Origin of the sequence: Mangrovibacter phragmitis (assembly GCF_001655675.1) — a bacterium.
GTDB classification, from domain to species: Bacteria; Pseudomonadota; Gammaproteobacteria; order Enterobacterales; family Enterobacteriaceae; genus Mangrovibacter; species Mangrovibacter phragmitis.
In genome coordinates, this window is record NZ_LYRP01000001.1 from 115,344 (window position 1) to 230,686 (window position 115,343).

A 115,343-nucleotide genomic window follows, 5' to 3' on the forward strand; every position below is an offset into this window, starting at 1 on the left:
TTCATAGCTCCTACAATACCACGGTTAATCATACCGTTACCCTGCTCATCTTCTTTCAATGCGCACTGAAGAATACTGTTATTATCTAACCTCATGGATTGAAGGAGCTATCTGAGATGAACTTCCCTGGTCAGAAATCACCTGACAAAGCGCTACCTTTCCCTTCACTAAGCACAGAGTATCCACATGTTGAAAGTATTCTTCCGCCGTTTACAACACTGTAACGACGTGGCGAGCAGCATCAATCAGGCCAGCATTGCCCAGCTACACCAGTTGAAAGCACAGTTGGCTGAACAGATGGGATTCGCCAGGTATTGATTTGGTAGCTGTGTTGTTGAGTGTTGCCATGCTGCTATTAAGTGGTGGCTGTATTTTGTCTGCGGCCTTCTATAAGATGCTGCTCTTCGCTCTGCATAACAGAGCCTGGCGCCAACTGATCCGCCAGACACGAAAGGCTCACACCTTGCGCTAAGCAAAACACCAACATGTAAAAATCCCGCCTGTACCGGCGGGATTCAGTCCCTGCCTGGCACAATCAACACACCCAACCGGGCTGCCAGGCTCAGCACATCTTCGTAAGTGGCGGCGTCGTTAACCAGGCTCTTAGCGCTTCCTGCCGGGCAAAGCGATGCGGGTTTTATTCTGTCACCAAACAATATCATTGCGCGCGCCGTGTCATCCTGTCTCGAAATCCACGCCAGGCCTTGTGCGCTTGTGCATTGCTGGTAAAGTTTTTCGGCCCATTTGCGGGTTACCGGGTATTGATCTTTTTCGGTGTCGATCAACTCTTTGCGGGTGATACCCAGCTTGCGCAGCGGCACTGTGGCAAGATCAAGCAGTTCCAGGTTCTCAGTGACTTCAAGTGCCGAGAGTACCTGCCCGTTGAGCTTGTTTTTATCGTAAGTTTTGAGTCCTGGTGCAAAAGAGACATCGTGAAATACTGTTTCCATCATGGCACAGTCGCTGGTCACGCCAGCGTACAAGGTAGGAATGGGTTCGCCTAGAGCATTTGTTATTGGGCTGAAACGCGCATTGCCCTGCAGGCCGGGGTTAAACTGGTCTGCGGCATACTGCTCAAGGTGCACCCGGTGTAACACCGTTCCTTTATTTAGTAAAAATATTGTTGTTTTTAGCGGGCCCGCATGAGGAAGCGGCGCGCCGCCCCCCTGCTCTGTCGTCTTAGTGCCGGTAGAACGCTTAGCCATGCGCTACGCCCTGAACTTCATCCCGGGCGGCATCGATTACCAAGTCTGGCTGTGTGGCCAGCATGTCCTGAGGCCGTTTTCCACCTAAAAAGCTGTTGGCCGACAGAAACCAGAACGCCATACCCCAGCCATCCTTTTGACCACCAAACACCTCAATTACCTTACCCAGCGCTTTCAGCGGACGGAAACCTTCGTTTTTATCCAACCCCCAGGCCGGGAAATAGTCGACACCGTTATGGTGGATGGCGAAAATGCGCCCGGCTTTCTTCCATTTATTCGGCTGAGCGCTCGGATTCGCTGTGCTCAACTGCGCCAGGTGTGCCAGTTCGGCAGCATTTAGCCAGTCACCACTCTCCAGAACAGCTTTGCGTGCCTGTATCAGCATTGCTGCTTCTTTGATGATATGTGGTGGTGCGGGCGTTGGTGGCACCAGAGCTTCTGCCAGACGCTCAAGTGTTGTACGGCTTTGATGCTGCTGAAACAGGCCATACATGGAAGACGCCACGTTGGACAAATTTTCAAACAGGTGCTGTGTTCCGATATGGTTTTGATGATCAACCGTGATAAGCAGCACTTGCTCAGCCTGTGATTTGGCAAGGCTGACTTTCACTTCTTTTGGGGTGCCAATCAGGGTGGAAACCCCTGTGTGCTCTTTTCGTACACTCATGGATGTTCTCCTGTATGGGTTATCAATATGATTTAATAATACCATATCTGTGATAACCTTACACAAGCATCTTCAATGGATTCCAGCACTGCCCCGGGCAGGCGCTGCCGACTGAATTTCGCCAGGCGCATTCGGCTCCCCGGTACCTGAAGAATGGTGATTAACTTATTGCTGTTGCGGGCAATATTGTTATAACTAGTCTGCTGTGAAACAACTTTAAAAGGATTGTACCGATGTCCGACAACGTACTCTTTTCACCTTTCACACTGAAAGGCCTGAATTTGCCAAACCGTATTGTAATGGCGCCAATGACCCGCGGTATGGCGCCAGAAGGGGTTCCGGGCCAGCCTAACGCCAGTTACTATCGCCGCCGTGCGGAAGGCGAAGCTGGCCTTATCCTGACCGAAGGTACTGTGGTCAACCGCCCTGCGTCACGTAACATGCCTGGCATTCCTTTCTTCTACGGCGAGCAGGCTCTGGCTGGCTGGAAGCAGGTGGTGGACGCCGTACACGCAGCAGGCGGTCGAATTGGCCCACAAATCTGGCATACGGGATCCACGCGAGCCAGCGGAGGATGGGAGCCAGACGCACCAGTTGAAAGCCCTTCAGGCCTGGTTGGTCCGGGTGAGCCGCGAGGTGTCGCCATGACAGAAGAAGATATTGCAGATACTGTTGACGCTTTTGCCCGCGCGGCGGCAGATGCGCAGCGTCTGGGTTTTGACGTTGTGGAACTACATGGTGCGCATGGTTACCTAATCGATCAGTTTTTCTGGCAGGGTACTAATCTGCGCACGGATTCCTTTGGCGGAAAAACTATTGCAGAGCGTTCCCGCTTTGCGGCTGATATCGTACGTGCGGTGCGCGCGGCAGTTGGTCCTGACTTCCCTCTCATTCTTCGCATCAGTCAGTGGAAACAGCAGGACTACTCTGCCCGTCTGGCTGAAACACCTCAGGAAATGACCGAATGGTTGGTGCCGCTGGTAGACGCTGGTGTAGACATTCTGCACTGCTCACAACGCCGGTTCTGGGAGCCTGAATTCCCGAATATTGATGGCAGCGAAGGGCTTAACTTTGCAGGCTGGGCGAAAAAACTCACGGGTGCAGCCACTATCAGCGTGGGTTCTGTGGGGTTATCCGGTGATTTCTTTGGCGCCTTTGGCGGACAGGGTTCCGGCACGGCCGGGCTGGATAACCTGTATACCCGAATGGAACGTGGGGAGTTTGACCTGATAGCGGTTGGTCGTGCGCTATTATCAGACCCGCAGTGGGCGCACAAAGTTCGTGCAGGCCGTACAGACGAGCTACTCGGTTTTCGGGCTGAAGACCTCGCGGCGCTGAAATAAGTGGCGGCGCTTACAGCTGCAATTTAATATGTGCCGGCCCAGGCCGGCATGGCATTAAAAGTTTTGTTGAACTCCCGGTTACCTCATGAATTAAATATGCTTCATTCGCCTGTTTTGAGTGGACACTACACAAGCCTCTCAACTTTTTTTGCCAATGTTTTCTGGCGAATTGGCAGATAAATCATCCCAAAATTCCTGCAGGCGAATACGCAAGTAAAGTACGGCTTTGTGTTTTCTCGATAACAGAGCCTGAATACTGGCACCTGTTTCTTCTGCCAGTGCCTGGTAGCTGTAACCGTCAAGCTCCGTCTTTTCAAACACCTCGCGCTGGATTTGCGGGAGTTCAGCCAGTGCTGCAGCCAGTTCATCCCACAACAATGCTTTCAGGTATTCATCTTCAGGGGTTTGCGGTACACCAAACAAGGTTTCTGCCAGCTCATCTTCCGCAAATTCATTTTCATCCCCCTGCACGGCCAGTCCGGAAAAAGGGAGTTCGCGTTTTTTGCGCCCCAAATCGGTTATTTCATTGCGGGCGGCACGAAACAGCCAGGCGGCGACATTCTCGACCGGTTGTTCTACACGAAATAACTGATATGTGATTTCCTGCAGAATATCCTCCACATCATCAGGCCCACGAGAACGGCCACGAATAAAGGCCTGTAACCGCCCACGGCAAGCCGTGAGCGCGGAAACCAGACGTGATTTTGACCCACTCCCGCCTTTCACTTCATTCATTGTTTATCCGAGGTTTTTTCAGCTTCAGTACCCTGATCTGTGTTTTGTGGCGTATTGCATTCCTGGGGGGCTTGCCGTTGGCAGCGGCTGCCCCATTTATCTTCAAACCAGGAACGGCGCTGGCGGATAAATTCATCACGTTGTTCCGGGGTCATTTGCATCCAGCGGTCATGCATTCGCCGGTGCATACCAAACATACCCGGGCGCATACCCAGCCCGCCAAACAATATCCGGCATAAAACTAATAAGCCCAAAGCCTGCCAGAACCCAATACTTTTCACACCAATGATTGTCGGTAATAGAGCATTCCACAGCGACATAACCAGTAGCCCCAGCGCGAAAACCACAATAACACTAATGATTAATGGCTTTGCAAAACGGTGGTGCCCTCTTCTGCCAAAACCCCGGCCATACATTTCAAAATCTCTCATCTTAAAGCCTCATGTTATAGGTGAACGTTCTGTTAGTGAGGTAGACGAATGGCGCGCCAGAATATTGCTAAAAAAATTCATCACCGTGTTTTTGTGTACGGGGCGTGGTCTGTTATGCCTCTTTTATAACCTCCGCTCATGAATCCTGGTTATAATTTATGCAATTGCCCAGGGTGTTTTTTGCCCGTTTTTTTCGCCATTGCCACTCATGAGTCAATTACGCTTTATATTCTACTCACATTGTGAGTAGAATAAGGCTGTTATTTGCCTCAGGAGAACGCTATGTGGATATGGCAACAACCTTTGTGGCCTGAATTTACCTGGGATCCGGCCCCGCTGGTACCATTGCTGCGTGACACCCGCTTTTTACAGGGAAAACTTTATGGCAGCAGCCAGGTATTGAATTCAGCGCAAACCACGCTGGATACCCTGCTGGCGAATATTCTTTATTCAAGCGATATCGAAGGTGAACGTTTACACGCCGGTTCGGTGCGCTCTTCACTGGCAACTCACCTGGGCGTGGATGATGAAATAACCTGGCCGGTTGATAAGCGCACTGAAGGCCTGGTGGAGTCGGCACTGGACGCCATCAATAATATCGATGAGCCTTTAACGGCGCAGCGCTTGCTGCACTGGCACTCACTGTTGTTTCCACCTGAAGATAAGTTGTTTAATGCGATTAAAGGTGGGCAGTTTCGGACTGGCCCGGTACAGGTCATTTCCGGGCGAATAGATAAGCCCGTCATCCATTTTGAAGGGCCTGATGCCATGCGGGTTGCGGGAGAAATGGATGCTTTTCTGCACTGGTTCAACACCAGCAGGCACGATGCCCAGGCTGACCCCATCTTACGGGCAGGTATTGCGCATTTGTGGTTTTTAACCATCCACCCTTTTGAAGATGGTAACGGCAGGATCGGGCGTTTAATCATGGATCTCGCACTGGCTCAGGCGGAGCATAACACGGTGCGTTTATATGCTATGTCGCGCACGATTAATACACACCGTAAAGAGTATTACGCAGTAATAGAACAAACTCAGCGTGGCGATATGGTGTTAACGCCGTGGCTTAACTGGTTTGTGCGTATGTTGCGCGTCTCAATTGAGGAAACACTCGGGCTGATTGACCAGACCCTGTTTAAAACCCATTACTGGCAGCGTTTTAACCAGGCGGCGCTGAACCCTGAGCAGATAAAAGTGATCAACCGAATGCTGGATGGTGACTTCCAGGATGGCATTAATAACAGCCAGTATAAAGCAGTCGCAAGGGTCAGCCGCGCCACTGCAACCCGCCACCTGGCGCAGCTGGTTGAACAGGGTTTTTTGGTGGGGAATGAAGGCGGCGGCAGAAGCACCCGCTATTCTTTGCCTGGTAAGGCGAGTGCCTGAATCACTGTTCCCCTTCCCTGCCGGAGCATTAAAGGCTATATCGCCGGGCTTTATTGGCGCAGTAACCCATGGGAAATTGTCACCGCAGAACTCTTTCTTCGCCTGGTAGATAAAGCCCCCAGAAACTGGGGGCTGGAGAATAATATATTCAGCCCTGGAGCAGTAGTTATGTTGACGAGCCCGGTAGTGAACGGAAAAATTACCTGGCATGGAGGCGAGACCAGGCCAATGGCAAATATAAACTGCCATGTCATGAGAAAATAAAAATTCGTGATGGCTGAGATATTATCTGATGATGTAAAACTGGGCCATTACCTGAAAGTAAGTAACATGATATTTTCCCCCTGCTGCGTTGTTCAGTATTAAAATGCCCCTGCAGGGCATTTCCCATTTGTGCGATTAACACACCGCGCTTAACCGTTGGCATTATTTGTCAGGTAAACTGTGACAGTTTTATAAATTGCAAATGGAATCCTCAAATGGATCGACTATCCAGCATGGCAATATATGTCAAGACTGTAGAACAAGGGTCTTTTGCCGCAGCTGCCGATATGCTGAATATGTCCTCTCAACTGGTTGGGAAACATGTTGCAGCGCTGGAAAACCACCTGGGTGTCAGGCTGATTAATCGCACTACCCGCCAGCACAGCCTCACGGAGGCCGGGCAAAATTTTTATGAGCGGGCCAAAATTATTCTGGCGGAAGTTGAAGCTGCGGAATCCTTCGCAGAAGAAACCCGTATGGAGCCAAGGGGGCGTCTGAAAATCAATGCTCCGCATACTTTTGGTATCAACGCCCTTTCACCGTTATTACCTGAATATATGGCGCGTTACCCGGAAGTGTCGGTTGAATTGACGCTCACTAACCGGATGATAGACCTGATTGATGAAGGCTATGATGCCGTTTTTCATGTGGGTGAACTTGAAGACAGCAGTCTGATGGCGCGCGTACTGGCTCCTTACCGGTTGATTACTTGTGCCTCCCCCCATTACCTGGATAAAGCCGCACCGCTGAATCACCCGGCTGATTTACAGCGCCATGAATGTCTGGTTTTCGCGCACACCTCTCTGAGAACCCAGTGGGAGTTTGAAGGGCCTGATGGACTGATAAAGCAGCCAATTTCCGGGCGTCTCATGATGGATAATGGCGAAGCGCTGGTGAGTGCTGCTCTGGCCGGTTTCGGGGTAACCACACAGCCATCTGAGCTGGTATTACCCTATATTCGTTCTGGTAAGCTTATCAGTGTGTTGCCTGATTACAGTGTGCCGGAACGTCCTTTATATATTGTGTATGCCCAGGATCGTCGTCTGACTCCAAAGTTGCGTAGTTTTCTTGATTTTGCCGTTCAACATTTTGGTGATGACAGTAACCTGTCTGGTGTGCCTTTGGCGTAGCGCAAGGGTTACGGTGCCAATAAAAAACCACTGTATCAGGCAATACAGTGGTGGCCCAGGAGGAGGCAAATCAGATAGCGCACATGAGTGGCTGAGAGTATGGCGTAACGTTTATTTTCGTTGTTCTTTGCGCCAGCGTCCGGGCGGCACATTGAAATAGTGTGAGAAAATACGGGTGAATGTCTGCTGGCTACTGAAACCATACTTAGTGGAGATGGTTAAAATAGAAACTTCATCGTTGGCCAGGTCGTTAGCTGCTTCCTGTATCTTCTTCTTACGAATATAATCCCCTACTGTCATCCCTGTTTCTTCCCTGAACAGCCGCTGAATATGCCAGCGTGAATAACCAGATATCTCCATAACATCAGTTATATTGATGGGATCATGGATATTTTCATCAATCCATTTAACTAAATCACGAATAACATTTTTATGCAGTAACATACATCGTACTCTAAAGATAAATCAAAGAAGATATACCTGTTGTCATTAACACAAATTTGCCGCAAATGTTGGCAAAGTAGAATGCAGGGAGCCAGTGCTCTTAACGTGACCAGTGTAGGTACACTTTTACGCAGGTATAAGTCAATCACCCATGGTTTTATCAACTCATCAGGTGCCATGGGAGGCAGAGGTTTTGAAAATAAATTAATTTTTGCCGGGTTATAATTTTATGCAGGTTGTTACCTGTCTCTTTAATGCGTACTTGTTATCAAAAAGTTCATTTTGTAATGAAAATTCTACCTATATTTAAATTGCGAATAAATGGTTTTTTTATTTCGATACTCAAAACAAAATGTTTTGAATCAGAGACTGGTGGGATAGCTCATGAAAAAAGAGCGATAAAAAAATTCTTTAAGAATAAAAGTGCAGAATATTTTTTAATAGCACATATTGCATAGACATCACTTGTGCAATACCTGTGAAAAAGGCCTGCATATATGCAGGCCCGGGAGTAATAAATAATCAGAAGCTGAGGTTAGCACTAATACCGCCAACAAAGGCATCATCCACTTTGCTTACAGCACCTGGTGCGGCAATGTATTGCAGATTGGGGCGGATTTGCAGCCAGTTTGTTGCCTGGACGTTATAATAAATTTCGTAATTATATTCAGATCCTTTCTGAATCGGTAAATAGGTCGGGCTATTATAGGTCGTTTCACCGTTGTAATAGTTGGTATCACGCAGCATTCTGGTATAGGACGAGTTGACATGAATGCGTCCGGCACCAATACCAATTTCATCCTGCGGACGGGCGTCAAACGGCCCTTTCCACGTCAAAGTAACAGACTGGTAGTTATCGGTTTTAGACGTTTTGTGGTCGTTCATTACTGCCTGAACGGTTAATGTGATCCCCCTGTCAGCAGACCCCCCTTGTGCTGTCAACTGTTGTTGAGCAAGGATGTAACCGCCATATGCATGGGCTGTATCAGTGTAACCACCCTCACGCCATGATCCATATACATTGTCACTGGCTGAAGAGTAGTAGTAACCAATACGGTAATTACCCGGTAGTTTATCTGCACCAAGTTTTGGCTGCCAGCCCAGTTCTACCGGTACAAGGTTGCCCTCTGTTGGGCTGAACTCAAAGCGGAAACCATCACCTTTGTCATAGTTATACGGATTCTGGTTATAGAAACCGACCTGCATAAAGATTTCCGGGGTAAAGTTGAGGCGAACGCGGGCACCCCATTGTGACACTGGCCAGTTATACCAGTGGTCACCACGCCAGTTCCCCGCCTGGCCACTCCCAAATGCCAGGTTCTGGAATTTACTGTCGAAGTTGTCGAAATCTTCCCCAACAGTCAGCCGCCCTGCTTTAACATCCAGGGTATGGTCAAAAAAGCCTTTACGTAGCCAGAACTGGGTTAAGCGCCATGTCTGGCCCCGGCCATACACTTCCTGTACCGAAGATAGTGTCCCGGTACGCGGGTCGCCAACTTCATTTGACAGGTTCTGCCCGTCACGGTTGGTTATGGTTAACTGGAATTCAGTGTCGTTCCAGTTGAGGAGTTTTTGCAGATCCAGGTTAACCCCGAACGCCCACTGGTCACTGTAACGTGCGGTGGTCGATGTGTTATAACCGCCTGCCAGGTTAGATGCACTTTCCATGGTGTAGCCAACATTGAAGTTGACACCATCCTGTTGGAGGTCTGTACGCAACCCGTTCCAGTCACCGAACATCCACGGGGAATCGACACTGAATGCATCGGCTGCCTGGGCAACTAAAGGTTGTGCAGATAAGAGGAAAATGCCTGGTATAACTACTTTTAAAGAGTGATATGCCACTTTATTGAATTTTTTCATGGTATTTATTCTTGTTAAAATCACTAAAAGGAGAATTGAGTGTAAGTAGTAAGCAGGCTAATTATTTATTATTTTGTGCCGTGAAATATATCTGTATTCAGAAAAATGATCTGCGCCACAAAATAAGAAACTGAGGTGAGACTTTTCGTAAAACTTGCATATTTCATGCTTATAGCCGGGCACCAGGCTATTTGGTAAGGTAAAAAATGACATCACACTAAGGTCGGTATTAATTATTGGTGCAACATTTGCCCGGGAGGAAACGGTTTAATGCGTAGTTCCCGACAAGAGGCTGACTCCCGGATAACAATTTTGCCAGCCGGGGTAATAACAGAGGAAACAGAACAATAGTACAGCTTTTCAGGCTACATCAGGCGGCTATCACCTCTTCACAGCAAGCCTGGAGTGCGGCCCAGTCATCACGCGAAGACGCCGCTTCATCAGAAATAATCATATCGATATCGGCGATACGGGCATAAACCATTCGGCTGGTAACACCTATTTTACTGTGGTCGGCCAGAATGATGCGTTTATTCGCATTGCCTATCATTGCTTCGGCAATTGCAGCTTCGTGGTGGGTGAAACTACTGGCACCTGATTGACTGGAAATGCCAACGGGCGACAGCAATGCCACATCAGCCCGGAAGCGCTGGAGTTCACGAATGGTCATTACACCGCAGGTTGCCTGGGTGACCGGGCCCATCTCCCCGCCCAGTAAAATGACTTCATGGCTGAGTGACCGGGCATATTCAGATTCTGTCAGCCGGGAAGCCACGCTGAGGCTGTTGGTAATAATCGTCATGCCTGGCATGGAAACCAGTTCATCGGCCACAACAGATGTGGTGCTCCCGGCATCAATAAAGATTGTCTGGCCCGCGCGAAGTTGCTGTACCGCAGTGCGCGCAATCGCCTGTTTCTCTTTACCGCGAACGGTTGCCCGTACAGACAATGGTGGCTCAGGTTCTGCCCCCAGCGCGACAACGCCGCCGTGTACGCGGCGCAACTCACCTAAGTTTTCCAGCTTAACAATATCGCGCCGCACGGTTTCCCGGGAGACATTCAGGTGCTGAATCAGTTGCTCTGTGGAAATACGATTAAGTGTCGAGAGTAAGGCCCGGATACGGTGTAAGCGAGTTTCTTCTAACATATTATTCCTTAATAATTTCCGGCATGAGGTAGACAACCTTATAGACCGGGAAACCAGGCCAACAAACTGAGCACCTGGTCTGTTCGTGCCATTATGTGCAAATAACAGGGAATAAGGGTAATTTTTCAGTCAAAAATAAACCACATAAAAACATATGGATAGATTCATCTTTAACATCGTGCCTGCGGTAATCTGAGGATAATACTCTCTGACATTGTATTTTCTCAGCCCGGTGTGCACATTTGTGTAGTTTATCGCACCAGCCTGCCTGCCATCATCGTATTTAGCAATATGGGTAATTAAACCATCAGGGTTAATTTCACTGGAATATTAACTGCCTGGGCCCGGAGCGAAACAGCCGGATGGCCTGAGAACATGGTTTGTCGCCTGGCCTATGCTGAATAGTGCATTTTGCATTAGAGCTGATTAAAGTAAAAATATTTAATTATCATTAAGTTACATTCAATAAGGATTTTGTATGGATTCTTTTGCTGTGCCTTTGTGTGCTTTTGTGTATTTTATTGTAAAAGGCACGGTAAGGTTGACGGCCAACAACACAGACATGATAAATGAGAGGCTTTCATGGCAACGCGCTCCACCATTATGGATACCAACAGCTTTCGCGCAGAACATGCGGCAGCGCTGGATGAACAAACACGTACGTTAACCGAGAAACGCGCGCGTTTACTGGGCGATTCTTATCGCCTGTTCTATCGTAACCCAGTGCATCTGGTGCGTGGTGAGCAGCAATATTTGTGGGACGCGCAGGGTAACAAATACCTTGATGTCTATAACAACGTAGCCAGTATTGGCCATTGCCACCCTGCTGTGATTGAAGCGGTACAACAGCAGATGAGCCAGCTCAATACCCACACCCGCTACCTGCATGAACGTATTCTGGATTACACCGAATCATTGTTGAAGTACGTTCCAGGTGAAGTCAGCAAAGCGATGTACATGTGCACCGGTTCAGAAGCCAATGACCTGGCCATTCGTGTTGCCCGTGCCTGGAGCGGCGGTACCGGGATTATTGTTACCCGGGAAGCCTACCATGGTACCAGTGAACTGACTTCTGGTGCCTCACCTGCACTGGGTAGCGGCCAGCCACTGGCGGCTACAACGCGCCTGGTGCCTGCTCCTGACCGCTACCGTGTGGATACTCCGGATATTGGTACCTGGTTTGCCGCGCAAATTCAGGAACAAATTGATGATATGTCCGCACATGGTATCAAATTCGCCGGTTTGCTGGTTGACTCAATTTTCTCATCAGACGGTGTTTTGCCGGGTCCTGCCGGTTACCTGAAGCCAGCACTGGATGTGGTGCACCGGAACGGCGGGATCTTTATTGCTGACGAAGTGCAGCCAGGCTTTGCCCGCACTGGCGAGAGCTTCTGGGGTTTTGCCCGCCATAATATTGTGCCGGACGTTATCACTATGGGCAAACCTATGGGCAACGGCATCCCGGTTTCAGCAATGCTGGCAAAGCCTGAAGTGCTGGCGGCCTTTAGCGACACTATCCCCTATTTCAACACATTCGGTGGTAACCCGGTGTCTGTTGCCGCAGCTCAGGCCGTATTGAAAGTGATTGAAGATGAAAAACTGCAACAGCACAGCCTTACCGTGGGCACTCAGTTGCAAAAAGAGCTGGCTGCACTGGCGGCTCAGCATGATTGTGTGGGTGATGTTCGTGGTGCCGGTTTGTTCATCGGTTTCGAACTGGTTACGGACAAAGCCAGTAAAAACCCCGACAAACAGCGAGCGCTGGATGTGATTGAACGCTTGCGCGAAGACCATGTTCTGACTTCAGTTGCCGGGCCACATGGTAACGTCCTGAAGTTACGCCCAACGCTGGCTTTCCAGGCTCATGATATTGACTGGCTGGTTGGTTCACTGGATAAAGCGCTGCGCGCTGGCCGTTAATTCAGTTTTTCACTGATTTTCCGACAAAAAATCCGCCTCGTACTGGCGGATTTTTTGCTATACAGTTTTCCACCTGCTTTGAGTTGCTATGCTGCGGGAATATAACCTGCATTAAGGGCTGCATAGACGGCATCACGCACTTCGAGGGTCAGTAACCCACACATCCCTTCATAGGCTGTATTGGTCATCAACACCACTGTCAGATCGTTGTGCCGGTCAATAAACCAGTTGTGGCCGTAAACACCCCCCCAGGAGAGTGTCCCGGGGCTTTGTGGTGTTTTCGTTGCCTGTGGGTCGACTAACACAGCTCCACCGTAACCAAATCCCCAACCGGGGCCTGCGCATTCGGCTTCCGGGCCACAATGTGCCTGATATATAGCACTTTGCAGGCTGGCTGGCAGCAGACCCGCACCAGTGCGCAATGCTTCTAAAAAGCTCAGTATATCCGGCGCGCAGCCATACATACCCGCGCCACCGGATGGGTACGCCTGGCTGTCTGCTACCCGTGATGGTGAAAAACGCACGCTGCCCCCAATCCCCTCAGGTAATGGAACCTTTTCATTTTCACCAATAATCACCGCCCCCTGTTCACTGTTGGCATAAGCGACGGCAATGTTATCCAGGCCCGCAGTCACAAAACCGGAGTGGCTCATACCCAGCGGCATAGCCACCAGCTCGGCTACCGCCTGCGGCAGTGATTTCCCGGTGGCTTTCTCGATAACGGCGCCCATAACATCCATACCCAGGGAATAAGCCCAACTTTCTCCTGGCCGAAACAGTAAAGGAACGGAACTGAGGCGGCGCAAGTTTTCAGCCAGATCAAAATCAACATGGTCCAGCCCGTCAGAAATCCCCGCAGAGAGATAAGGCCCGTCGCTGTCCTGGTTAAAGCCATAACCCAGGCCGGAAGTGTGTGTGAGTAACTGATGCAGCGTGATGCTTACAGCCTCGCCTTGCGGGCCAGTGGGAGTAAAGTCGGGCAACCACTGGGTAACCGGAGCATCAAGTTCCAGGATGCCTGCGGCAACCAGGCGTAGAGCAGCCAGTGTGACAATCGGTTTGGTCACTGAGGATAGCCGAAAGCCCGTGGTGGGTAACATGGGGCGCTGTTTTTCCCGGTCGGCAAAACCATGAGCACTGATATGACTTAGTTTCCCCTGGTGAGCAACGGCACACACAGCACCTACTACTCTGCCCTGCTCGATTGCCTGGTCAAAGATGCCTGTCAAGGATGCATTAAGTGCATCTTCTGCTTGCATGAACTTTCTCCTGTATTTGGTGAAACCGCAGGTGTCAGTCAGTTGCCTTCAGCCACCCAGGCTTTTCGGAAACATGGTTTAACCCTCTATTGATTACTATTAAAACAATTGATTTTAAGCAAGGTTTTTATCACTGAGGCATTAATTGCTTACATTATTCATTTGCCTGCCGGTAATTACACGGGTTTACCGGGCGAGTTTATCTGGTACAACAGTGACATATTGTGAGTGGTTTTATGTAGCCAGCTATGACTGATTTTCTCGGGAGAAAGACATGCAACTTAAAAATGCTGTTGTGTTTGTAACCGGAGCTAACCGTGGGTTGGGAGAAGTGTTTGCCAGAGAAGCTCTCGCGCGCGGCGCAAAGAAAGTTTGTGCCGCAGCGCGCAACCCGCAGGCTATTAACATCGCCGGTGTTACCGCTATTGAGCTGGACGTAACAGATACCGCAGCTATTACTCGTGCAGTAACTCAGGCGGGTGATGTCACGCTGTTAATTAATAACGCAGGGATTGCGCAAACCGGGAGTTTGCTTGATGCCAGTGCAGAACAGTACATTCGCCAGCAGATGGAGACAAACTTGTTTGGCCCGTTACGTTTAGCGCAGGCCTTTGCACCTGTGCTGGCTCAGGCAGGCGGCGGTGCCATTATCAACGTATTATCCGTAGCGTCCTGGATTAGTAGCGCCATGCTACCCACGTATTCGGTGAGCAAATCGGCCGCCTGGTCTTTAACCAATGGGTTGCGTCTGGCACTGGCTGAACAAGGCACGCAGGTGCTGGGACTGCATGCAGGGTTTATTGACACCGGGATGACAAAAGATTTTGATGTGCCAAAAACCTCGCCACTGGATATTGTCACGGCAACCTATAACGCGCTGGAAGCAGGGCTGAGTGAAATACTGGGCGATGACATTACCCGTCAGGTGCACCAGGGGCTTTCTGCTGGCCAGCCTGTTTACCTTGCCCCTGTGGTGCGTTAATCACGCTCAGTCAATTCTGCCAGTAAATGGCGTGCTTATGCACAGATGGTGGTTAATAGCTCTCATCTGCCCAGTGAGTGGAGCTTGTCATGATTTTTATGATTTGTGGGTCGTTAAGGCCCAGTTCTTTGCCCAAACGGTGCACTTCCAGCCACTGCATGGTTTCATAGTGGCGTGCCAGGTCGAGTATTTCGAACAACACGCCTTTGCTATCGACCAGAGCTGCATGAATACGGGGTGATAAGGTAATTTGTTCAAGCAGCACATGCAGCGGGTGATCCAGTATGGCGTCGAGCAATGAAAACAGGCCACACAGGAAGGCATCGCCCTCGAGGTAAGTCATATGCAGTTCTGTGGCAATCAGTTCACAAAACCGGCCACGGATAACGCTGTTTTTATACAGTTCAACGGGTTTTTCATCATCAAGGCTGTACAGGCTCACCAGTGAGACAAAACGGCGCAATTCATGGTCGCCAATATATAACGCGATATCGCGCAGCGACATGGTATTCACTTCCACCGGGAAACTGGTCTGGTAGCGAATATTCTTGATATAACGCATAAATTTGTAGGCAATAGACACATCGCGGTTGATTAAATTGCCCACCTTTTCGTAATCGATTCGTTGCTGGTTCACTTCACGCATCAGTTCAATTAACCAGGTAATATTCAGTGCCAGTTTCTTGTTGCGTAAAATTTCTGGCCGGCGGTAAAAATAGCCCTGGAAAAGTGAAAAACCTAATGACTTGAATGCCTGGAACTCTTCCTGGCTTTCTACTTTTTCCGCCAGTAATGTCATTTTTTCCAGTTTGTTACGGGAAATATACTGAGCAATGAGTTCCGCTGAATGTTTACGTATATCAAATTTCAGAATATCCACATAAGGTATAAAGCGCACCCAGGCTTCTTCCATGGTGAAATCATCCAGCGCGACGGTAAAACCTTTATGGTGTAATTCCTTAATGGCATCAAATAAAGCATCATCAGGTTGTGCGTCTTCCAGTACTTCAATGACCACACTTTCTGGCGGCAGGCTGAAAACCTGGCGGTCAATGATCATCTTGTGGGGAAAATTGATGAATGAGACGCGGTTATCCGTAACACTTTGGAGTGGTGTGCCAAGAAACTGGTCTGAAATTACCTGACTGGTGGCATATTCCGAAGAAACATCAGGAAACGAATTACTCAGGCCATTCCGGTACAACAACTCGTAAGCGACGGTGTGCATATCCTGATCAAAAATAGGTTGTCTGGCAATGAAAGAGTACATAACTGCTCCTGAATAGCGTGATATACCAGAACCGCCAATACATTGCGCCCTGCCTGCAGGCGTGTAAGCAAATAAACGTTTTCAACAGATTTATCGACTGATACTGATTCTAGTTTAGATACCTGCTCAATAAGTGTGATGTATTTTGTGAGAAATCAAAATAATACCTGGGGAGTAGATAAGTGGTTTCAAAAGGATAATCATGCTCCTGACCAGGCTTCCCTGCCCGTGAATTATAGCGGGTGAATTATAGTGCGTGCTGTGACAGCAGGCTTTTTAGCTCAGGAATGCAGGAGCCGCAATTGGTGCCACAGCCAAGTTGCTTACCCAGAGAGCTAACAGTATGGCAACCGCTGGCAATAGCCTGGGTAATATCCCTGGCTCGGATACCAAAGCAACTACACAACGTTTGGGCTCCCCGGGTATCCCCCAGAGAGCGACCGGCAAGCAGCTGGTCGCTGGTTTGCTTATCCACTTTTTTGCCAAGGCTTGCGCAAACCAGTGTGGAGTCTGGCTCTGGTGCTGACGGGCTGGCATAGAACGCCACATTCAGCGCCCCGTGGTTAAACCCCAGTAAGTGGCAGGAAATATTATTGTCCGTGGCCTGGCGGCATTCGAACCCGGCCAGCCAGGGTTGTTGTTCTAGCCACTCCGTAATACACCCTTCACCTGCAACCCAGAATTGCCAGCCACCGGGCACCGGAGCACGGGCCCACCATTGCGCACCAGAAATAGTGACACTGTCACTGGCATATAACACGCCCTCCCAGTCACTGGTCACGGGCTGGGCCCGTACCGGGGTGAATTTACTTTCTGGCTGGCCGGATATTTCACAGCGATGCGCAGTGATTAGCGCCCCTGGCTGGCTTTGCAAGGCAAACTGGCTGCTCCAGTGCATTGGCACAAATACCTGGCCGACAGGTTGCGCATCGGTTATCACAGCCCGGCACAGCATCCAGCCTGTGGCAGACTGTAACCTTACCAGTCTGTTTTCAGTGATTCCCGCCTGGCTGGCGTCTGCCGGGTTGATTTCACAATAAGGCTTATTGCGATGCTGTAACAGACCCTCAACCATCCCGGTACGGGTCATGGTGTGCCACTGGTCGCGGATGCGGCCAGTATTCATGACCAGGGGGTAATATTTACTGGTGGTCCCCCTGGGCGGCTGTGGGTGAACCGGGACCAGGCGGGCTTTACCATCCGGGAATGCAAATACGCCATCCTGAAATAACCGGGGGCACCCTGCCGGGTAGTGTGAATTTACCGGCCACTGAATAGGTTGTAACTGTTCCCATTCAGTGCGGGTTAAACGGCTTAACCTACTGATATCAAACAGGCGCTCTCCCTGGTTTTCAAAACCGGTAAGAGCCGCGTGTTCACTAAAAATCTCATGAGGATGAGACCAGTCAAAAGCTTTCTCATACCCCATACGCCGGGCGATTTGCGCAATTATCCACCAGTCTGGACGGGCTTCACCGGGTGGTTCGGCAAAGCGCCGTTGCCGTGAGATGCGGCGTTCAGAATTGGTGACCGTACCCTCTTTTTCTCCCCAGCCCTGGGCCGGGAAAAGAACATCCGCAAAGGCTGCCGTCGTGGTATGCGCAGTGATGTCAGAAACTATCACACACTCACACATCGCCAGCGCCCGGGCAACCTGATTGGTGTCTGGCAACGATACCGCCGGGTTGGTGCCCATAATCCAGATGGCTTTGATGTCGCCCCGCTCAACCGCCTGAAACAGCTCCACCGCTTTATAACCCGGTTTATGCGCTGTGCGGTTGCTGCCCCAGAACCTGCCCACCCGCTCAATGGCTTCCGGGGTAAAATCCATATGGGCAGCAAGCTGGTTTGCCAACCCACCCACTTCACGCCCGCCCATGGCATTGGGCTGGCCGGTAAGAGAAAAGGGACCACATCCGGGACTGGCTATTTGCCCGGAAACCAGATGGGCATTGATGATGGCATTGCATTTATCTGTGCCTGTGGCGGACTGGTTGATGCCCATACACCACAATGTCATTACCCGGCGTGGTTTACAGTAAAGCTGGTAAAAGGCTTCAACCTGGTTGCGTGAAAGGCCACAGTATTCAGCTACTTTGTCGGCAGTCCAGGGGGCAGCTGCCTGGGCCGTTTCGGTGCGCCCCACAGTTCTGCTGCGCCACAGAGCATCTTCTTTTCCTTCTGTTATCAGCCAGTTTACCAGGCCAGTAAACAACGCACTGTCGCTACCGGGGGTGATAGCCAGGTGCAGGTCTGCTTCAGCGCAAGTTGTGCTGCGTCGGGGGTCGATGGCAATAATTTGCATATCAGGCCTGGCCGCCCGTGCCGCAGCCAGGCGTTGCCACAATACCGGATGCGCCCAGGCAAGGTTACTCCCCACCAGGACTACGACATCTGCCAGTTCAATATCTTCATAGTTGCAGGGCACGGCATCTTCGCCAAAAGCGCGTTTATAGGCCGCTACAGCGGAAGACATACACAACCGTGAATTGGTGTCGATATTGCCGCTGCCGATAAACCCTTTCATAAGCTTGTTGGCAGCATAGTAGTCTTCAGTGAGTAATTGCCCGGAGGCGTAGAACGCAATTGCATCCGGACCGTACTGTTGAATAATGTCAGCAAGCCGTTGGGCAGCATGGTCCAGTGCCTGCTCCCAGGACACGCGTTGGTGTTTGATGTGCGGGGCGAGAAGCCGCCCCTGTAACCCCATCGTTTTATCCAGTGCACTGCCTTTTACACAGATGCGCCCCAGGTTTGCCGGGTGTGAGTTATCGCCCTGCACTTTTATTGCCGGTATCTGCCCGGCAACATTTGCTGATGCCCCGGAAACCCGCAGACCGCAGCCGGTACCGCAATACGGGCAAGTGGTCCGGGTTTCATTCATACAGTAGCCTCGGCAACAGGTTCGCTGTGCGTTGCTGGTTCACTGGCAACCAGAACTTGCCCATTCACGACATGTACCGGCCAGCTGCGCAGGTGAGTTTCCCCTTCCAGGGCACGCCCGTCAGCCAGGCGGAAACGGTGCTTATACAGTGGCGAAATCACAATCAGTTCTCCCGCGTTGTCTCCCAGTAAACCGCGCGACATCACGCAGGCCTGGGTGCCGGGTTCAATGTCGTCCAGTGCCCAAACCTGTTCCCCGATACGGAACAAGGCAATACGGTGGCTGCCCAGGCGAGCGCCAATACCAGCATTATTGGGGATTGCGGAAATGGCGCACACCGTTTGCCAGGGTTCCGCAGGCAAGCGCGACTGGTGTGTGATTAGTGCGGTGGTGGGTTGTATTTGCCCACGGCGGGTATCCCATTGCACAGATTCATCCGGGGTATTGCTGTTGATGGTGGCGGTGAACCGGGCGAGTTGCTCCGGGTCGTTCAGCGTGGTTTGCCATTCACACTGCCAGGTGTCAACAATGTGCGCCATGTGTGCTTCCAGTTGCGCGTTTATGCCGAGTTTGTCGTCAATTACCACCTGGCGGAGATAATCCAGCCCGCCTTCCAGATTATCAAGCCACACACTGGTGCGGGTTAAACGCCCGGCGGTACGGATATAAAACATCAGTACCCGGTCGATGTAGCGAATTAATGTTTCGCTATCAAGATCAGTGGCAAACAGATCTGCATGGCGAGGTTTCATGCCGCCATTACCGCAGACATACAGGTTCCAGCCTTTGTCCGTGGCAATGACACCAATATCCTTACTTTGCGCTTCTGCACACTCACGGGTACAGCCTGAAACCGCCATTTTAATTTTGTGAGGTGAGCGCAATCCTTTGTAACGTTGTTCCAGCTCAATCGCCATGCTGGTTGAATCCTGTACCCCATAACGGCACCAGTTTTCGCCAACACAGGATTTCACCGTACGCAGCGACTTACCGTAGGCATGGCCGGTTTCAAAACCAGCATCAATCAGTTCCTGCCAGATAAGGGGTAACTGCGCCAGAGTGGCACCAAACAAATCAATGCGCTGCCCGCCCGTAATTTTGGTATACAAATTATAACGCTGTGCGACTTCCCCAATGGCGATTAAGCCTTGTGGCGTTATCTCGCCTGCCGGGATCCGTGGCACGATGGAATAAGTGCCGTTTTTCTGAATATTGGCAAAATAGCGGTCATTGGTATCCTGCAGTGGCAAGTGCTCTGGTTTCAGCAGGTAGTCATTCCAGGCTGATGCCAGCAGTGAGCCAACCAGTGGTTTGCAAATTTCGCAGCCATGGCCACTACCGTGGCGCTGGATCAGCTCATCAAAGCTGCGGATGTTTTCAACCTGAATCAGGTTGAATAATGCCTGGCGCGACCAGGGGAAGTGTTCGCAGATATCGTCACTGACTGCAACCCCGGATTCTTCCAGTGCCTGCTCCATCACCTGTTTAACCAGGGCGGTGCACCCGCCACAACCTGTGCCCGCCTTCGTGAATGATTTCACCGCGCTGAGATCATGGTGGCCTGCGGTGACGGCTGCGCGAATTGCACCTTTGGTTACGTTGTGGCACGAACACAGTACCGCGCTGTCCGGTAGTGCTTTGCTGCCCTGTGTGGCAGGCTTATCGCCAGTCGCAGGCAGAATAAGTTGTGCAGGTGAATCCGGCAAATCAATGTGATTGAGCATCAGTTGCAGTAAATTACTGTAGTCGCTTGCATCTCCAACCAAAACACCACCCAATAGCTGTTTTTTATCAGCACTGACCACAATTTTTTTGTATATGCCATCTGGCCCATTGTGCCACTGGTAGACCAGGCTACCAGGGGTTTGACCATGGGCATCACCCAGCGAGGCAACTTCCACACCGAGCAGTTTCAGGCGTGTGCTCATGTCTGCACCACTGAACAGGGCTTCCTGCTCACCTGACAACTGAGCGGCAGCAATACGCGCCATGTCATAACCGGGGGCAACCAGGCCAAAAGCCATCCCCTCCCAGAGAGCACACTCCCCAATGGCGTACACCGCAGGGTGGCTGGTACGGCACTGGTTATCAATGATAATGCCGCCGCGCGGCCCGGTAGCCAGCCCGGCTATACGCGCCAGGTCATCGCGTGGGCGGATCCCGGCTGAAAAGACCACCAGGTCGGTCTCCAGCGGTTCACCACTGCTGAATTGCAATTGCAAGCCACTGGCGCCAGAGGCGATTTTGGTGGTTTGCATACCAGTATGGACATGGACACCCAAAGCCTGAATTTTGGTGCGAAGCAGCGCGGCACCTTCGTCATCTAACTGGACGGCCATCAGGCGTGGCGCGAACTCCACTACATGGGTTTCCAGCCCCAGTGTTTTCAGCGCGTTGGCGGCTTCCAGACCAAGTAAGCCTCCACCAATTACCACGCCTCGTGAAGCATGACTGGCACAAGCTTTAATCGCATCCAGATCATCCAGCGTACGGTAAACAAAGCAGCGCTGGTCATCATGGCCTTCAATTGGCGGTACAAAAGCCCGCGAGCCGGTTGCCAGCACCAGGTGATCCCAGGCCAACTCCCGGCCCTGAGCGTCCGTCAGGCTGCGCCGGTCAGTATCAAGCGCGGTTACCTGGCTGTGGGTGCGCAACTCAATACCATGTTGAGCAAAAAAATCGGCATCGGTGAGGCTCAGAGTGTTGGCGTTTCCGGTAGTAAAATAGTCGGTTAAATGCACCCGGTCGTAGGCCAGGTGGCGTTCTTCACCATAAACCACAATATGCCATTGCTGGTGCATACCTTGTTCAACCAGTTGCTCAAGAAAATACTGGCCGACCATGCCATGGCCAATAACAACCAACGTTTTTTTGGTGTGCGTGTTGATATACTGCATTACTTCTGTCCTTGCGGTTGGTGCCGCTTCCAGGGAGGGAACACCGGGAAGGAGGGCGTGAAAATGAATAGGTTGGTGCATCAGTGCTCTGATGCGCGCTGCTTCGCTGATATCGCCCCACAGGAACGCACCTGTCAGGTGCCCGTTGCAGGTATATAGCCGCTGGTAGTCGCCAGTGGAGGTGTTCTCACTGATTAAGGGCGGAGTATTTTCCTGCTCCTGACGGGAGCCGAGACAAAACAGCTGCAATCCCCGCACTTTCAGGCGGGTACCCTGAGGCTCGGGGTGGTAATCTGCGATGGCCTGGCCTGCCAGGCGATGAGCGAGTACCACAGCCTGCTCCAGGCAAGGTGCCAGCAAGCCGGGTACTTCACCGTTAAACTCGCTACACTCCCCAAGAGCACTGATGGTGTGGTCGCTGGTCTGGAGTTGCCCGTTAACCTGAATTCCGCGACCACAGGCCAGGCCTGCTTCGCGGGCAAGCGTTATGTTTGGCCGGATCCCGGTCGCTATCACCACCCGTTTGGCTGGCAAAAGTTGCCCATCGGTAAGCCTGACGGCATCAGCTGTAATCGCCGTAATACCGTTGTTCATCAGGCAGTGAACCCCCTGCTGTGACAGCGCACTGAGTAGCCGTTCGCCACATTTTGCATCCACCTGGCGCTCAAGGGGCCAGCCATGGCGGTGAACCAGCGAGACTTGCCGCCCCTGCTGAGCCAGTGCTGCTGCGGCTTCAACCCCAACGAACCCGCCACCCAACACGATAACCGGTGTTCCGGGAGGATCATTTTGCAGCGCGAAAAGATCCTGCTGGTGGCGGAACCCACAGACATGGGGCAACTGAATTCCTGTTACAGGCGGCATTGCAGATTGTGACCCGGTGGCAATAACTAACTGGTCCCAGACAAGCGTGCGTTTATCTGTCACCACCTGGCGGCTTTCCCGGTGAACTGAAAGTACTGTTTCACCAGTGAGCAAGGTGACACCCTGCTCCAGATACCAGGATGACGGGTGCAGCGCGATTTCAGCGAAGCTTTTGTCACCGTTAAGAACTGAAGGCAACTGAACCCGGTTGTAGGTTGCATGCTGTTCATTACCAATCAGCGTAACCTTAAAACGCCCGGGTGCTAGCGCCAGCAGCGTTTCCACCAGTTTCAGCGCCGCCATTCCATTGCCTGCCACCACCAGATGCGGTTTCATTTGTGTGTCCTCAGGCAGTTGCAGGCTGTTTTTCGTACAGGAACTGCAATATCTGCTGGCGCAACTGGTGGTAGCGCGGGTTATCCGCCAGTGCAACCCGGTTGCGTGGCCGGGGAAGATCGATTTCCAGAATCTCGCCCACAGTTGCTGCCGGGCCATTGGTCATCATTAACACCCGGTCTGAAAGCAGTACGGCTTCGTCTACATCATGCGTTATCAGAACCAGTGTGGTGTTCAGGCGTGCCTGAATTTGCATGACGGCGTCCTGCAAGTGTGCGCGGGTCAGTGCGTCCAGTGCGCCAAAAGGTTCATCCATCAGTAAAACCCGTGGGCTCATGGCCAGCGCCCGGGCGATGCCGACACGCTGCTTCATCCCGCCGGATATTTCGTCTGGCCGTTTATCCATGGCGTGGCCCATTTGCACACGCTCAAGGTTATGTTCGGTCCATTCGCGCATTTCAGCTTTGGTTTTGCTGCCTTTGAATACGGTTTCTACAGCCAGCGCAACGTTCTCACGCGCGGTAAGCCAGGGAAGCAGTGAGTGGTTCTGGAAAACCACCGCCCGTTCCGGGCCTGGCCCGGCAATTTCTTTGTTGTCGCACAGCAACCCACCACTGCTTGGCAGTGTCAGACCGGCAATCAAATTCAGTAAGGTGGATTTACCGCACCCGGAATGGCCAATCAGGCTGATGGTTTCACCTTCAGCTATGTCGAAACTAACCCGGTCCAGGGCAAGAAACGGGCCACTGGCAGTCATAAACTGCTGGCTGACATTTTGAACCTGAATGATTTTGTTCATTTATCCTCCCGGCTTTCCCAGGTGAAGCGGCGTGCTATCAGCAGTAATGCCTGTTCAAGTAACAGCCCTACTGCCCCAATGATTAAAATGGCGATCAGAATGTTTTCCACATTGAGGTTGTTCCATTCATTCCAGATCCAGAACCCTATACCCAGGCCGCCGGTAAGCATTTCAGCAGCCACTATCACCAGCCAGGCAATCCCCATAGACAGGCGTACCCCGGTCATTACTGCTGGCAACACGGCAGGAAACAAAATGCGGCGCATAATGGTCCATTCACTGAGTCGTAATACACGGGCGACATTCAGATAGGTTTGTGGAACCCGGCGCACGCCTTCAGCGGTGTTGATGATCATCGGCCAGATAGCACAGATAAAAATGGTCCAGCTGGATGCCGGTTCAGCACGCTGGAACAGCAGCAAACCAATTGGCAGCCAGGCCAGTGGGCTCACCGGGCGCAGCAAGGCAATTACCGGGTTAAACATCCGGCCGAGAAACTGAAAACGCCCCAGCAGAAACCCGGCGGGAATACCCGCCAGCGCGGCAAGGCTGAAACCAACAGCGACACGCTCCAGCGATGCCAGCACGTTCCAGCCGATCCCCTGGTCATTCGGGCCATTGTTGTAAAACGGGTCGGCAAAAAGGGTTTTGGCCGCCTCAAGCGTGGTGACCGGCCCGGGGAAACCCTGGCTGTGTAGTGCTGCCAGTTGCCACACCACGGCCAGTAATCCAAGCCCGGCCAGAACAGGAATAATTCGTTCCAGTAGCTGGCGCAGTGTGTGAGAAATACGGTGTGGACGGCGAACTGGTTTGACAGCCAGGTTCACAACTTCACCCTGTATCTGTTTTTCTGCCCCCGGGCGTTCAGCTTTCAGGGGGGTTATCTGTTGTGCTGTTTTCATGTCCCGGACCTCATTGTTTAATGGCAAAACTGTCTGCATACGCCTCGGGGTTGGTACCATCCCAAACCTTGCCGTCCATCAGCGTGCTTTTGCGCAGTGAACTTGCCGGAACAGAGACGCCGCCCACCGCAGTTGCCGCGGCTTTGTACACATCCACACGGTTAATCTGGCGTGCAATAGCGAGGTAATCTGGCGCGGTTTTAATTAGCCCCCAGCGCTTGAACTGGGTCAGGAACCACATGCCGTCTGAATCCCATGGGTAACTCACTTCGCCATCATGGAAGAAGCGCATGGCGTGGGCATCCTGCCAGGTTTTACCCAGGCCATCTTCGTATTTCCCCAACATGCGCCCTTCAATAATTTCTGGTTTGGTGTTGATCCACGGGCGCTGGGCGATAACCTGCACGGTTTCGCGTTTGTTGGCATCGCTGGCGTCTATCCAGCGCGCGGCATCCAGTACTGCAGCGGTAAGTGCTCTGGCCGTGTTTGGGTGTTTTTCTACCCACTCCTGGCGGGTGCCGAGGATCTTTTCCGGGTGATCGGGCCATACAGACTGGGATGTGGCAGCGGTGAAGCCAATATTGTCGCTGATAGCTCGCTGGTTCCAGGGTTCACCAACACAGCAACCCACCATGTTGCCTATCTTCATGTTCATCACCATTTGTGGTGGTGGAACGACAACGGTGCGCACGTCAGTAAAGGGGTTAACGCCTGCACTTGCCAGCCAGTAATAGAGCCACATGGCGTGGGTGCTGGTTGGAAAGGTGTGGGCGAAGGTCATGGAACCAGCCGGTTTGGCATCAATGGCTTTTTTTAGTGATTCAACATTGGTAACCCCGGCAGCCTTGAGCTGGTTAGATAGTGAAATCCCCTGCCCGTTGTTATTCAGGGTCATCAGGCTTGCCATGTTACGTTGCGGGCCAGCGACGCCCAGTTGCAGGCCATAAATTAAGCCGTAGAGAACGTGGGCGGCATCCAGTTCGCCAGACAGCAGTTTATCCCGTACTGCTGCCCAACTGGCTTCTTTGCTGGGCTGGATACTGATGCCATATTTTTTATCAAATCCTTTGATGGCGGCCATCACCACTGGCGCACAATCTGTCAGGGGAATAAACCCAACTTTCACCGTGGTCAACTCTGGCGCATCGGACCCCGCAGCCCAGACTTGCTGGCGAATACCGGGCAGGATCAAGCCGGCTCCCAGGGCGGCACTGCCTGCCAGAAACTGGCGGCGGGAAAGCGTAAAATGCGTTTTGCTCATCAAGGCGTCCTGTTCTGAGAATAAAAAAAAGGCGTCCGTACTCCGGCCAAAGCCAAAGTAAGGACGCCTTTATCCAAAGCACTCGTTTCACCGCCATTGGCGAAACAAATGCGTAATTGTCAGAACTTAATTTGCAATTGCTGTGCCATATCTGTTTGCCCTGAAAATACTACCCTGAGCGCAGTCCAGCCCCTTCTTTGGGGATAACTACGCACAGCAACAGAGCAAAATATGCACAATTCTTGTGCAGGTACCTGTCAAGGGGTAGAGGTAAACACGGTACTGACATCCAGCATTGCCTGAGCGATTTCCACCACTTTTTTATTCTGGTTCATCGCTGTTTTACGCAACAGATGCCAGGCCTGTTCTTCCGTTAACCCCTGGTACTGCATTAACAGCGCCTTCGCCTGCTCAATGGTTTTGCGTTCCATGAGTGTTGCACGAAGACCTGCGAGTTCATTATCAAGGGTTTTAAGACGATGAGCCTGGTGCTGGATCAAGTTAAGTAAAGAACGGTTTAATTGCGGGGGAAGGCCGGTATCATCATCGGCTTCATTATGGTGAGCGCTGGCGGCAAAATATGCTGCCAGCGGTTTTTCGGGTGTAACGACAACGCCTGCCAGAGTTTGTGGGTCGTCAAGGTTAGATGACTGGACACGCTGCAGGCTTTGTTGGCACAAATGCATCACTTTATTAATCAGCTTGTCTTCAACAATTTTCATCATGTCCAGGCGCTGGGATGCCAGGGCAAACCAGTTCAGAACGGTATCTTCTTCACCTGGTACTCCAGTGCAGGCCAGGCGGCGCAGGCGTTCAAACTCGCTGGTTTTCGCCTCTTGCTGGCTCCAGACTGAGATAATACTGGCATCGGCGAAACCGGAAAAACTGTTCAGACAGCTTTCCTGTGCAGCGATGAGCTCGACCATTAGCTGGCGCGCGCTGTCTGAAAAACATCGGGACGCAAAGCCTGCAGATGCCAGCGCCCTTTCCTGCCCGGCATATTCCTTGCTCTGCATAAAGGTGAACAATGCGACCAGGGCGCTGGCTACCTGACCATCGGCATCAATGTCCGCCACTTCATAAACCAGGTTAAGTACCTGCTGAATGATGGCATTGAAGCTTTCCATCGCCCGCTGATGGCTGACACTGCGGTCATGTATTTGGTTGCGTAGTTCTGGGAGACTTTCCAGCGCCATCAGCATTGAGCCAATTCGGTGGTATATCCGAAAAGCACCAGGTTGTAACGCACTCGCGGGAGGCAGTGCCGGTAAATCAGAGAACAGATTGCTCATGGACTGGCTTACTGCCGCAGCCCGGTGAGCCAGTTCTTCACCAAACAACATACCTTCTGAACACAGCCAGATATTTGAACTACCACGCTCACGCTGCAGAACATGTACTAATTGGCTTAATTGCCCAATCAGTTTTCCAGCCCGAAGGACATTATCCAGACGAGAAATTTCGCATTCTCGTGCGGCAAGAAAATAATGGGCAGCATGAGGTGACTGGCTCATGAGTATGTATTCCTGGATGATAAGTCATTTTTAGTGAGCAATACCTATGCCAGAAAGTGGCGAAAAATAACATCGTTTTCTCAGTGGGTAATAAGAATTTGTGCTAAGTGACTTTATGGCATCAGGAAAACAATAATAGCAAAAGCCAGGCGTAAAGCACGCCTGGCCTGTAAAACTTAACCTGTTAGCGCTGTCATTAATACAGGCCGAGGGGTTTGTTGTCGTAACTGACCAGTAAGTTTTTCACTTGCTGGTATGCCAGCAATGCCATTTTATGCGTTTCGCGGCCAATTCCGGATTGTTTGTAGCCACCAAATGCAGAATGTGCCGGGTAGAGATGGTAACAGTTGGTCCAGACACGCCCTGCTTTTATCGCTCTGCCCATACGCCAGGCGCGATTTATGTCCAGCGTCCAGACACCCGCTCCTAAACCGTACTGAGTGGCGTTAGCCAGCTCAATGGCTTCGGCTTCGTCTTTAAATGTTGTCACACCAATAACCGGCCCGAAAATTTCTTCCTGGAAACAGCGCATTTCATTGTGGCCTCTAATCAGAGTTGGGTTGATATAGAAACCATTAGTGAAAACATCGCCATGGCTAAGGTGGTTTCCACCCACCAGGATTTCGCCACCTTCATCCCGGGCGATATCAATATAGGACATGATTTTATCAAACTGCTCTTGCGAGGCCTGAGCGCCAATCATGGTATCGGTATCAAAGGGGTCGCCTTTACGGATGGTCTCAATGCGTTTGAGTACCCGGTCAACAAATTCCGGATAGATAGATTCCTGGATCAATGCACGGGACGGGCAGGTACACACTTCCCCCTGGTTAAAGAAGCCGAGAACCATTCCCTCAACTGCTTTATCAATGAAGCTCTCATCACCGCGCATCACATCTTCAAAGTAAATATTGGGTGATTTCCCACCCAGCTCAACGGTACTGTGAATGATGTTTTCCGCAGCACAGGAAAGAATATGGCGGCCAATGGAAGTAGACCCGGTGAAGGCGATTTTTTCGATGCGCTTACTGCGTGCCAGCGGTTCTCCGGCTTCTGTACCATAACCGTGTACCACGTTCACTACGCCAGGTGGTAACAATGGCCCAATCAGTTCCATCAGCACACTGATACCCAATGGTGTTTGCTCCGCAGGTTTCAGCACTACTGTATTCCCGGCAGCCAGTGCCGGTGCCAGTTTCCAGGCAGCCATCAGAATGGGAAAGTTCCACGGGATAATCTGCCCCACCACCCCCAGTGGTTCATAGATATGATAGGCCACAGTACCACTATCAATTTCTGCTGCACTGCCTTCCTGAGCACGGATACACCCTGCGAAATAGCGGAAATGATCCACTGCCAGGGGGATATCGGCATTTAGTGTTTCACGCACCGGCTTGCCATTGTCCCAGCTTTCTGTCAGCGCCAGCACTTCCAGGTTTTCCTGAATGCAGTCGGCAATTGCCAGCAACACATTAGAACGATCCTGAACACTGGTTTTCCCCCAACTGTCTGCGGCTGCATGTGCGGCATCCAGTGCTTTATCAATATCACGGTAGTCGGACCGCGGGAATTCGCCTGCAACCTGGCCGGTAACTGGCGTGGTATTAGTAAACCATGTACCTGAAACCGGCTCGACAAAAGCGCCGCCGATATAGTTGCCATAACGGGTTTTCACTGAAACTCGTGAACCCGGCAAACCTGGATGGATATATTTCATATTATTTCCCTCAGTCGGTTTTGCGATGAATCCAGAACTGTTGGTTCTGTTGTGTTGTGCTCCAACATAAGCATGTCTTATGCCAGGAATGTCATAAAACTGTTAAATCAATCTATTTTATTGTTTTCTAATGAGATAATTAGAAGACGTAAATCCTGCGGGAACAGTAAACAAAGGTAACAACCAAAGACTGTCTTATTTTTGTGTTGCGTGTCGCAACAGGTGAGACACTCAAGTGCTACAAATAATTAACATTTGTATTGAGGCCTGCTTATGCGCAATTTGCCACACGACACGCCATTGTTATCGCCTGCCAGTATATTGAGTGACTCGTGGCGGCGTAGTCAGCATTACGGGTTAGCACGGGATGATGATCACCGGCCTGTGGCAGGCCATGAGCAGTTAGGGGAAAGTCGTCACCGGTATGACTGGATTGCGCGTTACGCCTCGCCCCTTCTGGCTCAACTCACTCCGCAATTTCGTACCCGTGCTGGTGTCCTGGTTTTGTCAGATCCGGGCGGAATGGTTCTGGAAAGTACCGGAAATAGCGGTTTTCTGCAGAAGGCAGAGCAGTTAGCGTTGGCCCCGGGAAACGTGTGGAGTGAAGATGCGCGGGGCACGAACGCGATTGGTACCGCGCTTGCTCTGGGGCGCTACTGTGAAGTGAGTGGTAAAGAACATTTTCTCAGCCGCCACGCAGCACTATTTTGTGCGGCTATGCCGGTTTACTCTCCCCGGGGGGAGCTGGCTGGTGTGATTGATATTTCGTCACCTGCCTCCCTGCCCTGGCAGGACGCGACGCAATTATTAAGCCGTGCTGCATGGCAAATTGAGCAGCACTGGGTACAAAAGCAAATCACCGCCGGCCAGGTGTTAGTGCAACTACGCCCGCAAGGCCAGCCTGAGCTGGCTCCCTTTACCCATTCACTTATCTTTGAAGACGGTATTTTACAGGGCGCTAATTCACTTGCCTGCCGCGATTTTGGCTTACAACCGCAGGATTTTGGTCAACGCCATCAGGATTCGATCTTTGCGTGTGCTATGGAGAACGGCGCTCTGGCCTGGATGCGCGATACCGCATACCAGATGCATATTGACCGGGCGCAAAAACGCCCGGGTGTAATAGTGCCAGATCAACGCCCGGGCAAACCTGCAGAAGAACCCACAGCTTTACTTGCTCCTTCAGGTGTTAATCTGGAAAAGACGCTGCGCGTGGTCAACGCCGGTATTGCTCTGTGTATTAATGGTGAGACGGGGTGCGGAAAAGAGTATCTCGGGCAGCATCTGTATCGCCAGAGTAAATGGCGGTCTGGCAACTTTGTGGCAATCAACTGCGCGGCTCTGCCGGAACACCTGATTGAATCTGAATTATTTGGTTATATGCCTGGTGCGTTTACCGGTGCCAGTTCACGCGGCTATGCAGGTAAGTTCCGGGAAGCCAATGGTGGTATGCTATTTTTAGATGAAATTGGCGATATGCCACTGGCTCTGCAAACTCGCCTGTTACGTGTGTTACAGGAAAAACGCGTTGTGCCTCTGGGGGGGAACAGCGCTTTTCCTGTCGATTTTTCCCTGGTGTGTGCAACACACCGTAACCTGGTAGAACAAGTCGAACGAGGGCTGTTTCGTGAAGATTTACTTTATCGAATCCAGGAATTTACGGTTGAAATTCCGCCATTACGCCAGTGGCAGAACAAGGGCCTGTTTATTGAGCAATTGTGGTCTGAACTGGGTGCTCCTGTCCGGGGAATAAGGCTTTGTCAGTCGGTGGTCAGTTACCTGGCTGATTGCCCGTGGCCCGGCAATGTTCGTCAGTTACTGAGCCAGTTAAAAGTTTTACTGGCATTAAGTGATAACGGGCAAACTGTTACCCTTTGCGACCTTCCAGATTTGCCCCGTAGCGCCCACGCGCCTCTGTCCGTGCCGCCAACCACCCGCACGCCGAATGAAACAGCCTGTCATGCCCCGTGTATAAACGAGCTTGAAGCGATACGCATCAGCCAGGGGAATATGAGTGAAGCCGCAAAACGTCTGGGAATATCTCGCAGTACGTTATACCGGCGATTAGAGAAACAACGGGCATAATTTATTCGGAGAAGGTGCTTTACTCCTGAATAGGTAGAAAGAGTATTACCATTAATTTAATTTACTTTAAATACATTAATTATCCACCAGTTAGTCGTTGCTTTATTTATTCTTTCTGATTGTGAGTATCAGCGAGAAATGCAGGCAGGATCACATGGTATCGCTTGTTTTAGCACCATTTTTAGGTCACTCTTTAACAGGGCTCAATATGGTTATTTATTGGGGAATGATTTTTCTGAATAAATAAAACCCTTTTAATTGCGCTGGTATAAATATGGCAAATTAAGAAAAATTGAATAACAAAAATTGCCGCTAATAGGATTTCCGGTTGGCGGATTTTGATGAAGTAAATACGGCAATGGTCTTACCGTATTTATCGCTTCGCGGCCATGGAAGGTAGCGGCTAAACAGACCGCGGGCACTACGTGTGTAGTGCCCTTTGCTATTATTTCGCTATTTACAATTATATTATTGCTAGTTGAGTTGCGTTTCAATTAACGGTTATATGTATCAAAACGTCACACTGGCTTCCAGTACAACGTTACGCGCCTCACCTTCCCTTACCCGCAGATTGCCTCCGCTGGACGCATAATAATGTTTGTTAAACATGTTATTCAGGTTCAGGCGTAACTGGGTTTCTTTACCCAGCAACGCGTTATTCCACGCGACAAAGCTGTCTGCAACCACATAATCCGGCAGTGTGAAACTGTTTTCTGGGTCACCAGCGCGAGTCCCCACATAGCGCGCCCCACCACCAATGCGAAATTCGCCTGGTACAGAAGGTAAGCGGATACCACCGTGGCTCAGGTATAAAGCGCCAGAATGGCGTGGTGCGTTCGCCAGACGGTTACCATTGTTATCACTGTCCACGCCGTCATCGACAATTTTTGCCTGGTCATAACTGTAGTTGGCGCTGATATCAATTCCGGGCACGATTTCGCCATTCAGTTCCATCTCAATACCGCTTGAACGGGCTTTGTCGATTTCATGAGTGTCACCATTTATGCTCAAAGACATATCCCGTTCATCAATACGGTATAACGCCAGCGTCGCAAAGAGTTTGGGTGTGACCTGCCATTTACTGCCCACTTCCCAGGTGGTTCCCTGCTCAGGCTTGCCCACCCGGCCATCGTCATCGGCATCTGTTGATGGCGTGAAAGATTTACTGTAGCTACTGTACAAAGAAACAGAAGGCGTCACTTTGTAGATAAGCCCCATTTGCGGCAGAAACTTATTGCCCTCGTCACTCATTGTCAGTACAGCCGGAACGCCCTGTGATGCACGCTGTTCATAATGCTGATAGCGCCCGCCTACAACTCCGGTCCATTTTGAAGTCAGTTCAATACTGTCTTTGAGATAAACTGAACGGTTATGGATGCGGTTAAGGTTGTTCGCAGCACTGGTTTTTTCGGTGGAATCATTCGTTACCGGCCAGGCAATACCATATTCAGGATCATTATAGTTAAAGATGGTATTGGATTTGCCCTGATACTGGTGTGCGCGGTAAGTCTGCACCATCTCATAATCGGTACCAAACAGGATGTTGTGTGTCATGCCGAACAATGTCGGCGTGCCCATCATATCCCATGAGACATATTTGGTTTTGTGGTTATAGCCGCGGTTGGCATCGGCACGGCGGGTAACGGCCCCTGTTGTGGTGTTGACCGCGGTGACACGCACTTCGTTATTATCATAACGGCGCTGGCTCAGGCCAACAGTAACGCGGGTGCTCCAGGTATCATTAAACTGGTAGTTGTACTGGGTGTTGAAGGTCTTATTACGGCCCCACGCATGGTTCGCGTAGTCATCCAGCCGGGTTTTGTAACCCACGTTGATGGGTTTACCATCAATAAAGGCTGTCCCCCGGTCGTATGGGATGTCGTACTGGTAATCTTCATAACTGATAAGCACACTGGCTTTTTCCCCGTACCACTGTAGTGACGGCGCGATCAGTGTGTGTTTATCGGCACCAAAATTACGCCAGTAATCCTGGTTTTGTTTTTCGGCAATTAAACGAAACGCAAAGCCGTTACCTAATGGACCAGTGACATCCACTGTGCCGGCACCACCACCCTCGCTGCTGGTACGCCCACTAACTTTGGTGCGCCATTCGTACTGGGGTTTCTTGCTGACAACATTGATTACACCGCCTGGGTTCTGGATCCCGTAAAGCAGTGAAGCCGAACCTTTCAACACTTCTACGTGATCGGTTGTGGCATCCAGATTCAGGCCCTGGCTGCTGCGTACTCCATCACGAAAAATAGACCCGTCTGAGTTGGAACCAAAACCGCGCCGCATAATGCCATCTTCGGTGCCAGCCAGAGTATTGGCCTGCGCCACACCACTGACAAAACGCATAGCATCACTTAACGACGTCACCTGGTAATCGTTAAGTTGTTGCTGTGTTACCACACTGACAGATTGCGATTCATCCAGCCGGTTGGTCGGCATTTTACTCGCTGTACTCACTTGTGGCACGGTATAGCTGTTATCGGTATCCGCACCAGGTGATGTATTAGCAGTAACGGTAATTTGATCTTCTGCCTGAGAGGTTGTGCTGTCTGCGCTAAAAGCGGGGAAAGCGGATGAACATGCCAGAGCTAACGCTGTTTTTAAGAAAATTTTCCCAACCGGGAAATGAGATAAAGAAGAATTCACCACTTGTAACCACTGTATTTTATTGTTAATGATTATCATTATGATAATCGAAATCATAACAGCCCGTCACTAAAATTATTCCTGCATGAATCATCAAATAAAGCTTACGGATGGTTCTCTATAAAAGGCAGTCATCATTAAGCGATTCCTGATATCCTTCAGCCAGAGCAGTGAGAAAGAGTGTTATTCCAATGGCAATAGATAACGAGATTACCTTTCGTAAACTTGCAGTTTTTAAAGTCTTTATGGAAACCGGGAATATTGCCCGCACGGGTGAGGCTTTAGGATTAAGTGGGGTCAGTGTTCACCGTGCCCTGCACTCCCTTGAGGAAGCAATTCGTTGCCCGTTGTTCAGCCATAAAGGGCGCAACTTAGTGGCTTTGCCCGCTGCCCGCAAATTGCTGGAATATACCGAAGAAGCAACCGGTATCCTGGAGAAAGGGATTGAGGAAACACGCAAGATTGCCGGGATTGGTCAGCGGCGTTTACGTATTGGCACCCTCTACTCACTGACACTGGAGACGGTCCCCCGGCTGATTATGGGCATGAAGTTACGTCGCCCCGAAGTGGAAATGGATCTCACTATGGGTTCTAACCAAATGCTGTTGAATCAACTGGATAACGGTGCGCTGGATGCCATTCTTATCTCAGTTAATGCCGGTGAGCTGGACAAAACCCAGTTAGAGGTTCTGCCCTTGTTTCATGATGATATTTTCCTTGCCACCCCTTCCAGCGCGCATTTGTCAGGGCAACAACCAGCAGATTTACGGGACTACCATCAACAAAAGTTTGTTGCACTGGCAGAAGGCTTTGCCACTTATGCCGGGTTTCAGGAAGCATTTCATGTCGCCGGATTTGAGCCAGAGATAATAACCCGTGTTAATGATATTTTCTCACTGATTAGCCTGGTTCAGGCTGGTGTTGGCTTTACGCTGATACCGGGGCGGATGCGGAAAGTGTATGAGCATGATATTAACCTGCTGCGGCTGGCTGAGCCTTACCAGATGCGTCAGCTTATTGCTATTGTGTTTGCCCGTAACCGGGAGCGGGATCCTAACTTACTGGCGCTGGCTGCTGAAGGAAGAATGTATGCGCGCAGCCTGGGTGGCATGGAGGCGCAATAGTGGTGACCCGGTTTTATAAGCTGTGCCTGGTCACCACGCTTTTACAGGCTTCCCTGGCAGTAACCCCACGGCCTGCAGCAGCACAAAACCTGTCGCCCACTGCCCACGCGCTACAACAATGTACGAGCCATTCCTCATCACAGATTTGCCTGCAGACGATCGCGTTGGCACACCATGCTGGCAATTTCTCGTGGTATGTCGCCAGCGTCAATGGTACGGGTGATCCCCATGCGGCGCTGATTGTCGTTCATGGTTACCCGCACGATGCCAGATACAGCCTGGAAGCAGGCATCGCGGCAATTAAAGCCGCCCGCATTACTACCCCAACTCTGGTTATTGCACCAATATTTCAGGCGCAGAAAGGCGCACATTGCCAAAAGCCTGGTGAGGTAAGTGCGAAACCGGGTGATGCCCGCTGGTCTTGTGGCGGCTGGATGAGTGGTGAAGTATCTCTGGGAAGTCCACCTGGTATCAGCTCATTTCACGCCATGGATACGTTAGTACGCCAACTTCACCAGCAGTGGCCAGATTTACACGCCATAACTGTGGCAGGGTTTTCTGCGGGTGGGCAGTTTGTTCAGCACTATATTGGTGTTGCTGCACTGCCACCAGGCGGGTTGAATTTGCGCTACCTGGTGGCTTCACCCGGAAGCTGGCTTTATTTCGATGCACAGCGCCCTGTCGCGGTCCTCAACAACAAGCCCGCTGCAGACTCTCAATGTGGCCCTGCTGGCAGGTATCCGGCCAGGTGCCAGATCACTATGACTTTACCTGACGCAACGGTTTGCCCGAATTATAATAGCGGGAAATATGGTGTGGCCAGATGGCCTTTGGCAAAAAGCCGTGCGGCACGTATTCGTTACCAACAGGCGGATATCAGTTATATGGTTGGCGCACAAGATAGTGGCACCGGGCCGGGAACAGCAAGCAAACGCCTGGATAAGACCTGTGCTGCTACCCTTCAGGGGAGTTACCGGTTACAACGCGCGCAGAATTATCTGGCCTGGGAGCAGGCCCGGCTTCCTTCATTACACCCAGAAACGTTAAGTGTTGTGCCCGGTTGTGCGCACGATGTTGGCTGTGTGCTACCGGGTTTTGCCGCAAGGCACCCACTGTTTTAGGAGGACAGTTTACATCACCTAAGCTTTACCTTGTCTTTGCTGCCAAAGATGCGACAGTAAAGCAGGTATAAAGGTCAATGTTAGCCGATGCATTTTGAACACAGTTCCATTTTTGTAGCCATAATTCAGTACAGTAAGAGAGAGAAACTCCAGTGCCACAACAGAGCAGGCTGCGCCTGTTATTCCATGGTTTTTAATAAGAAAATATGAAACAGGCATACACAGCAGTAAAGCAATAAATGACTTATACGATAGATAACGATAGCCAGAGAATTTTACAATATATCTTGAAGAAACTGCCCCCATTGCAGACAGCATTGTACCTGCACAAAGAATAACAGCCGGGCGCCAGGCGGTTGTGAATGCCGGCCCATAGAGAGTTTTAATAATATAGCTGCCAAATATTATGAATCCAACAATGACTACTGTGGAAATTACGGCAATAATGACATTTAATTGAGTGGTTTTAATTGCGGCCAGATTTTCATTCTCTTCATTGTAAATTGAAGGAAAACAGGATGTCACAAATGCCAACATAATGAAGTTCCATGATGTTGCCAGGGTAACTGCAACTGAATAAATACCCAGCTCATGAGACCCCGAAAGCTCTGAAAGGAAAAAAATATTTACCCGCGGGTAAATTGCAACAGATATGTTGGCAATAAACATTGCGCTACCAGTCATTATAAGGTACTTGAAGTGCTGCAGATATTTTTCCTGGCGGATGTTTTTAGTTCTTTCCTCATCCTTCATATAGTAAAAATACACGCGCATCATAAAAGGGATTAATGTTGTTGTTATAATGGGCAGCGTTAGCAGTAATGGGTTTAACTGCATATAAACAATAATATATCTCATTGCAAGGCTGATTATCAGTCCAAATAAATTTAGAATGGCGTTCCGCTTTGAGTTTAAATTGGTGTCATTATATGTAGCAACAACGTCTATGGCCGTAAAAAAACTCGCGATCCCGACAGCACAGAAAAATACAAATTCAACATAATTATCTGATCGCACATAGAGTAATATCCCTGCAGCACATAAAATATAGATAATTACTCGCAGTATCAAGGAGGTTTTGGCAAGCTTTATTCCTGATAACCTTTTTTTTGATAGCCGTTTGATAATAATATTTTCACTACCGAATTGAGCAACGACTATTACAATTTGAAAGCAAGCGATTGCCAGTGCGATTTGCCCAACCATTGATGGGCCAATATAACGAGCAACGAAAGCACTGACCAAAAAAAGCCCGAGCATGGATATAACTTTCTCTATAATGAGCCATGACGAGTTAATCAATGAATTTTTTTTCATTATTTCACCATGCAGTTATGTTCATTCATCAGTATCTTTGTAGCTAATATCAATGAATTTCATTACATCCATGGTGTTTTTTTTGCGTCTTTTCACCCACCAGAAAACAATGATGAGTGCAATGACTATCAGGATGAGCCATTTCATATTAATCTCTGCTGTGTGCGAAATAATAAAATATTATTTTTGGTGCCTGTTTTGTCTGTTTATATTTTTAAAATGCAGATATTATATGAAAATCCAGCGCTTCGTGATTGTCGGATTTTCTGGCTGCTTTTGGGGGATTATAAATTAAAGAGAATATATTCTCTACACCACTAATGGAAATCAGAATTACCTCAGCTGGTGTAGAGAATTAAATATTGATTGGTCGCTTTTCTCAGAATTGCCAGGGTATCACCTTAACGTACTGTTTTTAAAAATTATTTTCATGGGGAAATATTCCCTGTGATTTCAGGACTATTCCCCTTTCACCCGCTGCGCCAGGCGCTGAATTGTCGCGAGTGGTGTAGTGGAATATGCCACACATTCCCCCTGGGTCACCGCCTGGCGGGTTAACCCTGTCAGTGTGCTGCCGGGTTGCATTTCAATAAACAGCCGTGCATCGCGTTCCATAGCTGCCACCATGGCATCCCGCCAGTTCACTGTGCGTGCCATGTTGAAAGCCAGGTCGTTTGCCAGAGCCGGGCCTTGCCAGACAGCACGGGCTGTACTGCCACTGAGCCAGGTGCAGTCCGGGCGTGACACTGTCACTGACTGCATGGCCTGGGCCAGCTTTTCTGCAGGAGCATCCAGCAACGGGCAGTGAGATGGAACACTGACATCCAGTTGTTTCGCGCGGGTTGCACCCAGTGCCAGAGCCTGCTGTGCAACCTGTTCCATTGCTGTTGTGCTGCCCGCAATCACAATCTGTGTTTCGGCATTGATATTTGCCACCCAGGTTGTCTGGTTATCCACCAGTTTTTCCACCTGCCCCAGGCTGAGGCCCATAATCGCAGTCAGCCCGTAACCACTCGGCCAGGCTTCTTCCATTAACGAACCACGTAACGCAACCAGTCGGACGGCGTCTTCATATGCCAGCGCCCCGGCTACTACGGCTGCAGGGTACGCGCCTATTGATAATCCACACACCATATCCGGACGTACACCAGCGTCAGCAAGGGAACGCGCTGTTGCTACGGCAGAAATTAACAGGCAAAGCTGCACTGCTCGTGTGTGCTTCAGCGCTTGTGGAGTATCCAGGTGGTCAAACTCACTACCCAGAATTGCCCGGGTTTGGGTAAACAGTTCACGGGTTACCGGGGTGTCCGGGCAGTCAGCCAGCATGCCTGGGTACTGCGTGCCCTGCCCCGGGAAAGTAAACATAACTTTCATCAGAACCTCTCTCCTGTTACTGGTTGCCAGGGATGCGATGTATTGTATGGACCGGTGCTGGTCTTCAGAAGTACCCGGCCATCGCGCAGCCATTCATTCAGTGAAAAGCCGCCATAAGGGGTTTCCACCTGGGTGTCTGCACGGCAGCCCAGGTGCGCGACCACCTGCTGCCAGGCAATAAGTTGTTCATGCTCTAACTCCACAGGCGCGCGAATCACAAGATCAAGATCGCTGTCGTTATGTAATACAGCCTGCCCGGTTGCCAGCGCAAACCCCGTGCTACCAGTAATTCCCCACACCCACGGCCAGGTATGCTGGCACAATTGGGCCGCTGCCAGCAGCGGTGCCTGTTTTGCAAAAGGAGAATTGCCGATGTGTGCCGGAGTTGCCAGAGCCTCGGGAGGCAGGTAACCAACCACCTGCTCTGGCATCACCCACCCGGCAGCGCGCTCTCCACGCCCTTTCCCACGCACGCCGACAGGAATAGCCCCGTCGTTACGCCAGTCCCGCCGCACGACAACCGGTTGTGCCAGTGACCAGCGCTGGTGTAGCCAGCTATATTGCCGGGTAAATACAGGTTCACTGTTGAGCCACAAAAGATCGTGCGGACGGTATTGCATAGTTAAAGTCCTGAAGTCAGGGAAATAAATAACGGTAACGACAGAATGCACAGCACGGAGCTAATCAACAATACAGCTTCAGCATCTGGCGACTGCACGCCAAAACGGTTACCGAACACCACACCAAAGAAACCGGCAGACAGCGCAATCATCAGCACCCCGGTAATAGCAATGGCACCATGCAGACCCAGCGCAAGGACAATAACAAAGGCAATTGCTGGTTGAATCAGGAGTTTAGTGATGCTGGAGATAATCACCATGCTGTTAATTTTTAGTTTACGGGCAGACAGGATCACCCCAGTCAGGAACAGCGCTGCAGCGGTTGCAGATAATCCCAACGGTTTAATTGACGACAGCAACAGTTCCGGCATACGAATGCCAATAGCGGACAGGATAACCCCCAGTAACGGGCCCCAGACAATAGGTTTCTTCACGGAACGCCACATCAGAACCGGCAACATCGCCATTGTTGAGCGGGTATTCTCCCCGGACTGGCGTGCTTTTTCGCGTTCCAGAATCAGCAGGCACAGCGGTGTTAACAACACAGAACCGCAGGCAATTGACACCGCAACAGACAAAGAAGTGGACGGTCCCTCACCTAATACACTGCCAAGGATTGGCAGACCAAGTGCTGCATAGTTTGGCAATGCAACAGTCAGAGTCAGTACAGCGGCATCTTGTGGGCTTTTCTTAAATACGCCTACCGCGAGGAAGTAGATAGCAGCGTAAGTTACCCACATTGCCAGCACCAGGATAAGAATGAGTGGGGACTGTTTCACAATACCAACCCAGGGTGTCTGCACTGTTGCACTAAACAGCGCGGCTGGTAACGCAAAGTCCATCACGAATATATTTAACAGAGAGACATTCTTGTTATCGACCATCTTTGTTTTACCTGCCATGAAACCCAGCAGCATGATGATAAAGATGGGGGCAAGGGCATGCACAATTACATACGTCATAAATTCACCTGTAGTTATAACAATAAAATGTTTGCGATGTTTTACAGACAAGCCGGGTTAATGGGCGCCAGGGCGCCCATGCTCATCTGGCAGGTTTTTTTTATGAGAATCTTTACCAGGCCGCTCGCAGGCGCTCACGAACCAATTTTGAGTGGCGACGGTTTTCTGCTCCCAACCGGTTTTTCAGCGTGATGTCATTACGGGCATCGCAGACTGCCTGTGCCACAGTCTTCGTCACCAGGGTTATGTCATCCGGTGTCGGGGCATCAGGGTTAGTAATGTCAAGCAATTCACTGAGCAGGCCCAGAGTGCTGTAGTTTTTGATGTCGTAGGCCATTGGCGGAATGGTGGAGGCCAGTTTTTCCAGCGATTCGACAGTACGTAACGTAATACGTGCAGCAGACGCTTTACCCATGGCGTGGATCAGTACATTGCCATCGTTGAACGCAATCAGGCGGTTTGCCTGGTAACCGTGCGCCAGAAACGCACCAGACATGGCTTTACCAACAATCAAACCAACGACGGGGTGCCCTGCCAGGCGTGCTTTGGCATACGCACCCGCGGCACCAGCCAGTGCCTGATGAATACCAAAAGCTTCTTCACGGCGGCCATAAGCCTGGCTTGGTACATCAATGACTGCGATAATCGGGCGTTTAACGCTTTTTTCAGCATCTTCGTCAATTGTACGGTTAACGACTTTTGCCAGTGTCCAGCCTTCCAGCAACCCGACTTCGCCCCGTGCGGCGCGTGGATAGTGGTTGTTGGCATCCGGTACCACAGCAATAAAACGCACAAACTGCCCGTCGAGTGTGGCGTCTGCAACCTGCACTGACGGGCACAGCCCCGGCATACGTTGCGCACCTGATGCCAGTTTATCCAGCCATAGTGCTGCGCGATTTTGTTGGCTCATTTATTTACCCTCCCCGGCAAAAAATGCACTAATTTGCTCGGAATCGACCTGTTTAGCGGTATCAAAAGTGGTTAAACGGGCCAGAAACTCGTCATAATTGTCTGAGCGGTGAGTGTCAGGCACGCCTTTGGCAAGGCATTGGTTGACTGCGTCTTTCATTGCATTCACGTTGTCATCAACTAAGCCGTCAACCAGCCCACTGCGTGAGCGAACTTCACCACCGGTTATGCTCCAGATAAACGGGCGGTCACGGGAGTCGTACTCTTCGATGCCTGCTTCCTGTTCGATAACCTGCGGACCATTCAGGCCCAGGCGCGCTTCCCGGGTGACCAGTAAATAACTGCACAACCCGGCAGCAATAGACATCCCGCCGAAGCAACCCACTGTACCGGCAATAATGCCCACAACTGGCTGGTAACGGCGCAGGTCAACAATTGCAGCGTGAATGTCTGCAATGGCCGCCAGACCAAGGTTGGCTTCCTGCAGGCGTACCCCGCCGGTTTCCAGGCACAACACAGCCTGAGTTGGTATACCCTTGCGGTTATCTTCCGCAGCCAGCTCCAGAGCTGCGGCCATTTTGGCACCAGAAACTTCACCCATACTGCCGCCCTGGAATGCTCCTTCTACAGCAACCACAACGGAGGGTTTGCCCTGAATGGTGCCTTTGGCGATAACCATGCCGTCATCGCTTTGGGGAACAATTCCCTGCGGCCCAAGCCAGGGGGACATCAGCCCGTCAAATGGCCCGAGCAATTCACGGTAGCTACCCTCATCCAGTATTGCTTTCGCCCGGTCTCTGGCTCTCAGTTCAATAAAGCTCTGAAATTCACGCATGGCTCACCTCTTCAAATACTTGTTCGATGCGAATACGGGCCACACCTGGCGTTGCGCCAAAATCGTGGATCTGCATTTGCCCTGCGGGTAATTGCCCCAGTGAACGAATACGTTCAAACAGCGCCTGCCAGCGTGCCTGAGAATTATCCACGGAGGTGGTGATTGCGATTTCCAGTGTTTGTCCTGCAGTGGACTCAAATAACACTTCCATATCGCCTGACCCCACGACGCCAGCCAGTGCTTTGCCACTGACAAGGCGGGAGGCCGGAAAAGACAATGAAATCTGTTCCATAACAACCTCTTAAAAATAACGTTTACGATGCCGGCAATGCGACACGGTCAATAAATAGCGTGGCGGCCAGTAAGTCTGCGGCACCACCTGGTGAGGCATTGAGCCTGAGCATGGTCTGGTCGAGGTCAGCAAGCTGCTGCCTGCCTGCGCGGCTGGCGCATCCCCCGGCTTTCAGAACCGCATTTGCGCCCTGCTGCATCGCTTCAAGACCAACCATTCCGGCGCGCGATAATACGCAGGTGTCACTGAGCGTGGTCATGATAGACATCAGAGCATCCAGCATGGCGTGCTGCTCACTGGCCCCTTGTGCGCGGCTGTGCAATAAAGCAGGCAGACCACGTTTCATCACATGAGGGAAGCCCTGAGCGGCCTCTTCCCGTGCGCCCGGTACGCGGTAACGGTGGCTGGCCCGCAGGCCTTTACTGAATACCGTTGGTGCGGCCTGGTCTGGTAGCTGAGCAAGGCGTGCTGCCTGCTCGCTGATGGCACTGGCTGTTGCATTTCCAGACAACATGGCGCAACTGCTTACCATCAGACCGAGTGCCCAAATTGCGCCCCGGTGCGTATTCACGCCGTTGGTTGCCGCCATCATGCTCTGCTCACCTTCTCGCCCGAGGCGGCCTATTAATTGACGTAATGCGACATCTGCCGGCCTGCGCCAGCACTGTTGTGCCAGCGCGAAAAATGTCGGGGTCAGGCTGTGTGCTGAGCGTTCCATCAGACTGAGTGATAAATCGCTGTGCGCGCCATTTCCCCGGCTGTCCACAAGACCAGGCTTAGGGCTAAGGCGGGCTTCGTCAATCAGGCAGCGGGTTGCTGTCTGTGCCAGACGTTGCGCAACAGCATCAGCACTGCTCTGTGGCTGTAGTTTCATTACCAGCTCCGGAATTTTGCCGGTGGGTTATACAAACCGCCTGACCATTCAACCAGGTCGGCAACACTGCCTGCGGCCAGTAACGAACGGGTAGCGTCAGTGCGGCGAATGCCCATATCTTCCGGGAAGCGCACTTTCCCGCTACGGCGCAACGCTTCGACCCGGCTGGCATCAACGCCCAGACCGATATCGGTTATCCCGGCAACTGCGGCAACCATGGCCCGGCGCTCTTCAAGGCTTTCCGCCTGGTAGAGGTAGGCAATGCCTTCTTCGGTCAGAACGTGAGTGACGTCATCACCGTAAATCATCACCGGAGCCAGCGGCATACCGGAGGTTTTGGCAACTTCAACAGCATCCAGTTTTTCAACAAACGTGGGTTTAACACCGGCCTGGAAGGTTTCAACCATCTGCACCACCAGCTTCCGGCCACGTTGCATTGGATCGGGTTCGTTTATCATGGCAAGCCAGGCCGGAGTGGCATGGCGGCGGCCGTGCGGGTCATGGCCCATATTCGGTGCCCCACCGAACCCAGCCAGGCGGCCACGCGTTACCGTGGATGAGTTGGCCAGGCCGTCAACCTGCAGAGTGGAACCAATAAACATGTCAACAGCGTATTGACCGGCTAACTGGCAGAATGCGCGGTTGGAGCGCATAGAACCATCTGCGCCAGTGAAGAACACATCCGGACGTGCTGCGATATAGTCTTCCATACCCAGCTCACCACCGAAGCAGTGCACGCTTTCCACCCAGCCACTTTCAATAGCAGGAATTAATGTGGGGTGCGGGTTGAGTGTCCAGTGTTTACAGATTTTGCCCTTCAACCCCAGTTGTTCACCGTAGGTTGGTAACAACAGCTCAATCGCCGCTGTATTAAAACCAATACCGTGGTTGAGCGACTGCACCTGGTGCTCGGCATAGATCCCTTTGATAGCCATCATGGCCATCAGGATATGTTCCTGCTTGATAAGGCGCGGGTCGCGGGTGAACAGCGGTTCAATAAAGAAGGGTTTATCCGCAACAACGATATAATCAATCCAGGAGCCTGGGATATCGACACGCGGTAAGTCGCACTCGTCATCAACCAGTTCATTCACCTGGGCAATAACAATACCGTCATGGAATGCGGCTGCTTCGACCAGAGCTGGCGTGTCTTCGGTACTCGGCCCGGTATACAGGTTGCCTTTCCGGTCTGCTTTATAGCCAGCGATAAGCGCGACATTAGGTGCCAGGTCAACGTATAAACGCGAATAAAGTTCGATATAAGTATGGATGGCACCAATTTCCAGCAACCCATCTTCCAGCAACTGGGAGATACGTAAGCTTTGTGTACCGGAGAATGAGAAGTCGAGTTTGCGGGCAATGCCTTTTTCAAACAGATCCAAATGCTCGCTGCGGCCCACACTTGGCATGATCATATGTAAATCATGGACTTTCTGTGGGTTTACCTCAGCCAGCATCCGGGAAAGGAAGTCTGCCTGTTTTTGGTTATTACCTTCAAGAACGACCCGGTCACCCGGCGCCACTAATTTTTCCAGCATTGAGACAAGTTCCCCGGTGGGGATTACTTTGCCCTTCACGCCTGTTGCGGCCATACGCTGTTGCTTATTGGTACGGCGCTGGTTCCAGACGCGGGTTGGCGTTTGCCCAGACAACATTATAACCTCCTGATTAAGCTAATCATTTTGATTTGCCTGCTGTGAGATTAAGTCTGCGCTGTTAAACCGTTAGCATCAATAAAGTAACGGGTGAAATCATTACTCTGAAGGTAATGATTAATTATCTGTTTTTTGATCAGGACGTGGTTTTTTCTGATTTTTAACCAAAGAGAAGCAAAACAAGTGGGGGAAACGCCAGTTACCACATTAATGACTGGGCATGCTGGCGTAGGTATTTCAGTTGAGTATGGTACGGCGTTTTTGCGTTTCGATTTCCATCAGGAAATGGTAGAGCGGTGCCAGGCGTTCGAACCCTGCCTGTAATAAACCCGGTAACTGGTCATCGAACAGGGTTTCTGTTTCTTTGCCATCGTAAATCAGGGCGAATGACTTGCGGTTATACCAGTTTGCCAGTGCCTGCGGTTCTTTCAGTAACGGGCGCTTATAAGACTCCCCTTCCAGGTTGAAATCGGAAAGTAAAGGCTGCGTGATGGACAGAAAATGTTCACGGTTATCCAATATGTTTTCCCGGAACAGATTCATGGTTTCGCGCGATGCACTGTAATACCCCAGCCCATAGCGCCACCAGTCGGGGCCAAATTCAAAGAAATACGTGGGAGCATCCGTCCAGTTTTTGCTGCTGCGCTTAAATGTCAGCCACAGGTTGCTGCGATACAGGGATTTATCACGGGAAAAACGGGTGTCGCGGTGAATACGAGACAGTGTTTTACCAATTGCCGGACGGGTTTCGAACTGATCGTCAATTTGCAGCATTGGTAGCGCAAGTTCACTGACCAGCGAGCGAAAAGGCTTAACCAGCAGGTTGTCATAAATAGAACGGTTTTCGTCAAACCACTCTTTGCTGTTGTTTTGCCGGACATCACGCAAAAACAACAGCCCTTGCGGGTCAAACCCGGTAAACAGGGGTTGTTGGGTTACCATGTGTTCTCCTTGCTTATTTGGCAACAGTGTACGCCCAATAATGTGCCTGCTCATCTGTTTGCTGCCTGTGACAGATTCCGTGAGCAACTCCCGTGAATCGCCGCCCCATCAGTTGGAACGTTAGTGGTAAGTTTGTCGCTAAAACGACACTGTATTGTCAGCCACAAGCGTGATTGTAATGTGTGGCATACAATGTGATAGGAAAGATTCCCATAAGCCGGAGGAACAGACAATGCAGAAAATAGTAAAAGCCCGGTGCCACTGTGGCGCTGTTGAGTTTAGCGTTGAACTGAGTGATGGTTTCAATACCGTCCGGCGCTGCAACTGTTCATTTTGCCGGATGCGTGGCGCTGTGGCAGTTTCTGCTGAACTGTCTGGTATCACAGTGACTAAGGGCAAAGACAAACTGACCGAATACCGCTTTAACACTGGCGAGGCCGCACACTATTTTTGCTCTGTCTGCGGCATTTATACCTTTCACCAGCGCAGATCCAACCCACGGCAATATGGCGTTAATGTTGCCTGTATTGAAGGTGTGTCCCCCTTTGACTTCTCACCTGTTGCGGTTCTTGACGGGGTTAACCACCCGCGGGATGGCGCCAGTAGTGGCGTGGTTGGCTGGTTAACATTCACGCCGGAAAATAAACCCTGACAAACAACCTGTTACTGCGCACTGCGTTTTAACGGTGTTTCACGCAAAAACCAGGACAGCGCAAAAGCAATAACCATAATACAGGCCGCCATCAAAAACGCGGCATGAATGGCGCTGCCAAAGGCCGCAAGGTAGTGGTCATGAACCATTGCCGGGAGTTGTTGTGCTGCCAGTGGGTTCATTTTTGCTGGCAATACTGCACCTGGGGGTAGCGAATCAACCAGCCGCGATTGTAAAACGTGGCTGAATACCGCGCCAAACACGGCGACCCCAATTGAGCCGCCAATCGAGCGGAACAGCGTCACACTTGAAGTGGCAACTCCATATTCCCCTGGTGCTGCATTGTTCTGTACTGCCAGAACCAGTACCTGCATCACCATCCCCAGACCCATTCCCAGAATACTGGTGAAGAGATACAACTTAGCAATTGAGTCTGTGGGGGTTATCGTGGTCAGCATCACCATGCCACAGACTGCCAACAATGTACCAGCAATGGGGAACAGGCGGTATCTCCCGGTGCGGCTGATAATGCGCCCACTGATAATGGAAGTCAGTAACAACCCACCCATCAGCGGGAGGAGTTGCATTCCGGCCTCGGTTGGGCTGGCATTTTTAACCACCTGCAGGTAAAGCGGCAGGAAAGTAATTGAACCGAACAGTGACATACCAAAAATAAAGCTCATCAGGCTGCATAACAAAAATGTCCGGCCACGAAACAGGCGCAGTGGAATAATCGGTTCCCAGGCCAGGCGCTCTTCATAAATAAAGCCAATAATGCCAATGATACCGAATGCCAGAATGCACCAGAGTTGCGGGTCACTCCATGCACGAACGCTGCCCCCTTCTGTGGTAAACAGTGTGATGCAAACCAACGCCAGGGTAAGATAAATAGCGCCCAGCCAGTCAATCTGGTGGTGGTTACGCTGGCCTGAACCATTAAATACCGTCGTAATGATCAATAATGCCAGTAACCCAAGTGGTACATTAATGTAGAAGATCCAGCGCCAGGACATATGCTCAACAATGAAACCGCCTATCATCGGGCCAATAACGGTGGCTAAACCAAATACCGCGCCAAACAGGCCCTGATAACGCCCCCGCTCTGCGGGAGGAATGACATCTGCCACTGCGGCCATGCTAATGACCATCAGCCCACCGCCTCCCAGACCTTGCAAAGCGCGCATCAGTACCAGTTGTGCCATGTTCTGTACCACCCCACAGAGCACCGAACCCAACAAAAACAATATAATCGCTACCTGTAACACCCGCTTGCGGCCAAAGACATCACCAAATTTGCCGTAGAGTGGTACGGCAACGGTGGACGTCAGAATATATGCGGTGACTACCCAGGAGAGTTGGTTCAGCCCGCCAAGCTCACCCACAATGGTGGGCAACGCGGTGGAGACAATGGTCTGATCCAGTGCAGACAACAGCATAACCAGCATTAACGCACTGAATAGCAAACGTAATGATGACACCAGAGGCTGCGGTGAGAGAGAATGGTTGACTGTATCAGTCGGCATAGTGCACCTGTTTGTAATTAATTAAATACCCAATTAATATTAGACTGATTCACATGCCGGTCAAGGGAGAAGGAAATGACTACTGCACAAAAAGCGACTTCACCACGCAAACCCGGGCGTCCGCGGGGTGGAAAAAGTAGTACGGCAAACCGTGAACAACTGCTGGATATTGCGCTGCGTTTGTTTGCCCGTCAGGGGGTTGCGCCTACGTCTTTAAACGGAATAGCCAGAGAAGCTGGGGTTACTCCGGCCATGATGCATTACTATTTCCACTCCCGTGAGCAGTTGCTGGATGCCATTGTCCAGGAGCGATTTATGCCTATTCGCGAGCGTATGACTGCACATTTCACGGCACATGCAGATAACCCGGTCCAGGCATTTTCTTTTATGGTGCGGGAACTGGTAAACCAGGCGGAACAACATCACTGGTTTGCCCCTTTGTGGATGCAGGAAATCTCCGGTGAAATTCCGGTACTGCGGGCACATATGGTGGCCAGTGCGGGTGATGACAAGTATCAGGCGCTGATGGCAAAAATAATAGCCTGGCAAGATGCCGGAAAGCTGAATTCCGCCCTCTCCCCTGAGTTACTCATTACCTCGGTCTTGTCTCTGGTGCTGGTGCCTGTTGTGCGCATGCAACATGATGATCGCTTCAGGCACCTGGATGCGGATACTGTGGTAAAGCATTCACTGGCAATACTGAACTGCGGCATTGGGGGGTAACCTGGCCACTACCACACACTTGCTATTTCAGTCTGAAAACGCCCCCTGCGAGTTGTTCGTTATCTGGTAGTGTAGTGTTATAGCCTGGATAGTTATCCAGGCTAATGATAACAGGTTAATAGTCCTGTACAGTATCCAGGCGGAAGAAGCGCACTTCTTCATGCAGCGAGTATGCCTGTTCTGACAGTGACTGTGCGGCAACAGCAACCTGTTCAACCAGTGCTGAGTTTTGCTGAGTCACCAGGTCCATTTGTTCAACTGCCCGGCCAATTTCAGTAATGCCCGTGTTTTGCTCATCACTGGCCATTGATATATCGCCAACAATGGCAGTCACCTGATTGACTGACGTTTTAATATCTTCCATCGCTTTGCTGGCCTGTGCCGCCTGCAATGAACCCTGGTTAATTTTATCGACTGTGTCATCAATAAGTTTTTTGATGTCCTGTGCTGCATCGGCTGTTTTTTTCGCCAGCACCCGCACTTCGTTTGCCACTACAGTAAATCCTTTCCCCTGCGTTCCCGCACGCGCAGCCTCCACTCCGGCGTTCAGTGCCAGCAGGTTAGTCTGGAAAGCAATACTTTCTATGACCGCAATAATATTGACTATCTCTTTGGAACTGTTGGAAATATTTTGGATTTGTCCAATCATATTCTCCACAATATGCGAACTTTCCACTGAAGCATCTGACGTTCTCTGCGCCAACTGGCTGGCCGTTTTCGCGTTGTCGGTGTTTTCTTTCACAGTTTGAGTAATGCGCGTCATATTGGTGGAGGTTTCCAGTAATGAAGCGGCCTGCTCTTCTGTGCGTTGGGCAAGGTTGGTGTTACCCTGGGCAATTTCTGTGGATGCCTGAGAAATACTGTTACTGCCAGCCATAATGTTACTGATAGTCAGTTTTAACTTTTCTTTCATGCTATCGAGTGATGCCAGCAGGCTGGTGCTGTCATTTGCTTTCAGCACAATAGGCACAGTGAGATCGCCATCAGCAATACGACGCATAATACCCACCGCATAAGCCGGTTCACCGCCCAGCTGGTTTGACATGCTGCGGGTAAGCTTTATTGCAATGATGACAGAAGTCAGTAATGCCAGGGCCCCCAGTGCTAACAACATTTTTACTGCAAAGCTGTAATTATCCGCAGCTTGTTCTGATGACCGCTCACCGGCGGCAATTTCCTTATCCACCAGTTGCGCCAGGTCTTTCATTAACTGAGTACGGTATTTGGCTGAGTTCTGTCCGCTTATCTGGCTGGCACCAGCAATATCTTCTTTATCCAGGGCTGCCAGCACCAACTGGTTTGCGTCGGCAAAAGAAGAAAAATTATCTACTACATCTTGAGCCAGGGCTGAGCGGCTGTTTTCCGTATGGAGTGCCAGATACTGCCGCTCTGCTGCAAGGAAATTCTCGATGGCCTGAGCCAGTTCCTCACGATGCCCGTTACGCTCCTCGAGCGTTTTGGAGGCAATCATTTGCACCTGTTGTAAACGTAACTCCGAGAGGATACCGCGCATTTGCAGGGTGTAGCGAATGCCGGGAACGCGCTCATTACGGAAATTAACAATACGCTGATTATTGCTGTTGAGCTGGTACACAGACACAGCGCCAACGACCGCCATAAGGACCAAAATAAGTGAAAAACTGAGGGCGATTTTATAAAAAAAGGTAAGTTTTTTCATTTGTTGCAGCCTGGATAAAATTAAGGGTCAGTGCTGCTATATAACGACTCAATTCAGTAAAGCTTTACGGTTTTAATTTGCTTTATTTGTATGTAAATTACTGATATTTAATATGTTAAAAAATTTACATTTTTGCTGAAACGTTTTTGTTGATCTGGGTCACTAAAATGCCGGGTCCGGTCATGGTCACCGATACCCATCGCCCACAGGCAATCCACTAAGTGGTTTAATTTCTTTAAGCACAAATGACGTTTCCATTGCTTTTATCCCTGGCAGACGGCGAATAACCTTCATGGCGAAGTCTGAATAATCGTCCAGTTCCCGTGCCACAACCTGCAATAAAAAATCTGCACCGCCGCCAATGGCATAACAGGCGATCACCTGAGGTAATTCACTTACCGCCTGCTCAAAGGTCAATGCCTGTTGTTCATTGTGGCTGTCAATGTTGACCCGAACAAAAGCCATGATCCCAAGCCCGGCTTTTTTGCGATCGAGTACCGCCCGGTAACCCGCAATTACTCCTGCCTCTTCTAACTGGCGTATCCGTCGCCAGCAAGGTGTGGCAGACATGCCGCATTTTTCAGCTAACTGCTGGTTGGTGAACCTGGCGTCCTGCTGCAATAGCATCAGTAACTGAATATCTTTCTTTTGCAGTGAAAAGGTTAAATTTTCCATATATTAATGTTGTCCAGAAAAATAATTCCTTTTATAAGCAATAACACGCAAATTGAGAAACCTTTTTTCACTGTAACGGTGCCAGACTAGTGGCAGAACAAACAGAAGAGGAAAACAGGATGGATGATTTTGCGCTTGCCGTGGTTGTCAACCCGGCTTTATCTGCCGGGTTGCTGGCAAATACGGTGGGAACACTGGCAACCGGGTTGGGATCACGGTTCCCGGCGCTTTCTGCCGGGCAAGTCAGTGACCAGACCGGTTTGTGGTTTGATACCAGTAGTCGTTTGCCCATGCCGGTGTTACAGGCAGATGCCGACACATTGCAACTTTTGTTGCAGCGCTGCCAACAGCGTGACAGCCGTACAGCGCTGGTGGTATACCCGGCTTTTGCACGGGATATTCAGCAGATAGAAACTTACCTTACCGAAGTTGCACGGCGAGATTTGAGTGCAGAACCGCTGGATGGTATTGCATTATGTGGGCCACGTAAGTGGGTACGTTCTTTGACTGGTTCGCTCAAATTATTGCGCTGAACGGGCCTGGCAATAACCCAGTCTGGCCCCGGTATGGGGCCAGACTGGCAGATGTTATGCTTCTGGCACGGTACTTCTTGCTGTGATTTCACGCAATGGGGTTTTACGCACTGGTGCATCACCAGCCACGTAATAATCCGCGTCCGATGGCGGTAGTGCTTCACGGCCACGAATCATGTCGGCAATTTTTTCACCAATCATAATAGTGGTGGCATTGAGGTTACCGGTGACAATTTGTGGCATCAAAGACGCATCCACTACCCGTAATCCGGTTAAGCCATGTACCCGGCCTTCACCATCAACCACAGCGAGTTCATCGCTGCCCATTTTGCATGTGCCGCAAGGGTGGAACGCGGTTTCGGCATGTTCGCGCACAAAGGCATCCAGCTCTTCGTCACTCTGGCACCAGGAACCCGGGCTGATTTCTTCACCACGGAATTTATCCAGCGCAGGTTGTTGCATGATTTCCCGCGTCAGGCGAATGGCGGCACGGAACTCTTCCCAGTCCTGCTCACAGGACATGTAATTAAACAAAATGCCCGGAGCTTCTCGTGGGTCAGTGGAACGAAGCTTTACGCGACCACGACTGGGTGAACGCATTGAACCTACATGGCACTGGAAGCCGTGCTTCTGGATGGCATTTGAGCCGTTGTAATTGATGGCTACCGGCAAAAAGTGATACTGAATATTTGGCCACGCAAAACGGGCATCGGAGCGAATAAAGCCCCCGGCTTCAAACTGGTTGCTGGCACCAACTCCTGTACCATTGAACAACCACTCGGCGCCAATTGCTGGCTGGTTCCACCACTGTAACGCAGGCCATAACGAGACAGGTTCTTTGCACTCATACTGTAGGTACATTTCCAGGTGATCCTGCAGGTTAGCCCCAACACCAGGTAAGTTGTGCACCAGCGGGATCCCCAGTTCCTGCAACCAGTCTGCGCGCCCCACTCCGGAACGTTGCAGAATTTGAGGCGAGGCAATAGCGCCTGCGGATAACAATACTTCATGTTCTGCTTCTGCGCGTACCGGAATATTGCTGTCACCTTCAAGGTACTCAACGGCGACCGCTTGTTTACCTTCGAAAATAATGCGGTCGGTTAAAGCGTGGGTGACAATGGTCAGGTTTGCGCGCTGTTTTGCCTGGTCGAGGTAACCACGAGCGGTACTGGCACGGCGGCCCTGCGGTGTGACAGTACGATCCATTGGGCCAAAGCCTTCCTGCTGGTAGCCATTCAAATCGTCAGTGCGTGGGTAGCCGGCCTGAACGCCCGCTTCCACCATGGCGTTAAACAGCGGGTTATTGCCAGTTTTCGGTGTGGCCACGCTGACTGGCCCATCTCCGCCATGCCATGGGTTTGCGCCCGTATCACGGCTTTCTGCTTTACGGTAATAAGGAAGGCAATGGCGGTAATCCCAGTTTTTCAGCGCCGGGTCCTGTGCCCAGTTATCCAGGTCAAGAGCATTACCGCGGATATAGCACATGCCATTAATCAGTGATGAACCGCCCAGACCTTTACCGCGGCCACACTCCATGCGCCGGTTATTCATATGCGGCTCTGGTTCGGTTTCATAGGCCCAGTTATACCGCCGCCCCTGTAACGGGTATGCCAGCGCAGCGGGCATCTGGGTGCGGAAATCCATGCGGTAATCTGGCCCGCCTGCTTCCAGTAATAACACCGTGGTTTCCGGGTCTTCTGTTAAACGCGCGGCCAGCACATTTCCTGCGGACCCGGCGCCGATAATGATGTAATCATATTTCATTCGTCGCTCCTCAGGGGTTAAAACAAAGAACTGAATTCACCCAGTTCAACCTGGATTGATTTTAGCTGGGTGTAATGCTCAAGGGTTGCCAGGCCGTTTTCCCGGCCAATGCCCGAATGTTTGTAACCGCCGACCGGCATTTGCGCAGGCGATTCCCCCCATGTGTTGATCCAGCAGATCCCGGCATCCAACTGATGAATGATCCGGTGTGCACGGCGAATATCATGGCTTACTACGCCAGCCGCCAGACCATACTGTGTGGCATTGGCCCGTGAAATGACTTCGTTTTCTTCTTCCCAGGTCAGGATGCTCATTACCGGCCCAAAAATTTCTTCGCGGACAATCGTCATATCATCACGGCAATCGGTGAAGACTGTCGGTTCCACCCAGGCACCACCCGCAAACGCCTCGCCTTGTGGCGCGCCACCGCCACATAACACTCGCGCCCCCTCTTCTTTGCCTTTGGCGATATAGTTCATTACCCGGTCGCGGTGCGGAAAACTCACTAGCGGGCCAAAGTTGGTTTCAGGGGCTAACGGATCACCGGCACGGATACGGGCTACCCGCTCACAAATAGCCTTTTCAAAGGCTGTTTTCATTTTGGCAGGAACAAAAACGCGGGTGCCATTAGTACAAACCTGGCCTGAGCTGAAAAAATTCGCCATCATCGCGATATCTGCGGCCATTTCTATTGGTGCGTCTTCACAGATGATCAATGGAGATTTGCCACCCAATTCCATGGTGACTTCTTTGAGCGAGGAAGATGCCGCGCTGGCCATAACGTTTTTCCCGGTTGGCACCCCACCTGTGAAGGAGATTTTGGCAATTCCTGGGTGGGTGGTCAGGCACTGCCCGGTTTCAGGCCCGGTACCTGGCAGCACATTGAACACGCCATCAGGTAAACCGGCTTCGGTGTAGATTTCCGCCAGTTTCAGTGCTGTCAATGGAGTGACTTCGCTGGGTTTAAAGATCATGGCGTTACCTGCCGCAAGCGCTGGCGCAGATTTCCATAATGCAATCTGAATGGGGTAATTCCACGCGCCAATACCCGCAACCACACCCAGTGGTTCACGGCGGGTGTAAACGAACGCGCTGTCTCGTAATGGGATTTGCTGCCCTTCCAGCGCCGTTGCCAGGCCGGCGTAGTACTCCAGTACGTCGGCACCAGTGACAATATCCACGGTACTGGTTTCGCTGTACGCTTTCCCGGTGTCCAACGTTTCCAGGTGAGCCAGTTCGGCATTACGCTCACGCAATATTGTCACCGCTTTTTGCAGGATGCGGCCCCGCTCTGTTGCGGTCATTGCTGCCCAGATTTTCTGTCCGCGGGCAGCGGATGCAACCGCGTTGTCCACATCCGCCTGCCCGGCGGCATGAACCAGGGCCAGTACATTACCGTTGGCCGGGTTGATGGTCTCAAAGGTGGTGCCTGCCACACTCGGGACATAGCGTCCGCCGATGTAGAGTTGTTGTTCACCCAATGGGGACATGTGTTTCTCCTGTGTTAATCGGTGCCAGACAACGCGTTGTCGATATAAACCATGGCAATTGCCATAGCCTGCACCCGGTTAAAAGGTTTGCCACTTAGCGAGGCCCGTAACCACAGCCCGTCAATCAGTGCACTCAGCCCGTAGCCTGCAACCCTTGCCTGCGGTTGTGGCATCACTTTGCGAAATTCCGCAACCAGGGTGGATAACAACCGGCGGCTACTGATGGTTTGCAGCCGGTGCAACATTGGGTGGTGCATACTTGCCGCCCAAAATGCCAGCCAGGCTTTCATTACTGCCGATGTGGTCTGGCCTTCATCAAAGTTACCTTCAACAATGGCACTCAGGCGGGCATGGACATCTGCCGGGTCCACCTGGCGTAAACGCCCTACCACGGCGTCACGCAGGTGCGCCGTAATATCGCGCATAGTCGCTTCCAGCAGACCGTTTTTGTCACGAAAGTAATGGCTGATGATTCCTGTGGAGACACCTGCGCGTGAAGCAATTTGCGCGATGGTTGCATCATGCAAACCCACCTCGTTTATGGCGCTGAGCGTGGCATCAATCAGTTGTCTGCGCCGGATTAGCTGCATCCCCACTTTTGGCATTGTTACGGCCTCATTCATCAATATTTGTTATCTATTTAATCTTTTTTTAATTGAACGTTCAATAAAAAATGTGTATTAATTGTTACATGTAATGATTGCCATGGTTAATAAAATGAACGCTCATTGATTTAAAAACGTATTTAATTTACTGAAAATAAATAAATTATGATTAAAACAGGCAAGGAACTGACCTGCATACAACTCAACAAAGGGATATTTGTCACCTGCGCTGCTCTTAAGGGCGGTCACCATTACTTAAACAGAGGTAATTGATGACGACACCGACTACATCTCCCGCCAGGGAAAAAAACAAACTCAACCCCGTGGTCTTCTGGTTTTCCGCCGGGCTGATTTTGTTGTTTTCATTCTGTACTATCCTGTTCCGGGATTTTTCCGCGACTGTAATAGGACGCACACTAAGCTGGGTTTCAGCAACGTTTGGCTGGTATTACTTACTGGCCGCCACGCTGTATATCGTTTTTGTGGTTTTTCTTGCCTGCTCCCGCTATGGCGATATCAAGCTTGGGCCTGAGCACTCCCGGCCTGAATTCAGTCTGTTGAGCTGGGCTGCGATGTTGTTTGCCGCAGGGATAGGTATTGACCTGATGTTCTTCTCTGTTGCCGAACCGGTTACCCAGTATATGTCTCCGCCGGAAGGTGCCGGGCAAACCGTTGAAGCCGCACGTCAGTCAATGGTCTGGACTCTGTTCCATTACGGCCTGACGGGTTGGGCAATGTACGCATTAATGGGCATTGCTCTGGCTTACTTCAGTTACCGCTACAAATTGCCGCTGGCGATTCGCTCGGCGCTCTACCCCATTTTTGGCAAACGGATTAATGGCCCAATTGGGCATACTGTTGATATCGCAGCGGTAATTGGTACGATTTTTGGTATTGCCACCACACTGGGGATTGGTGTCGTTCAGCTTAACTATGGGCTGAATGTGCTGTTCGATATTCCCGATTCCATGGGGGCGAAAATTGGCTTAATTGCGTTTTCCGTGCTGGTTGCCACTATTTCCGTAACTTCAGGTGTTAATAAAGGCATTCGCCTGTTATCGGAACTCAACGTATTGATGGCTCTTGGCCTGATTCTGTTTATGCTGTTTGCTGGTAATACCGAGTTCCTGCTGAATGCACTGGTACTGAATGTTGGGGATTACATTAACCGCTTTATGGGAATGACCCTGAACAGCTTCGCGTTTAACCGGCCAACAGAATGGATGAACAACTGGACGCTGTTTTTCTGGGCCTGGTGGGTGGCATGGTCACCGTTTGTTGGGTTGTTCCTTGCGCGTATTTCTCGTGGCCGTACCATTCGCCAGTTTGTGCTGGGTACGCTGATTATACCTTTCACTTTCACCCTGTTGTGGTTGTCTGTATTTGGTAACAGCGCACTCTACGCCATCATGCATGGTGACGCAGGCTTCGCGACTGAAGCGATGGCCCACCCGGAGCGTGGTTTTTATGGATTGCTGGCACAGTACCCCGGGTTTACGTTCAGCGCTTCTGTTGCCACCATCACCGGTCTGTTGTTCTATGTCACATCCGCGGATTCCGGCGCACTGGTGCTGAGTAACTTCACGGCCAAACTGAAAGACATTAATAGTGATGCGCCTAACTGGTTGCGTATTTTCTGGTCGCTGGCGATTGGTGTACTCACCATTGGCATGCTGATGACTAATGGAATTCCGGCCTTGCAGAACACCACTGTTATCATGGGGTTACCCTTCAGCTTTGTCATGTTTTTTGTGATAGCTGGTTTGTATAAATCGCTCAAGATTGAAGATTACCGTCGGGCCAGTGCCTCGATGGATCTGGCCTCTGTCCCGGAAGCTCAGGGGAGGCTCAGCTGGAAAAAACGCATCTCGCGCCTGATGAACTACCCCGGACAGGGATATACCGAGAAAATGATGGAAACCATCTGCCAGCCTGCCATGGAAGAAGTTGCCAGTGAACTGGCAAACAGTGGCGCGGAAGTGGAATGGAAACGCGTGCCGAATGTGGAGGATGCATCGGAACCTGGCTATTTGTCACTGCGTGTGGGCCTGGGTGATGACTCAGATTTCCTCTACCAAATTCACCCGCAGCGCTATGCCATCCCGGGCTTTACCTACCGGGCACAGAGTGGAAAATCCACTTACTTCCGACTGGAGACATTCCTGCGTGAAGGTAGCCAGGGGAATGACCTGATGGGCTACAGTAAAGAACAGGTTATTACAGATATTCTGGATCAGTATGAGCGGCATCTGAACTTTATTCATCTGCACCGCGAAGCGCCGGGGAATACTATTGTCTTTCCTGCCGCCTGACCGGCATGAGTTAAAACCGCCGCACATCTGTGTGGCGGTTTTTTTGCACAAAAAAAACGCCTTCAGGCGCTCGAGTCTGATGACAAACCTCATGTCCGCACAGAACGAGAGGATGTCACCCAATAAAAACCGGGAAAATCAATTCATTGATTTTCGGCTGCTAACTAAAAAGAAGGAAAAACCACGCTTTTTCCTTCTTTTTCATCAATCTGAAGCGCCTTCAGGCGCTGATTACTGATTACCTGAATAAACTAGAGTTCATACCCTGGTTTTTTGGCGAGGTTATTCATTTGGGGGGCGATTTCGCGATCATAGACCTGTGTTTTCCAGTGCTCCGGTGAAATATAACCCAGAGCAACGGATACAGTGTGCTCTGCTGCCTGCAGATGTTTCTGCAGCACCTGGCTAATATCATCTGCCAGTGCTTTTTTCTGTTCCTGGGTTAACTCGCGGGGGTAACACTTAATATCAACATGGGGCATATCGCTACTCTCCGAAAAATAAATTAGTGTGCAAGATAACCTGTATTTGCCACGGTTTCACGCAAAAATACCTGCCTGTACTCAGGATGAGTGTAACCAGGCATAACCGGCGGAACCCACCGGTTATGCGCATAAAAACTGATGTCAGTATTTCCCGGAAAAATTCGCGCTGACGCGCTGAGCCAGGTAGTCTTTGGCGCTGACTGGCGGGTATTTTCCCTGGGGACCCTGAATGACCACATCTTCATTGGCCTGGCAGAAAAAAGCCAGGCTATAACGTGGGCCATTATATTCACCAGGTCTGGGGTTACGTACCCGGTGGAAATTAGACGGTAGCAGATCATCACTCCAGCGCATTAACATATCGCCAATGTTACAGGTAATCACGTCGTCGTGCGGTTCAATGGGTGTCCACGCCTGGCTCTGGTGCTCTTTGCCGGGGCAAACCTGTAAACCGCCCTGCCCGGCGCGCTGGAATAATAGTGTCAGGCAGTCAAAATCCGTGTGTGCGCCTGCCCGCCAGGATTGCGTGTTAAGGGGGACCGGGTAATAGTGCAGCATGCGTAAAGTGCTTTGGTATCCAGGGCTTGCCGGGTCATGTGCCGTGGTGAAAAAATCCTCGCTGAATCCGAGTTTCAGAGCAAAGCAAGACAGTACCTGCATACCCAGTGCCCAGCACTGGTGCTCAAATGCAAGTGTTTCTTGTTTAAAACCGGGTAATATCTCTTCTTCTGGCCACAGGCCAGCCATGCGTGGACGGGTTAATTGCCAGGACTCTTTCTGGTCAGGTGTACCGGTCGATGGGCGTATTTGTGCTTTGCTTTCCCAGCCTGCATTACGGTTTAGTGGGTAACGCGCTTTAATTTCCTGAGGAAGGGCAAAAAATTGTTCAGCGCGCTCAAACGCGGCCTGAATGTCCTGAAGGGGAATGCCGTGGTTCTTTAGTTGAAAAAAACCGATATCTGTGGCGGCAGCCCAAATCGCGTCGGCAATCTCTGTTTTACGCTGCACAAAGTTCTGCATGTCAATGACACGAACTTCACGCTGAGCTTCCAGCCCTGGTGCGCCCATAGTGGCTTCTTTATTCAGCTCATCCAGTAAATAAGTAGCAGTGAAAGGTTGATTCATGGTTCACCCTCTTTAAATGACAGGGTGGCCCACAGTGCGGGCCACAACTCAGTAAACACCACAGGCTTGTGGTGCACATTGAGCAATGACCCACCGGTAAAGACAGGTAACCGGCTGAACGCTTCTACTCATGACTATTTCAGCAAAAGCCATGCCAGTAATTTTATTTTGTTTATCATATTGAAAATTATTGTTTTTTATGTGACCTGCGCCGCTATTCACTGCATGATACGCACAATGTTAGTGCGCTGGTGCAACTTTTGTTTCACTACAGTGCATAATAATGCAACCTGGCATTAACATTTGTGCATCTTTTTATTCGGGTGACTTATGGGGGATTGGTTTTATATATGTATATCAACGTGTTAGTTGTTCATGATTTGAACTGGCACCGCCTTTGCAATAGCAGATGCAGAGTATAAGCGGTTAGTGCGGCCAGCCCGCATGGGACATTGCTCTGCAACGTTAGCGGTTCCTCATCAGGAGCCACGCGTATTGCAATGAGCATACCGCACCCCTGATGAGGCGTTACTTGTCCATTACTCTTGGGGGTTCTATGTCGTTTAACTTCAGATGCCGTACCGTCGCCACTTCCCTGCTGTTTGCAGCAACGCTTACCCATTTCGCCCACGCCAACGATAAACTGGTTCTGCAAACCACCTGGGTTGCTCAGGCTGAACAAGGTGGTTATTACCAGGCGGTGGCGACCGGGATTTATAAAAAATATGGTCTGGATGTTGATGTGCGAGCCGGAGGGCCGCAACTGAATAATATGACTTTGCTGCTTGCTAAACGTGCCGATGTCATAGTGAGCTATGATTTGCAGGTACTCAAAGGCATTGAACAGCATTTTCCCCTGCAAGCTATTGCAGCCCCTTTCCAGTTTGACCCACAGGGTTTGCTGACCCACGGTAATGTCAAAAATCTTGATGACTTAACAGGAAAAACCATTCTGGTTTCCGCCAGTGGGCAAGCCAGTTGGTGGCCCTGGCTGAAAACGAAGTACCATCTGAAAGACAGCCAGGTACGCCCTTATACTTTCAATATGCAACCGTTTCTGGCTGACAAAAACACAGCACAACAAGCTTATGCCACTTCAGAAGTGCAACAGGCAAAACAAGCCCAGCCTGACAGTGAATTCTGGCTGTTTGCCAAATACGGCTATCCGGCATATGGCGGCATTCTGGTTACCCGTAATGATTTGCTGGCAGAGAAACCCGATGTCCTCAAACGCTTTGTTGAAGCCTCTATGGAAGGCTGGAAAAGTTATCTGAAAAATCCGGCGCCCGGTAATGCATTAATTAAAAAAGAGAATCCACAGATGACGGATGCTGTACTGGCGTTTGGCATCAGCCAAATGAAGAAACTGCAGCTTATTGAAGGGGGGGATGCCAAAACTGGCGGTGTGGGCGTGATGACAGACAAACGCTGGGAAGCCACCCGCAATTTCATGGTTAATGCCGGGCTGCTGAATCCTGCGACCGACTGGAAGGCCGCTTATACCACACAATTTTACCCAAAAAACGCTATGTAATGGGTGACGGAGGCGATATGAGCAGCGTCTTATCTTTTGATTCTGAGCCATCAACAATATCAACAATGGCAACGCCTGGCTCGCGCTTTCTGATGGCGCGTGGAGTGGAAAAGCGTTACCCCAATGGCACTCTTGCCCTCGAGCGGTTAAATCTGGATATCGCGCAGGGTGAAATCGTTTCGTTACTTGGCCCTTCAGGGTGCGGCAAAAGTACCTTGTTAAAAATGTTTGCCGGACTGGAAAGCCCTACCGCCGGTCAGGTGCGCTGGAATGGTAAGGCAGAACGGGACGAGCACAGCCGTATGGGCATGGTGTTTCAGGAAGCGACACTGATGCCATGGGCAACCGTTGCCGAAAATGTGCGCCTGCCGCTGGATCTGCGCCACGAGAACAAAAAACAGGCTAACCTGCGTGTGTTACAGGCGCTGGAGACTGTAGGGTTGAGTGCCTTTGCCCATGCCCGGCCAAAAGAGCTTTCGGGCGGGATGCAAATGCGGGTTTCACTGGCCAGAGCCCTGGTGACCAACCCCTCGTTATTGTTAATGGATGAACCTTTTGGTGCGCTGGATGAATTCACCCGCCAGCGGCTTGATAGTGAGATTCGCACATTGTGGGCGTCCCGTAACCTCACCGTGGTGTTTGTTACGCACAGTATCTATGAAGCAGTTTACCTTTCTTCGCGCGTTATTGTGATGGGAGCACGGCCAGGCAGAGTGATTGCCGATATCGCCATCGATGGCCCACAAGACCGGGATTCAGGATTTCGGACTTCAGAACGTTTTATTCGCCAGTGCGCATTATTGTCGGCACAACTGGAACAGGCCAGTGGAGGTCAGCATGACTAAGCCGTTGTTCGATAACCCGGCCATGCGTCGTGCAGTATGGCCGGTGTTACTGGGCCTGGTGGTAATCGGTGCCTGGGAGGTGTGTTTCCGCCAGTTTGCTGTACCTGTGTGGCTGGCCCCAAAACCCAGCGATATTGCTGCTGTGCTTTATCAACAGTGGCCTGCACTCCTGGGGAGTTTTTGGGTTACGCTGAAAGTCACCCTGCTGGCTTTTATGCTGGCGGTTTGTATTGGTACAGCCGTCGCATTTTTGTTTGTCCAAAGCCGGGTTATTGAATCCTGTCTGATGCCCTGGGCTATTTTGTTTCAGGTTACGCCAGTGGTTGCTATTGCACCGTTGGTAATCATCTGGATCCACAACACCACTCTGGCTCTGGTGGTATGCGCAATGCTGGTCGCTGTGTTTCCGGTGTTAACCAACACCACTTTGGGTTTACGTAGTGTCAGCCCGGGGCTGGTTAATCTGTTTCGTATCAACCAGGCAACTCGTTGGCAGGAACTGATACGCCTGCGCCTGCCTGCGGCGCTGCCCCACTTTTTTAGCGGGTTACGTGTTGCCTCCGGGCTGGCGTTAATTGGTGCCGTGGTCGCTGAGTTTGTTGCCGGAACGGGGGGAACTGGTGCGGGGCTTGCCTGGCAAATCCTTCAGGCGGGGTTCCAGCTTAACCTGCCTTTGATGTTCGCCGCCCTGTTTCTAATTACCTGCACTGGGCTGGGTTTATTCTGCCTGATGTCACTGCTCAGCCACTACTTCCTGCGTCACTGGCATGAAAGCGCGCAATAAACCACAAGGAGTTGAGATGCCCCGTTTACTAATTAAACACTGCCGCACCATTATGACAGGCCTGGCGGGTGACCTGGCCCGCCACAGCGGGCACGATATTCTGGTTGAAGACGGCACCATAACGGCTATTGGTGACCTGGATACGCCTGCCAATACACCTGTTATGGATGCTAAGGGCTGTATTGCCTACCCAGGCTGGGTTAACACTCATCATCATTTGTTCCAGTCGTTACTTAAAGGTGAAGCTGGCGGGCTTAACCAAAGCCTTGGTGCATGGCTTGCTGCCACGCCTTACCGTTACCGGGCTGCGTTTGATGAACAGACGTTTCGCGTTGCGGCCCGTGTTGGCCTGGTTGAGTTATTGCGTTCCGGGTGTACTACGGTGGCCGATCATCACTATCTTTACTGGCCCGGCATGCCCTTTGACAGCGCCGATATTCTGTTTGAAGAAGCCAGCGCATTAGGGATTCGTTTTGTGTTATGCCGGGGAGGCGCCACACAAACTCGTGGTCTTGAGGAGAATTTACCTCAGGCGTTGCGCCCGGAAAAATTTGATAGCTGGATGGCAGATATGCAGCGGCTTACCAGCCGTTATCACCAGGCAAGCGAGACAGCCATGCGCCAGGTGGTCATGGCCCCAACCAGCTCGCTGCACTCCACTACCCCGGAACAATTGCGTGAATGTGCTGATTTGGCTCGCCGCTCTGGAATTCGCCTGCACAGCCACCTGTCTGAAACGGTGGATTACCTTGATGCTGCACGGAGTAAGTTCGCCATGACGCCGGTTGAGTTTTGTGCGGAATATGGCTGGACCGGCCCGGATGTCTGGTTCGCACATCTGGTGAAGTTATTGCCGCAAGAGATTGCTCTGTTGGGGGCAACCGGTACAGGTATTGCGCATTGCCCGCAAAGTAATGGGCGTCTTGGCAGTGGCATTGCCGATATTATTGGCCTTGAACAGGCGGGTGTGAAAATTTCGCTGGGCGTGGACGGTGCCGGTTCGAACGAAGCGGCAGATATGATTAGTGAAACCCATGCAGCCTGGTTAATGCAACGCGCACGCAAAGGCATGCTGGCAACCCCGCGCTATGATGGCGGCCAGTGGGAAGGTGGCGGTGACGCAGCAACGGTTGATGACGTTATCCGTTGGGGAACATCGGGTGGTGCGGCTGTGCTGGGGCTCAATGGCACCGGTTCACTGGCTCCGGGTATGGCAGCAGATATCGCGCTGTATCAACTGGATGACCCCCGTTATTTTGGGTTGCACGACCCGGCAATTGCCCCTGTTGTCAGTGGCGGCCGGCCAGGTTTGCGGGCGTTACTGTGCGCAGGCCAGGTTGTTATGGAAAACGACAACCTGCCGGGTGTTGACCTGGCTCAGCTTGAGCTGGATGCTGCCAGTGCGGTAATACAGTTGCAAACACGGGCAGGCCTGCGTCGCTAATTCACCAGGACCACCCTGACGGCAATTACCGGCAACAGTCAGTGTTGCCGGTGTTCCTGATTTTCTTTGGTGATGCGCCCTGAAACAGAACTTTATTTAAATCACAAAAAATTAACATCCCCAAAAAATTTTTTACCTGCGGTTGTTTTTAAGTCTTTCTTAATCATGGCTGCGTACTGTTTGTTCATCGGCGTTGATTGCAGAGAACAGACAGATGGATTCAACCTCGTTCTGGAAACTTACAATCATCTTCATTTCTGGCCCCACAGAGGAGCCCAACGGGGTACGTTTGCGTGAAAAAAGTATTAATTTTACTACGCAGGCGCACTGGCAGCCGCAGGGTCTTTTATCCTCTGAATGGACGATGGCTGAGATGCTCTGCCTGGCGATATTGCAACTTGATGCTCTTAACGAAAGGCTGGCGGATCATGCGCGTATCGGTCCGCTGATATCCACCTGTGCGATAACAAAACATCAGTTTGTCACTCCTAATGGACGACTGCGACCACAGGCTGTTTTCCATTATTTTTTGCTGATAATCCATTTTTTCAGGCGGAGATTACCCATGGCATTGTATCAACCACTTGTTGCGCAAACTGATAGCGCCAGTATTGCTCCTGCGATAGCAAGACACCTTGAGTTACCAGACAGCGCGCTCAGTTACCTGCACTCCCATGGCGAGTGGGATAAATCCTGTGTTGAGTTTTTTACCCGCCTGATGAATGAAGTGACACAACCTCAGGACCAGACTGCGATTATTCATGCTGCACAAATGGTTTACCCGTTGTATGCAGCGATGTTGGCTGAAGTCGCCGGAGTTTACTGATGAAACTGACGAATAAACGCGTGTTACTGACGGGCGCCAGCGGAGGAATTGGTCAGGCGCTGGCTTTTGAACTTGCCTCACGGGGAGCACACCTGATTTTAGTGGGGCGTAATGGCCCGGCCATGAACGAACTGGTTAAGCGCCTGCCTGGAGCGGCTTATCATCAGGTAATGACGGTTAAGCATTACAGCCATGATGAAATTAGCGAGTTGCGTGAGGTGCTCCAGTATGAACCCCGGCTGGATGTGCTTATCAATAATGCTGGCACTCAATGCTTCCGCTGGCTTGAAAAACAGTCGTTTGGCGATATTCATGCGCAACTTTATACCAACACAGAAGTACCGATTTTGCTCACCCGGGCGCTACTGGACAGGTTTAATGCCGAAGGCATGGTAGTTAATGTGGGGTCTATCATGGGAGATATTGGTTACCCAGGTTACAGCCTGTATTGTGCCAGTAAGTTCGCATTGCGTGGATTCAGTGAGGCTTTGAGCCGTGAACTGGCAGACACCGGCATTCGCGTAGTGTACGTTGCCCCCCGTGCCACCGATACATCATTAAACAGTGAGGCTATGGTGGAAATGAACCGGCTGCTCGGTAATAAGAGTGACTCGCCTCAATGGGTAGCCAGTCAGATAATTACTGCAATCCAGAAACGGCGCTTACGTACTCGTCTTGGCTTTCCGGAAAGGTTTTTTGTGAAAATCAATGCGTTGCTCCCCACACTGGTTGATAACGCGCTGATACGCAAACTGGCAGTCATTCAGCAATTTGCCCGGACCAGCCTGAAACCTGGAGCAAAGAAATCATGAAACATCGTGCGGGCAACTGATTGCCACTTCGTGCGTTTATCTCTCATGCTGTCTGGCAGACCCAAAGCCACCACTGATATTCTTTGCAAGAATCGGACCGGTTAGTCACCACCTTAACCGGTCTTTATGACGATGTCGCAGTTTGACTAAGGACTCTTGCAATGACTATCGACCAAATTGTTCGTCAGCGTTATACCAGCAAAGCGTATGATGGCAGCCGTAAACTGACACAGGAACAACAGCAACAGTTGCTGGATGTGCTGCGTTTTGCCCCTTCATCAGTTAACTCACAGCCATGGCACTTTTATGCAATAACGTCGGACGAAGCAAAACAACAGATAATCCCGGCGGTGAGTGAGCCGAATGCCGCAAAAATTCATAACGCTGCTTTGGTAGTCGTTTTCGCAACCCGTACAGCTATTGATGACGCTCATCTGAACGCGATTCTTGAAAAAGAACAGCAGGATGGCCGTTTTATCAACAGTGATGCCCGCGAAGGCATGGATAAAGGCCGCCGTTACTTTGTTGGGCTGAACAGTACATCGGCAGAAAAACAACGCGAATGGATGGCACGCCAGGCTTATATCGCGCTGGGTTTCTTGTTGCTGAGCGCTGCGACAATGGGGCTCGATGCCACACCAATAGAAGGTTTCACTGCGTCCAAAATGGATGATGTGCTGGGCCTCGCAGAAAAAGGCCAGACCAGTGTGGTCGTTGCGACGGTCGGTTATCGCAGTGATGCAGATTTTAATGCGAAATTACCGAAATCACGCCTCGACCAAAACGAAGTGATCACCCTACTCTAACCCGCACCGGGTCTGAAAATCAGACCCGTCATTCCAATTTTTATTACTCTGTTACTTTGTGACGTTGTCACATATTATCCATGTATTCTTTACTGAATAAAGATAAGCCAGACTTATAAAATTCTTACTTCTATGTTTTGCTTCATTAATGAATTGAGGGTAGGATTCTTCGTCATTTTTACACCCTTTCAGTCTAATAAATCCTAATGAAAGGGTAATAGCGGCGGATAATTCACCAGAAAAAGCAAACGATTGTCTCTGGTGAGTCAGAAGCCAGGCTTATCATTAATGAAAGTATTACAGACAGGATTGAGCAGGCATGAAAGCAACATCAAAGCACGCAGCGGAGCAACACGCTGCAAAACGCCGCTGGCTGAATTCACATGAAGCTGGCTATCACAAAGCGATGGGTAACCGCCAGGTGCAAATGATTGCTATTGGCGGTGCGATTGGCACTGGTTTGTTTTTAGGTGCAGGTGCGCGCCTTCAGGCCGCAGGGCCTGCGTTGGCACTGGTGTATTTAGTGTGCGGTATTTTCTCCTTCTTCATTCTGCGCGCACTGGGTGAATTAGTGTTACATCGCCCTTCCAGTGGGAGTTTTGTCTCTTACGCTCGTGAATTTCTTGGTGAGAAAGCGTCTTATGTCGCAGGCTGGATGTATTTTGTGAACTGGGCGATGACGGGCATTGTTGATATCACGGCCGTTGCATTGTACATGCATTACTGGGGTGCGTTTGGTGATGTTCCTCAATGGATTTTCGCTCTGGCGGCACTGGGTATTGTCGGCACCATGAACATGATTGGCGTGAAGTGGTTCGCTGAGATGGAGTTTTGGTTTGCTCTGGTTAAAGTGCTGGCGATTGTCCTGTTTCTGGTGATTGGTGTGGTCTTCCTTGGCAGCGGTAAACCGCTTGATGGTGGCGCTACGGGGTTCCATCTGATTACAGACAATGGTGGGATGTTCCCCCACGGTCTGTTGCCTGCACTGGTGCTGGTTCAGGGGGTTGTGTTTGCCTTTGCCTCTATTGAACTGGTGGGAACCGCGGCGGGTGAATGTAAAGACCCGGAAACCATGGTACCAAAAGCTATCAACAGCGTTATCTGGCGTATTGGCCTGTTCTATGTTGGTTCTGTGTTGCTGCTGGTACTGCTGTTACCCTGGAATGCTTACCAGGCCGGGCAGAGCCCGTTTGTGACCTTCTTTTCTAAACTGGGTGTGCCTTATGTAGGCAGTATCATGAATATCGTGGTGCTGACGGCAGCGCTTTCCAGCCTCAACTCTGGCCTGTATTCCACCGGGCGAATTCTGCGTTCTATGTCGATGGGCGGCTCTGCACCGCAGTTTATGTCACGGATGAGTAAGCACCATGTTCCTTTTGCCGGTATTTTGGTGACACTGTGTGTGTACGTTGTCGGCGTTTTCCTGAACTATTTAGTGCCTTCTCAAGTTTTTGAAATTGTACTGAATGTGGCATCGCTGGGGATTATTTCCAGTTGGGCATTTATTGTGGTTTGCCAGATGAAACTGCGCCAGGCTATTAAGCAAGGCAAAGCGAAAGATGTGAGCTTCAAACTGCCTGGTGCTCCTTTTACATCCTGGCTGACACTGCTGTTTTTATTCAGTGTACTGGTGCTGATGGCATTTGATTACCCTAACGGTACCTGGACGATTGCATCGATTCCGTTAATTGCAGTATTACTGGTTGCGGGCTGGTATGGGGTGCGTCACCGCGTACACCAGATTCACAGTGAGCTGGATTTTGATACCGGGTCAAAGGCGGATAAGACCGCTGAGTCTGCACCAAAAACACTCGTGCGTGACGCCGAGTAACACGCTGTTGTAAATCGGTATGTCATTGCCAGGGAAGGCATTGACAGATAAAGCATATTACCCCTGCCCTGTAGAGTTTGCTGTATAAAGACGCCTTTCCAATTTTCTCCCGCTATGCCGTTCTCTTCGCAAACAATGCCCTGAAAATCGCGCTGGCTCAGGCTACGGCACGTAATAGCGGACTATTTTTCCTTTTCATGTATTTACAAAACATTTACCATATATTCACAATCATTGATGTAATTATCCATTGAAGTAACAGGCTATTTATGAAAATTTTTTCTGCCAGACAGATCGCTTGTTCTGTCTTGCTGATCCCCACGAGTGTTATCCCCCTGGCTGCAATAGCTGAACAAACCACCAATAACAGTGACGCGTCTTCAACCATGATTGTCACTGCCACACAGCTAACTCCATCAGAGCTGGATACACCAGCGGCGGTTACAGTGGTTAATGGTAATGATATTCGCCATGCCAAACCCAGGATAAACCTTTCTGAAAGCCTTGGTGAGGTTCCGGGGCTGCAAATCCTCAACCGGCAGAATTATGCGCAGGATTTACAACTGTCAATCCGTGGTTTTGGCGCGCGCTCTACCTACGGTGTGCGTGGTCTGCGAATTTATGAAGATGGTATTCCTTCAACGATGCCTGATGGCGAAGGCCAGACATCGAATATTGATTTAAGCAGCGTAAGCAGCATTACTGTTTTGCGTGGCCCGTTTTCAGCACTTTATGGTAGTTCCTCTGGCGGGGTTATAGATATTCAGAGCCAAAAAGGGAAACAACCCCCTGAAATTGAAGCCAGCAGCTACTTCGGTAGTTATGGAACCTGGCGTTATGGCCTGAAAGCCACAGGCGCAACGGGTGATGGTACTCACAGTGGTGATGTTGATTACACTGTTTCAACTCAGCGTATGACCACCAAAGGCTACCGTGACCATAGCGGCGCGCGTAAAAACCTGGCCAACGCACGGCTTGGCGTGCGCCTTAATGATGTCAGCAAACTGACGTTATTGTTTAACAGTGTGGATATTAAAGCCAATGATCCTGGCGGGCTGAGCCGGTCGGAATGGCGCAGCGCCCCGCGCCAGTCTCCGCGGGGAGATCAGTACAATACCCGTAAAACCGTAAAACAAACCCAGGCCGGGCTGCGGTATGACAGGCAACTGAGCCTGAATGACGACCTGAGTGTCATGATGTATGCCGGGCAACGGGATATGACACAGTACCAGTCCATTCCTTATACACCGCAACTGAAGCCTACACATGCAGGCGGTGTTATTGATTTAACCCGTGAATACCAGGGCGTTGACACCCGCTGGACACACCGTGGTAATGCCGGGCCAGTTCCCTTCAACGTAACGACCGGGCTGGATTACGAGAACATGCAGGAACATCGTAAAGGATACGAAAATTTCCATATGGTGGATGGCTCTGCGGTTTATGGCGAGAAAGGTGCATTGCGGCGCGACGAACGTAACCTGATGTGGAACCTTGACCCCTATATCCAGACACACTGGCAGTTGCTCGATAAACTCAGCCTGGATGCGGGGCTGCGTTACAGTAATGTCTGGTTTGACTCCAATGATCATTATATTACCGCTGATAATGGTGATGGTAGCGGCGATACCAATTACCATAAATGGCTGCCAGTTGGCTCGCTAAATTACGCCGTCACAGATGCATGGAATGTGTATTTGTCTGCGGGTCGCGGATTCGAAACACCAACTATCACTGAACTTTCTTACCGTAATGATGGTGCTCCAGGGCTGAATTTTAATCTGAAGCCATCAACCAGTAAAACCATTGAACTGGGCAGTAAAACGCGCATTGGCTATGGGTTACTCAGTGCCGCCATTTTCCAGACTGAAACCGACAATGAAATTGTTGTGGACAGTAGTGCCGGTGGCCGTACCACCTACAAGAATGCTGGTGAAACACGCCGTCGCGGTGTTGAACTGGGGCTTGATGAACAATTTGCTGACAACTGGAAGATGAAACTTGCCTGGACCTGGCTGGATGCCACCTACCAGTCAAATGTGTGCAGTGACAGTAACTGTAATGGTAACCGCATTCCGGGAATTGCCCGCAATAACGTCTGGGCCTCTCTGGGCTGGGAACCGGAAGAGGGTTGGTACGCAAGTGGTGATATTCATTACCTGAGCAGTATTATGGCAGACGATGAAAACACCGCAAAAGTGCCCTCATGGACGACTGTTGGGCTAACCAGCGGCTACAAGTTCCGTTACAGCAACATGCTGGTTGATGCCTATACCCGCGTCGATAACCTGTTTGATAAACAGTATGTGGGTTCAGTGATTGTCAACGAAAGCAATGGGCGTTATTACGAACCGGCGCCTGGCCGTAATTATGGTGTAGGCTTGTCAGTTACCTGGCAATTTCAGTAAGTTCTGAACGTACTTCAAACAGGGACGGTGAGGAATTCTTACCATCCCTGTTTTTTTATCCTGGTTAAACAGGCCACATTATTTCACGCCTGCGTTATTATTGTTTGCCTATTATCTCACCGTGCTGATTTTTACGACTGTGCTTCAGCATTAAAAAAGTGAGTCATTGCCAGTTGGTTACTGTGTTCTATTGCTAAAATCAGTTCATGCTGTGCTTTGGCAACATCTTTATTTTTTATCGCTTCCAGCAGTGCGTCGTAATTGTGGCGGTTCTGAGTAATATGTTCAGGCATCTGGCGCAAAAAATGAAAACACGGACCAACGCGGATCCACAACTGCTCTATCATTCCCAGCAGTAGTGGCAACTGAGCCCGCTCATATAATGTAAAACGAAACTCTCGCTGTGCCTGAAGAGCGCTGTGAGCATCTCCTTTATCGCGGGCCGTATTAAACATTTCGCTAAGCTCGGCCAATTGCGCCATATTTCCCAGTGGTTGGTGCTCAATGAGACGCTGAAGTGCCACCCCTTCCAACTCCTTTCTAATCAGGGTGATTTCTTCGAATTGTGACCGGGTGATTTTAGGCACAGTAAATGCCTGTGCGGGCGCAATACATAGCGCCCCTTCTGCGACCAGGCGTAATACTGCCTCGCGGACCGGGGTAATACTGACATGCATTTCTTCTGCAATATCGCGTGTATTAAGACGCTCGCCAGGTGCCATTTGTGCAGCAATAAGCGCGTGTTTAAGACGTAACTCAACCTGCATAGTTAAACTCAGGTGTTGTGCATTGCGCAAATCCAGCATCATTCTCTCCCTGTTATGGACACATAAAAACCCTCCCGGGCCAATAGAGCGCGGGATGAGGCACGTATTGCGTGAGTGTCTAAATAAAATAAACAACCAAGAAGCGTATTTTTATTCGTTATAAATATGTGCAACCTAATAAATCATACTATAACGGCATCGAGTTTGGATGACTTTAGGAACAATACGCAATTTCACTTTTTTTAAGTCAAATTATTACAATTCTCAGGAGGGCTGATTGAGCCTGACAACAATATATATGCAGGCGTTATCTGATTCGTTGCGAAATTCACAGTCATTCGGTGGCCCCAGCTCAAGGCAGTCTCCCTGCGCCATTTCATGGCGCAGGTCACCTTCAACAAACACCAGTTCGCCCTGGTGTACCCACAGTAACTGGCGAGCCAGTGCCCAGGCTGCGGCTGGCATCGGAACATGCTGGTGAGCTGGCAATTCAACCTGCACCAGGTCAACTGGCATATCGCTGCGTGGCGAAAGATGACGTCTGATATAGCCAGTTTGTGGATCCTGCCACACGGGTTGTTGCCCATGGCGGAGTAAGCGCCCGGACGCCATTTCCGCACGGGCAATTAGCGTGGACATACTTATTCCCAACGCCCCGGAGAGCCTTGCGAGCAGTGTTGCCGTAGGGCTACTTTCACCCCGCTCCAGTTTGTGAATCATCGCCCGAGAAACCGCTGCTTTCTCCGCCAGTTCACTCACAGACCAGCCGCGAGATTCACGTTCTATTCGAATCCGCTGACAGATTCGTTGATTTAAGCTGTCTATTATATTATTCATATAGTCCATTATAGTGACGCTTTTGAAAAATATCACCAGGAGTGATGTATGCGTATTCGTCAGGGGACAGAGGCAGACTGCGAGGCTATTGCTGAAATCTATAACCACGCAGTAAAACATACCGCGGCAATATGGAACGACAAAACAGTAGATACAGAAAACCGAATTAACTGGTTACATCAGCGCCAGGATAAGGGTTTTCCGGTACGGGTCGCTGAAGAAAATGGGACTGTTATCGGTTACGCCTCATATGGAGACTGGCGGCCATTTGAGGGCTTTCGCCACAGTGTTGAACATTCTGTCTATGTTCACCCCAGCCATGGCAGAAAAGGTATCGGGCGCGCCCTGTTAGGGGATTTGATTGATATTGCCCGCAATAAAGGAGTGCATGTCATGGTGGCAGCGATTGAATCACAGAACATGGCATCACTCCATCTCCATGAACAACTCGGCTTCGTGGTGACCGGGAAAATGCCCCAGGTAGGCACCAAATTTGGTCGCTGGCTGGATTTAACCTTTATGCAGTTGCAACTGGATACGCGCACTGACCCGGACAGCCTCCATGAGTAACCCGCTTACCCTGCTCTGCCTGGTGTTGGCTGGCGTCGGGTTAGTTATCCAGAACACGTTGATGGTGCGTATAACGCAGTCCTCCTCAAGTGTACTGATTGCCATGCTGCTTAATTCATTGGTAGGTATTGTGCTGTTTTGCGCTTTTCTGCTTGCCCGCAATGGTACTGGCGGTTTTGTTGAACTGGCACGCAGCATCCACTGGTGGACTGTTATTCCCGGGTTACTGGGTTCATTTTTTGTTTTTGCCAGCATTCAGGGTTACCAGTTTCTGGGGGCGGCCACTACCATTGCGGTGCTGGTTGCCAGCCAGCTTATCGGTGGCCTGGTGATGGATATTATGCGCAGTGGTGGTGTCAGTGTTCGGGCATTAGTCAGCCCATTATGTGGTGCCATTTTGCTTATTATCGGTGCCTGGCTGGTTGCGCGTCGCGAATTCTGAATTTAATACCTGCATGACTTTCTCCACAGATTCTTCATTTTTTAACCATATCACTCTGGCAAAGTGCCCTTCCTGCACATCGTGTTCTGGGTTGTATGAGAAGGTTGCTATGAAAAAGAGTGTGATGATTTTATGTGCGGCACTGGCGATTGCCAGTCTGACTGGTTGTGTACCCTGGTGGGGACCAGGCCCCGGCGGTCATGGCGGAGGTGGCGGCGGAGGCCCGGGAATGATGGGTGGAGGCCCCCGCGGTTAACCGTTGTTTCACTCGGTGAACAGGGCATTCAGCGTATAAACGTCTTCGCAAGGAGACGTTTTGATTGCCCCTACGGCTGTTTATTCACCGGAATTTCACCACCCTCGCGTAAATGCATGCTCCGTTCATCATGCGTGCCCTGATCTTCTTTATGGCGTTGACCATGGTGGGCAATAGTAATACGCAGCCGTTGTTGCTGCTCGTACCTGAACTCACGCGTCAATTCGCCGTTATTGCTCAATTCAACCAGTAATTCATTCATCGGAATGATTTGATTAGAACGAATCGCCTCGTCCACCTGGGCAATGATAGTTTCCTGATTTGACATGTTCACCTCCTGTTTTAAATATAAGAGTACCGTGCTCAGCCAGCAACTGTATTATCTGTCTGCCCTGATGCTTACCTGTTAAAATTTGTTTTAGCCACTTTTTTTACGGCTCATCAAGCAGTTAGCAGAAAAGTGAAAGCGCTTTTTCTGTTTTAGTCAAGAAAAAGCCACTGTATTAATAGCGCGATGATTTGCCCCTTTTGCCCTCTCTTCTGCCGTTTAGCTTCCTTAAGTGCAATTTATAGTAAAAGCGTGAAGATAGCTTTTGAGACCAAAACTGTGGCAAAAACACTATTACGAAGCGGTTTTCTTGATGATTTTCTGGCTCTTGGTGAGAATGGACAGCCTGTATTTGATTCCGCCCGGCAAATTCGTGAAACCTTGCGTTTGCGTCGCCTGCAGGTTGTTGCAGACAGCCTGGCTATCCCCCAACTTAATGATGATGGTGACCGGGTGGACTGGTATGCCAGCTTTTCGGGAAAAGTCACCACCTGGAGCAGTGCCAGCGACGGGCAGCGCAAACAAGCATTAAAAACGCTGGAAAAGTACGTTGATAATATCACCACTTTGAGCCAGCGCTGTTTACAGTCCGGGAATGCGTCGATTCAGTTATTTGGCGCATTGCTGGCCAAGGCTGTGCATTTCCCTGGAGCAAACCATTTATTTCTGGTCGATGACAAACCCGTCATTACTTTCTGGGGTTTTTTACAACTCAACCAGGATATGCAGGATGATGTGCTGGCGTGTTTACGCCATCAGGAGCCAGTCATTCCAGTAGTAATCGCGAGCCCTGAGCCCGAGTCTGGAGAACCCGCACCGCTACCAGAACAACCGACGATAAGTTCTCCCGATGAGCCGTTACTGTATAGTAAGCCTAAACAGGCTGCGCCCAGCGTGGAAGCAATCAATGCGGTATATGCGGAGCAACTTGACGCGCCTGAAGAGACACCTGTAACGCCAGCAATCTCTGCCTCCGCAGCGGTGAAAAAGCGTCCGGCATGGCTTTTGCCCGCGGCCGCAGCCGTGGTTGTGGCGATTGCAGTACCTGCGGTTTGGTGGGGAGTGAGCCAGCATAGTGAACCAGTACAGACCAGTGCTCTGCAACCCGTGCAGCCAGTTGCACCCAAAGTAGTCATAGCGCCGTTAACTATGAATCTGCCTGTTGCAAGGGCAACCGTTGTGGCACCTCCGCCTCCGCCTCCATCGTTGCCTGAGACTAAACCACTCGCACCGCCGAAAAATGCCCTTGAAATGCCGGTGACGGATGTGCGGATGGGAACCACACGTTTCCTCAATGGTAACTGGCGGGTAGTGGTGAAACCACTAAAAGGACTGGATGTGCCTGAGGTTATGCATTACCAGATCCAAAAAAATAAAGGGAGCGTGCGTTTTAACCCTGAGAAGAATGTGACCTGCCGTGCGGAAATTTTTTCTGGTTTACTGAAAACCGGCCAGTTGATGATTAAACCGCGTGGTAGTGCACGGTGCAGTAATGGCAACCGTTATCCCATGCCGGAAATTGCCTGTGAACAGGGTGAAAACAACATCGCTGTTTGTAGTGCGAATTACAGTGAGCATCCGGCAACGCCTGTAACGTTAATTAAAGTGAGTAAGTAACCCATGCTGGCACCCCTGAGTGATTACAAACAAAGCGTCACGCTGATTCAGAATAGCGGTGTGCAGTTTCTGGATTTTGGTGTAACGCCTTTTGATATGCCCAACCAGGGCTGTTTTGTCCGGAAAACAGCAAACGGGCCTTTGCTACGCCTTGATTACGATATTATCCCCGGGAAATACAGCCTGCCCACCCTTGATGCCAGTGCGCCAGAAGTGGTAAAGCCGGAAGTGACTCAGCCACTCAGCCAGTCACTACAAATGATGGATGGCGTATGGCTGCCAGTCCCATTTCTACGTTTCAACCCGCCCCGTACTTTCGTGGGTGGCCCGGACAATTGGGCCAGAGTCCAGATTCGTCAGTTGGCATCACCAGACAGCAAAGGCAATACTCACCGTATTGTTGTCGCTTTTGATACTCAACTGGCAGAAGATGAACATAGCGGTGGCCTGGCGCCGCTGCAAAGTGATGTGCGCAATGGCACGCGGTTTACCCTTGCGTGGCAAAACCAGGATGTAGCTGAATTTCTGGACCAAACCTGGGTCGATGGCTGGTTACGTGAAGTTTTCACCCAGTACGCTACTCGCGAACAGGGGCGCAGCGAAGAAGATATTACTCGTGCGATGAAGTTGTTTGAGTACCAGGCTCACTGGATGAATGTGCTCACCCTGCTGAGCTCACTCAATATTCCTGAAGTGAAAATTGTTGGTGAAACCCTGCAAACCCCGGCAATCCCTGTTGATTTGGTTCTTGATGTCGGTAATACGCACACCTGTGGAGTGCTGATTGAAGACCATGGGCCGACAAACGACGGCTTGCGCCAGACAATGGCATTACAGATTCGTAATTTAAGTGAGCCGCAGTACCTGAATGCCCTGATGTTTACCAGCCGGATGGAGTTTAATGAAGCGCGGTTTGGTAAAACCCACTTTTCCGTAGAAAGTGGCCGCGATGAAGCCTTTATGTGGCCTGCTATTGTACGCGTAGGCGATGAAGCCCGTAATCTTGCAATAGCGCGCCGCGGCACCGAAGGTAACAGCGGCATATCCAGCCCGCGTCGTTACCTGTGGGATGAAACACCAGGTAATGAAGAATGGCGTTTTAGTCAGTTTAATACCCATACCCAGCGAGAGCCTCTGGCAACGGCCTGGCCGTTAATGAACCTGATGAATGATGAAGGGCAACCACTGTATCAGTTGCCACCAGATGAACGACTGCCTGTGTTCTCTCCTCATTACACCCGTAGTTCATTGATGATGCATATGCTGTGTGAGTTGTTGATGCAGGCGCTGGCCCAGATTAATAGTGTTTCCAGCCGTCTTGCTCAGGGCTACCCCACTTCACCACGCCAGTTAAGAACACTGATTCTGACGTTACCATCGGCGATGCCGAAACAAGAGAAGGCTATTTTTCGCCAGAGAATGGAAGATGCGATTGCCGTTATCTGGAAGGCGCTGGGCTGGCATCCGGCCGATGACGATTTCTCTCGCCCGGCGGAGCGCCAGCGCACTGTTGTACCTGTTCCGGCAATTCACCTTGACTGGGATGAAGCCAGTTGTGGCCAGTTAGTCTGGTTATATAACGAAGCCATGATGAAATTTGCCGGCAAAACGGATCAGTTTTTCTCAACACTTGCCCGTAAAGACCGACTGGCAGACGATGAACAACCCGGACGGGCAATTCGTGTGGCAACCATTGACATTGGTGGCGGCACAACCGATATGGCAATTACCCGCTATCAACTGGATGAAGGCACTGGCAGCAATGTTAAAATCGCTCCAACATTACTGTTCCGCGAAGGGTTTAAAATTGCCGGGGATGATATTCTGCTTGATGTGATCCAACTGGCAATTTTACCCGCCCTTGAGCAGGCTTTTCAGCAAGCCGGAGTGGTAGATGCATCAGGTCTTATGGGGCATCTGTTTGGTGAGTCCGGGCGGATGGATACCCAGGGAATATTACGCCAGCAAGCCGCTCTCCAGCTGTTTATGCCGCTGGGCCATAAATTGTTGAGTGCCTGGGAAGAGCAGGATCCCAGCGACCCACAATCCGGGGTTTACACTACCTTTGGCGATTTACTGGCAGTACCGCCCGGCGAAAATGTGCTCCATTACATTCATAAAGCCGTTCAGGGTGCATTACCTCCCCAGAGTGATGCGTTTAACCTGATGTCAGTGCCCCTTGATGTGCCATTTTCCCTGCTTCACGATGCCATGATGGCGGGAAAATTCCGCATAACCGCCCCGCTGCATGCGCTGTGTGAAGCCGTATCTCACTATTGTTGTGATGTACTGTTAATTACCGGCAGGCCTGGCTGCCTGCCTGGGATTCAGGCACTTATTCGTTACCTGCAACCGGTGCCAGTCAACCGCCTGGTGTGGCTGGAAAACTACCCGGTTCATGAATGGTACCCATTCAGTGAACAAGGACGAATTGGCAACCCTAAATCTACTGCCGCTATTGGGGCGATGCTGTGTAGCCTGGCTCTGGATTTGCGTCTGCCGGGTTTCAACTTCAAAGCGGCGGATATCAAAGCATACTCAACTATTCGCCACCTGGGGGTACTGGACAGCAACAACATGCTGAGCGATGACAATGTCTGGTATCAGGATATTGATCTGGATAATCCGGGTGAGAAACTTGCTGTTAAGGTAAGTTTCCCCTTGCGCGGAAATGTGACGCTGGGTTTCCGGCAACTGGATAACGCCCGCTGGCCCGCCACACCGCTGTATACCTTATCGATTGACGATGCCGGGCTGTCTCGCGCTATTGCCGGTGATGGTGTACTGAATGTTCGCCTGCAACTCCAGACTCACGGCGGTGATACGCCTCTGTCGTTTGAACTGGCAGACGCATGGTTACAGGACGGGCGCAAAGTGCCATTGTCGCAGTTAAGCCTGAAACTCAATACGCTGGCTTACCGGCAAAACAGCGCAAATTATTACTGGATTGATAGCGGGAGCGTCTACGCATGAGCCGTAAAATCACTACTGCGGATACGCTGGCCGCACTGATTAACTGGGTTGAAAAATACCGCACGCAAGCCAGTATACTGGATGAAGATGGAGACCGTCTGTGCCAGCATGTTCAGGCAAAACAATTCAGGCTTAGCCAGCTCGAACAATCTCTTGAATCCTCACCTACTCTTGGGATTTACGGACAAGGCTATGAGGCAAAATCCTGGTTGTTACGTACTCTGACTGACAGCCCTGACGGGCGCGTACAAGTGAGTGCCCAGGGGCGAACTATTGATTACTTAAGCCACATCCAGCCAGGGCACACTGCGCCTACTATGGCAGTGCGCTTCACTGCGCAACCGCAAACCACCGCCAAAGGTTACCCGGTTACTCTACGGTTGCTGAGCGAAATCGCGTTGGTTGCACTGTTTATGAGCCATTATCACCATCAACCAGGCTTACAGGCATTGCCATCTGCCCGCCTGCAAAACCGGTTACAGCAGGCAGCCTTACGCCGCCAGCCGGGTATACAACCAACCGTAAATCCACAAGAAGTCAGTTTGCTGGCCCGTCACTGGGCTCAACTTCCGGCACGTAAAACCTGGCAAATTGATGATGCTGACTGGTTCCGTATAGCCAGGTTGTTGCCAGAGCTTGGCCTGGATGATCGCCAGAGCCTGTATAGTTTGTTTTGGGGAGATAACCCGGAGCTGACCACTCAATGGCGTACCCTGGCCGATGCACTGGCGCGTCTTAATGGCGCGCGAGCCGTTTGTGCACCGCTGGACCTCCTGGTGGATGCATTCTCACTGCCCACCGAGAATTTTCTCTGCCCTGCCGAGTTTGCTCATGACCAGGACCAGGGCGATGTAATTGTTTGCCCGGTACAGCTTAACCGTGTTGAAGGCCAGGTCAGTATTGCGCTCTCTTCCCTGGCGCTACTGTGTTATGAGGTGGTGTTTACCCTGGCGGCAGCGCCAGCACTCGATGGCGTTGATCTGTTGGATCTCCCGCCCTATGGTGTGCCTGATTCCTTACAAAAAACCCGGGCTCTGATACTGCCCGATTTATATGCCTGGCAGGCCAGCCCCGATTTACTGCTGATAAACCAGGCGGTTTCTTCCCGTCAGGATATCTACCCAGTCAGTCAGCTGCTGAAACGTTGGCAACAGGCCACACAGGCAGTGGCTGAAAATGGCGATAATCTGCCAGGTATGGCCTGGGTTATCACGCCATTTGATGGCCGCCAAAGCGGGCAAACTCCCCTTGACGATGGTTTGCAGCGCCTGTGTGGTAAACCCGGAGTTGACTGGGGAACATTGCAGGCACTGGATGAACATAACCTGTCGCGCCTCAAACACTGGCTGCAGGATGCACTGACCCAGGAACGCCATCAGTTACGTCTGGCATCCCTGACTGCCCGGTTATGCGCAGAAACCTGTTTGCTATTTTCACCTTATGCAGCAACTGAACAGGCCGACCCGGAGCAAGCCAAATCTCTTGCCAGCCAGCTGGTGCGGACATTACAACGCCAGGCACAGCATCATGGCGAAATTATTAGTGGATTGTTACCCCCTGCCGGGTTAACGGAGAGTCTGAACAACGACCAGAAGCAACCTGCTCTGAGTACGCTGCCTATCTTTGATCCTGGCCTTGATTTGTTCAGTGATGAACCAGCAACGGCAGAAAGTGACAGCACTCCCGTACTGCCTGCCGGGCAGGTGTTATTTCTTCAATGGGTGCGCCATGTTCGCCAGTGGGCAGGAAAACCCGAAACCGTAACCTGCACCGGCCTTAGCGCTGACGAGTTGCAGTTGCTGGCCGATATTATTATCACCACCAGCTACCGTACCGGGCTCCGGGATAAACTGGACAAGCTGTCTGCAAATGCCGTGGCAGGCTATGCCACATTGGGGGATTTCATTACCTGGCTGGGATACAGTGAAATACCTGTTGAACAGCGCCCTCAGAGCCGGGTCAATCGTGGTAAAGGTATTTTCGCACCCCATATACAAACTGGCGGAGCGGTGCGCCTGACCCGGCTGGGTGAACAACCGGCCCACGCAGCAACGCATTATGTGTATGACTGGCTGGTAGCCTTGTACCAGTGTGCGCTGGACAACAGGGATTATGTTCGCCCCGGCGACCTGAATAAAACACAACGTAAATCACTGGTCACACTGATTTCACGGCTCGCTTAGACGAAAACCGTTTCCCTGCACTTGCGGGGAAACGGGGATTAATCTTCTGAATAACCTTTACTTGACAGGTTTCGCCAGGTGAATGACCCAAAGTTCGCTAAGAGACGCCGGTGGGTTGAGCGCTGACAGCACGACTGTACTGGTCACCGGTTGCCCATTGTAGGTAAGGTTGCCTTTGCCATCCGCCTGGTAGTCATCCAGCTTTTTGGCTCCATCTACAGGGTGAGCCAGTGACGATGTCAGGCCGAAGTCATTGTCATTGGTTACTGCCAGCGTACGGTTGTCGATGAGTGCCAAACCTTCAGCTTTTTCCTGCTGCCAGCCCAATTGGGGTAAATCGACAATTTCAGTCTTTGTCGCCAGCTTAATACCACGCTTTTTTAATGCTTCTGGCGTGTTAAATTCCGGTGCTGTCTGGCTATCAAATGGCGTTAAGTCTGTTGCATGGCGCAAGTCAACTTTGTAGATACGGTTATGCATCACTTTGTCTTTATCTTTACCTTGCTCAATCAGCAACACTTCATGGTTGTTCAGTGCCACAACATCACCAATTTTCGCATCAGATGCTTTTTTATAGTGTGTATCAATTGGGTAGCCATACATTGCTGTTTTACCCGTCGCCGGGTCGAGCACAACCAGACGAGTAAAGGTCGCTTTATTTTTACTTTTCCCGTCTATATTCAGTGTGCTTTGTACTGCGCCAAGAATTTTGCCGTCAGGCAGGCGGGTTACACCTTCAAAACCGCGGTTTGGCTGGCGCCACTTGATAATGGCTGGTAACCCCCGGGCCACACTTTGCTCGCCTGCGGCAGGTTCCGGGCCATATTTGGCCAGGACTTTCCCTTCGCCATCGACATGAATCAGGAACGGACCATATTCATCGCATAGCCAGAATCCACCTTTACCGTCTGGCGTAATACCTTCAGTATCCAGACCTCTCGGGTCTGAGCTCAGTGTTTTCAGTTCGCTGTTGAGGGCGACTTCATTGGTAGAACCGACCATTCCTTGTGGCAGAGGCAGACCGGAGATATTTCCTTTGTCATCATGGATGGGGCGTTCTTCAGACGCCAGTGCGTTATTCCCCGACACGCGAATTGTCATAATAAATGGTGTGAAATTTGGAGAGGCGAAAATTTTCGATGCCTTCTCCCCCACATCCGGCGAATCGGCATTGGGGCCGCGGTCTGTTACCGTGGCAAACGTCAGCTCGCCATGTTGTTTGCCGGTAAAGGTCAGCCCGGAACCCACACCCGGTGGCAAGCCATTAGGGAAAGTATGCTGTAGCGCCTGGCTCACAGCAACGCGTTCCCCTCCCGGGAAGCTTACGACATAGCGGTCAACCTGAAGTTGTGCCGCCAGAGAACAGAAAGGAATAAATCCGGCCAATAGCAGTGGTTTGAATCCCATGAGGTTATCCATTTTGGTTGTTTTGTGAAGGATTTATCTAAGCGGGCATATGTGACAGCACAATGACAATGACAATGACAGATTAACCCTAAGCAAACCTGGCCTGGCAGATAAGGCTAATCCTAAAGTATGAGCAATCAGATGAACTGCGCATGATCATAAAGGTTAATTAAGGGCTAAAATCATGTTTCGTTTGTCGCTTATCGCAAACTTCATCTGTAAAATATAGATAAATCCTGGTTACTTACGATATGTCAGCAAAAGTAACCGTCGGCATATCGAGGGACTCGTGTTATGACCGCACTACGAACCATCAAACTCAACTTACTACTGACCTGGATGTCAATTGGTTCAGTGGTGCTGACAGGCGTGCTCTTGCTGACGTCATTGTATTTTTATCAAAAAGCTAATATTGAGCATACTATTCTTGAGAATAACAACGCTTATGCCCGCAAACTGGCAGAAACAGCGGACAGAGTGATTGGCATCAGCCAGCAGGAACTGGCTTACAGTGCCAGTAAGATTCATAGTCTCAATGATTACCAGACCATGGTAGATGAAGCCGACAGGCTGCGTTTGCAATCAGGCTTTTTTAACTCAGTTATTGTGGTTAATGACCGCGGAATTATTCTGGCTACATCACCAGAAAGCCTCAATTTACGAGGGATTGGCTTGCAATCGAAGGCTAACAAGAATGCATTAAAAACCCGTAAACTTTATATTTCACAGCCTTTTTTTACTGGTACTACTGGCCGCTACGTCATTTTTCTTTCGGCACCGCTGTTCGACCATGCAGGTAATTATCTCGGTTATATCGGTGGTTCGATTTACCTAAAACAGAAAAGCATCTTAAACCAAATAATCAGCACCCATTTTTATAATTACAGTGCCAATGTGAGCATTGTTTCCAATGACGGGCATATCATTTTTAATAAAGATCCGAACAAAGTGGGCAGCCAGATTGGTATTGATGACCAGCTGAAAAAAATGTTGCGCCAGAATATGAGCGGTACTTACGTAATTAACCATGATGAAGCGACGCAATTACTCGGCGTTGGCAGCCTGACTAAAACGGACTGGAATGTCTTTGTTTATGCAGATGGTTCACTGGTAAACGATATTATGCTTTCCACAATACGCCAGTCTGTGTGGTTTATCATTCTGATTCTGGTGTTTACCTCATTGTTATCCTTCATTTTATCAACACTGATAGCACAGCCATTACGCCGCCTGGCAATACTCTCGGCCAGTAAGCCGACTGCTCATGTGGTGGAGGAAATTCGCCAGATAGATGCCTGGTACTACGAAGCTAATAAATTGAAAGTATCAATCAGTGCCGGGATGGTTTCGACCATTAAACAGGTGAAAAATCTGGATCGTGAAGCATCAACGGACCCATTAACCGGGCTGCTTAACCGGCGAGGCTTCATGACACTGGCAAGCGTATCGGGAAAACACAGTGAGAATGCGCTTATCTCTCTGGACCTCGATCACTTCAAGCGTGTGAATGACACCTGGGGGCATGATACCGGAGATAAGGTGCTGGTGATGGTCAGTGGCATTCTTAAAACTATCTGCCGGGAAACGGACCTTGTTGGGCGTTTTGGCGGGGAGGAGTTTGTCATTATGCTGCCGGGTACCAGCACAGAAAATGCTGAGAAGATTGCCAAACGCATCCGATGCACTATTGAACAGGAAAAACATCCTCAGTTGCCTTCTGTCACTATATCAGCGGGTATTGCCGCACTTGAAGATGCGGACAGTATTGATGAAGCAATAAAAATGACAGATATCGCGTTGTATGAAGCCAAAGACAAAGGCCGTAACCGGGTGGTACTTTACCGCTCGTTATGTTCGCAGCCCCTGACTTCTGGCGTCCAGTCGGCTTCTTCAACCCACGCCTGACAACCTCACTCATTGCGGGCGGAGTCCTCCGCCCGCGCATTCCAACCTTAATGTTTTATCATTATGTGGCGGACTACGGTGTAATCTTCCAGACCATACATCGACATATCTTTGCCATAACCTGAAGACTTTAACCCGCCGTGAGGCATTTCGCTGACCAGCATGAAATGGGTATTCACCCAGGTACAGCCATAGCGCAGACGGGCACACAAACGGTGAGCTCTGCCAACATCTTTCGTCCAGACAGACGAGGCCAGCCCATAATCAGAGTCATTTGCCCAAAGTAATGCCTGCGCTTCGTCGTCAAATTCCGTCACACTGACCACCGGGCCGAATACCTCACGTTGAACAATGTCATCGCCTTGTTTCGCACCAGCAAGCACCGTTGGCTGGAAATAATACCCCGGGCCGGGTACCCGGCTACCCCCGGTTACCACGCTGATATGTGGCAATGACTTAGCCTGATTGACAGCTTTTTCAACCCGTTCAAGATGTGCCAGCGAACTTAACGGGCCCAGCTCGGTATCGGTGTCATCAGGGGCACCTGTTTTCAGCGTACTGACCGCGTTACCCAGCTTTTCAACCAGTTGGGCATAAATGCCTTTCTGTGCGTAGATGCGGCACGCCGCGGTACAATCCTGCCCGGCATTGTAAAAACCAAATGCCCGGATCCCGTCCACCACTTCATCAAGATCTGCGTCATCAAACACCAGTACCGGTGCTTTCCCACCTAATTCCATATGCGTGCGTTTCACACTTTGCGATGTGTGGCGAATAATATGCGCACCAGTGGGGATAGAACCGGTCAGTGACACCATAGCAATGTCTTTATGCCCGGTCAGGGCGTCGCCCACCGTTTGGCCACGCCCAAACAACACACTCAGTACGCCCGCCGGGAAAATGTCTTTTGCCAGTTCGGCCAGCTTAAATGTGGTTAATGGTGTGACTTCAGACGGTTTGATAACCACGCAGTTACCCGCGGCCAGTGCCGGACCTAATTTCCATGCTGCCATCATCAACGGATAGTTCCAGGGCGCGATAGACGCCACCACACCTACCGGGTCACGGCGAATCATGGATGTATGCCCTTCCAGATACTCGCCGGCAGCGGAACCACTCAGGCAACGGGCCGCTCCGGCAAAAAAACGGAATACATCGGCGACTGCAGGGATTTCATCGTTAAGCACTGCGTGAAAAGGTTTGCCACAGTTTTGCGACTCCAGGCGGGCAAATGTCTGCGCATGTTGTTCGATGATAGCGGCCAGTGCCAGCAGTTTTTCAGCACGCTCGCGGGGCACTGTCTGGCTCCATGAGTCAAATGCGGCACTGGCGGAACTCACTGCACTGTTAACTTGCTCCACCGTGGCTTCAGGAATCTGAAGCAATACTTCGCCGGTGGCAGGGTTGTAAACGGGAAGAGGTTCACCTTGCCCAGTAACCAGTTGTCCATTGATTAAAAGTTGGCTTTGCATGTTATTTTCCTTGTTTACTTTGGTGTTGCTGTCGCATTATTTTTCACTACCGGCCGTTGTGTCGGTATCGCGTGTTAACCACCAGGCTCCCAGAATGGGCAACATGGTGGCAAGCATCACAACCAGCGCTACAACATTTGTCACGGGAACATCCCGTGGTCTTCCTAACTGGTTCAGTAACCATAACGGCAGCGTTTGTTCATGGCCTGCCGTGAATGTCGTCACGATAATTTCATCAAATGAAAGTGCAAATGCCAGCATGCCGCCAGCAAGCATGGCGGAGGCGAGTCCTGGTAAAATAATATAGCGAAAGGTTTGCCAGCCATCCGCTCCGAGGTCCATGGATGCCTCAACCATGCTCCAGGCGGTTCGCCGAAAGCGAGCCACTACGTTATTGAACACTATGACCACACAGAAAGTGGCATGCCCGACAACCAGCGTGAACATCCCCGGCGTTATTCCCAATTTGTTAAAGGCGGTGAGCAATGCCAGACCGGTGATAATGCCGGGCAAAGCAATGGGTAACATCAGGACAAAACTAATGACGTTACGGCCAAAAAATGCCTTTCGCCAGAGAGCTGCTGCAGCTAACGTGCCAAGTATTAACGCAATAATTGTTGCCAGTGCCGCTACTTTAAGTGACAACGTCACAGCATTCAGTATATCCCCTCTTGCTGCAGCCACCTGAAACCAGTGTAGCGTGAATCCGGAAGGTGGAAAGCTGAAGGCCGCTTCTTCAGTATTGAATGCGTAAAGCGCAATGATAATTAACGGGAAGTGAAGAAAAATGATAACCGCCCAGGCGGTGGCAGTGAGCCAAAATGGGGCGCGATTAGAGTGCATCGAATGCTCCCAGGCGTTTTACCAACGCCAGCCATAAGCCAATCAGAACACAAGGCACCAGGGTAAATGCCGCCGCCATGGGCATATTGCCTATAGCGCCTTGCTGCACATAGACCATATTGCCAATGAAATACCCCGGCGGGCCCACCAGTTGCGGAATAATAAAATCCCCCAGGGTCAGTGAAAACGTAAAGATGGAACCCGCAGCAATACCGGGAATAGCCAGCGGCAGAACGACATAGCGCAATGTTTGCCCCGGCCTGGCCCCCAGGTCTGCCGAGGCCTGTAGTGCTGAAGATGGCACTCTGACCAGCGCAGCATGTACCGGTAATATCATGAATGGCAACCAGATATAAACAAACACTCCAAAACGGCCCAGACCAGAAGTGGAAAGTGTTGTACCGCCTATGCCTGGTATGCTGAGCACTGTGCTTAACACACCTTCCAGCCCCATATGGGTTAAAAACCACTGCGCCACGCCATCTTTTGCCAGCAACAACGTCCATGCATAGGCTTTAACAATATAACTGGCCCACATTGGCAACATCACCGCAATGTACAAAAAGGCTTTCATGCGGCCACTGGCATAACGCGCCATATACCAGGCGAGAGGAAAAGCCAGCACTGCGCTTGCCAGCGTGACCAGCAAGGCCATGATGACGGTACGTGAAATGATGTCGTAATTAGCCGGGGAGAATAGCGCAGCCAGGTTGCTCAGTGTCAGTTCTGGCAGCACCAACATGGTGAAGTCGTCAAAGGTGTACAAACCCTGCCACAGCAATGTGAACAAAGAACCGAGGTAAATAATGGCGAACCACATTACCGGTGGAGTCAGTAACAGTGCCAGCCAAAACAACGGCCGACGCCACAGAAACGTGCAGACATCACGCCTTAAACGATAGTGTGATACACCTTTTGCTGCTTCCTGCATATTCATCGGCTTTCCTCCACCAGCCGAACCATTGCCGCTTCAGGCCAGGATAACGCCACAGCCTGTCCTGGCTGGTAAAGCCCGCAGTCACTGCCCAGTGTATTGGTTTGGCTGACCAGCAAATGCTCACCACTGGCTAATTGCACGTCCAGCCGGGTTGTAGCGCCGAAATACTGAACCTCCCGCACGGTCCCCTGTGTCTGAAATGCCTCCTGGTGATTTAACTGTATATATTCGGGACGCAGTGCGAAACTTCCTGTTTTACCGGTAATGGTGTTGCAGGTTTCCCCGCTCAGCACATTCGCTGTGCCAACAAAGCGGGCGACAAACTCAGTGGCTGGCTGGTTATACAACACCCGGGGAGTATCAACCTGTTCAATGCGGCCATTATTGAATACTGCCACCCGGTCAGACATCGACAGCGCCTCGCTTTGGTCATGGGTGACGAAGACGAAAGTAATGCCCAGGGACCGTTGCAATGTTTTTAGCTCAAGTTGCATTTGTTCGCGCAATTTTAAATCGAGTGCGCCGAGTGGTTCATCCAGCAGTAACACTCCCGGGCGGTTTACCAGAGCGCGGGCCAGTGCGACACGCTGACGCTGCCCACCGGAAAGTTGCCAGGGTTTACGCTGGCGCACAAACCCTAAGTCAACCCGCTCCAGGGCTTCCTGAGCCTGGGCCAGGCGTTGTTTTTTCCCCACACCTTTTACCATCAACCCATATGCCACGTTATCCAGCACACTCATATGGGGAAACAACGCATAATCCTGAAAGACGGTATTTACATCTCGCTCATAAGGCGGAATGTTTGTGACATCGCGCCCATGAATTAAGATGTGCCCGGCACTGCTTTGCTCAAAACCCGCAATCAGGCGCAGGCATGTGGTTTTGCCCGAGCCGGATGGCCCGAGCATGGAGAAGAACTCCCCTTCATTAATTGCGAGTGTCACGCTGTCAACAGCGCGTACCTCGCCAAAATGCCGGGAGACATTTTCAAACTGTACTGCGTAAGACATAGCACCCCCGGCATTAACGCCCGCCCATTATCGCAATGTAATCCTGAGTCCAGCGGCTGTAGGAGACATACTTACCACCTTTAGCAACAGGGGTTTTCCAGAATGCGATTTTGGCAAAGCTGCCATAGCCGTTGGTTTCGCACCCTTTGTCGCCCAATAGTGTGCTGGCTTTGCACCCTGCCGGGACTGCCGGTAATGAACCAAACCAGGCGGCCACATCACCCTGCACTTTTGGCGTCAGCGACCAGTTCATCCACTTGTATGCACAGTTAGGGTGTTTTGCATCCGTATGCATCATAGTGGTATCTGCCCAACCGGTAACACCTTCTTTAGGAATGGTGGTGGCAATGGGCTGCCCTTCGCTTTTTAGTACGTTAGCCTGATAAGGCCAGGAGCCTGAAGCGACCACGCCTTCATTTTTGAAATCGCTCATCTGGACCGTGGCATCATGCCAGTAGCGATGAATCAGAGCATGCTGGTCACGTAATACTTTCAGTACCGCCTGATACTGCTGTTCGTTAAGTTCATATGGGTCGGTAATCCCCAGTTGAGGTTGCGTCGCTTTAACAAACAACGCGGCATCAGCGATATAAATTGGGCCATCATATGCCTGAACACGGCCTGCATTGCTCTTGCCGTCAGGTAGTTGTTGTTTAGTAAAAACAACTGACCATGAGTCTGGCGGGGTTGGGAAGGTTTTAGTGTTATACATCAGTAAGTTGGGCCCCCACTGGTACGGTGTGCCATACACTTTGCCAGCCACCGTGAACCAGGGGGCATCTTTCAGACGTGGGTCAACATTTTTCCAGTTAGGTATTAAAGCGGTGTTAATCGCCTGAACGCGTTTACCCATGATAAGGCGCAGTGAGGCATCACCTGATGCAGTCACCAGATCATAGCCACCTTTCGCCATCAGACTCACCATTTCATCAGATGTTGCTGCGGTTTTAACATTTACCGCACACCCGGTTTCTTTCTCAAACTGCGTTACCCAGTCATAGTTCTTATCACTTTGCCCCCGTTCGATATAGCCCGGCCAGGCGATGATATCGAGCCGCCCTTCTCCTTGCCCGACAGATGTTGGTTCAGCGAAAACTACCGGGCTGGCAGTGATGGAAAAAACACAGAGGGATAACAGGCTGCGTGCAAAACGATGTCTCATGAGTATGGCTCCTGTCTTATTAAAAATAATCAGGCCAACCCTGGCGTAAAAATATCTCCCGTAAAAACAGTAGACTGTTCAGTCTTTTTTCCGGCACCGGTAACTAACTATTTCACCAGGCTGTGATTAAACGCGCAGTTTTGCCGGGTGGGTGATGAAGAGTTTCAGAGTAAGAGTGAACTTTTAAAGTGTAGACAGGGAGTTAGCGGTTGTTCGTGAAAAACAGGTGGTATTGAAATATCCTATGAAGCTGCATTGAGCGCCTGTTGCAATAACCGGCCAAGTGTTTGTACTGCCAGAATCTCCCGTTCCTGCCAGGGAAAAGAGGTATTAACGCGAAAACCATTAAGCCCGGTCTGGCCCACGGTAAACATACTCACGGGAGCGACGCTAATTTGTTCACGAATTGCAGCGGTATTCAGTGCCCGGGTATCAATACCTTCAGGTAAAGAGATCCATAAGAAATACCCACCGTCGTGGCGGGTAATCACACAATTTTCTGGTAAGTGCTGGCGCAGAATTTGCCACGCTTTGTGCTTACGTTCTGCCAGAACCCTCCGTAAACGGCGCAGATGAGTATCATAACTGCGTGTCGTCAGGTAATCAGCCAGCGCCATTTGCACTGGCGCACTGCCAGACAGCGTGCTCATCAGTTGCAATTGTTGAATACGCCTGGCATGCCTGCCTGCGGCCACCCAGCCTACACGGAACCCGGCCACCAGAGATTTGGAGAACGAAGCGCAATGCAGTGTGATACCCCCAGTATCAAAAGCCCGGAACGGGGCTGGGCGTGTGTTTCCCTGGTAGAGTTCACCATATACATCATCTTCAACTAATGTCACCTGATGCTGTGTCAGCAAATCGACTATCTGCTGTTTACGTTCATCCGCTAATGTGAATCCCAGTGGGTTTTGGTGATTCCCCATCAACCAACAGGCTTTTACTGGCCAGTTATTCAGGGCCTGCTCCAGCGCAGCAAGATCAATACCGTGATGGGGAGAACTGGGGATAGCAATCATTTTAAGTTTGAGGCGTTCAATGGCTTGCAGGGCACCATAGAAACAGGGAGTCTCCACCACAACCCAGTCGCCGGGTTCGGTGACTGCCTGCAAACTCAGGTTCAGAGCTTCCAGTGCCCCGGTCGTAATGACGATTTCGTCCGGAGAAATCGTTAACCCATGTTGGGCGTAACGGCGGGCGATGGCCTGACGTAATGCACGGTGACCAGGTGGCAGGTTTTCCGTCATACTCACAGCACTGGTGTTACGCGCCACATGTGCAAGGGAGCGGTTAAGTTGAGCGAGCGGGAATAATTTTGGGTCGGGGAACGCGGAGCCAAAAGGCACCACTCCTGGACGGCTACTGGCCTGCAACACATCAAAAATATAACTGTTGATGTCTACGTTTTCCTGGTGAACCAGTGATGCTGGCACACCAGGTGGAGTAGCAGACTCAGGGGGTGAGACGTAATAACCTGACTGCGGACGTGCGATGATTAGCCCGCGGCTTTCCAGCAACTGGTAAGCATGCGTGACAGTCATAAAACTTACGCCACTATGGCCTGTTTGTTCACGTATTGATGGCAGCCGGTCGCCAGGATGCCAGACACCCAACTCAATCTGATGAGCAATACGTTCAGCCAGTTGCTGATATTTTTTCATAGGCTAAGGTGTGTCGTCGAACAACGGTGTTGGTTTGCCGTTGTCATCGACGGCGACAAAGTTAAACTCGCCATGAATGACTTCTTCCCTGCCATCGGAGTACATCTGCTCAAGGTAGATAGTCACAGTGACTGTGAGGCTGGTATTACCCACTCGGGTCACCCGGCCAACCAGTTCGACAATCGACCCCGAGGGGATCGGGTGTTTAAAATTGATCTTCTCGGTTGAGACTGTTACCAGGCGTTTACGACAAAAACGGGTGGCAGCTATAAATGAAACTTCATCCATCCAGGCCAGAGCAGTGCCACCGAACAGCGTTGAATGGTGGTTGATGGTGGTTGGGAACACAACTTTGGCAACACTGGTTTGTGAAAAGCGAATCTTTTCCTCTATCCAGGCCGCATCTTTTTGGTTCATCACGAGACTTCCTGTTAACAAAAAATCACCCACCTGATGAATCTTTCCTGATTGAAAATAGTACAGATAGCGTGCGCGCTGGTGTCAGGCGCACAATGTATACAACAGCAGGCAGGTTCAGTGAAACGCTATAGTAACACTTTTTTAACCACCAGGAGCCTCCGCAACGGGTTATATATAACAATTTCCTGTTTCTGGCATTTTTTGTAAAACTGTTATAGGAAAATACCCACTAACTGTGGCTGCCCAGCAATATCATGGCTACTTAAGATAATGCCACCACTCGGTAATTATGAGGTTTGTATCGTGGCGTTTGATGCCTTTCATCTGGCGAGGATCCAGTTCGCCTTTACGGTCTCGTTCCATATTATTTTCCCGGCCATCACCATTGGTCTTGCCAGCTACCTGGCGGTGCTTGAAGGGTTATGGCTGAAAACTCAGCGCCTTCATTACCGCACGCTGTACCATTTCTGGAGTAAAATTTTCGCGGTTAACTTTGGTATGGGTGTTGTATCCGGGCTGGTAATGGCATACCAGTTTGGCACTAACTGGAAAATTTTCTCTCAGTTTGCCGGAAGTATTACTGGCCCCTTGCTGACCTATGAAGTGCTAACCGCTTTTTTCCTTGAAGCCGGTTTTCTTGGTGTGATGTTATTTGGCTGGAATAAAGTAGGCCCACGGTTGCATTTCTTCGCAACCTGTATGGTTGCATTGGGCACATTGATTTCCACTTTTTGGATCCTGGCTTCCAACAGTTGGATGCAAACCCCGCAGGGTTATCGCATCGAACAAGGCCATGTTGTGCCTGTTGACTGGTTTGCGGTTATTTTCAATCCGTCATTCCCTTACCGCCTGATGCATATGACTGTTGCTGCGTTTGTCAGTACCGCGCTCTTTGTGGGTGCAACGGCCGCCTGGCACCTGTTACGTGGGCGCAAAGATGCAACCGTACGCACCATGTTTTCCATGGCAATGTGGATGTTGCTTGTCTCCGCGCCACTACAGGCGTTTTTGGGCGATATGCATGGGCTGAATACACTGAAATACCAACCCGCCAAAATCGCCGCCATTGAAGGGCACTGGAAAAACATCCCAGGTGAACCGACTCCACTGTTACTGTTTGGCCTGCCCGATATGCAACGGGAAACAACGCGTTACGCTGTGGGAATTCCGGCATTAGGCAGCCTGATCCTGACACACTCGTTGACCAAACAAGTACCCGCACTAAGTGAGTTTCCTGCTGTTGACCGCCCCTGGTCCCCTCTGGTTTTCTGGTCATTTCGTGTCATGGTTGGGCTGGGTATCTTAATGATACTGCTCAGTGTTTGGGCCTTAGTGAACCGCAGAAATAACCGGTTGTTCGCTAATACCTGGTTGCTGCGTTTTGCCGTTGTTATGGGGCCTTCAGGGCTGATAGCGCTTCTGGCCGGGTGGGTAACAACTGAAGTGGGTCGCCAACCCTGGGTGGTTTATGGCCTGCTGCGCACTAAAGATGCCGTTTCTGCCCACAGTACCCTGCATATGAGCCTTAGCCTGTTGACCTTTATTGTCGTTTACTGTGCTGTCTTTGGCGTGGGTTATCACTACATGTTGCGTTTGATGTGTAAGGGGCCTGAACCGGACACTGGTGTTCAGATGCATGGAACCCCCGCCCGCCCACTTTCAGCCGCAATAAGTGATAAGGAGTAATCACAATGGATTTATCACTGTTCTGGTTTGCACTGATTATTTTTGCCACGCTGATGTACATCATCATGGATGGTTTTGACCTGGGAGTGGGCATGCTGTTTGCCGTTGAGCATACGCGTTCCCGGCGTGATGTGATGGTCAACACGGTGGCGCCTGTTTGGGATGGCAATGAAACCTGGCTGGTTCTGGGGGGCGCCGCCTTGTTTGGTGCCTTCCCACAGGCTTACGCTGCAATTACCGATTACTTGTCGGTACCACTGACACTGATGCTTCTGGGGCTGATTTTCCGCGGCGTGGCCTTTGAGTTCCGGGTCAACGCAACCCAGAGCCACCGTGGGTTCTGGGATAAAAGTTTTATGTTGGGCTCTTTTGTGGCGACGTTTACTCAAGGGATGGTAGCAGGCGCTCTCGTTCAGGGCTTTTCGGGGAGCAGTACGGCATTGTTCCCATGGCTAACGCCCTTCACTGTGTTTTGTGGTATTGGCCTGGTTGTTGCCTGGAGTCTGCTTGGCTCTACCTGGCTGGTATTGAAATGTGATGGTGAGCTGGCGTTACGTATGCGCCACTTTTCAACAATGCTGCTGGGATTATTTCTGGTCATTCTGCTGGGCGTTAGCGTTTTTTGCCCGCTTACTCAGCCATTTATTGCCAGGCGCTGGTTTAGCCTGCCGGGTTTCTGGTACCTGCTGCCGGTGCCGTTACTGGTTGGCGTTTGCAGTTTTCAGCTAGCCCGGACTTTGCAGCAGAACAATACCCACCGGAATCCTTTTGTTATGGCAATTATGCTTGTTTTCCTTGGGTTTGCCGGGCTTGGCGTTAGCCTGTGGCCTTTTCTGTTACCACCATCGATGACTTTATGGGACGCGGCAGCACCTGCGGCCAGCCAGCGCTTTATGTTGCCCGGGGCGTTGTTCATTTTGCCTGTTATTCTTGGCTACACCTGGTGGAGTTACCATGTGTTTCGTGGAAAAGTGAATGCTGATGGAGGGTATCACTAATGAACACGGCTCCGGTATGGCGCAAACTTAGTTGGTTATTGCTTATTTGGGCTGCCAGTGTTCTGGCGTTGGGAGTTGTCAGTTTCCTGTTTCGGTTGCTGATGCAACTGGCCGGGTTACACTCCCACTAAACCAAACCCGCCAGGTCTGTCTGCCTGGCGGGGAACTAAACCTCTTTATGTTACCCGGTAATTCCCAGATAACCGTGAATCCCCATATACAGCCCAACAAGTGCAATCAGTACGCTGGAAAAGTAAGGCGCACGGCGCGCCAGCGTATTGAAACCCTGCCAGCGTTTTGCCACCTGCCGTACACTGATTGCCGCACCAACGCCAACCGTCACCAGTGTCAGCGCCAGGCCAATACTAAAACAGATAACCAACGTTGCCCCCAATGCCAGTGCTTTCAACTGGATACATATAAGCAGCACAGTAATTGCTGCAGGGCATGGCAGTAAGCCACCTGTCAGGCCAAACAGCAGAATTTGCCAGTTGGTGACTTCTTTGCCATGAAAGCGGTGGCGAATATCATTAGCATGGGCAAGTTCATGTGCGTCCTGGTACTCTTTCGAATTCACATCCAGTCCTGCGAGCATCCCATGATCATGCTCATGGCCATCTTCGGTAAAGGCTAACTCATACTTATGCGCGTGCCCATTGTGGCCAAGTGACAGTTGCACGGTAAATTCATGGGGTTCCGGTACTGCTACTGTCGATTCAAGATAACTGCCTTTGTTGACAAAATTAAAAACCTCCACTGCACCGCCGGGTTCGCGCACTGTTTCCAGAGAAACTTGTTCCGCGGGCCATACATGCCCACTCAGCGTGGCTAACCGCCAGTGCGGTGGCTGTCCTTGTTCAAAAATCGATAACCCAACTTTCCCATGCCCGGTATCTATTTGCTGAATATCGGTGTGGTGATGGTGACTATGTTCGTGGGAGTGTTCATGAGCCTGAACAGATTCAAGCCAGTTTTTTTCACCTTGCCAGGTTCGCCAAAACATCCACCATGCCGTACCAAGAATGATGGCGGCAGACACTATTTGTAACCAGGGTTCGGCCGACTCCGCGGTGAACTTGTTGCTGATGTACATGCCACCAAAGGCAATCAGCCAGACAATTGCTGTATGAGATACAGTTGCGGCCAGCCCGAGCATGGCCGCCTGGCGTACAGTACCTTTGATGGCAATAATAAATGCCGCCATCATAGTTTTAGAATGACCGGGTTCCAGACCATGGAGAACGCCGAGTAATATTGCGCTGGGAATAAAAAACCAGGCATTTCCTTGCTGAAGAAGTACTGTGAACTCATTCATGATAATAATTCTTAGTTAGCTTACGATGCTTAGAGGATTGTACTCCCCCCCAGTAAAAAATACTACCACCCAGTATATTGGTGATGTTATAATGTACTGATATTTTGTTTTCAGGATCACGCTATGCCACATACCATTCGTGACAGGAAGAAACTCAAAGCCCGTACCAGCAAAATTCAGGGGCAGGTTGTTGCGCTGAATAAAATGCTTGATGAACCCCATGAGTGTGCTGCTGTGCTACAGCAAATTGCTGCAATACGCGGCGCGGTGAATGGCTTACTGCGTGAGGTTATCAAAGGTCATCTGACTGAGCATATCGTCCACCAGGGAGAGGAGCTCAAGCGTGAAGAAGATCTTGAAGTTGTACTGAAAGTGCTGGATTCCTACATCAAATAGCCTTTTCCATTCACTAAGTATTTACTGGCCGCGAACTTGCCGCTGGTTTTTTCTTGTGGCAAAATCAAAACAATCCGTATAGATTGATTTTTTAATAAAGGACAACCAATGGCCCGATCCCGCAATAAAGATCCTCAGGCACTGCGCCAGTCGCTGCTGGATTTCGCCACTCACTTGATTATCACGCAAGGTCTGCACGGGCTGACTATGGACAAAGTGGTGAAAGGCACAGGTATCAGTAAAGGTGGGCTGCAATACCACTTCCCTACCCGTCAGGCTCTGGTGGACGCCGTTTTTGACACGACGATGCAACAATTTCTTGCTGAAGTAGAAGCCGAAATTGCGGCGGATACCCAGCCGGGGTTACGTGCAACACGAGCTTATATTCGTGCCTGTGTCAGAGAGATGAGTGAGCAGGAAGTCGCGCTTAATCAGGGGATTATGGCTGCATTATTTGCAGACCCGGTATTGCGCGAGCGCTGGGCTGATTTTATCAACACCTGTATGCCTGTCGACGATAAAGGTAGTGATGATGGCACCACTGCCCTGTTCTGCCGCATAGCAGCAGATGGCCTGTGTTACGCCAGTTTATGTAATGTGCACCCGATGACAACCACACAACGTGAAACCCTTGTTCAGCGCCTGTTAGCGCTGACGGAGTAATTTCTATGACCTGGTTTTATTTAAGTATCGCGATTATCAGCGAAGTTATCGCCACTTCCGCCCTGAAAATGTCTGACAGTTTTACTCGCCTGTGGCCTTCACTGGTAACGGTACTGGGATATGGCGTGGCTTTCTATTTCCTTGCCGTATCCATGCGCACCTTGCCCATTGGCATTATTTATGCCGTTTGGTCGGGTACCGGTATTGTGCTGATTGGCATCGTTGGCTGGTTATATCTGGGGCAAAAACTTGATTTACCCGCAATGCTGGGAATGGGGCTAATCATCGCGGGTGTTATGGTGATTAACCTGTTTTCTCATACTGTTTCTCATTGATTGATGGCCCGGGCTGTGCCCGGCCTTTCTTTCAAACAGAGGTTCAACCAGCTTTTTCTGCATTTGCTTTTCTTACACTTTCTTTTCAAGGCTTTGCAAAACTCCTGACAGATTGATTTTTTCTCTGCAATAGTGTGCAGGTCAGCCTGAGGGAGTATAGCAATGCGTCACGCAGCCGTTTGTTTAATCTTGATCTTTTGTTCACTGACTACTAACCAGGTTACCGCCTGGACACTAACACCTGAGCAGGTCGGGTTGCGCAGCCTGGATTACCAGTTATTGCATGAAGCAGACAGCGATGAGCTCCGCGCAGTAACTGAAGAAGCGGCTCATGATTCCCGCGAACAACTCCATGAAGTGACTCACCGTAAACCAATACGTTACCAGTTCTGAGCGAAATCCCGCTATAAGCGGGGTTTCTTTTTTATATTGCAGAGTGCCTTGTTACTTCTTTTAAATTCGCACACCTATTTAATATGTGGTTTGCTCGCTAATTCCTGTTTTATGACTCGGTTTTTAATTCCTGTTTATCTCTGTAATGGCGTACAACACCATGATACTCTTCGCCGAAACACAGGATGATATGTTAATTAATAAATGGAGTTATAATGAAAACAGGGCCGACTGTTCTCGCCACAATTTTATTGTTAACCGGGTGTAAGGAACCAGATATTATTGGTGAATGGGCTGGGGACCATAACACCTTCAATGCCGGAGCGATTATTTCACTGTTTTCTGATACAAAGCTAAAGTTCACCAGAGAGCAAATTACTGTTTCTGATTTAAAAAGATCAGGTGATACATATATTTTTTATGTGAAATTAGGTGAAGCCAGGCATACCCGAGAATGGGTGGACGAAGCACTGCTCAAAGCAGAGCGGCGGCGTACTCCACATAAAACCCAGGTAAACTTCACCATTACTGATTTGCCAGAAGAAACCAGAATTTCTGATAAAGCAAACTTGCAGGACCTCGCCACCGATGGCTTATGGGGAACAGGAGAATATACCGCTTCTGTTAACTGGGAAAATGCGCGTATTTTTGTTTATACCAAGGCACCATATGGCCGGTACATTAATCCCTATACCCAATCTTCCAATACCTGGTGCGCATTAAAAGTCCCATTTACCGGGTATCTCCCCAACGTGGCAGGTTATTTTCATGTGCATAAAGATGATATAGCGCAAGATGCAGCAAGACAGGGAATGACGGACTTACAAATTGACGCGATGGCTAAAAATAGAAATGAGATCATTGCTGTTTTTAATACAGTCTTGCCTGAAGGCGCTGGCTACCCATACACAATAACGTTTAGTGATTCCTTCATGGATTTATTTGTATCTAAAAAAGGAAAGCAGCCCACGGAAAAATTTTCTTACTCCATAGGCGAAAATGAGTTCATTTTTTATTATGGGATAATGGATGGAGAATATATCGATAGCGTAGCTGGGCCGTTTTATGACAGACAAAAGGTATGTGAAAAGATGATTACAGAGAAAACCCCAGAGATCATGAATGCAAAATACCATGCACTCAGATACAACAGGTTAACACTACTGGCAATTAACCCTGACGGGGAGTTCGGGGACTGATGTTTTAATTACTATCACAATATTTTTCAGTCTACCAATTGCCCCGAAATTCGGGGCAATTGAGACCAAAAGTCTGGGAAATTATCGCCCTTTCCGCCCAGGAAGTGTTTTCATTAACTCTTCTGGTGTCACTGATGCCACCACACTGCCAGGTAACGGCATTTTCATAATGTGGTTCTTCATTTTGCCAATGACATGCATCTCACAAGGCTTACAGTCAAATTTCAGGGTCAGCACTTCATCCTGATGCACCAGTTGCATGGGGGTTGCCCGCCCTTTAACACCCTGCACGCCTTTGGCCTGTTTTGGGCACAAGTTAAACGCAAAGCGCAGGCAGTGTTTGGTGATCATTACAGGTACATCACCTTTCTCTTCATGTGCCTCATATGCCGCATCAATCAGTTTAACCCCGTAGCGATGGTAAAAATCACGGGCTTTCTGGTTGTACACGTTGGCAAGAAAAGTCAGGTGTGATTCAGGGTAAACCGGTGGTGGAACGCTCACCGGTTTACGGCTGCCGCGCGGGTAATTTGCCATGCGGGCATCGGTCAGCATGGCAATGGTTTCACGGCGTAACTGGTTCAGCAGGCTGTTGGGCACAAACAATGGAGCCGCTAAAGCCAGGTTAACTTCTCGCGGGTAATAACATGTCTGCCCCAGTTTCGCCACGCCATCATGAAGCTGGCTTTCCGCTTTTTCCGGGTTATTTGCGATGTCAAACTGACCATCAAGGGTATGCGTTACACTCACGCCATCTTCACTGGTTGCAGTCAGAACCAGTTGCTCCTGCCAGCCGCTCAGTACCAGGTCTACCGCAATGCGTCGCTCGCTGGAGGTTTTCAGCAAAGCCTGTTGCCAGTTATGATCCAGGTTACGGTTGAGTGGGTGATGTGGGCGGATTTTATGTAAATCAGCAGGCATCTCATTTGGCCAGACCCGGTAACGCCCTTCCCCCGTTTTCTCAACGGTGTTCACACGGAAACCGACGACCTCGCGTTTGATCATGACATTCAGACCATCACCGTTAGCGAGCGGCTCACTGGTTTCCACATCGAGGTGTCTGGCCGCAACACTCAACACTTCACCAACAGGTAAGCCAATGAATTTGGGGGAATCAAAAGCGCCAATATCCTGTTTACGTTGATTCACAAAATAGTCTGTGCTACCGCGGTGAAAGGTTTTATCCGGAGAAGGGATAAAAAAATGTTCCGTGCGGCCAGCAGACGCACGCTCAAGATCACTGCGTGATTCAATAATGTTATCCAGCAACTGGCGGTAATAAGCGGTTATGTTTTTCACATAACTCATGTCTTTATAGCGCCCTTCGATTTTAAAAGAGCGTACACCAGCATTAATCAATGCTTCCAGGTTGGCGCTTTGGTCGTTATCTTTCATCGAAAGCAGGTGCTTTTCATAAGCAACCACCCGCCCCTGGTCATCTTTCAGGGTGTACGGCAGGCGGCAGGCCTGTGAACAGTCCCCGCGATTAGCACTGCGCCCGGTTTGCGCATGGGAAATGTTGCACTGCCCGGAGTACGCAACACATAACGCGCCATGAATGAAAAACTCAATGGTGGCATCGGTATTTGCATGAATATCTGCAATCTGGTTGAGATTCAACTCACGCGCCAGAACGATTTGCGAGAACCCGGCATTGCCTAAAAAGCGGGCCTTTTCCACACTGCGAATATCACACTGTGTGCTGGCATGCAGCTCAATAGGGGGAATATCCAGTTCCAGGATCCCCATATCCTGAACAATCAAAGCGTCCACCCCGGCCTGATACAGATCAGTTATCAGCTTTTGTGCGCCAGCCAACTCATTGTCATGCAGAATAGTATTCAGTGTCACAAACACTTTGGCCCCAAACTGGTGGGCAAAAGGAACCAGTTCAGCAATATCTTTCAGGCTGTTAGATGCATTATGGCGGGCACCAAAGTCCGGGCCGCCAATATAGACCGCATCAGCACCATGCAGAATGGCTTCGCGGGCTATTTCGGCATCGCGTGCCGGGCTGAGCAGTTCAAGTTTATGAGTTTGCAGGCGCATAATTGTCTTATTCAGGTTTATTGAAAGGCGGCTATTGTAGTCAGATTCGGGTACGAGCAAAACTGCTTTTCACGGTAAAGCCGCTCTGTTTTAAACCGTAGACGATGGATAGTGAATCAGCGACTGAAATACTGTGGTTATAGCACTATGGTTAGCATAACTGTGGGGAACATCTGCAATAAAGCGCCATGCCTCACCGGCGGAAAGTGTGTGCCATTGCCCCTCAACACACAACGATAATTCGCCTGTAAGAACAATCACATGTTCAATAACACCCTGTTCATGGGGGCTGGAGTCACTTTGTGCTCCCGGTGCCAGTGTAATGCTGAACATATCGAAACGTAATACCGGGTCATATGGGAATAGTGGTGTCACTACCATCGCCTGCTGCTGGGCATCATAGACTGGCCGTTCACTGCCTGGTGTGGTGATAAAACGCGACAGCGGCACATTCAGTCCAGTGGCAATTTTCCACAGCGTGGCAACTGTTGGGCTGGATTCGTTGCGCTCAATTTGCCCCAGCATAGCTTTTGATACACCGGTTTTCTCTGCGGCCTGTGCCAGGCTCCAGCCGCGCTGCTGACGTAACTGTTTCAGTGTTGATGACAACCAGGCTGCTATATCATCCATAAATTCCTCCTGTGTGGTCGGTAAGTATAGCGCCTTGTGCGTTATAACGCACGGTGTTATAGTCCGGACGTTATAACGCACAATACAGGAGCCGTTATGAGGCACGCATCCCTTCCGTTTCCCACGATAATGTCCGGCTTTGTCGCTGTATTAGTCGGCTATGCCAGCTCTGCTGCGATTATCTGGCAGGCAGCTACCGCAGCAGGTGCCACACCAGACCAAATTGCAGGCTGGATGACCATGCTGGGTATTGCGATGGGTGCCAGCTCGCTGATTTTGTCCTGCTGGTACCGTATTCCGGTATTGACTGCATGGTCCACTCCAGGTGCTGCATTGCTGGCGACCAGCCTGCATGGGCTGACCATCAATGATGCTATTGGCGTTTTTGTGTTTGCCAACCTGCTGATTGTTTTGTGCGGCGTAACGGGCCTGTTTGCCAGGTTAATGCAAATTATTCCTCACAGCCTGGCTGCCGCAATGCTGGCGGGTATTTTATTGCGTTTTGGGCTGGATGCCTTTGCTAACCTGCAAGGCCACCTGGGGTTAACCGGCACAATGTTAGCCTGCTGGGTAATAGCCCGCCGTATTGCGCCACGCTATGCCATTGTGTTCACTCTGGTTGTCGGGCTGGTTATTTGTGCCATGACCGGCAGCATTGATACCCGGCATATTGATACCCATTTTGTTATGCCGCAGTGGGTAACGCCCCACTTTTCTCTGTCTGCCTTGCTGGGTGTTGGTGTGCCTTTCTTTTTGGTCACCATGGCATCTCAAAATGCACCGGGTGTGGCTACCATGAAAGCATCCGGTTACCACCTGCCTGTTTCATTACTGATGGTGGTTACCGGCGGGTTGTCGCTGCTGCTGTCGCCATTCGGGGTGTTCTCTGTATGTATCGCCGCGATTACTGCCGCAATTTGCCAGAGCCCGGAGGCACACGCTGACGCACAACAACGTTGGAAAGCATCAGCCACGGCTGGGATATTTTATCTGCTTGCCGGGTTATCTGGTGCCACCATCACCTCGTTGATGGCCTCTGTACCCCAGGCCTGGGTTCAGACGCTTGCCGGGTTAGCGTTGTTGGGCACTATCAGTGGCAGCCTGGTTCAGGCACTGAATGTTCCCCATCAGCGTGACGCCGCGATTATTACTTTTTTAATTACCGCCAGCGGGGTAACACTTGGCGCTGTGGGGAGTGCATTTTGGGGGTTGGTTGCCGGTGGCGTATGCTATGCCTGCCTGGCACCTAAAGCACGCATAGCGGAAGGTGTACAGCCATAAACAGCGCGGAAACGGTTTGAAAAATGGCTTGAAGAACTAAAACCACACTGCAGGGCGATATCGGTAAGCGGTAATTGCCCTGCTTTCACCAGTTGTTCGGCTTTGATCATTCGGCGCTGCATTACATACTGATGCGGCGCAACACCAACCGACTGGCGGAACATGCGCGCAAAATGAAATTCGCTGAGCCCTGCCTGTGCCGCCAGCTTATCCAGAGTAATAGATGTATCAAGGTGATGTTCAATCCATTCCATTGTCTGGCGTAGCACCACTGGCGCCAGCCCGCCTTTTACCGGAGGTAATTTCCACTGAACGGTACTGTAATGCTGCACAATATGGGTGAGCAGCAATGTAGACGCAGTAGTGAGCACCAGGTGGTTTGCCTGTTCGCCCCAGGCATTATTGAGCAAGAACTGGCGGTAGAGCTGAGTAATGTGGACATCTTCGGCAAACGTCCGTTCATCAAGCTGAATACTTGCCGGGTTGCGATCCCAAATCTCTTCGCCAATTGCGCGTAAATGCGCACTGGTACAGTACAGATGCACAAAGGAAAGGTCGGCACGTACATCCCAGGTGGATTCACTCTGTTCTGGCATCAGGCAAAATCTGTCTGGCCCGCCGCCATTTTTCCAGCCCTGGCGTGTTTTGTGGTAGGTTTCGTATCCGTCTGCCACATACAAACTCAGTGTATGGTGGTCACTCATCTGCGTGATAGTGTCATGCTTATTTGACCAGGATGCCAGTTGCACCCCGGAGTTAAGCTGCACATTGTCGTGTAATACTGCCTTGTGCTGGCGCAAGTTTTCAAATGCGTGGTAGCCCATATCGCCCTGCCATTGCTTCATCTGTTTGACAGTCTACGGTGGCAATTTCTCCTCTGCCAGCCACTACCGGAAAAAAAAGCGCAAGAATATGCAAGTGCACCACAACCAGCTGCAAGCCAGCTGGCGCAGCTCACTACACACTACCGGCTACTTTCACGGGAGTAATGAGGTTATTCATGAACGCAGTACTGTATATTTTGGTCGTTGTCATCTGGGGTACCACCTGGATTGCCATCGCCATGCAACAAGGGCCGGTTGCTGTATCCGTTTCTATTTTCTGGCGGTTTGCTGTGGCTTGTGCCGTGTTATGGCCGGTGATGTTGATGACCCGCCGCCTGAAATCTATGCGCAAAGCAGACCATTTATTCTGCCTGCTACAAGGGTGCTGTGTCTTCGGGTTCAACTTCTTCTGCTTCTACCATGCAGCCGCCTGGATAACCAGTGGGCTGGAGTCAGTAATTTTCTCTATGGCGGTATTGTTTAATGCAGTGAACAGTTTTCTGTTTTTTGGCCAGCGCCCGGCGCCACGCTTTTATGCTGCCGCGCTACTCGGCCTGGTCGGTATGGTTGTGTTGTTCTGGGACGATGTCGTGGGCCAGACGCTATCCATGACGCTACTCGCCGGTATTGGATTAAGCGCGCTGGGTACCTATGGTTTCTCATTGGGAAATATGATCAGCGCCCGCCACCAGAAACGTGGGCTGGATACACTCACCACCAACAGTTGGGCTATGCTGTACGGTACGCTGGTAATGGGAGCGACGGGCCTGTTCAGTGGCAGCCATTTTATGCCAGAGTGGGATACCCGTTATATTAGCGCGCTGCTTTATCTCGGTGTTTTTGGTTCAGTCATTGCTTTCGGTGCCTATTTTACGCTGGTTGGGCGTATTGGCCCGGCAAATGCGGCCTGGAGTACACTGCTGTTTCCCCTGGTAGCATTAGCGATTTCAACCGTTTTTGAAAATTATCAGTGGAAAAGTAATGCGGTTATTGGCCTGATTCTGATCCTTGCAGGAAACCTGGTGATGTTTGTGCCGGTCAATAAATTACGTGCCGGTTTGCGGCTGAAGAGCGCCTGATACCCGAAGTAGCGGGAAAAGTGTGGCGCGTGTAACACAAAGGCACTTTTGACAACACAGGCAAACCAGAAACTGCAACACTGCATAACGTACTGTCAATAAAGGGCCTTCACGATGAACATGCCACACTTACGCATTGCCAGACCGGTTACCTCTCTGACACAAAGTGAAACGCTCTACTGTACAGGGCTTGGGTTGGAGGTAACGGGGCGATTTAGTGAGCATAATGGTTTTAGTGGCATTATGCTGTCGCTCCCGCAGGCTGCATGGCACCTTGAGTTTACTGTGTGCCACCGGCATCCTGTTACACCTGCCCCCGGGAGCGAGGACTTACTGGTTCTCTATTACCCGGACCCAACCCACTGGCGGCAACGGTGTGAAAAAATGCGCCTTGCCGGGTTTCATGCCATTAACAGTTACAACCCATACTGGGATCATCACGGGCAGACGTTCATAGACCATGATGGCTACCGCACAGTTATTCAGCAAAGCGCGTGGCCGGTTACACCTTCTGAGCAAGCAGTGTCGCAAATCTGAGTTTAATGCGGTTACCATTGCTGTCCGTTTTGTGCAATTCCCCCACATCTTCATTGTATTTATGCAGGTTCCAGCCTGCATAATACGCCGCCAGTTCGCCTTCTTTGAAGGTAAACGGGAACCCAACAGAGCATGGAAAATCAGCGGTACTCATTGCTGAGACAATTAAATTCAACCCACCCTGGCGCGTGGCTTCCTGCATCTGGCTAATCAGACGGGGAATAGTCGCAGGTTCAAGAAACATCATCACTACTGTTGATAACAATAAATCGTACGCGCCGTGAAAACTGACCTGGTTGAGGTCGGCCACCGCCGCTTCGAGATTACCCAGTTTTTCCTGCCGGGCAATGCGCTGCAGGTTTTCTATACTGGCAACGTTTTTGTCCCAGGCCTGAACCTGGTGCCCTGCATCCGCCAGGTAAAGGCTGTTGCGCCCATTACCACAACCCAGATCCAGTACCTGACTGTGGGGTTTTAGCAGGGGAACAGCACTTCGTAATTCAGAGTGAGGTAAGGTCAGCCCGTAGTTATCGTGAAAATAGTTTTCTGTGCGCATGGTTTTCTCCCGCCACCATCGTTAGCCAGTGGCAAAGCCTTTATCGTCTGCCAAAATTATTACAATAACCGGAGATGATAATGAAAAAATACCAGTTGAGCGACCACTGCCGTAAGCTTATTTCGCCACAGGGAGAAAACATCACCCTGTATCAAATATGTGCCCTGGCAGACTTTGGTTCCGTGTGCAAAGGTCAATTGGGCGGCTGGGTGGAAGGACCAGACTGTCTTAGTCAACAAGGTAGCGCCTGGCTTGAAGAACAGGTGGAAGTCTTTGGCGGTGCGCAAGTCAGTGGTGATGCGCAAATCCTTGGCCTCAGCCGGTTAACAGGCAGGCTTCATGTGACGGATAGCGCGCAGGTAAAAGATTGCCAAATTGATGGCCCGGCTGACATCAGCGGGGAAGCCAGGCTGTTCGACAGCCGCATAATTGCCTGTATGGGTTTTACGGCAAACCCAGACCAGGCTCTTACCATCAGTGGCAATGCGCATATCAGGCGGAGTTTACTGGCTCATCAGGTGTGTGTCTGTGACCACGCATATATTGATTTTGGTTTTCTGCAACACCGGGCTTGTGTGAGTGGTTATGCCATTATTCAGGGAAACGATAATTGTAATGTGTGGCTGTGTGACAATACCTGTGTAAGTGACCATGCCCGTATTATTGCCGGACAGGATACCGATAGTATCCCTGTATTACGTGGACATGTGCGGGTTGCTGATTATGCAGTGGTTGAAGGTAACTGTGTTCTGTCCGGGAGCGTGACATTGCTTGATTACGCAAACCTGCACGGCGGCCCGGTCGTGCTATGTGACAATGTCACGGTTCGGGGGCACGGGCGTATCGCGGGAAATGTTCGCCTGGAAAACGCCACAGAACTCCGTGATAACGCCTGTATTGAAACCTGGGATAACGAAACTGTTTTGTTGCGGGATTCAAGAATACTGACAGGTAACCAGCACATCACTCGCGCCAGCCCTTTTCTGCCTTTTGAGCGTTAATTTATTCAGTTTTGTTTGCCTGGCTGGTATCAATAATCCGCCCATAGATGTTCTGGTCGTGATAACCGCCATTAAGAAATTCTGCTTCACGCAACCGTCCTTCAAGAGTAAAACCATTACGTTGGGCAACCTGGTTGCTGGCAGTGTTGGTGACAATACATTTAATGACAAAGCGGCGTACCAGTCCTTCGCGGGCATATTTCATCATCATCGCGTTTAAAGAACGGGACAAAATGCCTTTACCCTGCGCCGCTTCGTCCAGCCAGTAGCCAATGTAGGCAGCTTTATTTGTTGGCTCTATCAGGTTAAAAGACACCACGCCAACCAGTTTTGACTTACACAGAATCATAAACATTTTGGTGATATTGCGGTGGTGCAACAGATAATTACCCTGAACGGTTTTCAGGGTATCTTCCCGCGCATTGACAAATTGCGGCCAGTTCATACTTTGTTGCAGCCAGTCTTTATTGCGCAGAATCAGCGCAAACAGTGGGTCAACAAAGCGTTCATGAACTGAATGCAATTGAATATGCGAATCCACAGAAATCACTTCATCCTGCCATGATTGGGGGGTATTCACAGGTATACCTCTTTTCTTTTCACTGTTTTCAAAGACTAAGTGATTCTTAATAAAAAGTCTCGCGCTTTATTTTGCCCCTTTACAGTGCGTAGCGACTGTTCTTGCACCGCAAGTATGCAAGAACTGGCTCCGTAACTGTCCATCATAACCGTTGCCATGCCATTGGAACCATTGATGCATCGTGTAACTAAAGTTTCAGTTGAATGATAACCTGACCTGGTACAGAAATTGCAAAAATTCTGTTACAGAACAGGAGACAAACATGAAAGCAATCATAATTGGTGGTGGCATTGGCGGTTTGTCCGCAGCGATTGCCCTGAAACGCTGCGGCATCGAAACTGAAGTGTATGAAGCCGTAAAGGAAATTAAACCGGTTGGTGCAGCAATTTCAATCTGGCCTAACGGGGTAAAATGCCTGAATTATCTTGGCCTTCATGAGAATGTCACTGCCCTTGGCGGGAATATGGCATATCTCGCCTACAATGACGGGCACAGCGCAGCCACCCTCACCCGTTTTAGCCTGTCGCCGCTGGTTAAGGCTGTAGGCGAGCGGCCTTATCCTGTTGCGCGCGCAGAATTGCAAAATATGTTGCTGGAGCAATATGGCAAAGACGCCGTGCAATTCGGTAAACGGGTTACGCATATAGAAGAGCAGAAAGATGGTGTTTGTGCCTGGTTTGAAGACGGGCACAAAGCAACGGGTGACCTGCTGATTGCAGCCGATGGCACCCACTCTGTTATCCGTAACTGGGTATTGGGTTACCAGACTGAACGCCGTTATGCGGGCTATGTGAACTGGAACGGACTGGTTGAGATTGATGAAACGATTGCACCGGCAGACCAGTGGACCACTTTTGTCGCAGAAGGGAAGCGCGTCTCACTCATGCCAGTTGCCGGTAATCGCTTTTATTTCTTCTTTGATGTGCCCTTACCCAAAGGGCTGGAAGAAGACAGAAGTACTCTGAGGGACGACCTTAAACGCTATTTTTCTGGCTGGTGCCCACCGGTTAAAAAGCTGATTGATACACTGGACCCACAAACCACGAACCGGATAGAAATTCATGATATCGAACCATTTATGCAACTGGTGCGTGGCCGGGTAGCGTTGTTGGGTGATGCCGGGCACAGTACTACTCCGGATATAGGCCAGGGTGGCTGTGCGGCGATGGAAGACGCCGTGGTGCTGGCCATTGCCCTGCAAACCAACTCGCTGGGAATTGAAGATGCTCTGTTGCGTTACCAGGCTAAACGCAATGAGCGGGTAAAAGACCTGGTTCTGAAAGCACGCAAACGATGCGATGTAACACATGGTAAAGATCAACAGGCAACACATGCCTGGTATGATGAACTGAAAACGGAAACCGGAGAGCGCATTATGGCCGGGATTGAAGATACCGTGATGGGCGGCCCACTGGCCTGAACCGGCTTTAATTAATAAAAAACCGCGCAAGGTTTGCTGCCTGCGCGGTTTTTTTCACCCTGCCATATTAACGCATCTGGCGTTCATCAACATATTTGCGTTTATCTGGTGCTGGCGGGAAATACTGGTAAAGCCAGGTTTCACTAATAGCTTTCCCCTGGCAACGCAGGAACATGCGCATTTCTACCGGGTCTACGGAATCAGAAGTGGGATACCAGTCGAACAGAATGCGGTAGCCATCAAATGGTTCGACATACAGGATTTCGACCTGGCGCGCTTCGCCACTGGACAATGTGATAACGGGTTCAATGCCTTTAGGCGCAGCATCTTTCAGGTCGCCACCCACAAAATCAATGGCAAAACGGCGGGACCATTTTTCCGGGAAGTGTTCACCCGGTGCCCAGCCTTCCGGGAAGCTCCCCATGCCTGTGCGGGTTGCATAGACTCGCGCCATATTGGTGTGATAAGGCGGCTCGGCACTCCAGTACAGACGGTACTTGAAGTTCAGTGTGTCACCGGCTTTGACCGGTTTCTCCGGCTGCCAGAAACATACAATATTATCCAGCGTTTCACCGGTTGTTGGGATCTCCATCAGGCAAACATGACCTTTACCCCAGGCATTACGCGGCTCAACCCACAGGCTTGGGCGTTTGTTATACCAGCCCATCACATCCTGGTAGCTTTCGAAGCGGTGGTCGAGTTGTAACAGACCAAAGCCTTTCGGGTTTTCATCCATAAATGCGTTGAACTGCAGGCGCTGTGGGTTATTGAGCGGACGGCAAATCCACTCACCATTACCACGCCACATAGACAGGCGATCGGAGTCATGAATTTGTGGATGAATGGTGTCGCACATTGTGCGTTCATTGGTGCCACAACTGAACATGCTGGTCATTGGGGCTATCCCCAGTTGCCTGATGTCCTGGCGCGCATACAGGTGATTTTCGATTTCCATAATCACCTGGGTTTCTTCACACTCAATGGTAAATTTGTAGGCCCCGGTAGCACTTGGGCTGTCCAGTAAGGCATATACCACAAAAGTCGTGTCGCTGGCTTTGGGGGTTTCAAACCAGAACGCCGTAAAATCAGGGAACTCTTCTGGTTTATCAGTAAAGGTGTCAATTGCCAGGCCACGGGCCGACAGGCCATATTGCCAGGTGTTGTCTACTGCACGAAAATAACTCGCGCCAAGGAATGAAACGATATCACGACGCGCCAACTCAGGGGCTTTAAAGACTTTAAAACCCGCGAAACCCAGGTCTGGCTGCCCTTCCAACTGGCTGACATCCACGCCGGCATCGTGGTAATTGAATAAATCCGGACGGAAATGTACTTCCCTGGCCTGATGGGTTGACTGGTCGAGGGAAAACATTCTTACCCGGCGGCGAAAGCCCATGCCAACGTGGAAAAACTGCACATCGAGTTGGCGGTTTTCTATGTTGTGCCACAGAGAATGCCCGGCATCATACTGAATGCTGTTGTAAGCCTGAGGGGTTAAATCGGCCAGTGTTTTCGGCAATGGGCGAGGTGCGCCCCCCCAGGCCTTTTGCGCCAGATCATGGGCCATCGACTGCAACACGGAAAAATCGAAAGTGCGGGTACTGCCATCCGCAATTCCTGACTCTTGTGCCCACGCCGCGCGCGAGAAGAAAGTGGCAAGTGCTGGAGTGCCACAGGCAGCGGCCAGCGCCATAGAAGCTTTTATAAAACGTCTGCGATTCATGCCGGATTCATCGTCCTTTTTGTCAGGATAGTAGCGTTAGGTTAACGGGCATTCCCACCATGCACTTAAGCCCGTTGCCATGGACACTCTAGACAAAATTGACCCTGAATCCAACAACACAACGCTGCGGCCCGCGCGAGCGTCTGTTTTTCAGACATGTCGCCCAGAGGCCGCAGTAAAAATGGTGTTATTTCACACTCACATCAATTCCCGGGAAATATTTTTTTGCCAGTGTGGTGACTGTGCCATCGGACTGTAATTTGCTGATAGCCGCATCAAGGCGTGCTTTCGTCCGGGTATCTCCTTTACGCAGACCAAAACCAATTCCGCTACCCAGAATTTTGTCATCACTGACTGGCTTACCAATAAAGCCAAAACCTTTGCCCTGAGGCTTGCTCAAGAAACCGGCCTGACCTGCCGCGGACATCACCAGTGATGCATCAATACGGCCATTAAGTAAATCGGCCCATGCCATGTTCTGGTCTTTGTATGAGACAACAGTTACCCCCTGCTTCTCCCAGTGCTCTTTGGCATAAACTTCCTGAATGGAACCCTGCAGAACGCCAATGGTTTTCCCCTTAAGCGATGCTGCTGTCGCGTCAAGACCACTGCCGGATTTACCCACCAGTTGGGTTGGTATCCGGTAAATGGGGTGAGTGAAGTCGATACTTTTTTCACGCTGTTCCGTGATATTCATTGCGGAGTTAATGGCGTCGAATTTTTTTGCCATCAGGCCTGGTATCAGGGCATCAAATGACGTTTCCACCCACTCGCACTTCAGTTTTGCCGCCTGGCAAACTGCTTTGCCGAGATCGATATCAAACCCTTCCAACTGGCCTGCGGCATTACGGCTTTCAAACGGTGGATATTCAGCTTCCAGCCCAAAGCGCAGCGTGTTTTCTGCAGCAATAGCAGATAAAGAAGATAACAACCCAGCGGCTAATAACAGTGATGTAATTTTTTTCATGAGTAACCCTGCTTAACGTGGCTTAACCTGGCATAACGCCTGCGCGCCTGCCTTTAATGTCGCATCGTCTTTAGCAAAAGAGAGGCGAATCAGTTTATTGTCTGTACCATCGGTGTAGAACGCGGATAACGGAATGGCAGCAACACCATGCTCCACAATCAGACGTTTTACCATCTCGCTGTCGGGTTCGTCACTAAAGTGCCCGTAACTGGCGAGCATAAAGAATGACCCGGCACTCGGTAATAACCTGAAGGGAGACTCAGCCAGCAAAGACTGGAGTAAATCACGCTTACGCTGGTAAAACGGCCCCAGACTTTGCCAGGTGACCGGATTCGTCATGTAGTCGGCGAACGCATACTGCATAGGCGTATCTGCCGCAAACATTAAGAACTGGTGCACTTTGACTATCTCATCCATCAGCACTTTTGGCGCAACGCAGTACCCCACGCGCCAGCCTGTAACATGGAACGTTTTACCAAAAGATGAAATGATGACACTGCGTTCCGCCAGACGCGGATGTGTGGCCATGCCGTGGTGGCGCGCGCCATCAAAGACGATATGCTCATACACTTCATCTGCCAGCAAAATGATATCGGTCCCCTGAGTCAAACGCACCAGTTCGCTCAAATCTGACTCACTCAGCACCTGGCCACTCGGGTTATGTGGGGTATTGATAATTATCATGCGGGTACGGCTGTTTATCGCAGCCGACACTTCATCCCAGTTAATACGGAAATCAGGCTGAGTCAGTTTGACAGCAACGGGCGTTGCACCCTGCAAACGTACTACCGGCGCATAGCTGTCGAAGGAGGGTTCAAAGTAAATCACTTCATCGCCCGGGTGAACCAGGCCACTGATGGCAGAGTAGATCCCTTCACTGGCACTGGCGGTAACCAGCACTTCATCTGTAGTGTCATAATGCTGACCATATGCCAGTGCGACTTTCTCACTAATCAGCTGTTTGAGGTGAGGCAAACCCGTCATTGGAGCATACTGGTTGCGGTTTTCTTTCATCGCTTTTGTTACGCCATCAACCAGTGCCGGGTCACACGGAAAGCCTGGCGCACCCTGGGAAAGGTTAATGGCATTGTGCTGGGATGAAAGCTGCCCAATTACGGTAAAAATGGTGGTACCTACATCCGGCAGTTTTGATTTGCACTGTACCGGGGATTGCATGGACATGGCCGCTCCTGTGATAGCTACGAATTGCATAACTATTCAAGCGACCCGGCATTGCAAGCACAACCGAATTGTTGTCATAATAGCCATGCAAAAATTGCATAGCTGGAGATGTGTATGCCCCGCCATTCCCTGCCACTGAATGCGCTTGAAGCCTTTATTGTTACCGCCCGGCACCTTAACCTGACTCATGCAGCGAAAGCGCTTTACCTGACTCAGGGTGCGGTAAGCCGCAAAATTGCTTCGCTGGAAAACTGGTTTGGCTTTGCGTTGTTTGAGCGGCATGCCCGGGGTTTGCACCTGACGCCACGCGGGAAAGCGTTACTCCCGGAACTTGAGCAGGCATACAGGCAAGTGCATATTGTGGCTGAACAGGCACGTCAGAAACCACAATCAGTTCGCCTTAAAGCGCCAACCTGCGCTATGCGCTGGTTGCTACCTAACCTTCTTGCCATTGAGCATCACTACCCGGACCTCGATGTGGTGTTAACCACCACAACCGATCACGGCATTAATTTTCATGCTGAACCTTTTGATGCCGCAATTGAATATGGGAAATCTGAACGTGGTGAATTGCTGTTTGATGAGTGCCTGACACCGGTAGTAAGCCCGGTGCTGGCAAACCAACTGGCAACACAACCGGAAAGCTTATCCCGCCTGACATTTTTACACCCCACTCGGGATAAAACTGACTGGTTATTGTGGTGGAACAGCCAACCCCGCCCCTGGCCGGTAATGCGTAAGAACCAGCACTTCGATACCATGGATCTGGCTATCAGTGCCGCCATCCAGGGATACGGTGTTGCGATTGCCGATGAACACCTTGTCGCCGCGGATATCAAAGCCGGGAGGCTGGTGCGGCTGTCTGAACAGGCAGTGCCTACGGGAGCGGCATACCGCCTGGTGTTGCGCCAGGCGGGTAGCGAAGCAGGCAATTTAAACGACTTCCGCCAGGCGTTGCTTAGTCCAGATTTACATGGTGTTTCATCACTCGCTTAAACAGCCGCAGACGCAAAGGCATAAACCAGCGGCGATGGCGAAAACCAAACTGCCGCTGCAGGCCAATTTGCAAAACGCCATGTGCCGGCCAGGCGACCGGCCCCGCAAGAGCCTGCGCTTCCCCCTTCTTCTGGCTGGCAAATGCGGCCCAGTAATCTGCGAGAATAGCGGCGACTTTTTGGTCTGATTCTGTAGTAGTTATCATGGTTGCCAGCGTATCAAACACGTAAGCCACTTCGTTACCATGTGACGCGCCGAAAGGCAGGCTGCCCCGTTCACCCTCACTGACATAATCAAACCAGTAACGCCAGCAAGCCTGGCCTGCTCTCTTTTGTGCATCACTGATAATCAGACCCAGTGTGGTAAACGCCATATCACGGCAAACCTCGCGCCCGAGCGCATCATCCTGTAAAGCATGCGGGTAAAGCGTGCGGATCAGGGCAAGTCCGCCCCGGTGAGTTTTGCGCATCTGGCGGATTTGTTGTGCGGCATCCACACCAAACACAGAGAGCACGCTGGCTTCATCACTGTTACTTCCCACCAGTACTGGCAAGGCGTGTTGCTGCCCTGCCATAAAGCAATCCAGCGCGGGTTGTGGCAGCACGATATCGCCACTTATCGGCACAGGTGCGGGTGAATAAGGTGCGGCCAGAGGCCAGAAGGCATCGCCTGGTAATTCTCGCAGCTGTTCAGCAGTGGCGTGCTTTAACCCCAGCACAGCCGCCACTTGTTCACCATTTTGTAATGCGTCTTGCCGGGGAGTGTCAGGTAACGTGTAACCGCTTTGAATAATCGCTCTGTGAAACAACCCCCTGGCGAGTGGTGAGGTCATCAGTGACATTACACTACGTGCACCTGCAGATTCGCCGAACAACGTCACCTGCTGCGCATCTCCGCCAAAAGCCGCAATATTATCCCTGACCCAGTCCAGTGCCGCAATTTGGTCAAGCAAACCAAAATTGTGTACCGGGCCACGGGGATCTTCTCCGTCTAACGCCGGGTGAGCAAAAAAACCGAGATGTCCAAGGCGGTAATTCACGGTAACCAGGATAACACCGCGCCGGGTGAGGCCGTGGCCTTCATAAGGCGGCAGGCCACCGGCACCAATGGTAAACCCACCACCATGCAGCCAGACCATAACAGGCAAAGGATGCACTGACGGTGTTGCGGGGGCCCAGATATTTAAATACAGGCAATCTTCACTAAAACTGCCTGGGTCCCCGCCACCCAGTTCACGGCAGTACTCTTTATCCTGCCAACTTGCCGGGCCATACGCATATGCCTGTTTTATGCCCTGCCAGTTGGAAGGGGGTTGAGGTGCACGCCAGCGTAATGCTCCAACAGGTGGCGTGGCATAAGGAACGCCTCGCCATACCCGAACACCCGCTTCACACTTTCCCTCAAGTAACCCGTTGCCTGTCATCACCTGACAATTATCCACTGAGTGTGCCAGCATCATGTTTCCCGCTTTCCCTTCCGTTCGCATTCATTTCATGAATAAAATCAATAAAGGCCCTTAATGGCGCGGGCACCAGGCGGCGATCCGGGTAATAGAGCCACGGGCCACTGAATTCGGGCCACCAGGGTTCCAGTACCGGCTTGAGTTCTCCACGGGCGATTGCCGGGGCCAGCCAGTCTTCGAAAAGCATAATAATCCCCGCGCCTTTAATCGCTGCATCCACAGCCAGGTCAACGGCAGCACCGATACTGACGACCAGGGGGCCTTTGACCTGAACACGCAATGTTTCATCGCCTTTGTGAAATTCCCAGTCAGAGATAACGCCACTATGGTAGCGGCAACGAATACAGCGGTGTTGTATTAATTGCGTCGGGTGTTCGGGCTGGCCTGAAAGTTCCAGGTACTCAGGTGAGGCCACTACCGCGAACCGTTGAGTACGCG

101 protein-coding genes (1 of these 101 only partly in view) are annotated in these 115,343 nt (G+C 50.7%); 43 read left to right on the forward strand and 58 right to left on the reverse strand.

The genetic code is table 11. The features are described from left to right. Window positions 1-186 precede the first annotated feature (186 nt). Complete coding sequence (locus A9B99_RS24350; protein WP_269448047.1) at window positions 187-318, forward strand: hypothetical protein; 132 nt, start codon at window positions 187-189, stop codon at window positions 316-318. Window positions 319-515: 197 nt separating this feature from the next. On the opposite strand, the gene A9B99_RS00505 is transcribed toward A9B99_RS24350, so the two are convergent. Both A9B99_RS00505 and A9B99_RS00510 read right to left on the reverse strand, forming a co-directional pair. Beyond that, window positions 516-1,205, reverse strand: coding sequence for an RES family NAD+ phosphorylase (locus A9B99_RS00505; RefSeq protein WP_064593545.1), 690 nt, complete (start codon window positions 1,203-1,205; stop codon window positions 516-518). Next, window positions 1,198-1,872 carry a hypothetical protein gene (locus A9B99_RS00510; RefSeq protein ID WP_064593546.1) on the reverse strand — a complete coding sequence of 225 codons (675 nt, stop codon included), beginning with the start codon at window positions 1,870-1,872 and terminating at the stop codon, window positions 1,198-1,200. The genes A9B99_RS00505 and A9B99_RS00510 overlap by 8 nt, the downstream gene beginning before the upstream one ends. 233 nt (window positions 1,873-2,105) lie before the next feature. On the opposite strand from A9B99_RS00510, the gene A9B99_RS00515 reads away from it, so the two are divergent. Further along, a complete protein-coding gene (locus A9B99_RS00515; protein ID WP_064593548.1) occupies window positions 2,106-3,215 on the forward strand; it encodes an NADH:flavin oxidoreductase in 1,110 nt (369 codons plus the stop codon). A gap of 138 nt (window positions 3,216-3,353) precedes the next feature. Here the strand turns inward: A9B99_RS00515 and A9B99_RS00520 are convergent, their stop codons facing one another. Further along, window positions 3,354-3,941: an RNA polymerase sigma factor gene (locus tag A9B99_RS00520; RefSeq protein WP_405027766.1), complete on the reverse strand. Its 588-nt coding sequence runs from the start codon at window positions 3,939-3,941 to the stop codon at window positions 3,354-3,356. Window positions 3,942-3,946: 5 nt separating this feature from the next. After that, on the reverse strand, window positions 3,947-4,381 hold the full coding sequence (locus A9B99_RS00525; RefSeq protein ID WP_231889137.1) for a hypothetical protein: 435 nt from the start codon (window positions 4,379-4,381) through the stop codon (window positions 3,947-3,949). 282 nt (window positions 4,382-4,663) lie between these two features. Between A9B99_RS00525 and A9B99_RS00530 the strand changes: the two genes are divergently transcribed. Beyond that, window positions 4,664-5,767: a Fic family protein gene (locus tag A9B99_RS00530; protein WP_064593554.1), complete on the forward strand. Its 1,104-nt coding sequence runs from the start codon at window positions 4,664-4,666 to the stop codon at window positions 5,765-5,767. A 479-nt stretch (window positions 5,768-6,246) separates the two neighbouring features. Beyond that, window positions 6,247-7,161 (forward strand): LysR family transcriptional regulator, encoded by a 915-nt coding sequence (locus A9B99_RS00535; protein WP_064593556.1) that lies wholly within the window; start codon window positions 6,247-6,249, stop codon window positions 7,159-7,161. A gap of 111 nt (window positions 7,162-7,272) precedes the next feature. Here A9B99_RS00535 and A9B99_RS00540 read toward each other — a convergent pair whose 3' ends face one another. From A9B99_RS00540 to A9B99_RS00550, 3 genes are all read right to left on the reverse strand, one after another. After that, on the reverse strand, window positions 7,273-7,605 hold the full coding sequence (locus tag A9B99_RS00540; RefSeq protein ID WP_036113252.1) for a helix-turn-helix domain-containing protein: 333 nt from the start codon (window positions 7,603-7,605) through the stop codon (window positions 7,273-7,275). A 522-nt stretch (window positions 7,606-8,127) separates the two neighbouring features. Continuing rightward, window positions 8,128-9,468 (reverse strand): carbohydrate porin, encoded by a 1,341-nt coding sequence (locus tag A9B99_RS00545; protein WP_082917796.1) that lies wholly within the window; start codon window positions 9,466-9,468, stop codon window positions 8,128-8,130. Window positions 9,469-9,838: 370 nt separating this feature from the next. Further along, entirely contained in the window at window positions 9,839-10,615 is a 777-nt protein-coding gene (locus A9B99_RS00550) for a DeoR/GlpR family DNA-binding transcription regulator (RefSeq protein WP_064593558.1), read from the reverse strand. A 582-nt stretch (window positions 10,616-11,197) separates the two neighbouring features. On the opposite strand from A9B99_RS00550, the gene A9B99_RS00555 reads away from it, so the two are divergent. After that, window positions 11,198-12,535: an aspartate aminotransferase family protein gene (locus A9B99_RS00555; protein ID WP_064593560.1), complete on the forward strand. Its 1,338-nt coding sequence runs from the start codon at window positions 11,198-11,200 to the stop codon at window positions 12,533-12,535. A gap of 86 nt (window positions 12,536-12,621) precedes the next feature. On the opposite strand, the gene A9B99_RS00560 is transcribed toward A9B99_RS00555, so the two are convergent. After that, entirely contained in the window at window positions 12,622-13,794 is a 1,173-nt protein-coding gene (locus tag A9B99_RS00560; protein WP_064593562.1) for a serine hydrolase domain-containing protein, read from the reverse strand. 274 nt (window positions 13,795-14,068) lie between these two features. On the opposite strand from A9B99_RS00560, the gene A9B99_RS00565 reads away from it, so the two are divergent. After that, window positions 14,069-14,776 (forward strand): SDR family oxidoreductase, encoded by a 708-nt coding sequence (locus A9B99_RS00565; RefSeq protein WP_064593564.1) that lies wholly within the window; start codon window positions 14,069-14,071, stop codon window positions 14,774-14,776. Between the two features lie 52 nt (window positions 14,777-14,828). On the opposite strand, the gene A9B99_RS00570 is transcribed toward A9B99_RS00565, so the two are convergent. The 8 genes from A9B99_RS00570 to A9B99_RS00605 form a co-directional block, all read right to left on the reverse strand. Continuing rightward, window positions 14,829-16,046 (reverse strand): EAL and HDOD domain-containing protein, encoded by a 1,218-nt coding sequence (locus A9B99_RS00570; RefSeq protein ID WP_064593567.1) that lies wholly within the window; start codon window positions 16,044-16,046, stop codon window positions 14,829-14,831. Between the two features lie 247 nt (window positions 16,047-16,293). Continuing rightward, on the reverse strand, window positions 16,294-18,930 hold the full coding sequence (locus A9B99_RS00575; RefSeq protein WP_064593570.1) for a nitrate reductase: 2,637 nt from the start codon (window positions 18,928-18,930) through the stop codon (window positions 16,294-16,296). After that, entirely contained in the window at window positions 18,927-23,027 is a 4,101-nt protein-coding gene (nirB, locus tag A9B99_RS00580) for a nitrite reductase large subunit NirB (RefSeq protein WP_074388745.1), read from the reverse strand. The genes A9B99_RS00575 and nirB overlap by 4 nt, the downstream gene beginning before the upstream one ends. A 10-nt stretch (window positions 23,028-23,037) precedes the next feature. After that, entirely contained in the window at window positions 23,038-23,826 is a 789-nt protein-coding gene (locus tag A9B99_RS00585) for an ABC transporter ATP-binding protein (RefSeq protein WP_064593574.1), read from the reverse strand. Then, entirely contained in the window at window positions 23,823-24,728 is a 906-nt protein-coding gene (ntrB, locus tag A9B99_RS00590) for a nitrate ABC transporter permease (protein ID WP_064593577.1), read from the reverse strand. Before ntrB ends, A9B99_RS00585 begins: the two co-directional genes overlap by 4 nt. 10 nt (window positions 24,729-24,738) lie before the next feature. Then, window positions 24,739-25,989 carry an ABC transporter substrate-binding protein gene (locus A9B99_RS00595; RefSeq protein ID WP_064593580.1) on the reverse strand — a complete coding sequence of 417 codons (1,251 nt, stop codon included), beginning with the start codon at window positions 25,987-25,989 and terminating at the stop codon, window positions 24,739-24,741. A 257-nt stretch (window positions 25,990-26,246) separates the two neighbouring features. After that, complete coding sequence (locus A9B99_RS00600; protein WP_064593582.1) at window positions 26,247-27,503, reverse strand: nitrate regulatory protein; 1,257 nt, start codon at window positions 27,501-27,503, stop codon at window positions 26,247-26,249. A 196-nt stretch (window positions 27,504-27,699) separates the two neighbouring features. After that, a complete protein-coding gene (locus tag A9B99_RS00605; RefSeq protein ID WP_064593585.1) occupies window positions 27,700-29,220 on the reverse strand; it encodes an aldehyde dehydrogenase family protein in 1,521 nt (506 codons plus the stop codon). A gap of 273 nt (window positions 29,221-29,493) precedes the next feature. On the opposite strand from A9B99_RS00605, the gene A9B99_RS00610 reads away from it, so the two are divergent. Then, window positions 29,494-31,305 (forward strand): sigma-54-dependent Fis family transcriptional regulator, encoded by a 1,812-nt coding sequence (locus tag A9B99_RS00610; protein WP_064593588.1) that lies wholly within the window; start codon window positions 29,494-29,496, stop codon window positions 31,303-31,305. Between the two features lie 510 nt (window positions 31,306-31,815). On the opposite strand, the gene A9B99_RS00615 is transcribed toward A9B99_RS00610, so the two are convergent. After that, the gene (locus tag A9B99_RS00615; protein ID WP_414855550.1) at window positions 31,816-34,002 is read right to left on the reverse strand and encodes a TonB-dependent siderophore receptor; all 2,187 of its coding nucleotides are present in this window, start codon (window positions 34,000-34,002) and stop codon (window positions 31,816-31,818) included. Between the two features lie 152 nt (window positions 34,003-34,154). On the opposite strand from A9B99_RS00615, the gene A9B99_RS00620 reads away from it, so the two are divergent. Both A9B99_RS00620 and A9B99_RS00625 read left to right on the forward strand, forming a co-directional pair. After that, entirely contained in the window at window positions 34,155-35,087 is a 933-nt protein-coding gene (locus tag A9B99_RS00620) for a LysR family transcriptional regulator (protein WP_064593591.1), read from the forward strand. Further along, window positions 35,087-36,208, forward strand: a complete 1,122-nt coding sequence (locus A9B99_RS00625; RefSeq protein ID WP_082917798.1) for a hypothetical protein — start codon at window positions 35,087-35,089, stop codon at window positions 36,206-36,208. Before A9B99_RS00620 ends, A9B99_RS00625 begins: the two co-directional genes overlap by 1 nt. A gap of 18 nt (window positions 36,209-36,226) precedes the next feature. Here A9B99_RS00625 and A9B99_RS00630 read toward each other — a convergent pair whose 3' ends face one another. The 11 genes from A9B99_RS00630 to A9B99_RS00675 form a co-directional block, all read right to left on the reverse strand. Continuing rightward, window positions 36,227-37,525, reverse strand: a complete 1,299-nt coding sequence (locus tag A9B99_RS00630; protein WP_064593594.1) for an oligosaccharide flippase family protein — start codon at window positions 37,523-37,525, stop codon at window positions 36,227-36,229. A 21-nt stretch (window positions 37,526-37,546) separates the two neighbouring features. Next, a complete protein-coding gene (locus A9B99_RS23690) occupies window positions 37,547-37,699 on the reverse strand; it encodes an LPXTG cell wall anchor domain-containing protein (protein WP_331710038.1) in 153 nt (50 codons plus the stop codon). A 285-nt stretch (window positions 37,700-37,984) separates the two neighbouring features. After that, a complete protein-coding gene (mdcH, locus tag A9B99_RS00635) occupies window positions 37,985-38,899 on the reverse strand; it encodes a malonate decarboxylase subunit epsilon (RefSeq protein WP_064593597.1) in 915 nt (304 codons plus the stop codon). Beyond that, entirely contained in the window at window positions 38,899-39,519 is a 621-nt protein-coding gene (locus tag A9B99_RS00640) for a malonate decarboxylase holo-ACP synthase (protein ID WP_064593600.1), read from the reverse strand. Before A9B99_RS00640 ends, mdcH begins: the two co-directional genes overlap by 1 nt. A 2-nt stretch (window positions 39,520-39,521) precedes the next feature. Next, window positions 39,522-40,481, reverse strand: coding sequence for an AEC family transporter (locus A9B99_RS00645; protein ID WP_064593602.1), 960 nt, complete (start codon window positions 40,479-40,481; stop codon window positions 39,522-39,524). Window positions 40,482-40,593: 112 nt separating this feature from the next. Next, the gene (gene mdcE, locus A9B99_RS00650; RefSeq protein WP_064593606.1) at window positions 40,594-41,391 is read right to left on the reverse strand and encodes a biotin-independent malonate decarboxylase subunit gamma; all 798 of its coding nucleotides are present in this window, start codon (window positions 41,389-41,391) and stop codon (window positions 40,594-40,596) included. Continuing rightward, the gene (locus A9B99_RS00655) at window positions 41,392-42,225 is read right to left on the reverse strand and encodes a biotin-independent malonate decarboxylase subunit beta (RefSeq protein WP_064593609.1); all 834 of its coding nucleotides are present in this window, start codon (window positions 42,223-42,225) and stop codon (window positions 41,392-41,394) included. After that, on the reverse strand, window positions 42,218-42,517 hold the full coding sequence (gene mdcC / locus A9B99_RS00660) for a malonate decarboxylase acyl carrier protein (RefSeq protein WP_064593612.1): 300 nt from the start codon (window positions 42,515-42,517) through the stop codon (window positions 42,218-42,220). The genes A9B99_RS00655 and mdcC overlap by 8 nt, the downstream gene beginning before the upstream one ends. A 22-nt stretch (window positions 42,518-42,539) precedes the next feature. After that, window positions 42,540-43,391 carry a triphosphoribosyl-dephospho-CoA synthase gene (locus A9B99_RS00665; protein ID WP_064593615.1) on the reverse strand — a complete coding sequence of 284 codons (852 nt, stop codon included), beginning with the start codon at window positions 43,389-43,391 and terminating at the stop codon, window positions 42,540-42,542. Next, window positions 43,391-45,046: a malonate decarboxylase subunit alpha gene (gene mdcA, locus A9B99_RS00670; protein WP_064593618.1), complete on the reverse strand. Its 1,656-nt coding sequence runs from the start codon at window positions 45,044-45,046 to the stop codon at window positions 43,391-43,393. Before mdcA ends, A9B99_RS00665 begins: the two co-directional genes overlap by 1 nt. A 237-nt stretch (window positions 45,047-45,283) precedes the next feature. Further along, window positions 45,284-45,988 carry a DUF2461 domain-containing protein gene (locus A9B99_RS00675; protein ID WP_064595426.1) on the reverse strand — a complete coding sequence of 235 codons (705 nt, stop codon included), beginning with the start codon at window positions 45,986-45,988 and terminating at the stop codon, window positions 45,284-45,286. Window positions 45,989-46,220: 232 nt separating this feature from the next. Between A9B99_RS00675 and A9B99_RS00680 the strand changes: the two genes are divergently transcribed. After that, entirely contained in the window at window positions 46,221-46,640 is a 420-nt protein-coding gene (locus A9B99_RS00680) for a GFA family protein (protein ID WP_064593621.1), read from the forward strand. 11 nt (window positions 46,641-46,651) lie between these two features. On the opposite strand, the gene A9B99_RS00685 is transcribed toward A9B99_RS00680, so the two are convergent. Then, complete coding sequence (locus A9B99_RS00685; RefSeq protein WP_064593625.1) at window positions 46,652-48,163, reverse strand: MDR family MFS transporter; 1,512 nt, start codon at window positions 48,161-48,163, stop codon at window positions 46,652-46,654. A gap of 75 nt (window positions 48,164-48,238) precedes the next feature. Here A9B99_RS00685 and A9B99_RS00690 point away from each other — a divergent pair, with 75 nt between their 5' ends. Continuing rightward, window positions 48,239-48,886 carry a TetR/AcrR family transcriptional regulator gene (locus A9B99_RS00690; protein ID WP_064593628.1) on the forward strand — a complete coding sequence of 216 codons (648 nt, stop codon included), beginning with the start codon at window positions 48,239-48,241 and terminating at the stop codon, window positions 48,884-48,886. Between the two features lie 115 nt (window positions 48,887-49,001). Here the strand turns inward: A9B99_RS00690 and A9B99_RS00695 are convergent, their stop codons facing one another. Further along, complete coding sequence (locus A9B99_RS00695; RefSeq protein WP_197499241.1) at window positions 49,002-50,564, reverse strand: methyl-accepting chemotaxis protein; 1,563 nt, start codon at window positions 50,562-50,564, stop codon at window positions 49,002-49,004. A 186-nt stretch (window positions 50,565-50,750) separates the two neighbouring features. After that, window positions 50,751-51,239, reverse strand: a complete 489-nt coding sequence (locus A9B99_RS00700; RefSeq protein ID WP_064593636.1) for an Lrp/AsnC family transcriptional regulator — start codon at window positions 51,237-51,239, stop codon at window positions 50,751-50,753. Between the two features lie 119 nt (window positions 51,240-51,358). On the opposite strand from A9B99_RS00700, the gene A9B99_RS00705 reads away from it, so the two are divergent. Further along, window positions 51,359-51,772, forward strand: a complete 414-nt coding sequence (locus tag A9B99_RS00705) for a DUF2000 domain-containing protein (RefSeq protein ID WP_064593639.1) — start codon at window positions 51,359-51,361, stop codon at window positions 51,770-51,772. Between the two features lie 54 nt (window positions 51,773-51,826). On the opposite strand, the gene betA is transcribed toward A9B99_RS00705, so the two are convergent. From betA to betI, 3 genes are read right to left on the reverse strand one after another with little or no spacing between them, the layout of a single operon-like run. Further along, window positions 51,827-53,536 carry a choline dehydrogenase gene (gene betA / locus A9B99_RS00710; RefSeq protein ID WP_064593642.1) on the reverse strand — a complete coding sequence of 570 codons (1,710 nt, stop codon included), beginning with the start codon at window positions 53,534-53,536 and terminating at the stop codon, window positions 51,827-51,829. A gap of 17 nt (window positions 53,537-53,553) precedes the next feature. After that, a complete protein-coding gene (betB, locus tag A9B99_RS00715) occupies window positions 53,554-55,026 on the reverse strand; it encodes a betaine-aldehyde dehydrogenase (RefSeq protein WP_064593646.1) in 1,473 nt (490 codons plus the stop codon). A gap of 14 nt (window positions 55,027-55,040) precedes the next feature. After that, window positions 55,041-55,631: a transcriptional regulator BetI gene (gene betI / locus A9B99_RS00720; RefSeq protein WP_064593649.1), complete on the reverse strand. Its 591-nt coding sequence runs from the start codon at window positions 55,629-55,631 to the stop codon at window positions 55,041-55,043. Window positions 55,632-55,903: 272 nt separating this feature from the next. Here betI and A9B99_RS00725 point away from each other — a divergent pair, with 272 nt between their 5' ends. Next, the gene (locus A9B99_RS00725) at window positions 55,904-57,943 is read left to right on the forward strand and encodes a choline transporter (RefSeq protein WP_064593653.1); all 2,040 of its coding nucleotides are present in this window, start codon (window positions 55,904-55,906) and stop codon (window positions 57,941-57,943) included. Between the two features lie 251 nt (window positions 57,944-58,194). Here the strand turns inward: A9B99_RS00725 and pptA are convergent, their stop codons facing one another. Together pptA and A9B99_RS00735 are read right to left on the reverse strand one after the other, a co-directional pair. Beyond that, window positions 58,195-58,425 (reverse strand): tautomerase PptA, encoded by a 231-nt coding sequence (gene pptA, locus A9B99_RS00730; RefSeq protein WP_064593657.1) that lies wholly within the window; start codon window positions 58,423-58,425, stop codon window positions 58,195-58,197. A gap of 144 nt (window positions 58,426-58,569) precedes the next feature. Continuing rightward, entirely contained in the window at window positions 58,570-59,553 is a 984-nt protein-coding gene (locus A9B99_RS00735; protein WP_064593660.1) for an isopenicillin N synthase family dioxygenase, read from the reverse strand. A gap of 556 nt (window positions 59,554-60,109) precedes the next feature. Here A9B99_RS00735 and A9B99_RS00745 point away from each other — a divergent pair. The 9 genes from A9B99_RS00745 to pqqU all read left to right on the forward strand — a co-directional run bounded on the left by A9B99_RS00745 (window position 60,110) and on the right by pqqU (window position 70,843). Further along, window positions 60,110-61,087 (forward strand): ABC transporter substrate-binding protein, encoded by a 978-nt coding sequence (locus A9B99_RS00745; RefSeq protein ID WP_064595428.1) that lies wholly within the window; start codon window positions 60,110-60,112, stop codon window positions 61,085-61,087. 17 nt (window positions 61,088-61,104) lie between these two features. After that, complete coding sequence (locus A9B99_RS00750) at window positions 61,105-61,932, forward strand: ABC transporter ATP-binding protein (protein WP_064593668.1); 828 nt, start codon at window positions 61,105-61,107, stop codon at window positions 61,930-61,932. After that, window positions 61,913-62,716 carry an ABC transporter permease gene (locus tag A9B99_RS00755; protein WP_369934401.1) on the forward strand — a complete coding sequence of 268 codons (804 nt, stop codon included), beginning with the start codon at window positions 61,913-61,915 and terminating at the stop codon, window positions 62,714-62,716. The genes A9B99_RS00750 and A9B99_RS00755 overlap by 20 nt, the downstream gene beginning before the upstream one ends. A 16-nt stretch (window positions 62,717-62,732) precedes the next feature. Further along, window positions 62,733-64,160 (forward strand): amidohydrolase family protein, encoded by a 1,428-nt coding sequence (locus tag A9B99_RS00760; RefSeq protein ID WP_064593674.1) that lies wholly within the window; start codon window positions 62,733-62,735, stop codon window positions 64,158-64,160. A gap of 565 nt (window positions 64,161-64,725) precedes the next feature. After that, window positions 64,726-64,986 carry a hypothetical protein gene (locus A9B99_RS23695; protein WP_156518960.1) on the forward strand — a complete coding sequence of 87 codons (261 nt, stop codon included), beginning with the start codon at window positions 64,726-64,728 and terminating at the stop codon, window positions 64,984-64,986. Then, the gene (locus A9B99_RS00770; RefSeq protein WP_064593678.1) at window positions 64,986-65,798 is read left to right on the forward strand and encodes an SDR family oxidoreductase; all 813 of its coding nucleotides are present in this window, start codon (window positions 64,986-64,988) and stop codon (window positions 65,796-65,798) included. Before A9B99_RS23695 ends, A9B99_RS00770 begins: the two co-directional genes overlap by 1 nt. Window positions 65,799-65,959: 161 nt before the next feature. Next, a complete protein-coding gene (gene nfsB, locus A9B99_RS00775) occupies window positions 65,960-66,604 on the forward strand; it encodes an oxygen-insensitive NAD(P)H nitroreductase (RefSeq protein WP_064593681.1) in 645 nt (214 codons plus the stop codon). A 319-nt stretch (window positions 66,605-66,923) separates the two neighbouring features. Continuing rightward, window positions 66,924-68,435: an L-asparagine permease gene (ansP, locus tag A9B99_RS00780; RefSeq protein ID WP_082917800.1), complete on the forward strand. Its 1,512-nt coding sequence runs from the start codon at window positions 66,924-66,926 to the stop codon at window positions 68,433-68,435. Window positions 68,436-68,704: 269 nt separating this feature from the next. Further along, window positions 68,705-70,843 carry a TonB-dependent receptor PqqU gene (gene pqqU / locus A9B99_RS00785; RefSeq protein ID WP_064593684.1) on the forward strand — a complete coding sequence of 713 codons (2,139 nt, stop codon included), beginning with the start codon at window positions 68,705-68,707 and terminating at the stop codon, window positions 70,841-70,843. 131 nt (window positions 70,844-70,974) lie between these two features. Here pqqU and A9B99_RS00790 read toward each other — a convergent pair whose 3' ends face one another. Together A9B99_RS00790 and A9B99_RS00795 are read right to left on the reverse strand one after the other, a co-directional pair. Further along, complete coding sequence (locus A9B99_RS00790; protein ID WP_156518961.1) at window positions 70,975-71,652, reverse strand: FCD domain-containing protein; 678 nt, start codon at window positions 71,650-71,652, stop codon at window positions 70,975-70,977. Between the two features lie 222 nt (window positions 71,653-71,874). Then, on the reverse strand, window positions 71,875-72,447 hold the full coding sequence (locus tag A9B99_RS00795; protein WP_064595430.1) for an XRE family transcriptional regulator: 573 nt from the start codon (window positions 72,445-72,447) through the stop codon (window positions 71,875-71,877). 48 nt (window positions 72,448-72,495) lie between these two features. Between A9B99_RS00795 and A9B99_RS00800 the strand changes: the two genes are divergently transcribed. The 3 genes from A9B99_RS00800 to A9B99_RS24000 all read left to right on the forward strand — a co-directional run bounded on the left by A9B99_RS00800 (window position 72,496) and on the right by A9B99_RS24000 (window position 73,715). Next, window positions 72,496-73,017 carry a GNAT family N-acetyltransferase gene (locus A9B99_RS00800; RefSeq protein WP_064593690.1) on the forward strand — a complete coding sequence of 174 codons (522 nt, stop codon included), beginning with the start codon at window positions 72,496-72,498 and terminating at the stop codon, window positions 73,015-73,017. Continuing rightward, complete coding sequence (locus A9B99_RS00805) at window positions 73,010-73,459, forward strand: DMT family transporter (protein ID WP_064593693.1); 450 nt, start codon at window positions 73,010-73,012, stop codon at window positions 73,457-73,459. The genes A9B99_RS00800 and A9B99_RS00805 overlap by 8 nt, the downstream gene beginning before the upstream one ends. A 109-nt stretch (window positions 73,460-73,568) precedes the next feature. Next, complete coding sequence (locus A9B99_RS24000; protein ID WP_197499242.1) at window positions 73,569-73,715, forward strand: hypothetical protein; 147 nt, start codon at window positions 73,569-73,571, stop codon at window positions 73,713-73,715. Window positions 73,716-73,785: 70 nt separating this feature from the next. On the opposite strand, the gene A9B99_RS00810 is transcribed toward A9B99_RS24000, so the two are convergent. Further along, on the reverse strand, window positions 73,786-74,043 hold the full coding sequence (locus A9B99_RS00810; RefSeq protein ID WP_064593695.1) for a DUF2526 family protein: 258 nt from the start codon (window positions 74,041-74,043) through the stop codon (window positions 73,786-73,788). 279 nt (window positions 74,044-74,322) lie between these two features. Between A9B99_RS00810 and A9B99_RS00815 the strand changes: the two genes are divergently transcribed. The 3 genes from A9B99_RS00815 to A9B99_RS00825 are packed head-to-tail and all read left to right on the forward strand — an operon-like array spanning window position 74,323 to window position 80,816. Then, window positions 74,323-75,660 (forward strand): SrfA family protein, encoded by a 1,338-nt coding sequence (locus tag A9B99_RS00815; protein WP_064595432.1) that lies wholly within the window; start codon window positions 74,323-74,325, stop codon window positions 75,658-75,660. A gap of 3 nt (window positions 75,661-75,663) precedes the next feature. Continuing rightward, the gene (locus A9B99_RS00820) at window positions 75,664-78,633 is read left to right on the forward strand and encodes a virulence factor SrfB (RefSeq protein ID WP_064593697.1); all 2,970 of its coding nucleotides are present in this window, start codon (window positions 75,664-75,666) and stop codon (window positions 78,631-78,633) included. Further along, a complete protein-coding gene (locus A9B99_RS00825; protein WP_064593699.1) occupies window positions 78,630-80,816 on the forward strand; it encodes a virulence factor SrfC family protein in 2,187 nt (728 codons plus the stop codon). Before A9B99_RS00820 ends, A9B99_RS00825 begins: the two co-directional genes overlap by 4 nt. 57 nt (window positions 80,817-80,873) lie before the next feature. On the opposite strand, the gene A9B99_RS00830 is transcribed toward A9B99_RS00825, so the two are convergent. Further along, window positions 80,874-82,223, reverse strand: a complete 1,350-nt coding sequence (locus A9B99_RS00830) for an esterase-like activity of phytase family protein (RefSeq protein WP_064593702.1) — start codon at window positions 82,221-82,223, stop codon at window positions 80,874-80,876. A 294-nt stretch (window positions 82,224-82,517) separates the two neighbouring features. Here A9B99_RS00830 and A9B99_RS00835 point away from each other — a divergent pair, with 294 nt between their 5' ends. Next, on the forward strand, window positions 82,518-84,128 hold the full coding sequence (locus A9B99_RS00835; protein WP_064593705.1) for a sensor domain-containing diguanylate cyclase: 1,611 nt from the start codon (window positions 82,518-82,520) through the stop codon (window positions 84,126-84,128). A gap of 47 nt (window positions 84,129-84,175) precedes the next feature. On the opposite strand, the gene patD is transcribed toward A9B99_RS00835, so the two are convergent. From patD to A9B99_RS00870, 7 genes are all read right to left on the reverse strand, one after another. Then, window positions 84,176-85,600 carry an aminobutyraldehyde dehydrogenase gene (gene patD / locus A9B99_RS00840; RefSeq protein ID WP_064593708.1) on the reverse strand — a complete coding sequence of 475 codons (1,425 nt, stop codon included), beginning with the start codon at window positions 85,598-85,600 and terminating at the stop codon, window positions 84,176-84,178. A 36-nt stretch (window positions 85,601-85,636) separates the two neighbouring features. Next, the gene (locus tag A9B99_RS00845; protein ID WP_064593711.1) at window positions 85,637-86,443 is read right to left on the reverse strand and encodes an ABC transporter permease; all 807 of its coding nucleotides are present in this window, start codon (window positions 86,441-86,443) and stop codon (window positions 85,637-85,639) included. Beyond that, complete coding sequence (locus tag A9B99_RS00850; RefSeq protein ID WP_156518991.1) at window positions 86,433-87,374, reverse strand: ABC transporter permease; 942 nt, start codon at window positions 87,372-87,374, stop codon at window positions 86,433-86,435. The genes A9B99_RS00845 and A9B99_RS00850 overlap by 11 nt, the downstream gene beginning before the upstream one ends. Window positions 87,375-87,376: 2 nt before the next feature. Beyond that, window positions 87,377-88,390 (reverse strand): ABC transporter ATP-binding protein, encoded by a 1,014-nt coding sequence (locus A9B99_RS00855; RefSeq protein ID WP_064593718.1) that lies wholly within the window; start codon window positions 88,388-88,390, stop codon window positions 87,377-87,379. A gap of 13 nt (window positions 88,391-88,403) precedes the next feature. Further along, window positions 88,404-89,552 (reverse strand): putative ABC transporter substrate-binding protein YdcS, encoded by a 1,149-nt coding sequence (gene ydcS / locus A9B99_RS00860; protein ID WP_064593721.1) that lies wholly within the window; start codon window positions 89,550-89,552, stop codon window positions 88,404-88,406. 242 nt (window positions 89,553-89,794) lie between these two features. Next, on the reverse strand, window positions 89,795-91,213 hold the full coding sequence (locus A9B99_RS00865; RefSeq protein ID WP_064593724.1) for an aminotransferase-like domain-containing protein: 1,419 nt from the start codon (window positions 91,211-91,213) through the stop codon (window positions 89,795-89,797). A 3-nt stretch (window positions 91,214-91,216) separates the two neighbouring features. Then, window positions 91,217-91,630, reverse strand: a complete 414-nt coding sequence (locus A9B99_RS00870) for an acyl-CoA thioesterase (RefSeq protein WP_064593727.1) — start codon at window positions 91,628-91,630, stop codon at window positions 91,217-91,219. A 303-nt stretch (window positions 91,631-91,933) separates the two neighbouring features. On the opposite strand from A9B99_RS00870, the gene A9B99_RS00875 reads away from it, so the two are divergent. The 3 genes from A9B99_RS00875 to A9B99_RS00885 are packed head-to-tail and all read left to right on the forward strand — an operon-like array spanning window position 91,934 to window position 94,448. Further along, on the forward strand, window positions 91,934-93,319 hold the full coding sequence (locus A9B99_RS00875; RefSeq protein ID WP_156518992.1) for a cytochrome ubiquinol oxidase subunit I: 1,386 nt from the start codon (window positions 91,934-91,936) through the stop codon (window positions 93,317-93,319). Beyond that, window positions 93,319-94,317: a cytochrome d ubiquinol oxidase subunit II gene (gene cydB, locus A9B99_RS00880; RefSeq protein ID WP_064593733.1), complete on the forward strand. Its 999-nt coding sequence runs from the start codon at window positions 93,319-93,321 to the stop codon at window positions 94,315-94,317. Before A9B99_RS00875 ends, cydB begins: the two co-directional genes overlap by 1 nt. Next, window positions 94,317-94,448 carry a DUF2474 domain-containing protein gene (locus tag A9B99_RS00885; protein ID WP_064593736.1) on the forward strand — a complete coding sequence of 44 codons (132 nt, stop codon included), beginning with the start codon at window positions 94,317-94,319 and terminating at the stop codon, window positions 94,446-94,448. Before cydB ends, A9B99_RS00885 begins: the two co-directional genes overlap by 1 nt. Window positions 94,449-94,498: 50 nt before the next feature. Here the strand turns inward: A9B99_RS00885 and A9B99_RS24450 are convergent, their stop codons facing one another. Then, on the reverse strand, window positions 94,499-95,632 hold the full coding sequence (locus A9B99_RS24450; RefSeq protein WP_064593739.1) for a nickel/cobalt efflux protein RcnA: 1,134 nt from the start codon (window positions 95,630-95,632) through the stop codon (window positions 94,499-94,501). 123 nt (window positions 95,633-95,755) lie between these two features. Here A9B99_RS24450 and rcnR point away from each other — a divergent pair, with 123 nt between their 5' ends. The 5 genes from rcnR to A9B99_RS00915 all read left to right on the forward strand — a co-directional run bounded on the left by rcnR (window position 95,756) and on the right by A9B99_RS00915 (window position 98,618). Then, window positions 95,756-96,028, forward strand: a complete 273-nt coding sequence (gene rcnR, locus A9B99_RS00895; RefSeq protein ID WP_036113026.1) for a Ni(II)/Co(II)-binding transcriptional repressor RcnR — start codon at window positions 95,756-95,758, stop codon at window positions 96,026-96,028. Window positions 96,029-96,136: 108 nt separating this feature from the next. Then, window positions 96,137-96,691, forward strand: a complete 555-nt coding sequence (locus A9B99_RS00900; protein ID WP_064593742.1) for a TetR/AcrR family transcriptional regulator — start codon at window positions 96,137-96,139, stop codon at window positions 96,689-96,691. 5 nt (window positions 96,692-96,696) lie between these two features. Then, a complete protein-coding gene (locus tag A9B99_RS00905; protein WP_064593745.1) occupies window positions 96,697-97,026 on the forward strand; it encodes a DMT family transporter in 330 nt (109 codons plus the stop codon). 162 nt (window positions 97,027-97,188) lie between these two features. Beyond that, a complete protein-coding gene (locus tag A9B99_RS00910; protein ID WP_064593748.1) occupies window positions 97,189-97,419 on the forward strand; it encodes a DUF2554 family protein in 231 nt (76 codons plus the stop codon). 215 nt (window positions 97,420-97,634) lie between these two features. Continuing rightward, on the forward strand, window positions 97,635-98,618 hold the full coding sequence (locus tag A9B99_RS00915) for a hypothetical protein (protein WP_064593751.1): 984 nt from the start codon (window positions 97,635-97,637) through the stop codon (window positions 98,616-98,618). A gap of 81 nt (window positions 98,619-98,699) precedes the next feature. Here the strand turns inward: A9B99_RS00915 and A9B99_RS00920 are convergent, their stop codons facing one another. Together A9B99_RS00920 and A9B99_RS00925 are read right to left on the reverse strand one after the other, a co-directional pair. Beyond that, window positions 98,700-100,667 (reverse strand): peptidase U32 family protein, encoded by a 1,968-nt coding sequence (locus tag A9B99_RS00920; RefSeq protein ID WP_064593753.1) that lies wholly within the window; start codon window positions 100,665-100,667, stop codon window positions 98,700-98,702. Window positions 100,668-100,757: 90 nt separating this feature from the next. Continuing rightward, the gene (locus tag A9B99_RS00925) at window positions 100,758-101,297 is read right to left on the reverse strand and encodes a helix-turn-helix domain-containing protein (RefSeq protein ID WP_064593755.1); all 540 of its coding nucleotides are present in this window, start codon (window positions 101,295-101,297) and stop codon (window positions 100,758-100,760) included. A 96-nt stretch (window positions 101,298-101,393) separates the two neighbouring features. On the opposite strand from A9B99_RS00925, the gene A9B99_RS00930 reads away from it, so the two are divergent. Next, entirely contained in the window at window positions 101,394-102,578 is a 1,185-nt protein-coding gene (locus tag A9B99_RS00930; RefSeq protein WP_064593758.1) for a benzoate/H(+) symporter BenE family transporter, read from the forward strand. Here the strand turns inward: A9B99_RS00930 and A9B99_RS00935 are convergent. Next, the gene (locus A9B99_RS00935) at window positions 102,527-103,423 is read right to left on the reverse strand and encodes a helix-turn-helix domain-containing protein (protein ID WP_231889139.1); all 897 of its coding nucleotides are present in this window, start codon (window positions 103,421-103,423) and stop codon (window positions 102,527-102,529) included. The genes A9B99_RS00930 and A9B99_RS00935 overlap by 52 nt on opposite strands. A 155-nt stretch (window positions 103,424-103,578) precedes the next feature. Here A9B99_RS00935 and A9B99_RS00940 point away from each other — a divergent pair, with 155 nt between their 5' ends. Both A9B99_RS00940 and A9B99_RS00945 read left to right on the forward strand, forming a co-directional pair. Continuing rightward, window positions 103,579-104,481: a DMT family transporter gene (locus tag A9B99_RS00940; RefSeq protein ID WP_064593761.1), complete on the forward strand. Its 903-nt coding sequence runs from the start codon at window positions 103,579-103,581 to the stop codon at window positions 104,479-104,481. Between the two features lie 114 nt (window positions 104,482-104,595). Further along, window positions 104,596-105,018, forward strand: a complete 423-nt coding sequence (locus A9B99_RS00945) for a VOC family protein (RefSeq protein WP_064593764.1) — start codon at window positions 104,596-104,598, stop codon at window positions 105,016-105,018. On the opposite strand, the gene tehB is transcribed toward A9B99_RS00945, so the two are convergent. Next, entirely contained in the window at window positions 104,984-105,574 is a 591-nt protein-coding gene (tehB, locus tag A9B99_RS00950; protein WP_064593767.1) for a tellurite resistance methyltransferase TehB, read from the reverse strand. The two genes, A9B99_RS00945 and tehB, sit on opposite strands and share 35 nt — an antisense overlap. An 80-nt stretch (window positions 105,575-105,654) precedes the next feature. On the opposite strand from tehB, the gene A9B99_RS00955 reads away from it, so the two are divergent. Continuing rightward, the gene (locus A9B99_RS00955) at window positions 105,655-106,575 is read left to right on the forward strand and encodes an LbetaH domain-containing protein (RefSeq protein ID WP_064593770.1); all 921 of its coding nucleotides are present in this window, start codon (window positions 105,655-105,657) and stop codon (window positions 106,573-106,575) included. A gap of 1 nt (window position 106,576) precedes the next feature. On the opposite strand, the gene rimL is transcribed toward A9B99_RS00955, so the two are convergent. Continuing rightward, complete coding sequence (gene rimL / locus A9B99_RS00960; protein ID WP_064593772.1) at window positions 106,577-107,155, reverse strand: 50S ribosomal protein L7/L12-serine acetyltransferase; 579 nt, start codon at window positions 107,153-107,155, stop codon at window positions 106,577-106,579. 262 nt (window positions 107,156-107,417) lie between these two features. Here rimL and hpxO point away from each other — a divergent pair, with 262 nt between their 5' ends. After that, window positions 107,418-108,575 carry an FAD-dependent urate hydroxylase HpxO gene (gene hpxO, locus A9B99_RS00965; RefSeq protein WP_064593774.1) on the forward strand — a complete coding sequence of 386 codons (1,158 nt, stop codon included), beginning with the start codon at window positions 107,418-107,420 and terminating at the stop codon, window positions 108,573-108,575. 67 nt (window positions 108,576-108,642) lie between these two features. Here the strand turns inward: hpxO and A9B99_RS00970 are convergent, their stop codons facing one another. From A9B99_RS00970 to A9B99_RS00980, 3 genes are all read right to left on the reverse strand, one after another. Beyond that, the gene (locus A9B99_RS00970; RefSeq protein WP_064593778.1) at window positions 108,643-110,298 is read right to left on the reverse strand and encodes a glucan biosynthesis protein D; all 1,656 of its coding nucleotides are present in this window, start codon (window positions 110,296-110,298) and stop codon (window positions 108,643-108,645) included. Window positions 110,299-110,485: 187 nt separating this feature from the next. Next, entirely contained in the window at window positions 110,486-111,265 is a 780-nt protein-coding gene (locus A9B99_RS00975) for an ABC transporter substrate-binding protein (RefSeq protein WP_064593781.1), read from the reverse strand. 12 nt (window positions 111,266-111,277) lie between these two features. Then, complete coding sequence (locus A9B99_RS00980) at window positions 111,278-112,447, reverse strand: methionine aminotransferase (RefSeq protein WP_064593784.1); 1,170 nt, start codon at window positions 112,445-112,447, stop codon at window positions 111,278-111,280. Window positions 112,448-112,561: 114 nt separating this feature from the next. On the opposite strand from A9B99_RS00980, the gene A9B99_RS00985 reads away from it, so the two are divergent. Next, window positions 112,562-113,443 (forward strand): LysR family transcriptional regulator, encoded by an 882-nt coding sequence (locus A9B99_RS00985; protein ID WP_064593786.1) that lies wholly within the window; start codon window positions 112,562-112,564, stop codon window positions 113,441-113,443. On the opposite strand, the gene A9B99_RS00990 is transcribed toward A9B99_RS00985, so the two are convergent. Together A9B99_RS00990 and A9B99_RS00995 are read right to left on the reverse strand one after the other, a co-directional pair. Further along, on the reverse strand, window positions 113,406-114,899 hold the full coding sequence (locus A9B99_RS00990) for a carboxylesterase/lipase family protein (protein ID WP_064593788.1): 1,494 nt from the start codon (window positions 114,897-114,899) through the stop codon (window positions 113,406-113,408). The genes A9B99_RS00985 and A9B99_RS00990 overlap by 38 nt on opposite strands. Next, window positions 114,877-115,343, reverse strand: the 3' portion of a protein-coding gene (locus tag A9B99_RS00995; RefSeq protein ID WP_064593790.1) for a LysR family transcriptional regulator. 481 nt of this gene lie beyond the right edge of the window; 467 of the gene's 948 nt are visible here — the last part of the coding sequence; its start codon lies beyond the right edge, outside the window; its stop codon occupies window positions 114,877-114,879. Before A9B99_RS00995 ends, A9B99_RS00990 begins: the two co-directional genes overlap by 23 nt.

What these genes read in the sequence shown, in the direction of transcription:
- A9B99_RS00770 (WP_064593678.1), top strand. Translation starts at nt 64,986, where the DNA reads ATGAAACTGACGAATAAACGCGTGTTACTGACGGGCGCCAGCGGAGGA.
- tehB (WP_064593767.1), bottom strand. Translation starts at nt 105,574, where the DNA reads ATGCGCACAGAAAACTATTTTCACGATAACTACGGGCTGACCTTACCT.
- A9B99_RS00885 (WP_064593736.1), top strand. Translation starts at nt 94,317, where the DNA reads ATGAACACGGCTCCGGTATGGCGCAAACTTAGTTGGTTATTGCTTATT.
- A9B99_RS00760 (WP_064593674.1), top strand. Translation starts at nt 62,733, where the DNA reads ATGCCCCGTTTACTAATTAAACACTGCCGCACCATTATGACAGGCCTG.
- A9B99_RS00655 (WP_064593609.1), bottom strand. Translation starts at nt 42,225, where the DNA reads ATGCGTGAATTTCAGAGCTTTATTGAACTGAGAGCCAGAGACCGGGCG.
- A9B99_RS24000 (WP_197499242.1), top strand. Translation starts at nt 73,569, where the DNA reads ATGAAAAAGAGTGTGATGATTTTATGTGCGGCACTGGCGATTGCCAGT.
- betA (WP_064593642.1), bottom strand. Translation starts at nt 53,536, where the DNA reads ATGAAATATGATTACATCATTATCGGCGCCGGGTCCGCAGGAAATGTG.
- A9B99_RS00935 (WP_231889139.1), bottom strand. Translation starts at nt 103,423, where the DNA reads ATGAAGCAATGGCAGGGCGATATGGGCTACCACGCATTTGAAAACTTG.
- A9B99_RS00915 (WP_064593751.1), top strand. Translation starts at nt 97,635, where the DNA reads ATGAAAACAGGGCCGACTGTTCTCGCCACAATTTTATTGTTAACCGGG.
- A9B99_RS00705 (WP_064593639.1), top strand. Translation starts at nt 51,359, where the DNA reads ATGGATGATTTTGCGCTTGCCGTGGTTGTCAACCCGGCTTTATCTGCC.
- ydcS (WP_064593721.1), bottom strand. Translation starts at nt 89,552, where the DNA reads ATGAGACATCGTTTTGCACGCAGCCTGTTATCCCTCTGTGTTTTTTCC.
- A9B99_RS00585 (WP_064593574.1), bottom strand. Translation starts at nt 23,826, where the DNA reads ATGAACAAAATCATTCAGGTTCAAAATGTCAGCCAGCAGTTTATGACT.
- A9B99_RS00640 (WP_064593600.1), bottom strand. Translation starts at nt 39,519, where the DNA reads ATGCAATACCGTCCGCACGATCTTTTGTGGCTCAACAGTGAACCTGTA.
- A9B99_RS00930 (WP_064593758.1), top strand. Translation starts at nt 101,394, where the DNA reads ATGAGGCACGCATCCCTTCCGTTTCCCACGATAATGTCCGGCTTTGTC.
- A9B99_RS00725 (WP_064593653.1), top strand. Translation starts at nt 55,904, where the DNA reads ATGACGACACCGACTACATCTCCCGCCAGGGAAAAAAACAAACTCAAC.
- A9B99_RS00805 (WP_064593693.1), top strand. Translation starts at nt 73,010, where the DNA reads ATGAGTAACCCGCTTACCCTGCTCTGCCTGGTGTTGGCTGGCGTCGGG.
- A9B99_RS00975 (WP_064593781.1), bottom strand. Translation starts at nt 111,265, where the DNA reads ATGAAAAAAATTACATCACTGTTATTAGCCGCTGGGTTGTTATCTTCT.
- A9B99_RS00620 (WP_064593591.1), top strand. Translation starts at nt 34,155, where the DNA reads ATGGCAATAGATAACGAGATTACCTTTCGTAAACTTGCAGTTTTTAAA.
- A9B99_RS00510 (WP_064593546.1), bottom strand. Translation starts at nt 1,872, where the DNA reads ATGAGTGTACGAAAAGAGCACACAGGGGTTTCCACCCTGATTGGCACC.
- A9B99_RS00595 (WP_064593580.1), bottom strand. Translation starts at nt 25,989, where the DNA reads ATGAGCAAAACGCATTTTACGCTTTCCCGCCGCCAGTTTCTGGCAGGC.
- A9B99_RS00600 (WP_064593582.1), bottom strand. Translation starts at nt 27,503, where the DNA reads ATGAGCCAGTCACCTCATGCTGCCCATTATTTTCTTGCCGCACGAGAA.
- A9B99_RS00540 (WP_036113252.1), bottom strand. Translation starts at nt 7,605, where the DNA reads ATGTTACTGCATAAAAATGTTATTCGTGATTTAGTTAAATGGATTGAT.
- A9B99_RS00845 (WP_064593711.1), bottom strand. Translation starts at nt 86,443, where the DNA reads ATGCACTCTAATCGCGCCCCATTTTGGCTCACTGCCACCGCCTGGGCG.
- A9B99_RS00990 (WP_064593788.1), bottom strand. Translation starts at nt 114,899, where the DNA reads ATGCTGGCACACTCAGTGGATAATTGTCAGGTGATGACAGGCAACGGG.
- A9B99_RS00610 (WP_064593588.1), top strand. Translation starts at nt 29,494, where the DNA reads ATGCGCAATTTGCCACACGACACGCCATTGTTATCGCCTGCCAGTATA.
- A9B99_RS00900 (WP_064593742.1), top strand. Translation starts at nt 96,137, where the DNA reads ATGGCCCGATCCCGCAATAAAGATCCTCAGGCACTGCGCCAGTCGCTG.
- A9B99_RS00750 (WP_064593668.1), top strand. Translation starts at nt 61,105, where the DNA reads ATGAGCAGCGTCTTATCTTTTGATTCTGAGCCATCAACAATATCAACA.
- A9B99_RS00820 (WP_064593697.1), top strand. Translation starts at nt 75,664, where the DNA reads ATGCTGGCACCCCTGAGTGATTACAAACAAAGCGTCACGCTGATTCAG.
- A9B99_RS00980 (WP_064593784.1), bottom strand. Translation starts at nt 112,447, where the DNA reads ATGTCCATGCAATCCCCGGTACAGTGCAAATCAAAACTGCCGGATGTA.
- A9B99_RS00945 (WP_064593764.1), top strand. Translation starts at nt 104,596, where the DNA reads ATGAACATGCCACACTTACGCATTGCCAGACCGGTTACCTCTCTGACA.
- A9B99_RS00925 (WP_064593755.1), bottom strand. Translation starts at nt 101,297, where the DNA reads ATGGATGATATAGCAGCCTGGTTGTCATCAACACTGAAACAGTTACGT.
- A9B99_RS00905 (WP_064593745.1), top strand. Translation starts at nt 96,697, where the DNA reads ATGACCTGGTTTTATTTAAGTATCGCGATTATCAGCGAAGTTATCGCC.
- A9B99_RS00830 (WP_064593702.1), bottom strand. Translation starts at nt 82,223, where the DNA reads ATGGGATTCAAACCACTGCTATTGGCCGGATTTATTCCTTTCTGTTCT.
- A9B99_RS00555 (WP_064593560.1), top strand. Translation starts at nt 11,198, where the DNA reads ATGGCAACGCGCTCCACCATTATGGATACCAACAGCTTTCGCGCAGAA.
- patD (WP_064593708.1), bottom strand. Translation starts at nt 85,600, where the DNA reads ATGCAAAGCCAACTTTTAATCAATGGACAACTGGTTACTGGGCAAGGT.
- A9B99_RS00575 (WP_064593570.1), bottom strand. Translation starts at nt 18,930, where the DNA reads ATGAATGAAACCCGGACCACTTGCCCGTATTGCGGTACCGGCTGCGGT.
- A9B99_RS00675 (WP_064595426.1), bottom strand. Translation starts at nt 45,988, where the DNA reads ATGGTAACCCAACAACCCCTGTTTACCGGGTTTGACCCGCAAGGGCTG.
- A9B99_RS00800 (WP_064593690.1), top strand. Translation starts at nt 72,496, where the DNA reads ATGCGTATTCGTCAGGGGACAGAGGCAGACTGCGAGGCTATTGCTGAA.
- A9B99_RS00505 (WP_064593545.1), bottom strand. Translation starts at nt 1,205, where the DNA reads ATGGCTAAGCGTTCTACCGGCACTAAGACGACAGAGCAGGGGGGCGGC.
- A9B99_RS00855 (WP_064593718.1), bottom strand. Translation starts at nt 88,390, where the DNA reads ATGTCTTACGCAGTACAGTTTGAAAATGTCTCCCGGCATTTTGGCGAG.
- A9B99_RS00795 (WP_064595430.1), bottom strand. Translation starts at nt 72,447, where the DNA reads ATGAATAATATAATAGACAGCTTAAATCAACGAATCTGTCAGCGGATT.
- A9B99_RS00985 (WP_064593786.1), top strand. Translation starts at nt 112,562, where the DNA reads ATGCCCCGCCATTCCCTGCCACTGAATGCGCTTGAAGCCTTTATTGTT.
- nfsB (WP_064593681.1), top strand. Translation starts at nt 65,960, where the DNA reads ATGACTATCGACCAAATTGTTCGTCAGCGTTATACCAGCAAAGCGTAT.
- A9B99_RS00825 (WP_064593699.1), top strand. Translation starts at nt 78,630, where the DNA reads ATGAGCCGTAAAATCACTACTGCGGATACGCTGGCCGCACTGATTAAC.
- A9B99_RS00535 (WP_064593556.1), top strand. Translation starts at nt 6,247, where the DNA reads ATGGATCGACTATCCAGCATGGCAATATATGTCAAGACTGTAGAACAA.
- mdcA (WP_064593618.1), bottom strand. Translation starts at nt 45,046, where the DNA reads ATGTTGTCTGGGCAAACGCCAACCCGCGTCTGGAACCAGCGCCGTACC.
- ntrB (WP_064593577.1), bottom strand. Translation starts at nt 24,728, where the DNA reads ATGAAAACAGCACAACAGATAACCCCCCTGAAAGCTGAACGCCCGGGG.
- A9B99_RS00920 (WP_064593753.1), bottom strand. Translation starts at nt 100,667, where the DNA reads ATGCGCCTGCAAACTCATAAACTTGAACTGCTCAGCCCGGCACGCGAT.
- A9B99_RS00630 (WP_064593594.1), bottom strand. Translation starts at nt 37,525, where the DNA reads ATGAAAAAAAATTCATTGATTAACTCGTCATGGCTCATTATAGAGAAA.
- A9B99_RS00835 (WP_064593705.1), top strand. Translation starts at nt 82,518, where the DNA reads ATGACCGCACTACGAACCATCAAACTCAACTTACTACTGACCTGGATG.
- A9B99_RS00565 (WP_064593564.1), top strand. Translation starts at nt 14,069, where the DNA reads ATGCAACTTAAAAATGCTGTTGTGTTTGTAACCGGAGCTAACCGTGGG.
- A9B99_RS00940 (WP_064593761.1), top strand. Translation starts at nt 103,579, where the DNA reads ATGAACGCAGTACTGTATATTTTGGTCGTTGTCATCTGGGGTACCACC.
- A9B99_RS00735 (WP_064593660.1), bottom strand. Translation starts at nt 59,553, where the DNA reads ATGAATCAACCTTTCACTGCTACTTATTTACTGGATGAGCTGAATAAA.
- A9B99_RS00690 (WP_064593628.1), top strand. Translation starts at nt 48,239, where the DNA reads ATGACTACTGCACAAAAAGCGACTTCACCACGCAAACCCGGGCGTCCG.
- A9B99_RS00645 (WP_064593602.1), bottom strand. Translation starts at nt 40,481, where the DNA reads ATGACGTATGTAATTGTGCATGCCCTTGCCCCCATCTTTATCATCATG.
- A9B99_RS24450 (WP_064593739.1), bottom strand. Translation starts at nt 95,632, where the DNA reads ATGAATGAGTTCACAGTACTTCTTCAGCAAGGAAATGCCTGGTTTTTT.
- A9B99_RS00560 (WP_064593562.1), bottom strand. Translation starts at nt 13,794, where the DNA reads ATGCAAGCAGAAGATGCACTTAATGCATCCTTGACAGGCATCTTTGAC.
- A9B99_RS00955 (WP_064593770.1), top strand. Translation starts at nt 105,655, where the DNA reads ATGAAAAAATACCAGTTGAGCGACCACTGCCGTAAGCTTATTTCGCCA.
- rcnR (WP_036113026.1), top strand. Translation starts at nt 95,756, where the DNA reads ATGCCACATACCATTCGTGACAGGAAGAAACTCAAAGCCCGTACCAGC.
- A9B99_RS00910 (WP_064593748.1), top strand. Translation starts at nt 97,189, where the DNA reads ATGCGTCACGCAGCCGTTTGTTTAATCTTGATCTTTTGTTCACTGACT.
- mdcH (WP_064593597.1), bottom strand. Translation starts at nt 38,899, where the DNA reads ATGAAAGTTATGTTTACTTTCCCGGGGCAGGGCACGCAGTACCCAGGC.
- A9B99_RS00865 (WP_064593724.1), bottom strand. Translation starts at nt 91,213, where the DNA reads ATGAAAAAATATCAGCAACTGGCTGAACGTATTGCTCATCAGATTGAG.
- A9B99_RS00570 (WP_064593567.1), bottom strand. Translation starts at nt 16,046, where the DNA reads ATGTACTCTTTCATTGCCAGACAACCTATTTTTGATCAGGATATGCAC.
- A9B99_RS00695 (WP_197499241.1), bottom strand. Translation starts at nt 50,564, where the DNA reads ATGAAAAAACTTACCTTTTTTTATAAAATCGCCCTCAGTTTTTCACTT.
- A9B99_RS00615 (WP_414855550.1), bottom strand. Translation starts at nt 34,002, where the DNA reads ATGATAATCATTAACAATAAAATACAGTGGTTACAAGTGGTGAATTCT.
- A9B99_RS00680 (WP_064593621.1), top strand. Translation starts at nt 46,221, where the DNA reads ATGCAGAAAATAGTAAAAGCCCGGTGCCACTGTGGCGCTGTTGAGTTT.
- mdcE (WP_064593606.1), bottom strand. Translation starts at nt 41,391, where the DNA reads ATGAGCCAACAAAATCGCGCAGCACTATGGCTGGATAAACTGGCATCA.
- A9B99_RS23695 (WP_156518960.1), top strand. Translation starts at nt 64,726, where the DNA reads ATGGCATTGTATCAACCACTTGTTGCGCAAACTGATAGCGCCAGTATT.
- betB (WP_064593646.1), bottom strand. Translation starts at nt 55,026, where the DNA reads ATGTCCCCATTGGGTGAACAACAACTCTACATCGGCGGACGCTATGTC.
- ansP (WP_082917800.1), top strand. Translation starts at nt 66,924, where the DNA reads ATGAAAGCAACATCAAAGCACGCAGCGGAGCAACACGCTGCAAAACGC.
- A9B99_RS00870 (WP_064593727.1), bottom strand. Translation starts at nt 91,630, where the DNA reads ATGAACCAAAAAGATGCGGCCTGGATAGAGGAAAAGATTCGCTTTTCA.
- A9B99_RS00810 (WP_064593695.1), bottom strand. Translation starts at nt 74,043, where the DNA reads ATGTCAAATCAGGAAACTATCATTGCCCAGGTGGACGAGGCGATTCGT.
- A9B99_RS00850 (WP_156518991.1), bottom strand. Translation starts at nt 87,374, where the DNA reads ATGCAGGAAGCAGCAAAAGGTGTATCACACTATCGTTTAAGGCGTGAT.
- nirB (WP_074388745.1), bottom strand. Translation starts at nt 23,027, where the DNA reads ATGAAACCGCATCTGGTGGTGGCAGGCAATGGAATGGCGGCGCTGAAA.
- A9B99_RS00665 (WP_064593615.1), bottom strand. Translation starts at nt 43,391, where the DNA reads ATGAAACTACAGCCACAGAGCAGTGCTGATGCTGTTGCGCAACGTCTG.
- A9B99_RS00790 (WP_156518961.1), bottom strand. Translation starts at nt 71,652, where the DNA reads ATGATGCTGGATTTGCGCAATGCACAACACCTGAGTTTAACTATGCAG.
- A9B99_RS00700 (WP_064593636.1), bottom strand. Translation starts at nt 51,239, where the DNA reads ATGGAAAATTTAACCTTTTCACTGCAAAAGAAAGATATTCAGTTACTG.
- A9B99_RS00745 (WP_064595428.1), top strand. Translation starts at nt 60,110, where the DNA reads ATGTCGTTTAACTTCAGATGCCGTACCGTCGCCACTTCCCTGCTGTTT.
- A9B99_RS00605 (WP_064593585.1), bottom strand. Translation starts at nt 29,220, where the DNA reads ATGAAATATATCCATCCAGGTTTGCCGGGTTCACGAGTTTCAGTGAAA.
- A9B99_RS00530 (WP_064593554.1), top strand. Translation starts at nt 4,664, where the DNA reads ATGTGGATATGGCAACAACCTTTGTGGCCTGAATTTACCTGGGATCCG.
- A9B99_RS00550 (WP_064593558.1), bottom strand. Translation starts at nt 10,615, where the DNA reads ATGTTAGAAGAAACTCGCTTACACCGTATCCGGGCCTTACTCTCGACA.
- A9B99_RS24350 (WP_269448047.1), top strand. Translation starts at nt 187, where the DNA reads ATGTTGAAAGTATTCTTCCGCCGTTTACAACACTGTAACGACGTGGCG.
- A9B99_RS00515 (WP_064593548.1), top strand. Translation starts at nt 2,106, where the DNA reads ATGTCCGACAACGTACTCTTTTCACCTTTCACACTGAAAGGCCTGAAT.
- betI (WP_064593649.1), bottom strand. Translation starts at nt 55,631, where the DNA reads ATGCCAAAAGTGGGGATGCAGCTAATCCGGCGCAGACAACTGATTGAT.
- mdcC (WP_064593612.1), bottom strand. Translation starts at nt 42,517, where the DNA reads ATGGAACAGATTTCATTGTCTTTTCCGGCCTCCCGCCTTGTCAGTGGC.
- A9B99_RS00685 (WP_064593625.1), bottom strand. Translation starts at nt 48,163, where the DNA reads ATGCCGACTGATACAGTCAACCATTCTCTCTCACCGCAGCCTCTGGTG.
- A9B99_RS00545 (WP_082917796.1), bottom strand. Translation starts at nt 9,468, where the DNA reads ATGAAAAAATTCAATAAAGTGGCATATCACTCTTTAAAAGTAGTTATA.
- A9B99_RS00970 (WP_064593778.1), bottom strand. Translation starts at nt 110,298, where the DNA reads ATGAATCGCAGACGTTTTATAAAAGCTTCTATGGCGCTGGCCGCTGCC.
- hpxO (WP_064593774.1), top strand. Translation starts at nt 107,418, where the DNA reads ATGAAAGCAATCATAATTGGTGGTGGCATTGGCGGTTTGTCCGCAGCG.
- pqqU (WP_064593684.1), top strand. Translation starts at nt 68,705, where the DNA reads ATGAAAATTTTTTCTGCCAGACAGATCGCTTGTTCTGTCTTGCTGATC.
- pptA (WP_064593657.1), bottom strand. Translation starts at nt 58,425, where the DNA reads ATGCCCCATGTTGATATTAAGTGTTACCCCCGCGAGTTAACCCAGGAA.
- A9B99_RS00525 (WP_231889137.1), bottom strand. Translation starts at nt 4,381, where the DNA reads ATGAGAGATTTTGAAATGTATGGCCGGGGTTTTGGCAGAAGAGGGCAC.